The 115,343-nt window shown below is 43.2% G+C and carries 112 protein-coding genes, 1 tRNA gene, 2 pseudogenes and 1 riboswitch (1 of these 116 only partly in view); of the genes and pseudogenes, 30 read left to right on the top strand and 85 right to left on the bottom strand.

Features of this window, described 5'->3' with window-relative positions; genetic code table 11:
* Nucleotides 1–66: 66 nt before the first annotated feature.
* Nucleotides 67–597, top strand: coding sequence for a DUF2529 domain-containing protein (locus tag ACFX4H_RS20020; RefSeq protein ID WP_377436083.1), 531 nt, complete (start codon nucleotides 67–69; stop codon nucleotides 595–597).
* A gap of 257 nt (nucleotides 598–854) precedes the next feature.
* Here ACFX4H_RS20020 and ACFX4H_RS20015 read toward each other — a convergent pair whose 3' ends face one another.
* The 10 genes from ACFX4H_RS20015 to ACFX4H_RS19970 form a co-directional block, all read right to left on the bottom strand.
* Nucleotides 855–2,462 (bottom strand): CTP synthase, encoded by a 1,608-nt coding sequence (locus ACFX4H_RS20015; RefSeq protein WP_063589665.1) that lies wholly within the window; start codon nucleotides 2,460–2,462, stop codon nucleotides 855–857.
* A 411-nt stretch (nucleotides 2,463–2,873) separates the two neighbouring features.
* Nucleotides 2,874–3,464 (bottom strand): DNA-directed RNA polymerase subunit delta, encoded by a 591-nt coding sequence (gene rpoE, locus ACFX4H_RS20010; protein WP_063589664.1) that lies wholly within the window; start codon nucleotides 3,462–3,464, stop codon nucleotides 2,874–2,876.
* A gap of 205 nt (nucleotides 3,465–3,669) precedes the next feature.
* On the bottom strand, nucleotides 3,670–3,840 hold the full coding sequence (locus tag ACFX4H_RS20005) for a hypothetical protein (RefSeq protein WP_156319604.1): 171 nt from the start codon (nucleotides 3,838–3,840) through the stop codon (nucleotides 3,670–3,672).
* A gap of 140 nt (nucleotides 3,841–3,980) precedes the next feature.
* The gene (gene icmF, locus ACFX4H_RS20000; protein ID WP_034315866.1) at nucleotides 3,981–7,247 is read right to left on the bottom strand and encodes a fused isobutyryl-CoA mutase/GTPase IcmF; all 3,267 of its coding nucleotides are present in this window, start codon (nucleotides 7,245–7,247) and stop codon (nucleotides 3,981–3,983) included.
* A 30-nt stretch (nucleotides 7,248–7,277) separates the two neighbouring features.
* Nucleotides 7,278–7,910: a TetR/AcrR family transcriptional regulator gene (locus ACFX4H_RS19995; RefSeq protein WP_034315867.1), complete on the bottom strand. Its 633-nt coding sequence runs from the start codon at nucleotides 7,908–7,910 to the stop codon at nucleotides 7,278–7,280.
* Between the two features lie 108 nt (nucleotides 7,911–8,018).
* Nucleotides 8,019–9,158 (bottom strand): acyl-CoA dehydrogenase, encoded by a 1,140-nt coding sequence (locus ACFX4H_RS19990; RefSeq protein WP_034315870.1) that lies wholly within the window; start codon nucleotides 9,156–9,158, stop codon nucleotides 8,019–8,021.
* Nucleotides 9,159–9,184: 26 nt separating this feature from the next.
* A complete protein-coding gene (locus ACFX4H_RS19985) occupies nucleotides 9,185–10,321 on the bottom strand; it encodes an acyl-CoA dehydrogenase (RefSeq protein ID WP_063589662.1) in 1,137 nt (378 codons plus the stop codon).
* 35 nt (nucleotides 10,322–10,356) lie between these two features.
* Nucleotides 10,357–11,208, bottom strand: a complete 852-nt coding sequence (locus ACFX4H_RS19980) for a 3-hydroxybutyryl-CoA dehydrogenase (RefSeq protein ID WP_048683542.1) — start codon at nucleotides 11,206–11,208, stop codon at nucleotides 10,357–10,359.
* A gap of 33 nt (nucleotides 11,209–11,241) precedes the next feature.
* Complete coding sequence (locus tag ACFX4H_RS19975) at nucleotides 11,242–12,432, bottom strand: acetyl-CoA C-acetyltransferase (RefSeq protein WP_377436118.1); 1,191 nt, start codon at nucleotides 12,430–12,432, stop codon at nucleotides 11,242–11,244.
* Nucleotides 12,433–12,629: 197 nt separating this feature from the next.
* A complete protein-coding gene (locus ACFX4H_RS19970; protein ID WP_249598106.1) occupies nucleotides 12,630–14,759 on the bottom strand; it encodes a (Fe-S)-binding protein in 2,130 nt (709 codons plus the stop codon).
* 293 nt (nucleotides 14,760–15,052) lie between these two features.
* On the opposite strand from ACFX4H_RS19970, the gene cls reads away from it, so the two are divergent.
* On the top strand, nucleotides 15,053–16,255 hold the full coding sequence (gene cls, locus ACFX4H_RS19965) for a cardiolipin synthase (RefSeq protein WP_034315880.1): 1,203 nt from the start codon (nucleotides 15,053–15,055) through the stop codon (nucleotides 16,253–16,255).
* Nucleotides 16,256–16,283: 28 nt separating this feature from the next.
* The gene (uvsE, locus tag ACFX4H_RS19960; protein WP_063589660.1) at nucleotides 16,284–17,237 is read left to right on the top strand and encodes a UV DNA damage repair endonuclease UvsE; all 954 of its coding nucleotides are present in this window, start codon (nucleotides 16,284–16,286) and stop codon (nucleotides 17,235–17,237) included.
* A 49-nt stretch (nucleotides 17,238–17,286) separates the two neighbouring features.
* On the opposite strand, the gene argS is transcribed toward uvsE, so the two are convergent.
* The 4 genes from argS to speE all read right to left on the bottom strand — a co-directional run bounded on the left by argS (nucleotide 17,287) and on the right by speE (nucleotide 21,377).
* Complete coding sequence (gene argS, locus ACFX4H_RS19955) at nucleotides 17,287–18,957, bottom strand: arginine--tRNA ligase (RefSeq protein WP_034315885.1); 1,671 nt, start codon at nucleotides 18,955–18,957, stop codon at nucleotides 17,287–17,289.
* 3 nt (nucleotides 18,958–18,960) lie between these two features.
* Entirely contained in the window at nucleotides 18,961–19,401 is a 441-nt protein-coding gene (locus tag ACFX4H_RS19950; RefSeq protein WP_048683553.1) for a YwiB family protein, read from the bottom strand.
* 255 nt (nucleotides 19,402–19,656) lie between these two features.
* Nucleotides 19,657–20,535: an agmatinase gene (gene speB / locus ACFX4H_RS19945; protein ID WP_377436082.1), complete on the bottom strand. Its 879-nt coding sequence runs from the start codon at nucleotides 20,533–20,535 to the stop codon at nucleotides 19,657–19,659.
* 14 nt (nucleotides 20,536–20,549) lie between these two features.
* Nucleotides 20,550–21,377 carry a spermidine synthase gene (gene speE / locus ACFX4H_RS19940; protein ID WP_034315891.1) on the bottom strand — a complete coding sequence of 276 codons (828 nt, stop codon included), beginning with the start codon at nucleotides 21,375–21,377 and terminating at the stop codon, nucleotides 20,550–20,552.
* A gap of 207 nt (nucleotides 21,378–21,584) precedes the next feature.
* On the opposite strand from speE, the gene ACFX4H_RS19935 reads away from it, so the two are divergent.
* The gene (locus ACFX4H_RS19935) at nucleotides 21,585–23,654 is read left to right on the top strand and encodes a transglycosylase domain-containing protein (protein ID WP_377436081.1); all 2,070 of its coding nucleotides are present in this window, start codon (nucleotides 21,585–21,587) and stop codon (nucleotides 23,652–23,654) included.
* A gap of 150 nt (nucleotides 23,655–23,804) precedes the next feature.
* Here ACFX4H_RS19935 and ACFX4H_RS19930 read toward each other — a convergent pair whose 3' ends face one another.
* Both ACFX4H_RS19930 and ACFX4H_RS19925 read right to left on the bottom strand, forming a co-directional pair.
* Nucleotides 23,805–24,314, bottom strand: a complete 510-nt coding sequence (locus ACFX4H_RS19930; protein WP_063589657.1) for a YwhD family protein — start codon at nucleotides 24,312–24,314, stop codon at nucleotides 23,805–23,807.
* Nucleotides 24,315–24,355: 41 nt separating this feature from the next.
* Nucleotides 24,356–25,030, bottom strand: a complete 675-nt coding sequence (locus tag ACFX4H_RS19925) for a site-2 protease family protein (protein WP_237752193.1) — start codon at nucleotides 25,028–25,030, stop codon at nucleotides 24,356–24,358.
* 139 nt (nucleotides 25,031–25,169) lie between these two features.
* Between ACFX4H_RS19925 and ACFX4H_RS19920 the strand changes: the two genes are divergently transcribed.
* Nucleotides 25,170–25,355: a 2-hydroxymuconate tautomerase gene (locus ACFX4H_RS19920; protein WP_034315897.1), complete on the top strand. Its 186-nt coding sequence runs from the start codon at nucleotides 25,170–25,172 to the stop codon at nucleotides 25,353–25,355.
* 29 nt (nucleotides 25,356–25,384) lie between these two features.
* On the opposite strand, the gene ACFX4H_RS19915 is transcribed toward ACFX4H_RS19920, so the two are convergent.
* The 3 genes from ACFX4H_RS19915 to ACFX4H_RS19905 form a co-directional block, all read right to left on the bottom strand.
* The gene (locus ACFX4H_RS19915) at nucleotides 25,385–25,894 is read right to left on the bottom strand and encodes a YwgA family protein (RefSeq protein ID WP_034315899.1); all 510 of its coding nucleotides are present in this window, start codon (nucleotides 25,892–25,894) and stop codon (nucleotides 25,385–25,387) included.
* A gap of 32 nt (nucleotides 25,895–25,926) precedes the next feature.
* Complete coding sequence (locus ACFX4H_RS19910) at nucleotides 25,927–27,234, bottom strand: HD domain-containing protein (RefSeq protein WP_034315900.1); 1,308 nt, start codon at nucleotides 27,232–27,234, stop codon at nucleotides 25,927–25,929.
* Nucleotides 27,235–27,469: 235 nt separating this feature from the next.
* Complete coding sequence (locus ACFX4H_RS19905; RefSeq protein ID WP_048683566.1) at nucleotides 27,470–27,691, bottom strand: YuzB family protein; 222 nt, start codon at nucleotides 27,689–27,691, stop codon at nucleotides 27,470–27,472.
* Between the two features lie 270 nt (nucleotides 27,692–27,961).
* On the opposite strand from ACFX4H_RS19905, the gene ACFX4H_RS19900 reads away from it, so the two are divergent.
* Nucleotides 27,962–28,708: an RsfA family transcriptional regulator gene (locus tag ACFX4H_RS19900; protein ID WP_095390579.1), complete on the top strand. Its 747-nt coding sequence runs from the start codon at nucleotides 27,962–27,964 to the stop codon at nucleotides 28,706–28,708.
* A gap of 226 nt (nucleotides 28,709–28,934) precedes the next feature.
* On the opposite strand, the gene lipL is transcribed toward ACFX4H_RS19900, so the two are convergent.
* Both lipL and pta read right to left on the bottom strand, forming a co-directional pair.
* A complete protein-coding gene (gene lipL / locus ACFX4H_RS19895) occupies nucleotides 28,935–29,783 on the bottom strand; it encodes an octanoyl-[GcvH]:protein N-octanoyltransferase (RefSeq protein ID WP_377436080.1) in 849 nt (282 codons plus the stop codon).
* 34 nt (nucleotides 29,784–29,817) lie between these two features.
* Nucleotides 29,818–30,804: a phosphate acetyltransferase gene (pta, locus tag ACFX4H_RS19890; RefSeq protein WP_034315909.1), complete on the bottom strand. Its 987-nt coding sequence runs from the start codon at nucleotides 30,802–30,804 to the stop codon at nucleotides 29,818–29,820.
* Nucleotides 30,805–31,043: 239 nt separating this feature from the next.
* Here pta and hemQ point away from each other — a divergent pair, with 239 nt between their 5' ends.
* Both hemQ and gerQ read left to right on the top strand, forming a co-directional pair.
* On the top strand, nucleotides 31,044–31,793 hold the full coding sequence (gene hemQ / locus ACFX4H_RS19885; protein WP_034315911.1) for a hydrogen peroxide-dependent heme synthase: 750 nt from the start codon (nucleotides 31,044–31,046) through the stop codon (nucleotides 31,791–31,793).
* A gap of 415 nt (nucleotides 31,794–32,208) precedes the next feature.
* Nucleotides 32,209–32,724, top strand: coding sequence for a spore coat protein GerQ (gene gerQ, locus ACFX4H_RS19880; protein WP_377436079.1), 516 nt, complete (start codon nucleotides 32,209–32,211; stop codon nucleotides 32,722–32,724).
* Nucleotides 32,725–33,030: 306 nt separating this feature from the next.
* On the opposite strand, the gene ACFX4H_RS19875 is transcribed toward gerQ, so the two are convergent.
* The 3 genes from ACFX4H_RS19875 to ACFX4H_RS19865 form a co-directional block, all read right to left on the bottom strand.
* Nucleotides 33,031–33,399: a DUF423 domain-containing protein gene (locus ACFX4H_RS19875; protein ID WP_053536916.1), complete on the bottom strand. Its 369-nt coding sequence runs from the start codon at nucleotides 33,397–33,399 to the stop codon at nucleotides 33,031–33,033.
* Between the two features lie 23 nt (nucleotides 33,400–33,422).
* On the bottom strand, nucleotides 33,423–33,680 hold the full coding sequence (locus ACFX4H_RS19870) for a YwdI family protein (protein ID WP_034315918.1): 258 nt from the start codon (nucleotides 33,678–33,680) through the stop codon (nucleotides 33,423–33,425).
* Nucleotides 33,681–33,951: 271 nt separating this feature from the next.
* Nucleotides 33,952–34,632 (bottom strand): uracil-DNA glycosylase, encoded by a 681-nt coding sequence (locus ACFX4H_RS19865; protein WP_034315920.1) that lies wholly within the window; start codon nucleotides 34,630–34,632, stop codon nucleotides 33,952–33,954.
* Nucleotides 34,633–34,784: 152 nt separating this feature from the next.
* Between ACFX4H_RS19865 and ACFX4H_RS19860 the strand changes: the two genes are divergently transcribed.
* Both ACFX4H_RS19860 and ACFX4H_RS19855 read left to right on the top strand, forming a co-directional pair.
* On the top strand, nucleotides 34,785–36,218 hold the full coding sequence (locus ACFX4H_RS19860) for a phospholipase D family protein (RefSeq protein WP_377436078.1): 1,434 nt from the start codon (nucleotides 34,785–34,787) through the stop codon (nucleotides 36,216–36,218).
* A 135-nt stretch (nucleotides 36,219–36,353) separates the two neighbouring features.
* A complete protein-coding gene (locus ACFX4H_RS19855; protein ID WP_034315923.1) occupies nucleotides 36,354–36,701 on the top strand; it encodes a YflT domain-containing protein in 348 nt (115 codons plus the stop codon).
* Nucleotides 36,702–36,777: 76 nt separating this feature from the next.
* Here the strand turns inward: ACFX4H_RS19855 and ACFX4H_RS19850 are convergent, their stop codons facing one another.
* From ACFX4H_RS19850 to mobA, 4 genes are read right to left on the bottom strand one after another with little or no spacing between them, the layout of a single operon-like run.
* Nucleotides 36,778–37,797 carry a MoeB/ThiF family adenylyltransferase gene (locus ACFX4H_RS19850; RefSeq protein WP_053536922.1) on the bottom strand — a complete coding sequence of 340 codons (1,020 nt, stop codon included), beginning with the start codon at nucleotides 37,795–37,797 and terminating at the stop codon, nucleotides 36,778–36,780.
* 24 nt (nucleotides 37,798–37,821) lie between these two features.
* Entirely contained in the window at nucleotides 37,822–38,055 is a 234-nt protein-coding gene (gene moaD, locus ACFX4H_RS19845; protein ID WP_034315925.1) for a molybdopterin converting factor subunit 1, read from the bottom strand.
* Nucleotides 38,048–38,512 (bottom strand): molybdenum cofactor biosynthesis protein MoaE, encoded by a 465-nt coding sequence (locus tag ACFX4H_RS19840; protein ID WP_034315929.1) that lies wholly within the window; start codon nucleotides 38,510–38,512, stop codon nucleotides 38,048–38,050. The genes moaD and ACFX4H_RS19840 overlap by 8 nt, the downstream gene beginning before the upstream one ends.
* 2 nt (nucleotides 38,513–38,514) lie before the next feature.
* Entirely contained in the window at nucleotides 38,515–39,135 is a 621-nt protein-coding gene (gene mobA / locus ACFX4H_RS19835; protein WP_377436077.1) for a molybdenum cofactor guanylyltransferase, read from the bottom strand.
* A gap of 369 nt (nucleotides 39,136–39,504) precedes the next feature.
* Here mobA and pdxK point away from each other — a divergent pair, with 369 nt between their 5' ends.
* The 3 genes from pdxK (at nucleotide 39,505) to bshB2 (ending at nucleotide 41,585) form a co-directional block, all read left to right on the top strand.
* Nucleotides 39,505–40,332: a pyridoxine/pyridoxal/pyridoxamine kinase gene (gene pdxK, locus ACFX4H_RS19830; RefSeq protein WP_202194363.1), complete on the top strand. Its 828-nt coding sequence runs from the start codon at nucleotides 39,505–39,507 to the stop codon at nucleotides 40,330–40,332.
* Nucleotides 40,333–40,456: 124 nt separating this feature from the next.
* Complete coding sequence (locus ACFX4H_RS19825) at nucleotides 40,457–40,819, top strand: YojF family protein (protein WP_377436076.1); 363 nt, start codon at nucleotides 40,457–40,459, stop codon at nucleotides 40,817–40,819.
* Between the two features lie 100 nt (nucleotides 40,820–40,919).
* The gene (gene bshB2, locus ACFX4H_RS19820; protein ID WP_034315960.1) at nucleotides 40,920–41,585 is read left to right on the top strand and encodes a bacillithiol biosynthesis deacetylase BshB2; all 666 of its coding nucleotides are present in this window, start codon (nucleotides 40,920–40,922) and stop codon (nucleotides 41,583–41,585) included.
* A gap of 151 nt (nucleotides 41,586–41,736) precedes the next feature.
* Here bshB2 and ACFX4H_RS19815 read toward each other — a convergent pair whose 3' ends face one another.
* The 23 genes from ACFX4H_RS19815 to ACFX4H_RS19705 form a co-directional block, all read right to left on the bottom strand.
* Nucleotides 41,737–42,942: an MFS transporter gene (locus ACFX4H_RS19815; protein ID WP_191930455.1), complete on the bottom strand. Its 1,206-nt coding sequence runs from the start codon at nucleotides 42,940–42,942 to the stop codon at nucleotides 41,737–41,739.
* An 18-nt stretch (nucleotides 42,943–42,960) separates the two neighbouring features.
* Nucleotides 42,961–43,380, bottom strand: a complete 420-nt coding sequence (locus tag ACFX4H_RS19810; protein ID WP_053536927.1) for a MarR family winged helix-turn-helix transcriptional regulator — start codon at nucleotides 43,378–43,380, stop codon at nucleotides 42,961–42,963.
* A gap of 111 nt (nucleotides 43,381–43,491) precedes the next feature.
* Complete coding sequence (locus tag ACFX4H_RS19805) at nucleotides 43,492–43,704, bottom strand: hypothetical protein (protein ID WP_377436075.1); 213 nt, start codon at nucleotides 43,702–43,704, stop codon at nucleotides 43,492–43,494.
* Between the two features lie 159 nt (nucleotides 43,705–43,863).
* Entirely contained in the window at nucleotides 43,864–44,952 is a 1,089-nt protein-coding gene (locus ACFX4H_RS19800) for a PQQ-dependent sugar dehydrogenase (RefSeq protein ID WP_377436074.1), read from the bottom strand.
* Nucleotides 44,953–44,979: 27 nt separating this feature from the next.
* Nucleotides 44,980–45,846, bottom strand: a complete 867-nt coding sequence (locus ACFX4H_RS19795; protein WP_377436073.1) for a Cof-type HAD-IIB family hydrolase — start codon at nucleotides 45,844–45,846, stop codon at nucleotides 44,980–44,982.
* 166 nt (nucleotides 45,847–46,012) lie between these two features.
* Nucleotides 46,013–47,131 carry a PRK06851 family protein gene (locus ACFX4H_RS19790; RefSeq protein WP_057278215.1) on the bottom strand — a complete coding sequence of 373 codons (1,119 nt, stop codon included), beginning with the start codon at nucleotides 47,129–47,131 and terminating at the stop codon, nucleotides 46,013–46,015.
* Nucleotides 47,132–47,220: 89 nt separating this feature from the next.
* Nucleotides 47,221–47,697: a Cys-tRNA(Pro) deacylase gene (gene ybaK, locus ACFX4H_RS19785; RefSeq protein WP_034315977.1), complete on the bottom strand. Its 477-nt coding sequence runs from the start codon at nucleotides 47,695–47,697 to the stop codon at nucleotides 47,221–47,223.
* A 213-nt stretch (nucleotides 47,698–47,910) separates the two neighbouring features.
* Entirely contained in the window at nucleotides 47,911–49,455 is a 1,545-nt protein-coding gene (gene gntK, locus ACFX4H_RS19780) for a gluconokinase (RefSeq protein ID WP_057278217.1), read from the bottom strand.
* A 91-nt stretch (nucleotides 49,456–49,546) separates the two neighbouring features.
* Nucleotides 49,547–49,723 (bottom strand): hypothetical protein, encoded by a 177-nt coding sequence (locus ACFX4H_RS19775; RefSeq protein ID WP_249598077.1) that lies wholly within the window; start codon nucleotides 49,721–49,723, stop codon nucleotides 49,547–49,549.
* A gap of 49 nt (nucleotides 49,724–49,772) precedes the next feature.
* On the bottom strand, nucleotides 49,773–50,093 hold the full coding sequence (locus tag ACFX4H_RS19770) for a GntT/GntP/DsdX family permease (RefSeq protein WP_377436117.1): 321 nt from the start codon (nucleotides 50,091–50,093) through the stop codon (nucleotides 49,773–49,775).
* A 136-nt stretch (nucleotides 50,094–50,229) separates the two neighbouring features.
* Complete coding sequence (locus ACFX4H_RS19765; protein ID WP_283866850.1) at nucleotides 50,230–50,928, bottom strand: ATP-binding protein; 699 nt, start codon at nucleotides 50,926–50,928, stop codon at nucleotides 50,230–50,232.
* Complete coding sequence (locus ACFX4H_RS19760; RefSeq protein WP_377436072.1) at nucleotides 50,925–51,419, bottom strand: ECF transporter S component; 495 nt, start codon at nucleotides 51,417–51,419, stop codon at nucleotides 50,925–50,927. The genes ACFX4H_RS19765 and ACFX4H_RS19760 overlap by 4 nt, the downstream gene beginning before the upstream one ends.
* Before the next feature lie 2 nt (nucleotides 51,420–51,421).
* Nucleotides 51,422–52,006, bottom strand: a complete 585-nt coding sequence (locus tag ACFX4H_RS19755; RefSeq protein ID WP_034315987.1) for a cob(I)yrinic acid a,c-diamide adenosyltransferase — start codon at nucleotides 52,004–52,006, stop codon at nucleotides 51,422–51,424.
* 14 nt (nucleotides 52,007–52,020) lie between these two features.
* Nucleotides 52,021–52,395, bottom strand: coding sequence for a bifunctional adenosylcobinamide kinase/adenosylcobinamide-phosphate guanylyltransferase (locus ACFX4H_RS19750; protein ID WP_244889616.1), 375 nt, complete (start codon nucleotides 52,393–52,395; stop codon nucleotides 52,021–52,023).
* A gap of 5 nt (nucleotides 52,396–52,400) precedes the next feature.
* On the bottom strand, nucleotides 52,401–53,018 hold the full coding sequence (locus tag ACFX4H_RS19745; protein WP_249598080.1) for a histidine phosphatase family protein: 618 nt from the start codon (nucleotides 53,016–53,018) through the stop codon (nucleotides 52,401–52,403).
* Nucleotides 52,976–53,767 carry an adenosylcobinamide-GDP ribazoletransferase gene (gene cobS, locus ACFX4H_RS19740; protein ID WP_034315992.1) on the bottom strand — a complete coding sequence of 264 codons (792 nt, stop codon included), beginning with the start codon at nucleotides 53,765–53,767 and terminating at the stop codon, nucleotides 52,976–52,978. The genes ACFX4H_RS19745 and cobS overlap by 43 nt, the downstream gene beginning before the upstream one ends.
* Nucleotides 53,764–54,339 carry a bifunctional adenosylcobinamide kinase/adenosylcobinamide-phosphate guanylyltransferase gene (locus tag ACFX4H_RS19735; RefSeq protein ID WP_063589638.1) on the bottom strand — a complete coding sequence of 192 codons (576 nt, stop codon included), beginning with the start codon at nucleotides 54,337–54,339 and terminating at the stop codon, nucleotides 53,764–53,766. The genes cobS and ACFX4H_RS19735 overlap by 4 nt, the downstream gene beginning before the upstream one ends.
* Entirely contained in the window at nucleotides 54,312–55,385 is a 1,074-nt protein-coding gene (gene cobD, locus ACFX4H_RS19730; RefSeq protein WP_377436071.1) for a threonine-phosphate decarboxylase CobD, read from the bottom strand. The genes ACFX4H_RS19735 and cobD overlap by 28 nt, the downstream gene beginning before the upstream one ends.
* The gene (gene cbiB, locus ACFX4H_RS19725; protein WP_034315999.1) at nucleotides 55,360–56,325 is read right to left on the bottom strand and encodes an adenosylcobinamide-phosphate synthase CbiB; all 966 of its coding nucleotides are present in this window, start codon (nucleotides 56,323–56,325) and stop codon (nucleotides 55,360–55,362) included. The genes cobD and cbiB overlap by 26 nt, the downstream gene beginning before the upstream one ends.
* A complete protein-coding gene (locus tag ACFX4H_RS19720; RefSeq protein ID WP_034316002.1) occupies nucleotides 56,322–57,794 on the bottom strand; it encodes a heme ABC transporter ATP-binding protein in 1,473 nt (490 codons plus the stop codon). The genes cbiB and ACFX4H_RS19720 overlap by 4 nt, the downstream gene beginning before the upstream one ends.
* Nucleotides 57,795–57,799: 5 nt before the next feature.
* Nucleotides 57,800–58,855 carry a FecCD family ABC transporter permease gene (locus ACFX4H_RS19715; protein WP_063589636.1) on the bottom strand — a complete coding sequence of 352 codons (1,056 nt, stop codon included), beginning with the start codon at nucleotides 58,853–58,855 and terminating at the stop codon, nucleotides 57,800–57,802.
* A complete protein-coding gene (locus tag ACFX4H_RS19710; protein ID WP_377436070.1) occupies nucleotides 58,818–59,783 on the bottom strand; it encodes an ABC transporter substrate-binding protein in 966 nt (321 codons plus the stop codon). Before ACFX4H_RS19710 ends, ACFX4H_RS19715 begins: the two co-directional genes overlap by 38 nt.
* Before the next feature lie 178 nt (nucleotides 59,784–59,961).
* A riboswitch (cobalamin riboswitch) is annotated at nucleotides 59,962–60,136 on the bottom strand.
* 86 nt (nucleotides 60,137–60,222) lie between these two features.
* Nucleotides 60,223–61,071: a polysaccharide deacetylase family protein gene (locus ACFX4H_RS19705; RefSeq protein WP_377436116.1), complete on the bottom strand. Its 849-nt coding sequence runs from the start codon at nucleotides 61,069–61,071 to the stop codon at nucleotides 60,223–60,225.
* A gap of 229 nt (nucleotides 61,072–61,300) precedes the next feature.
* On the opposite strand from ACFX4H_RS19705, the gene ACFX4H_RS19700 reads away from it, so the two are divergent.
* Nucleotides 61,301–61,374, top strand: a tRNA-Arg gene (locus ACFX4H_RS19700).
* Between the two features lie 176 nt (nucleotides 61,375–61,550).
* The gene (locus ACFX4H_RS19695) at nucleotides 61,551–61,724 is read left to right on the top strand and encodes a hypothetical protein (protein WP_162604434.1); all 174 of its coding nucleotides are present in this window, start codon (nucleotides 61,551–61,553) and stop codon (nucleotides 61,722–61,724) included.
* Between the two features lie 108 nt (nucleotides 61,725–61,832).
* Here ACFX4H_RS19695 and ACFX4H_RS19690 read toward each other — a convergent pair whose 3' ends face one another.
* A complete protein-coding gene (locus ACFX4H_RS19690; RefSeq protein ID WP_377436069.1) occupies nucleotides 61,833–62,174 on the bottom strand; it encodes a hypothetical protein in 342 nt (113 codons plus the stop codon).
* Nucleotides 62,175–62,444: 270 nt separating this feature from the next.
* Here ACFX4H_RS19690 and ACFX4H_RS19685 point away from each other — a divergent pair, with 270 nt between their 5' ends.
* On the top strand, nucleotides 62,445–62,609 hold the full coding sequence (locus ACFX4H_RS19685) for a hypothetical protein (protein ID WP_156404392.1): 165 nt from the start codon (nucleotides 62,445–62,447) through the stop codon (nucleotides 62,607–62,609).
* Nucleotides 62,610–62,662: 53 nt separating this feature from the next.
* Here ACFX4H_RS19685 and ACFX4H_RS19680 read toward each other — a convergent pair whose 3' ends face one another.
* Nucleotides 62,663–64,855: a DNA topoisomerase III gene (locus ACFX4H_RS19680; protein ID WP_377436068.1), complete on the bottom strand. Its 2,193-nt coding sequence runs from the start codon at nucleotides 64,853–64,855 to the stop codon at nucleotides 62,663–62,665.
* A gap of 215 nt (nucleotides 64,856–65,070) precedes the next feature.
* On the opposite strand from ACFX4H_RS19680, the gene ACFX4H_RS19675 reads away from it, so the two are divergent.
* On the top strand, nucleotides 65,071–66,621 hold the full coding sequence (locus ACFX4H_RS19675; RefSeq protein ID WP_034316019.1) for an ABC-F family ATP-binding cassette domain-containing protein: 1,551 nt from the start codon (nucleotides 65,071–65,073) through the stop codon (nucleotides 66,619–66,621).
* A gap of 106 nt (nucleotides 66,622–66,727) precedes the next feature.
* Here ACFX4H_RS19675 and ACFX4H_RS19670 read toward each other — a convergent pair whose 3' ends face one another.
* From ACFX4H_RS19670 to ACFX4H_RS19660, 3 genes are read right to left on the bottom strand one after another with little or no spacing between them, the layout of a single operon-like run.
* Nucleotides 66,728–67,915 (bottom strand): class I SAM-dependent methyltransferase, encoded by a 1,188-nt coding sequence (locus ACFX4H_RS19670; RefSeq protein ID WP_262870346.1) that lies wholly within the window; start codon nucleotides 67,913–67,915, stop codon nucleotides 66,728–66,730.
* 33 nt (nucleotides 67,916–67,948) lie between these two features.
* Nucleotides 67,949–68,863 (bottom strand): phosphotransferase, encoded by a 915-nt coding sequence (locus tag ACFX4H_RS19665; RefSeq protein ID WP_377436067.1) that lies wholly within the window; start codon nucleotides 68,861–68,863, stop codon nucleotides 67,949–67,951.
* Between the two features lie 15 nt (nucleotides 68,864–68,878).
* A complete protein-coding gene (locus ACFX4H_RS19660) occupies nucleotides 68,879–70,432 on the bottom strand; it encodes a DEAD/DEAH box helicase (protein WP_241636680.1) in 1,554 nt (517 codons plus the stop codon).
* Nucleotides 70,433–70,732: 300 nt separating this feature from the next.
* Here ACFX4H_RS19660 and ACFX4H_RS19655 point away from each other — a divergent pair, with 300 nt between their 5' ends.
* Nucleotides 70,733–72,025, top strand: a complete 1,293-nt coding sequence (locus ACFX4H_RS19655; RefSeq protein ID WP_377436066.1) for an NCS2 family permease — start codon at nucleotides 70,733–70,735, stop codon at nucleotides 72,023–72,025.
* A 96-nt stretch (nucleotides 72,026–72,121) separates the two neighbouring features.
* Here the strand turns inward: ACFX4H_RS19655 and ACFX4H_RS19650 are convergent, their stop codons facing one another.
* From ACFX4H_RS19650 to ACFX4H_RS19640, 3 genes and pseudogenes are all read right to left on the bottom strand, one after another.
* Complete coding sequence (locus ACFX4H_RS19650) at nucleotides 72,122–72,664, bottom strand: hypothetical protein (RefSeq protein ID WP_034316023.1); 543 nt, start codon at nucleotides 72,662–72,664, stop codon at nucleotides 72,122–72,124.
* 8 nt (nucleotides 72,665–72,672) lie between these two features.
* On the bottom strand, nucleotides 72,673–73,866 hold the full coding sequence (locus tag ACFX4H_RS19645) for a ParM/StbA family protein (RefSeq protein ID WP_034316026.1): 1,194 nt from the start codon (nucleotides 73,864–73,866) through the stop codon (nucleotides 72,673–72,675).
* Nucleotides 73,867–74,607: 741 nt separating this feature from the next.
* Nucleotides 74,608–74,913 (bottom strand): annotated as a pseudogene (locus ACFX4H_RS19640) (ParM/StbA family protein); the annotation flags it as partial.
* Nucleotides 74,914–75,256: 343 nt separating this feature from the next.
* Between ACFX4H_RS19640 and ACFX4H_RS19635 the strand changes: the two are divergent.
* The 3 genes from ACFX4H_RS19635 to ACFX4H_RS19625 all read left to right on the top strand — a co-directional run bounded on the left by ACFX4H_RS19635 (nucleotide 75,257) and on the right by ACFX4H_RS19625 (nucleotide 77,883).
* Nucleotides 75,257–76,777, top strand: a complete 1,521-nt coding sequence (locus ACFX4H_RS19635; protein WP_377436065.1) for an FAD-dependent oxidoreductase — start codon at nucleotides 75,257–75,259, stop codon at nucleotides 76,775–76,777.
* A gap of 112 nt (nucleotides 76,778–76,889) precedes the next feature.
* Entirely contained in the window at nucleotides 76,890–77,084 is a 195-nt protein-coding gene (locus ACFX4H_RS19630) for a YwbE family protein (RefSeq protein ID WP_034316239.1), read from the top strand.
* Nucleotides 77,085–77,223: 139 nt separating this feature from the next.
* Nucleotides 77,224–77,883: an SIMPL domain-containing protein gene (locus ACFX4H_RS19625; RefSeq protein ID WP_098185048.1), complete on the top strand. Its 660-nt coding sequence runs from the start codon at nucleotides 77,224–77,226 to the stop codon at nucleotides 77,881–77,883.
* A 331-nt stretch (nucleotides 77,884–78,214) separates the two neighbouring features.
* On the opposite strand, the gene purU is transcribed toward ACFX4H_RS19625, so the two are convergent.
* The gene (gene purU, locus ACFX4H_RS19620; protein ID WP_034316032.1) at nucleotides 78,215–79,117 is read right to left on the bottom strand and encodes a formyltetrahydrofolate deformylase; all 903 of its coding nucleotides are present in this window, start codon (nucleotides 79,115–79,117) and stop codon (nucleotides 78,215–78,217) included.
* A 467-nt stretch (nucleotides 79,118–79,584) separates the two neighbouring features.
* Here purU and ACFX4H_RS19615 point away from each other — a divergent pair, with 467 nt between their 5' ends.
* From ACFX4H_RS19615 to ACFX4H_RS19600, 4 genes are all read left to right on the top strand, one after another.
* A complete protein-coding gene (locus ACFX4H_RS19615; RefSeq protein WP_241636683.1) occupies nucleotides 79,585–80,364 on the top strand; it encodes a transporter substrate-binding domain-containing protein in 780 nt (259 codons plus the stop codon).
* Nucleotides 80,365–80,390: 26 nt separating this feature from the next.
* The gene (locus tag ACFX4H_RS19610) at nucleotides 80,391–81,056 is read left to right on the top strand and encodes an amino acid ABC transporter permease (protein ID WP_377436064.1); all 666 of its coding nucleotides are present in this window, start codon (nucleotides 80,391–80,393) and stop codon (nucleotides 81,054–81,056) included.
* Between the two features lie 11 nt (nucleotides 81,057–81,067).
* On the top strand, nucleotides 81,068–81,808 hold the full coding sequence (locus ACFX4H_RS19605) for an amino acid ABC transporter ATP-binding protein (protein ID WP_034316039.1): 741 nt from the start codon (nucleotides 81,068–81,070) through the stop codon (nucleotides 81,806–81,808).
* Between the two features lie 288 nt (nucleotides 81,809–82,096).
* Nucleotides 82,097–83,749 (top strand): glutamine--tRNA ligase/YqeY domain fusion protein, encoded by a 1,653-nt coding sequence (locus tag ACFX4H_RS19600; protein ID WP_054398508.1) that lies wholly within the window; start codon nucleotides 82,097–82,099, stop codon nucleotides 83,747–83,749.
* A 49-nt stretch (nucleotides 83,750–83,798) separates the two neighbouring features.
* Here the strand turns inward: ACFX4H_RS19600 and ACFX4H_RS19595 are convergent, their stop codons facing one another.
* The 9 genes from ACFX4H_RS19595 to ACFX4H_RS19555 form a co-directional block, all read right to left on the bottom strand.
* Nucleotides 83,799–84,653 (bottom strand): STAS domain-containing protein, encoded by an 855-nt coding sequence (locus tag ACFX4H_RS19595; protein WP_241636684.1) that lies wholly within the window; start codon nucleotides 84,651–84,653, stop codon nucleotides 83,799–83,801.
* A gap of 22 nt (nucleotides 84,654–84,675) precedes the next feature.
* A complete protein-coding gene (gene msrB, locus ACFX4H_RS19590) occupies nucleotides 84,676–85,635 on the bottom strand; it encodes a peptide-methionine (R)-S-oxide reductase MsrB (RefSeq protein ID WP_377436063.1) in 960 nt (319 codons plus the stop codon).
* A gap of 149 nt (nucleotides 85,636–85,784) precedes the next feature.
* Complete coding sequence (locus ACFX4H_RS19585) at nucleotides 85,785–86,969, bottom strand: NupC/NupG family nucleoside CNT transporter (protein WP_048685673.1); 1,185 nt, start codon at nucleotides 86,967–86,969, stop codon at nucleotides 85,785–85,787.
* A 260-nt stretch (nucleotides 86,970–87,229) separates the two neighbouring features.
* Nucleotides 87,230–87,685 (bottom strand): hypothetical protein, encoded by a 456-nt coding sequence (locus ACFX4H_RS19580; protein ID WP_377436062.1) that lies wholly within the window; start codon nucleotides 87,683–87,685, stop codon nucleotides 87,230–87,232.
* Between the two features lie 112 nt (nucleotides 87,686–87,797).
* Nucleotides 87,798–89,036, bottom strand: coding sequence for a sensor histidine kinase (locus tag ACFX4H_RS19575; RefSeq protein WP_377436061.1), 1,239 nt, complete (start codon nucleotides 89,034–89,036; stop codon nucleotides 87,798–87,800).
* A gap of 10 nt (nucleotides 89,037–89,046) precedes the next feature.
* Nucleotides 89,047–89,718 (bottom strand): response regulator transcription factor, encoded by a 672-nt coding sequence (locus tag ACFX4H_RS19570; protein ID WP_034316054.1) that lies wholly within the window; start codon nucleotides 89,716–89,718, stop codon nucleotides 89,047–89,049.
* 108 nt (nucleotides 89,719–89,826) lie between these two features.
* Nucleotides 89,827–91,017: an ABC transporter permease gene (locus ACFX4H_RS19565; RefSeq protein WP_377436060.1), complete on the bottom strand. Its 1,191-nt coding sequence runs from the start codon at nucleotides 91,015–91,017 to the stop codon at nucleotides 89,827–89,829.
* The gene (locus ACFX4H_RS19560) at nucleotides 90,944–91,684 is read right to left on the bottom strand and encodes an ABC transporter ATP-binding protein (protein WP_034316058.1); all 741 of its coding nucleotides are present in this window, start codon (nucleotides 91,682–91,684) and stop codon (nucleotides 90,944–90,946) included. Before ACFX4H_RS19560 ends, ACFX4H_RS19565 begins: the two co-directional genes overlap by 74 nt.
* 1 nt (nucleotide 91,685) lies before the next feature.
* On the bottom strand, nucleotides 91,686–92,654 hold the full coding sequence (locus ACFX4H_RS19555) for an efflux RND transporter periplasmic adaptor subunit (RefSeq protein ID WP_283866869.1): 969 nt from the start codon (nucleotides 92,652–92,654) through the stop codon (nucleotides 91,686–91,688).
* A gap of 225 nt (nucleotides 92,655–92,879) precedes the next feature.
* Between ACFX4H_RS19555 and ACFX4H_RS19550 the strand changes: the two genes are divergently transcribed.
* Both ACFX4H_RS19550 and ACFX4H_RS19545 read left to right on the top strand, forming a co-directional pair.
* The gene (locus ACFX4H_RS19550; RefSeq protein ID WP_377436059.1) at nucleotides 92,880–93,218 is read left to right on the top strand and encodes a DUF485 domain-containing protein; all 339 of its coding nucleotides are present in this window, start codon (nucleotides 92,880–92,882) and stop codon (nucleotides 93,216–93,218) included.
* A gap of 14 nt (nucleotides 93,219–93,232) precedes the next feature.
* Nucleotides 93,233–94,771 carry a solute symporter family protein gene (locus ACFX4H_RS19545; protein WP_034316065.1) on the top strand — a complete coding sequence of 513 codons (1,539 nt, stop codon included), beginning with the start codon at nucleotides 93,233–93,235 and terminating at the stop codon, nucleotides 94,769–94,771.
* Nucleotides 94,772–94,876: 105 nt separating this feature from the next.
* Here the strand turns inward: ACFX4H_RS19545 and ACFX4H_RS19540 are convergent, their stop codons facing one another.
* From ACFX4H_RS19540 to ACFX4H_RS19530, 3 genes are all read right to left on the bottom strand, one after another.
* Complete coding sequence (locus ACFX4H_RS19540; protein WP_170956501.1) at nucleotides 94,877–95,326, bottom strand: threonine/serine exporter family protein; 450 nt, start codon at nucleotides 95,324–95,326, stop codon at nucleotides 94,877–94,879.
* Nucleotides 95,327–95,342: 16 nt separating this feature from the next.
* Nucleotides 95,343–96,098 (bottom strand): threonine/serine exporter family protein, encoded by a 756-nt coding sequence (locus tag ACFX4H_RS19535; RefSeq protein ID WP_034316241.1) that lies wholly within the window; start codon nucleotides 96,096–96,098, stop codon nucleotides 95,343–95,345.
* A 282-nt stretch (nucleotides 96,099–96,380) separates the two neighbouring features.
* Complete coding sequence (locus ACFX4H_RS19530; RefSeq protein WP_241636690.1) at nucleotides 96,381–97,187, bottom strand: alpha/beta fold hydrolase; 807 nt, start codon at nucleotides 97,185–97,187, stop codon at nucleotides 96,381–96,383.
* Between the two features lie 166 nt (nucleotides 97,188–97,353).
* On the opposite strand from ACFX4H_RS19530, the gene ACFX4H_RS19525 reads away from it, so the two are divergent.
* Together ACFX4H_RS19525 and ACFX4H_RS19520 are read left to right on the top strand one after the other, a co-directional pair.
* Entirely contained in the window at nucleotides 97,354–98,622 is a 1,269-nt protein-coding gene (locus ACFX4H_RS19525) for a dicarboxylate/amino acid:cation symporter (RefSeq protein ID WP_034316071.1), read from the top strand.
* Between the two features lie 209 nt (nucleotides 98,623–98,831).
* On the top strand, nucleotides 98,832–99,428 hold the full coding sequence (locus ACFX4H_RS19520; RefSeq protein ID WP_377436058.1) for a lysoplasmalogenase: 597 nt from the start codon (nucleotides 98,832–98,834) through the stop codon (nucleotides 99,426–99,428).
* Nucleotides 99,429–99,512: 84 nt separating this feature from the next.
* On the opposite strand, the gene ACFX4H_RS19515 is transcribed toward ACFX4H_RS19520, so the two are convergent.
* The 3 genes and pseudogenes from ACFX4H_RS19515 to gltC all read right to left on the bottom strand — a co-directional run.
* Nucleotides 99,513–100,712 carry a class I SAM-dependent rRNA methyltransferase gene (locus ACFX4H_RS19515; protein WP_377436057.1) on the bottom strand — a complete coding sequence of 400 codons (1,200 nt, stop codon included), beginning with the start codon at nucleotides 100,710–100,712 and terminating at the stop codon, nucleotides 99,513–99,515.
* Nucleotides 100,713–100,822: 110 nt separating this feature from the next.
* Nucleotides 100,823–101,815 (bottom strand): PTS sugar transporter subunit IIC, encoded by a 993-nt coding sequence (locus ACFX4H_RS19510; protein WP_377436115.1) that lies wholly within the window; start codon nucleotides 101,813–101,815, stop codon nucleotides 100,823–100,825.
* A gap of 397 nt (nucleotides 101,816–102,212) precedes the next feature.
* A pseudogene (gene gltC, locus ACFX4H_RS19505) lies at nucleotides 102,213–103,103 on the bottom strand (glutamate biosynthesis transcriptional regulator GltC); the annotation flags it as partial.
* Between the two features lie 150 nt (nucleotides 103,104–103,253).
* On the opposite strand from gltC, the gene gdhA reads away from it, so the two are divergent.
* The gene (gene gdhA / locus ACFX4H_RS19500) at nucleotides 103,254–104,636 is read left to right on the top strand and encodes an NADP-specific glutamate dehydrogenase (protein WP_377436056.1); all 1,383 of its coding nucleotides are present in this window, start codon (nucleotides 103,254–103,256) and stop codon (nucleotides 104,634–104,636) included.
* A gap of 194 nt (nucleotides 104,637–104,830) precedes the next feature.
* Here gdhA and rbsB read toward each other — a convergent pair whose 3' ends face one another.
* From rbsB to ACFX4H_RS19450, 10 genes are all read right to left on the bottom strand, one after another.
* Nucleotides 104,831–105,751 carry a ribose ABC transporter substrate-binding protein RbsB gene (rbsB, locus tag ACFX4H_RS19495; RefSeq protein ID WP_034316081.1) on the bottom strand — a complete coding sequence of 307 codons (921 nt, stop codon included), beginning with the start codon at nucleotides 105,749–105,751 and terminating at the stop codon, nucleotides 104,831–104,833.
* A 15-nt stretch (nucleotides 105,752–105,766) separates the two neighbouring features.
* The gene (locus tag ACFX4H_RS19490; protein WP_034316083.1) at nucleotides 105,767–106,711 is read right to left on the bottom strand and encodes an ABC transporter permease; all 945 of its coding nucleotides are present in this window, start codon (nucleotides 106,709–106,711) and stop codon (nucleotides 105,767–105,769) included.
* Nucleotide 106,712: 1 nt separating this feature from the next.
* Nucleotides 106,713–108,194: a sugar ABC transporter ATP-binding protein gene (locus tag ACFX4H_RS19485; protein WP_377436055.1), complete on the bottom strand. Its 1,482-nt coding sequence runs from the start codon at nucleotides 108,192–108,194 to the stop codon at nucleotides 106,713–106,715.
* An 18-nt stretch (nucleotides 108,195–108,212) separates the two neighbouring features.
* Entirely contained in the window at nucleotides 108,213–108,605 is a 393-nt protein-coding gene (gene rbsD / locus ACFX4H_RS19480; protein WP_034316088.1) for a D-ribose pyranase, read from the bottom strand.
* A complete protein-coding gene (gene rbsK, locus ACFX4H_RS19475; protein WP_249598101.1) occupies nucleotides 108,602–109,486 on the bottom strand; it encodes a ribokinase in 885 nt (294 codons plus the stop codon). Before rbsK ends, rbsD begins: the two co-directional genes overlap by 4 nt.
* Nucleotides 109,483–110,469 (bottom strand): LacI family DNA-binding transcriptional regulator, encoded by a 987-nt coding sequence (locus tag ACFX4H_RS19470; protein WP_034316093.1) that lies wholly within the window; start codon nucleotides 110,467–110,469, stop codon nucleotides 109,483–109,485. The genes rbsK and ACFX4H_RS19470 overlap by 4 nt, the downstream gene beginning before the upstream one ends.
* 658 nt (nucleotides 110,470–111,127) lie before the next feature.
* Nucleotides 111,128–112,939: an IucA/IucC family protein gene (locus ACFX4H_RS19465; RefSeq protein ID WP_377436054.1), complete on the bottom strand. Its 1,812-nt coding sequence runs from the start codon at nucleotides 112,937–112,939 to the stop codon at nucleotides 111,128–111,130.
* A gap of 21 nt (nucleotides 112,940–112,960) precedes the next feature.
* On the bottom strand, nucleotides 112,961–114,289 hold the full coding sequence (locus ACFX4H_RS19460; RefSeq protein ID WP_377436053.1) for a lysine N(6)-hydroxylase/L-ornithine N(5)-oxygenase family protein: 1,329 nt from the start codon (nucleotides 114,287–114,289) through the stop codon (nucleotides 112,961–112,963).
* Nucleotides 114,264–114,848 carry a GNAT family N-acetyltransferase gene (locus ACFX4H_RS19455; RefSeq protein WP_237752197.1) on the bottom strand — a complete coding sequence of 195 codons (585 nt, stop codon included), beginning with the start codon at nucleotides 114,846–114,848 and terminating at the stop codon, nucleotides 114,264–114,266. The genes ACFX4H_RS19460 and ACFX4H_RS19455 overlap by 26 nt, the downstream gene beginning before the upstream one ends.
* A protein-coding gene (locus ACFX4H_RS19450; RefSeq protein WP_377436052.1) for an IucA/IucC family protein crosses the window boundary here: on the bottom strand, nucleotides 114,838–115,343 show its end. It continues 1,297 nt past the right edge of the window; only the last 506 of its 1,803 coding nucleotides appear in the window; its start codon lies off the right edge, out of view — the gene reads right to left on this strand; its stop codon occupies nucleotides 114,838–114,840. The genes ACFX4H_RS19455 and ACFX4H_RS19450 overlap by 11 nt, the downstream gene beginning before the upstream one ends.

The raw sequence follows: 115,343 nt of genomic DNA, 5'->3' as shown, positions 1-115,343 counted from the left end.
AAACCTGTCAATGGAAAGGAAAGTCCTTTATAATTAGTATATTAATTTTTAAAGGAGTCCCTGATCATGTTAAAAATTTTCTCGACACAGATAAGCGGTTTATTTAAAAAAATGATTGAAAATGAAGCCTTCGAAATGGAGGATGCCGGACGCCTGCTGGCTCAGGCTGTGGTTGGGGACGGTTCTGTGTTCATTCACGGTTTTGGTGAAATGCAGGGCGTCACTGCCGAGGCATTGCATGGGGAAGAACCCTTTCCTAAGGCAAAAAGGTATGAATTAAGTGAAACAATTTCCAAGGAAGATCGATTTCTTATATTCAGCCGCCATTCGGACGATTCAGAAGCATTGATGCTGGCAAAACAACTCAAGGAAAAAGATATCCCATTTGTTACGGTTTCTACATCCGTCCCTTCCGAAGAAGATTCTCTTTTGGAGTTGGCTGACGTACATATTGATTTACGCATCCAACGGGGATTGATTCCCGATGAAACCGGAAGTCGATATGGGTACCCTACCCTCCTTACCGCTCTTTTCGCTTATCATGGAATTAAATTCACTCTTGAAGAAATCATAAAAGAATATGAAGATGAAGAATGATGAATTCATCTAAAAAAGGTTCGGAAATATCTTTCATCAAATGATGTTCCCGAACCCACTGACCACCCTCTAAATGTTAAAACAAATTTGATTGGAGCGGGTGTGCGGGACTCATGTGGGAAAGCGCATCTAAGCGGTGCTTGGAGTGGCCATCAACCCTCCCAAAGTACAAACCATAAAAAAAACTGTAGGCAAACTCGATTTTCTTCAAGTTTGCCTACAGTCTGAAACAGCCACAGGGGCTGTTTTTTTGTTTATTAAAGATTTTTGCCGTTCTTTAATGACATACCGACAAAGTCGCGGAATAGCGGCTGTGGACGGTTAGGACGTGACGTGAATTCCGGATGGAATTGGGAAGCCACAAACCAAGGATGATCTTTCAGTTCAATGATTTCGACTAGACGACCGTCTGGACTTGTACCGGAGAACACGAATCCTGCTTCTTCCATAGCTTGACGGTAGTGGTTATTGAATTCATAACGGTGACGGTGACGTTCATAAACAACCTCGTCATTATAAGCTTCGTATGCTTTAGTACCTTCGATAAGCTTACATGGATACAGACCAAGACGCAGTGTTCCGCCCAAATCTTCTACATCCTTCTGCTCAGGAAGAAGATCGATGATTGGATCAGGAGTATCCTCCTTAATTTCAGCTGAATGTGCTTCTGGCAATCCCAGGACGTTGCGTGCATACTCAATGGACGCCAACTGCATGCCTAAGCAAATTCCGAAGAATGGTTTTTTTGTCGTGCGGGCAAATTCAGTCGCTGCAATTTTCCCTTCGATTCCACGATCTCCAAAACCTCCAGGTACAAGGATTCCATCTGCATCTTGAAGAAGTTCTGCAACATTTTCTTTAGTTACATCTTCGGAATTCACCCAGTCGATTTCAACATCTGCATCAAATGCGTAACCAGCATGCTTAAGTGCTTCCACTACTGAAAGATAAGCATCTTGCAATTCAACATATTTTCCGACTAAGGCGATTTTCGTTTTCTTTGATAAAGAAGTAACCTTTTTGACTAGTTCCTTCCAATCTTCCATATCCGCTTCGCCACAGTCCAATTGCAAGTGATCACAAACGATTTGGTCCATATTTTGTGCTTGAAGCGCTAGAGGGATGGAGTAAAGTGTATCAGCATCAAGACATTCAATAACAGAATTTTTATCGATATCGCAGAATAAAGCGATTTTATCCTTCATATCTTGTGAAATCGGGCTTTCTGTACGTGCAACGATGATATTTGGCTGAATGCCAAGACTGCGTAATTCTTTTACACTATGCTGTGTCGGTTTTGTTTTCATTTCACCTGCAGCTTTGATGTAAGGAACCAGTGTACAGTGGATATACATAACATTATTGATGCCGATATCACTCTTGATTTGGCGAATCGCTTCAAGGAATGGAAGAGACTCGATATCCCCTACAGTACCGCCAATTTCAGTGATGACTATGTCGGCATTCGTTTCATTGCCTGAACGGAAAACCCGTTCTTTGATTTCATTCGTGATATGGGGAATGACTTGAACCGTTCCACCTAGATAATCGCCACGGCGTTCTTTTCTCAGGACGGTTGAATAAATTCTGCCTGTAGTCACATTGCTGTGTTTACCAAGGTTGATATCGATGAAACGCTCATAGTGCCCCAAATCCAAGTCCGTTTCAGCACCATCATCCGTTACAAACACTTCACCATGTTGATATGGACTCATCGTACCAGGATCCAAGTTGATATAAGGGTCAAACTTCTGGATCGTAACATTCAATCCCCTATTTTTTAATAATCTTCCTAAAGAAGCGGCCGTAATCCCTTTTCCCAAGGAAGAAACTACTCCACCTGTCACAAAAATATATTTTGTCATCTTATATCCTCCTAATAGAATGTTTTCTTCCAATTCAGTTCTTCACATCATTAGATCGGAACCTGAATCAAATCTTCCGCCACATGAGCGGTTAAAAGCTAAAAACCGTAACCAGTACAAACCATTAATCACTTAAAGGTCTTTAGTGAGAGTCATGCAGGATACATGAACAAGAATAAATTTCCTTAAATGACAGTTAACATAAATATGTTCTCTATAGTTTTTACAATTCTACGAGAAATCATTTTTAAAAATAAAAAAATGATGTCATTTATTCATTCCATCATTAAAAACAAAAACGCTCCGCTTACAAAAAAGTAAGGGAGCGATATAATTTAATCATTGTGTCCTTTTTTAAGGAGCCCAAAAATGATTCTACAAATTTCGCCTTAAAAAGTCAAGGGCGATTATTTATTTCTCATCTTCTTCATTCAAGTCATCCAATTCATCTTCGTCGTCATCTTCGTCCTCATCATCTTCCAGGACAAATGCATCATCTTCGATTATTTCTTCTTCCAGATCATCGTCATCATCCACGTCATCATCCAAAAGCACTTCGTCGATGACTGGAGAACCTAGAATATCATCATCGTCGTCATCTTCATCCTCGTCCAGATCATCGATATCCTCTTCAAAGTCAAGATCTTCGTCTTCAAGTTCATCGAAATCATCGATGACGACAGCAGCCTTTTTGGCTTTCTTTTTCTTTTTAGGTTTTACAACATGTACCACTTCTTCTTCGATTTGGTCAACTGGGTACCATGTTTTCAATCCCCAGCGGTTGTCTCCAAGTGAAGTGAAACGGCCATCCACATTTAAATCCGTATAGAATTGGGCAATTTTCTTTTCCACTTCCGCTTTGGATAAATGGTGCAGCGAAGCTAATTCACTAATTAAGTCTTTAAATGGAATCGGTTCATTTCTTTCAACTAACAAATCATATGCCATCTCTATTAAGGACATTTCCAATAATTGCTCTTTTGAGTATTGTTTTAAACTCAAATTCCGCACTTCCCTTCTCTATTCAAACACTGAATTCCGTGTTTTTTCACATAAAAAAATAATCTAAAACAGTAGTTCGATAAAATAACGACAATTCCTGCTAGACATATACTCCATTATAAACAATCTAAATGGGTTTATGCTAGTTCTATATGATACTTTCACAGATTTACCTTATTGTCTATCATTCATAGGAAACCAAAAGCTAAAGATCATTCCTTTTTTTCTTTTTCGATTTCTGACGATAGGCTGCCGTAAAAAAGACAACAGTCAGGATAAAAAAAGAAATGGCTCCCAATTGATGCTCATACAGCTCAAATAAAAAAATGATGGCAAGAATGTAACCTATGATCAACCCAATCATTTTCAGGTTCATTTTCTCAACTCCAATAGGGCTGATTCTTCATTTTTGCCCCTTTTCCGAATAATTATAAGGCAAAATCTTCATTTTGTTAAAAAAGACGGGAATTATTTAAAAAAAGGGCCCCTAAACGTTCGGAGCCCCCCTTCTTTAGTTTACATATTTCTTCGATATTGACCGCCTACATCATATAACGCCCTCGTTATCTGACCCAGACTGGCCACCCTCACGCAGTTCATGAGCTCAGCAAAGATATTTTCCCCATTCATGGCTGCCAATTTCAGTTTAGTTAACGCTTCATCCGTGAACTCCTTATTTCTTTCCTGGAATGCCCGGAGATTTATGATTTGCCCTTCCTTTTCTTCCTTGGTTGCACGGGCAATCTCCATGCTGTTCACTGCTTCTTCGGAAGGAGGATTTGGATTCAAATACGTATTTACACCGATGATCGGCAATTCTCCCGTATGCTTTTTCATTTCGTAATGCATCGATTCATCCTGGATTTTCCCGCGCTGATATTGCGTCTCCATTGCACCCAGCACACCGCCACGATCATTGATGCGATCGAACTCTTGCAGGACGGCCTCTTCGACCAGATCCGTCAATTCCTCCACGATGAAGGCACCTTGCATCGGGTTTTCATTTTTTGAGAGACCATGCTCCTTCGTAATGATCATTTGGATGGCCATTGCCCGGCGCACTGATTCTTCTGTAGGCGTCGTGATGGCTTCATCGTACGCATTAGTATGCAGGGAATTACAGTTGTCCTGCAGTGCCATTAAAGCTTGAAGTGTCGTTCTGATATCATTAAAATCAATTTCTTGGGCATGAAGCGAGCGCCCGGAAGTCTGTATATGATATTTGAGCTTCTGGCTGCGGTCGTTCGCACCATATTTATCCCGCATGACTGTCGCCCAGATCCTTCTTGCCACCCTCCCGATGACCGTATATTCCGGGTCGAGCCCATTTGAGAAGAAGAACGACAAATTCGGGGCAAAGTCATCAATATTCATTCCGCGGCTTAAATAATATTCGATGTAAGTAAAGCCATTCGCTAATGTAAAAGCCAGCTGTGAAATTGGGTTGGCACCCGCTTCTGCAATGTGATAGCCAGAAATGGATACAGAGTAATAGTTCCTGACTTTCCGATCGATGAAATAGGCTTGAATGTCGCCCATTAACCTTAGAGCAAATTCCGTAGAGAAGATGCATGTATTCTGGCCTTGGTCCTCTTTCAGAATATCCGCCTGAACAGTTCCGCGTACCGTCTGAAGCGTATAAGCCTGCACTTCTTCAGCTTCGGCGTCTGTAAGGGGACGGCCTAGCTCTTCTTCTTTCCGTTGAATCTGCTGATCGACCGCCGTATTCATATACATGGCCAAAATGATTGGTGCCGGTCCATTGATGGTCATGGATACAGAGGTTGAGGGGTGGCAAAGATCAAAACCTGCATACAGCTTTTTCATGTCATCCAACGTGCAGATGCTGACTCCGCTTTCCCCTACCTTTCCATAGATATCAGGCCGGTGATCAGGGTCCTCGCCATATAAAGTTACAGAATCGAAAGCCGTGCTTAGCCGTTTAGCCGTATCATCCTTTGATAAATAATGAAAACGCCTGTTGGTACGGTCGGGCGATCCTTCACCGGCAAATTGCCGCTTCGGGTCTTCCCCTTCACGCTTGAACGGAAAGACTCCCGCTGTGTAAGGAAAGAAGCCCGGAACGTTCTCACGGAATACCCATCCCAAAATCTCTCCATAATCCACATATTTCGGCAGTGATACTCTCGGGATCATTAAACCTGATAAACTTTTCGTTTTCAGCTTTGTCACGATTTCTTTATCCCTGACTTTCGTTACAAACTGCTCACCTGCATACTTTTCTTTTAAATCGATCCATCCAGAAAGGATTTTTTTAGATTCAGGTGATAAATTCGAAGCGGTTTCCTTTTTCAGTTTTTCTAAAGAAGCCACCATATCGCCGTCGTTATCATTTTCCTTAACTGCATCAATGGCTCCTTCTAGCTGGAAAAGCCTCCGGGCAATACGCACTTGTTCAGCGGCACGCTTATGATACGATCTGACCGTATCACTGATTTCACGTAAATAATACCGGCGGTCAGTTGGAATGATGACATTTTGCTTGTAAACATCAGCTTCTTTCGAAAAGGCCGTACTCCAAGCAGTTCCTGATTTTTCATTAAGCTTTTCAATCAGTGCAGCGAATAATGCATTGGTGCCTGGGTCATTGAATTGGGAAGCGATTGTACCGTATACTGGCATTTCAGATGGATCTTGATCAAAAAGCGTACGGCTTCTTTGGTATTGCTTTTGAACTTGGTTTTTTGCATCTTCGGAACCTTTGCGCTCGTATTTGTTAATGACTATCAAGTCTGCATAATCAATCATATCGATTTTTTCAAGTTGCGAAGGAGCACCGAATTCACTCGTCATTACATACATGGATACATCGCATATTTCGGCAATTTCTGCATCACCCTGACCGATCCCGCTCGTTTCAACAATGATTAAATCGAAGCCTGCTGCCTTCACGACGGAAATGGCATCCTTTATCGCCAAAGACAGCTCACTTTTTGAATGGCGCGTGGCCAGGCTCCGCATATAAACACGATCTGAAAAAATCGAGTTCATTCTGATCCTGTCACCAAGAAGGGCACCGCCCGTTTTCTGTTTGGTCGGGTCTACAGATAGAATGGCGACTCTCTCGTCCGGAATTTCGTTAATGAACCTTCGTATCAATTCATCAGTCAATGAACTTTTTCCAGCTCCGCCAGTCCCCGTGATTCCCAGAACAGGAACCTTCTTTTCGGAAGTCTTGATCTGCTCAAAAAGACTCTCCACCGCTGCCGCTGATTCCTGTGAAACATCGAGCCTATTTTCGGCAAAGGTAATGAATTGGGCAATGGCATTCGTTCCCCCGGCAATCAATTCATCAAAACGTTCCTGTAAAGATGGTTTGACTGTCGAGAAATCACACTCCTCCATCAAAACGTTTATCATTCCTTGAAGCCCATATTCCCTCCCTTCATCAGGCGAAAAGATACGGGCAATTCCATAATCATGGAGTTCTTTAATTTCCCTAGGGATGATGACCCCGCCACCGCCGGCAAAAATCCGAATGTGCCCGGCTCCCTTTTCCATCAGCAGGTCATACATATATTTAAAATATTCCACATGTCCGCCTTGGTAAGATGACATGGCTATGCCTTGAACATCTTCCTGGATGGCCGCATTCACGATTTCTTCCACCGAACGATTATGACCTAGGTGAATTACTTCCGCCCCGCTGGACTGAAGGATTCTCCTCATTATATTGATGGATGCATCATGTCCATCAAATAAGCTCGAAGCTGTAACGAATCTAATATGGTTCTTCGGTTTATACACCTCAACTGTACTCATTTAGCTCCCCCTTATTGAAACTTATTTATATCAGTGCACTTTGGAACCCGATACATTTTGAATCAATAATTGCGTCTGCAGTTCAACATACTCTTGAAGCGTGTACTGTTTATGCAATGCCCATCTTCTAAAACTCCACATCTGTCCCTGTACGAAAATGTTATGTGAAACAAGGCTTATTTGTTTTTCCGTTAATGAGAGCTCCCCATTCTCGACACATTTCGTTATCACTTTTTCGAACATGCCCACCATCCGAAGTTCTTTGTTCAGAACATATGGTAAAGCATCTTTCGTCAGGGCCTTCACTTCCTGATACATGACAAGCACTTCGTCCTGCATATCATCCATCACTTTATAAAAATAGGCGATCGTCAGCTTCAAGCTTTCAAGTGTCCCATCACTCTGTTCTATTTCCTTCTGAAGCTTTTCCTGGACTTCATCATAAATAAAGTCACAAACGAGATATAATATATCTTCCTTGGTCCGGATATACTCGTATAATGTGCCAATGCTAAAGCCTGCCGCTTTGGCAATTTCCCTGGTTGTCGTACGATGAAACCCCTTTTCTTTAAAAAGGGTTACCGCTCCCTTAATCATTTGAGTACGCCTTTTTTCAACCAGCCGCTCATCCTTTACAGATGCAAGAACCTCTCTTTTTTCCATTTCCAAACTCCTTTTAAAAGCCCATTATTCAACCATTGATATTCTGAAGAAATTGAAAAGGGAATTCCGGTAAAGGCAGAGCCTCATCGGAAAACCACAGTTTCAACCCTATTTAGTAACCATCCGTGAGATGACCAGCTTTTGAATTTCCTGAGTACCTTCGTAAATCTGGGTTATTTTCGCATCACGCATATACCGCTCCACTGGATAATCTTTTGTATATCCATAGCCCCCGAAAACCTGTACGGCCTCCGTCGTCACTTTCATTGCTGTATCTCCAGCAAAAAGTTTGGACATGGCCGACTCTTTCCCATAAGGAAGGCCCACTGATTCCAACCAGGCTGCCTGATAGGTTAATAGTCTTGAAGCCTCAACACCCGTTGCCATATCCGCCAATTTAAAACCGATTCCCTGCTGTGCAGAAATTGGCTTGCCGAATTGGACGCGCTCTTTTGCATAATCAACCGCGGCATCCAATGCACCTTGGGCTATCCCTACAGCCTGGGCTGCAATTCCATTACGGCCGCCATCAAGCGTCATCATCGCGATTTTAAAGCCTTCCCCTTCTTTTCCAAGGAGATTTTCTTTAGGAACACGGCACTCGTCAAAGATGATTTCCGTAGTCGGTGATGAACGGATTCCAAGCTTCTTCTCTTTTTTACCAACACTGAAGCCCGGGAAGTCCTTTTCAATGATAAAAGCACTCGTTCCTTTTTGCTTCGATTCAGGATCCGTCAATGCAAAGACGACATATGTATCCGCAATCCCGCCGTTCGTAATGAAGATTTTGGAACCGCTGATAACATATTCATCACCCACAAGCTTTGCAGTCGTTCTCATCCCGCCGGCGTCTGAGCCTGAGCTAGGCTCAGTCAGGCCATATGCACCGATTTTTTCACCCTGTGCCATCGGGCGAAGGTATTTTTGTTTTTGTTCTTCAGTGCCAAACTTATATATTGGCCATCCTGCGAGCGAAGTATGGGCTGATAAAGTCACCCCAGTAGAAGCGCAAACTCGGGAAAGTTCCTCAACCGCTATGCAATACGCTAAGTAATCACTTCCAATTCCGCCGTATTCCTCAGGCCACGGAATCCCGGTCAATCCAAGTTCAGCCATTTTATCGAAGATTTCACGGTCGAATCGTTCTTCTTCATCCCTCTCGGCAGCAGTAGGAGCCACTTCATTCTGGGCAAAGTCGCGCACCATTTTCCTGATCATTTCATGTTCTTCCGTTAGTTTAAATTGCATGGCAATGCCTCCTAAGTTTCTCGTAATTATAGATTTTTACTGATGACCATTCTCTGTATTTCGCTTGTACCCTCATAAATTTCAGTTACCTTTGCATCCCTGAAATATCGTTCGACCGGATAATCCGTTGTATATCCATAGCCTCCGAACACTTGGACTGCTTCTATCGCCACCTCAACGGCCGTCCTCGAAGCGAATAGCTTAGCCATCGCTGCCTCTTTACCGCAATTCAATCCTTGCGAGCGTAAATATGCCGCCCGATAGACGAGTAGCCTCGAAGCTTCTATGCTCGTTGCCATTTCTGCCAGTTTGAAACCAATCCCTTGCTGTTCTGCAATGGGTTTTCCGAATTGCTCCCTGCTTTTTGCATATTGGACAGCATGTTCCATGGCTCCTTCTGCAATACCTAGCGCTTGAGCGGCAATCCCGATCCTTCCAGCATCCAAGTTGGCCATGGCGATCTTAAAACCTTCACCTTCTTTGCCAAGGAGATTGGCTGTAGGGACTTTCATATCCTCGAATGTTACCTGCACGGTGCTCGACCCATGAAGGCCCATTTTACGTTCATCTTTACCGATGATTAAACCTGGCGTCCCTTTTTCTACGACAAAAGCAGAGATTCCCTTGCTTCCCTTTTGAGGGTCGGTTGAAGCAAAAACAATGAACACATCCGCTTCCCCGCCATTCGTGATAAAAACCTTGGACCCATTTATTCGATATTGTCCGCCTTCCTTTACTGCCACTGCCTTCGATTTCAAACTCGCAGCATCGGAACCTGAGCTTTGCTCAGTCAAACAAAAGGCCCCTAAATTTTCACCAGCGGCTAACTTAGGTACATACTTTCGCTTCTGCTCTTCCGTTCCAAAATAAACGATTGGATTTGTGCCAACAGATGTATGAACGGACAGTATGACACCAAGAGTGGGACTTACTTTGGAAATCTCATTGATGGCAATGATATAAGACATGAAGTCCATACCCGCGCCACCGTATTCTTCTGAAATCGGAATTCCCATCAAACCAAGCTCACCCATTTTTTGCAGAATCGTTTTTGGAAACACGCCTGTTTCCATTGCCTCGATATGAGGAGTGATCTCATTCTCCGCAAAAGAGCTTACCATTTTCCGCATCATTTCATGTTCTTCGGTAAACTTGAACTCCATCCTTCATCCCTCCCTGGCTGCACATCTTTCCATGATTAGTTATATTCATAAAAGCCCCGTCCTGATTTCTTGCCTAACCACCCTGCCTTTACATATTTCCTTAACAGCGGACACGGTCGGTATTTATCGTCTCCCAGTCCTTGGTGAAGGGTTTCCATTATATACAAGCATGTATCCAGGCCGATGAAGTCAGCTAGCGTAAGCGGGCCCATCGGATGGTTCATGCCCAGTTTCATTACGTCATCGATCGCTTCTTTAGTAGCGACGCCCTCATAAAGCGTATAGATGGCCTCATTGATCATCGGCATCAAAATCCGATTCGCTACAAAACCTGGAAAATCATTGACTTCCACCGGTACCTTATTCAAGGATTCAGCCATCTTTTCAACCTCTTGATAAACTTCATCCGCTGTAGCAAGTCCGCGGATGACCTCAACCAGCTTCATGACTGGAACCGGGTTCATAAAGTGCATGCCAATTACCTTTTCCGGCCTTTTCGTGGCAGCGGCTATCTCGGTAATTGGTAGCGAAGAAGTATTGGATGCAAGAATGACGTGCCGGGGCGTGATTTCATCCAACTCGGCGAATATTCTTGTTTTTATTTCCATGTTTTCCACTGCCGCTTCAATCACCAAATCTACTGCTGCTGCATTTTTCAAATTCGTTGAGGAAGTAAGCCGGGAAAGGATTGCATCCTTCTCCTCGGATTCCATTTTCCCTTTTTCAACCTGCCGCGATAGGTTTTTGGCAATAGTCCCTAAACCCTTTTCTACATACTCATCTTTTAAATCGTGTAAAAGAACTTCATAACCGCTCATTGCACAGACCTGGGCAATGCCAGATCCCATCTGTCCCGCACCAATGACCATCACTTTTTGAATGCCCATGGGAATATCCCTCCTCATTTATCTATGAAACTATTATCCTTGCTTAGGCACTTCTATTAAAATGGCATCTCCCTGACCGCCGCCACTACAGATCGCTGCGATGCCCAATCCCCCTCCGCGGCGTTTCAGTTCATGCATCAGCGTAATGATGATGCGGGCACCACTTGCCCCGATCGGGTGACCTAATGCTACAGCCCCTCCGTTTACATTCACTTTTCCCGGCTCGATGTTGGCAATTTTCCCGCTGGCCAATGCAACCGCAGCAAATGCTTCATTCACTTCAAATAAATCAATTTCCTCTATCGATTTACCTGTCTTCTGAAGAAGTTCATTTATGACCAGACCTGGCGTTTTAGGGAAGTCCTTTGCTTCCACTGCCACTTCTGCATGAGCTAAAATATAGGCAAAAGGCGTTTTCCCTTCCTTTTCAGCACGTTCCTCACCCATCAATACGAGTGCACCTGCCCCGTCATTGACACCGGGTGCATTACCAGCCGTAATGGTCCCCTCATTATTGAAAGCTGGACCCAGTTTAGCCAACTTTCCGGCAGATGTATCTTTTCTTGGGGCTTCATCATGTTCGATGGTAATTGGTTCGCCTTTTCGGACCGGCACCTGTACGGAAATGATTTCTTCTGCAAGAATTCCGCCATCGATTGCTTTTATCGCTTTTTGGTGACTCTCATAAGCCCAGTTATCTTGTTCCTCACGGGTGATTTCAAGATCCTCGGCTGTACTGTTACCGTAAGTCCCCATATGTACGCCCGTAAAACTGCAGCTTAGTCCATCCGATATCATCGTATCCTTCAGTTCCCCATCACCCATCCTTAGGCCCCACCTTGCTTTCGGAAGGATATAAGGTGCATTGCTCATCGATTCCATTCCGCCGGCAACAATGATTTCTTCTTCACCTAAGCGAATGATCTGATCAGCCAATGTGACACTGCGAAGTCCTGATGCGCATACTTTATTAATGGTTTCCGTTTTCACTTCCCAAGGCAATCCAGCATGACGGGCTGCCTGGCGGGACGGTATTTGGCCTTGGCCTGCTTGAAGCACATTCCCCATGATGACCTCGTCCACTTGGCTTCCTTCAATCCCTGCCCGAACAAGTGCCTCTTTGATTGCTATTCCACCAAGTTGTGATGCCGTCAAACTGCTAAGACCACCGCCAAATTTACCAAAAGGTGTTCTCACACCGCTAATAATCACTGTTTTCGCCATCATTATTTCCCCCTATAAGTAACATTGATTGAACGCTCGCTCAATTTGGAGTTAAAAAAATAGTGTTGTAAGCGCTTAATATTATATTATATTACACATTTTTCTCAAAAATGAAAATATTTAGTTTATAAATATTGAAAATATTGCCTGCTTCCATTTGAATCTCATTTAGAGGAAGCAGGCTATTCCATTTACAATTAAGAGGCAATCGATTTATTTTCACCAATGACCGCTTTTTCGAGTAGTTCAGCTACATCATACGTTTTAACATTTTCCTCAACTTCTTTTGCTTTCGTCCCATCAGATAGCATGGTCAGGCAATAAGGACATCCTGAGCTGATCACTGTTGGGCTGACGGCCAGCGCTTGTTCGGTACGGGCCACATTAATGCGGTTTCCAGTTTCTTCTTCCATCCACATCAAACCGCCTCCAGCTCCGCAGCACATACCCTTCTCACGGTTACGCTCCATCTCAATAAGTCTCACTCCATCAATGGATTGTAAGATTTCACGCGGCGGGCTGTAAACTTCATTGTACCTTCCCAAATAACAGGAATCGTGGAATGTAATCGTCTCATTCACCGGATATTGCGGCACCAGCCTGCCTTCACTGACAAGTTTGGCCAACAGCTCAGTATGGTGATACACTTCCGCTTCCAAGCCAAAATCCGGATACTCATTCTTAAAGATATTGTATGCATGCGGATCGATCGTCACGATTTTCGTTATTTCATTCTTCTGGAATTCTTCTATATTTTTCATGGCAAGTTCCTGAAAAACAAACTCATTACCCAATCGACGTGGAGTATCCCCTGAGTTTTTCTCCTTATTTCCGAGAATTGCAAATGTGACGCCCGCTTCATTCAATAATTTAGCAAAGGAAAGGGCAATCTTCTGGCTTCGGTTATCGTACGACCCCATTGAACCCACCCAAAATAAATACTCGAATTCTTCGTCTGCCTTTTTTAATTCCTTCACGGTTGGGACGCTGACATCTTCCCGAAGGCTTCGCCAATCTTCTCTCTCTTTACGGTTCAATCCCCACGGGTTCCCTTGACGCTCGATATTCGTCATGGCACGCTGTGCATCGGGATCAAGTCTGCCCTCAGTAAGCACTAGATAACGGCGCATATCAATGATTTTGTCGACATGTTCATTCATTACCGGGCATTGATCTTCACAGTTCCGGCATGTGGTGCAAGCCCAAAGTTCTTCTTCTGTAATGACTTCGCCAATCAGGCTAGGACTGTATGCTTCTGTTGCTGCAGCTGACTCCTGCGCCCCCTGCGCGGCACCAGCCAAAGCGATCTTATTTCCCTTCGTATTTCCAAAAACAAAAGATGGAACCCATGGCTGCTTCGTTGTAACGGCAGCGCCTGTATTTGTTAAATGGTCACGCATCTTGATTATGATATCCATCGGGGACAGCATTTTCCCGGTACCTGTAGCCGGGCACATATTCGTACAGCGACCGCACTCCACACAGGCATAGAGGTCCACCATTTGATATTGCGTCAAGTCCTCGATATATTTGGCACCGTAATATTGATTGCCTTCTTTGTCGAGAATCTCTTCTTCCAAATCAACCGGTTTCAATTTCCCCGGATTGTCCAGGCGATTAAGGAATACATTTATCGGACCGGCAATCAAATGAGCGTGCTTAGATTGCGGGATATAAACAAGGAAAGATAATATGATCAGTAAATGCAGCCACCAAGCTACATAAAAAACGACGGTTGCCGCTGTTGGCCCCATCCAGCCGAATAGAAATGCGATGCTCGATGCGACTGGCTCCGACCAGGTTGCATCGTGTCCATGCCAGATCATTCCCATTCCATTCCCCAGTAATACGGTGATCATGATACCGGTAATGAAGATGACAACCAAACCTGCTTTGAAATCCCTTTTCAAGCGAACAAGCTTTTCGACATAACGGCGGTATGCCGCCCATAGGATTGCAACAAGAACGGTAAGCGTCACAATTTCCTGGAAGAAAGTAAAGGCCGGATAAACAGGGCCGAACGGTAAATGCCACCCCGGCCTTAAGCCTTTAACGAAAAAATCAAGTGCACCAAATTGCACTAATATGAAACCATAAAATAACAAGGCATGAATGATCCCGCTCTTTTTATCTTTAAAGAGCTTCTTCTGTCCAAATACATAAACCCCTATTTTGACAAGACGATCTTTCACACGGTTATCGAATTCCACTTTTTTGCCAAGTTTTATATAAGCAATACGAGTCTTTATCAAATAGACAAACAAACCGGCGGCGTAAGCGGTTACAAGCAGGAATGCAACTAAGTTGATCCACAGTAAACCATTCATTTCCATGCAGTCTTTCCCCCTCTTTAGTAAATTGCAAAATGCCAGGTACCATTATGGGAAATTTGGCATTTTTCTGAAATTTGATTAATTCCATTATATAATGAATGAGCATTCAGTCAACTTTTTTCTTTTAAAAACCATTTAATTTTTCTGCCCCTTAATTTATATAATTCGACAAATCCATGCATTACCCTTCTGCATTCTAAAAAAATGAAGATCCTTTCCCCCTTTTTAATGGTTACTGTCAGGGAATTAGAGCCAAACTAAATATAATCATTTAGGGGGGATTTTTTTTGAAGATAATCACTACGATTGCCTCTATATTTTTATTGATCTTCTCTTGGTGCTGGGTTGATCTTAAGGTAGGGCATAAGCGTTATTTGAAGCAAGCAAACAACATTAAATATCCGCCTCGGAATAGTGAAATGACTGTATTCACATCAGGGAAAATCCTGTTTGAAGATTATATCAAGGAAGTCAGGCAAGCTCAGGATTCCATCCATATCCTTTTTTATATAGTAAAAAATGATAAATTCAGCAAGGACTTTTTGAAGTTACTGCAGTCAAAAGCGGAAGAGGGCGTGGAAGTGCGGCTTTTAGTCGATTGGATAGGGAGTAAAGGGATGTCCCGCCAAACCATTCAGGAGCTGACTGAAAGCGGCGTTCATTTTTCTTTCAGCTTTAAACCGAAACTCCCCTTCCTTTTCTATTCCATACAAAAAAGAAATCACCGTAAGATCTCGGTGATAGATGGAAAAATCGGCTATCTTGGCGGCTTTAATATCGGTAAGGAGTATATAAACCAAGGGGAAAAGCTGAACCCATGGAGGGATTACCATTTAAAAATGACCGGGGAAGGTGTAAAGGACCTTCAGGAAGTCTTCCTCTCTGATTGGTTCTATGATACAAACGAGGATTACAGAGGGACTCCTGCCTATTTTCCGACATTGACTCCCGGGACGCAGGCCCATCAGTTTGTCGTCACGAATGGCAGTGATCTTGAACAGTCACTGACACACATGATTCGTCAAGCGACTAAAAAAATCATTATCGGGACTCCATACTTCATTCCCAGTGAAACTTTATTTCAGGAATTGAGGGAAGCCCTTGCACGCAATGTTTCCGTTACGGTCATCGTACCTGAAATTTCAGACCACGCCCTTGTAAAAGAAGCTTCTTTTCCCTATTTTCGGGTACTAATAAAAGACGGGGCGGAAATCATGCAATTTCAAAGAGGGTTCTACCATTCTAAAGTGATATTGATCGATGATATAATGTGTGATATCGGTACGGCTAATTTTGATAAACGCAGTTGTTTTTTAAATAGTGAAATGAACTGCATCGTATTTGACCGGACATTTATAAAAGATGTAGAAAAGGAATTGGCAGTGGACCTGGCCGAATCCAAGCCGCTGAACGGGGACGCTCTTTCCAGTATGAATGTAGTCCGTTCCGCAAAAGAATCACTGGCTTCCATCCTTTCTCCTTTTCTTTGACAACCCTTTGCTCAAGGAGAAAAATATAATGAAAATAAGATTTGGGTTCGTATCCAATGCCACCTGTTTATGGGAGGCTTCTCCGGCTAAGACACTTACTTTCAAGCGATATAGCACACTTGGCGCAGAAAAAGGAATGGAAAAGCTCCTGGATGTGACAAGGCAGAACATTGAAAATACCTTAAGGGTCCTTCAATATAACACGGCACACCAAATAGAAGTATACCGGATGTCCAGTTCCATTGTTCCTTTAGCCACACATCCCGACATCGAATGGGATTTCGTCACTCCTTTTAAGAAAGAGTGGAAACAGCTTGGCGATTGGGCCACTGCACACAAGATGAGGATCAGCTTTCATCCCAATCAGTTTACGCTGTTCACCAGCCCTAAGCCCGAGATCACACAAAATGCAGTGAAAGATATGGAGTTCCATTATAAAATGCTTGATGCAATGGGCATTGCGGGCACCTCTTTCATCAATATCCATGTCGGTGGGGCCTATGGTGATAAAGAGTCCGCCCTTGTAAGGGTTCATGACAACCTTAAATCGCTGCCTATGCACATCAAGGAAAGAATGACTTTGGAGAATGATGATAAAACCTATACAGCATCTGAAACCCTCGGCGTATGTAAAAGGGAGGGCATCCCGCTTGTATTCGATTATCACCATCATCTCGCAAACCTTTCAGATGAGCCGCTTAACGAGCTACTCACCGAGGTGTTCACCACTTGGAATCAAGCAGGGGCGGTACCAAAGATCCATATTTCATCCCCAAAATCGGCAGGTGAATTTCGCTCGCATGCAGATTATATCGATTTGGACTTCATCATGCCCCTTTTTAAAGTGCTTAAGGATCTTGGACAGGACGCGGATTTCATGATCGAGGCCAAGATGAAGGATCGGGCAATGTTGCAGCTGATTGAAGATATGGCTAAGATTCGAGGTGTAAAAAGGGTGAGCGGCGGAGCCATTGAGTGCTAAATAACCTAAAAAAAGCGGCTGTTTCGCTAGAAACAGCCGCTTTTTTCCATTACATTTTTTCCGGTGCCGAAACCCCGATGATGGCCAATGCATTCTTTAACGTAATTTGGACGGATTTGACCAGTCCAAGACGCGCCTTACTTCTTTCCATTTCTTCAACATCCAGAACCTTATCTGCATTGTAGAAACTGTGGAATGTAGAGGCCAGGTCGAATATATAGTTCGTCATACGGTGAGGCATCCGTTTTTCGGCTGCTTCCGCTATTGCCTGCGGGAACTCTCCTAATTTCTTCAAAAGCTCCACTTCTTTTTCAGTAGCTAGGGCAGAGAAATCAGTGACTCCTTCATAGCTGATCCCTTGTTCCACACCTTGGCGTAAAATGCTGGAAATACGGGCGTGGGCATACTGTGCATAATAAACCGGGTTTTCATTGGACTGTGATACTGCAAGATCCAAATCGAAATCCATATGAGTATCCGCACTTCTCATTGCAAAGAAATAACGTGTTGCATCCAGACCCACTTCATCAATCAGGTCACGCATCGTAACTGCTTTACCGGTACGTTTACTCATCTTCATTTTCTCGCCATCCTTGTACAGGTGAACAAGCTGGATGATTTCCACTTCAAGCTGCTCGCGGTTGTACCCTAATGCTTCGATCGCTGCTTTCATGCGCGGTATATACCCGTGGTGGTCTGCACCCCAGATATTGATCAGTGTTTCAAAGCCGCGCTCCAATTTATTACGGTGATAGGCAATATCCGGTGTCAAATATGTGTAAGACCCATCCTGCTTAATAAGCACTCGGTCTTTATCATCGCCTAATTCCGTAGAGCGGAACCATGTAGCCCCATCTTCCTCGTAAACATGGCCCCTTTCCCTCAACACTTTAAGTGCTTCATCAATTTTACCGTCTTGATAGAGGGATGTCTCGGAGTACCATACATCAAATCCGACACGGAAATTACCCAAGTCCGTTTTCAGTTTTTCCATTTCATATTTCAAGCCGTACTCACGGAAAAATTCAAAACGTTCCTTCTCATCGGCATTTACATATTTATCCCCATACTCACTTGCAAGTGTCTTACCGATGCCAATGATATCTTCGCCATGATAACCGCCCTCAGGCATATCCTTTTCGAGGCCAAGTGCCTGGAAATAACGGGCTTCTATGGAAATGGCCAAATTATTGATTTGGTTACCGGCATCATTGATATAGTATTCACGTGAAACATCATAGCCTGCTTTAGCTAGGATATTACATAGCGTATCACCTACTGCTGCACCACGGGCATGACCAAGATGGAGATCACCGGTCGGGTTCGCGGAAACGAACTCCACTTGGATTTTTTCGCCTTTACCAAAGTCACTTTCCCCATATGCTTCATCCACTTTCAAAATGACAGGAACCAGTTCTGTCAAATACGCATTATTCATGTGGAAATTGATAAAACCCGGTCCTGCAATTTCAATTTTTTCGATGGATGCTTTTGAATTGTCAAAGTTTTCGATGATTGCCTCTGCTATCATCTTTGGCGCTTTCTTTGCAATCTTCGTTAATTGCATGGCCATATTCGTGGAATAATCTCCGTGTGTCTTATCTCTTGGCAGCTCCAATACAACATTCGGAATTTGCTCTTCCGTTGCTAAACCGGCTTTAATGACTGCCGCTTTAATCTCTTCTTTCAGTTTTTCCTGTACCTCTTTTACTATATTCATGCGTTATGCTTCCTCCTTGTAGGAAATCGTCATCTCATATTGACCGGGTTCGCTTCCCTGCATATGTAACGTATATTTAAGGACAAGTTTCCCTTGTTTGGCCTGCTCATCCCATTGATGATGGATCTTCTTCGCGGTCGTCCGTAATCCTAACCTGCCATATATACTTTCGTAATGCCCATTTGTCGCTTCCTGCAGGCGGAAAAGCTGCCTCATTTTAATGGCACCATTTCTAAGCAGGATCGTTTCATCCGGTTTGTGCTTGATGGTCGTTTGTGTTTGACCGGTTTCATTTTCCTCTTTATATTGCAAATATAAATCTGCACCTTTATACATTTTTGTACCAAATGTGACCAACTCATACGTTTCCGTTTCTGAACCGTGCTTGATTTTTGTCTGTAAAGTCACTTTAATAGCATGCTTATCTATATCATGAAGAGTCAAAGCTACACTTCCTTCATCATGTCGTTCTTAACTTTATAAGTATAAATATTCTTCAAGGAAGTTTCAACTTGGAGCGGAAAATAAAGTGTTAAACCAAAAGTGTGCTGTCGAAATCAAGTTGTTGCAATTCATTTGATTTTAACGCAATAATGACTCATTGGGCGTAATTATTCAAAAAGAGCCCTTCGGATTCTTTTCCATGGATAAAAAAAGACCATTCCCGCTAAAAAACAGGAACAGTCAATTCTTCCATGATTAACCTTTTTTAACCCACCCTAGGATCATTTCGCGAATCAGCTTGCTTGCCGTATTCGCAGTTTGCTCGGATGGATCATAGATCGGTGCCACTTCTACTAAATCGCAGCCGACCACATTTATTTCAGACCGTGCTATCTCATGAATCGAAGCTAAAAGCTCTTTGGAAGTGATGCCTCCACAATCAACGGTGCCTGTTCCCGGCGCGTGCGCAGGGTCAAGAACATCGATGTCGATCGTCACATATACAGGACGGCCAGCTAACTGCGGCAACACTTCTTTTAAAGGTTCAAGAACTTCAAATTTAGAGATGTGCATGCCATTTTCTTTTGCCCATTGGAATTCTTCCTTCAAACCGGAACGAATGCCGAAAGAGTATACATTTTTCGGGCCGATAAGTTCTGCGGATTTACGGATGATGGACGCATGGGAAAGCGGCTCTCCCTCATAATCCTCACGTAAATCTGTATGGGCATCCATATGGATGATGGCCATATCGGGATACTTTTTGAACATGGCTTTGATGACAGGCCATGTGACAAGATGTTCCCCTCCCATACCCATTGGAAACTTACCTGCATCCAACAAGCTGTCGACAAATTTTTCAATCATATCGATACTGCGCTGCGGATTGCCGAATGGTAATGGAATGTCCCCGGCATCAAAGAATTTAACTTCCTCTAATTCACGATCTAAATACGGGCTGTACTCTTCCAAACCAATCGAAACTTCACGAATCCGGGTAGGGCCGAAGCGAGAACCCGGACGGAAACTTACCGTCCAGTCCATCGGCATGCCGTATAGCACAGCTTCTGATTCCTCAAAAACAGGGTGGCTTTTAATGAATACATTGCCTGAATAGGCCTCATCGAATTTCATGGTCCATGCCTCCCTTACTTCACTAAATCTTGAACGAATTTAGGCAGAACGAATGCTGCTTTATGAAGTTCTTTTGTATAATATTTAGTTTCCATTTCGTGGAAACGATCTTCAGTCACTTCTAATGGATTATATTTTTTCGATCCGATCGTGAACGCCCAAAGGCCGCTTGGATACGTCGGGATATTCGCTAAATACAGGCTCGTGATTGGGAATATCTCTTTCACATCACGTTGTACATCGCGAATTAAGTCCGCTTTAAACCAAGGGTTGTCGGATTGTGCCACAAAAATCCCGTCTTCTTTCAAAGCTTTGGAAATCCCGGCATAAAAACCTTTTGTGAATAAATTGACAGCAGGTCCGACAGGTTCAGTTGAGTCGACCATGATCACGTCATATTCATTTTCACTTTTGGCGATGTGCATGAAGCCATCCCCAACTTGTACGTCTACACGCGGATCTTCAAGCATGCCTGCAATTTCCGGCAGGTATTTCTTTGAGTATTCGATGACTTTCCCATCGATATCCACCAATGTAGCTTTTTTTACGCTTGGGTGTTTAAGGATTTCACGGATAACTCCTCCGTCCCCTCCACCTACAACCAAAACGTTTTCTGGATTAGGATGGGTAAATAAAGGAACATGGGCTACCATTTCATGGTAAACGAATTCATCGCGCTGTGAAGTCATTACCATGTCATCCAGCAATAGCATATTGCCCCACTCTTCCGTTTCAATCATATCAAGCTTTTGAAACTCAGTTTGCTCCGTATGTAAAGTACGATTCACTTTCATCGTAATACCAAAGTTCTCTGTTTGTTTTTCAGTAAACCAAATGCTCATTTATTAACGCTCCTTTTCCATTTCATATTGTCAGTCACCTTATAGGTTCCCCAAAATCGGTATAGTCATTAGCTAGAAAAATTATAGACGAATCTAGCAGAATTGCAAGATAAATTTCTTAAATGCAGTTCTTATGTTTAAAATTTTCTTTTTTTTCCATAATAGTAATAGATACTAGATTCTTACCTGATAAGAGAGGTGAAAGCAATGGAATTGATTCCAAGCGAACGATTTAAAAGGACAACTAAATATGTACGGGCCTTCATTATCCTTGCCACAATCGGGCTGACAATACTCTTTGTATTGCTTCTCTCTTTACTGATTTACGCAAAAATATTAGGTCCGCCTCCTTTGGTCGTGCCGCAGTCCACTCTCTATTACAGTGATGATGGAAATGTGATCGGTGAAACAGATAATGGCCAGAAGCGTTATTGGGCCGGAATGGAGTCGATTTCACCACAGCTCATCAAAGCGACTGTAGCCGTTGAGGACCGCCAATTTTACACTCATTATGGATTTGATATAAAGCGGATCGGCGGTGCCATCCTTGCCGATATTAAGGCAATGTCCAAGGTCCAGGGTGCAAGCACCATTACCCAGCAGTATGCCCGGAACCTGTTTCTTGGGCATGACAAAACGTGGTCGCGTAAACTTAATGAGGCCTTTTATACGATACGTTTAGAAATGAACTACTCCAAAAAGGAAATTCTAGAAGGCTATTTAAATACGATTTATTATGGCCATGGCGCATATGGAGCCCAAGCTGCAAGTCAATATTACTTTGGCAAGGATGCCAAGGATCTGACTCTTCCTGAAGCGAGCATGCTGGCCGGAATACCAAAAGGGCCGTCAAACTATTCTCCATTGGATAACTTTGAAAAAGCGAAATCAAGGCAGAAAGTTGTCCTGCAATCCATGAAAAGCAAAAACTACGTTTCAGACAAGGATATCGCGGAAGCACTGCGAACATCCTTTACATTAAAAGGGGAACACGGAACGGTCACCAAGAAGACCGCTCCCTATTTCCAGGATGCCGTCAAGCAGGCTTTAAAATCTCAGCTTCATTTAGATGACCGGACGATCGAGCTCGGCGGCCTTAAGGTGTATACGACACTGGACGAAACCCAGCAGGATGCTGCCGAAGAGGTCCTTTCCAATACCATACCCAAGTCTTCAGGCATTCAAGCCTCGATAGTGGCAATGGATCCGGATACCGGGGAGGTCCGTGCGCTGGTCGGCGGTAAAGATTATTCCGAGTCTCCATTCAATCGGGCCACACAGGCCGTTCGCCAGCCTGGGTCAACCATGAAGCCATTGCTATACTATTCAGCGCTGGAGAATGGTTTCACACCGTCCACCACCTTGAAAAGCGAGACAACTACATTTTCTTTCGATGATGGTCACTCATCTTACACACCGCATAATTATAACCATCAATATGCGGAAGGCGAAATCACGATGGCTCAGGCCATTGCTCTTTCTGATAATATCTTTGCCGTAAAAACGCATTTGTTCCTTGGGGAACAGTCATTGGTCGATACCGCGCGTCGATTCGGAATCACGGCAAAGATGGATGCCGTCCCTTCCCTGGCACTCGGTACGTCAGGTGTTAGGGCGATTGAAATGGTGAACGCATACAGCATTCTGGCTAACGGCGGCAAGAAGGTGGAACCCGTGTTTATCAAAAAGGTGGAAAATCAAAAAGGTGAAGTGATTTTTGATGAAAAGGAAAAACCGGAACAGATTCTGGATAAGGACAAGGCATTTGTCATGACCCAGATGCTTACTGGTGTTTTCGATGAAACATTAAATGGCTATACGAAAGTGACCGGCAGCACCATCAGTTCCCAGCTGACCCGCCTATATGCCGGCAAATCAGGCTCCACCCCGACGGATAGCTGGATGATCGGTTACACACCGGAGCTTGTAGCAGGAGTATGGACTGGATATGACCAAGGCAAAAAGATCGAGATCCCTGCTGAAAAAGGCTATGCAAAGAAAATCTGGGCTTCCTATATGGAAAAGGGTTTAAAAGGTAAACCGGCAAAATCATTTAAGGAAACCGAAAACGTAATCGGGGTAAACGTGAATCCCGTAAGCGGAAAATTGGCCACAAAGGATTGTCCCGTCTCAAGAATGACTTATTATGTTAAAGGAACCGAGCCTGTCGAATACTGTGCCGAGCACTTTAAGGGTGAGAATCCGAAACATGCCCCAAAAGAAGAAGAACTTAAAAAGGCCCCTTGGTACAAGAAAATCTTAAAACCTTGGGGATAACGAAAAACCCCCGAAGCCTGCAGAGGCTTCGGGGGTTTTTCTGTCCTAGTTCCACAGTGACTAAACTGCTGTCTTTAAGTTTACTGATTTTATCGCTTTCCTACAAGTGCATTTTTCACTAAACTTAACATTTCATCCATCAAACGAGATTCAAACCGTCAATGACTCCTTTAGCTGATCTGAAGAACGCTCCCACATTCCCGCATCATGATTTTTCAGGAAGTCTGCGAGCACACGTTTTGATTTATCGTCCATGTCCTCAACGATGATCTTTCGTTTTAGCGATTTATCCATCCGGTTAACATGCTCCGGAAGCGATTTGTAACCGCGTCTAATTGACCTGTCGACCATCATTTCACATGCTGTCACACCTGCATAGTGCGGACCATTTTGAGTGGCTTCAATGGTCACCCAAACAAGCCAGTAGGGTTTGGCATTCGGGACTTCCTCTTTAGTCTTTAAGAACTTGATCCCTTTTTCCACTGCACTTCTTGCATGCATCGCTCCGATATCGACCTCTGCTTCACCCGCATCCACATCGATGATGACCGGGGAAATATTATCGAGTGTTAATACCCCTGCCCCATATCCGCCATGGCCTTCTGTTGGGTCGTTTTTTATAATATTGAAGCCTACCTTTTTCTTTGGTTGTTCTTCCATGTTCATATCCCCCTTTATCGTTTGTCATTCCTTATTATTGGTTAAAAAAACAAAAGTGAAAAAAATTGACTCAAGGTGCCTCCTACAAATTTAATGCCAGTATCCAAAATCGGTCTAATTGTATATTGACTCAGCGGTGTGATGATCAGGATCAAAAAAATAAGGGAGCCATATTGTTCATACTGGGTCATTTTTGCTCGCAAGTTTGCTGAAACAAGATCCTGAACGATCCTATAACCATCGAGAGGCGGCAGCGGTAACAGATTAAATACAAATAAAAGGACATTTAAATTTATGAGTATATTTAAGAAGGGCTCGACGAAAAACGGTAAATCAGGTCCAACGCCTGCCGCCAGCAACCCGTAAAAAATCAAATACCCCAAAATTGCAACAAGCAAATTACTGAACGGACCGGCAAAAGAGACGAGCACTCCTGCCAATTTTGGATTCTTGAAATGAAAACGATTGACCGGTACGGGTCTCGCCCAACCAAATCCGGCTATCAATATCAACAGAGTTCCGATCGGATCCAAATGTGAAATCGGATTCAACGTGACTCTCCCTTCATTCTTTGCTGTCGGGTCACCGAACTTATAAGCCACATACGCATGGGAAAATTCATGAACCGTAAATGCGATCAACAGTGACACAATGACATATGGAAGCTTTTCCAAAGGATAAACCAAAAACCGTTCTATTTGCTCCAAGAATTGCATCGATAGCTTCTCCCCCAATGTTTAATACCGTTAGTATACATCAAAAGCTCAAGAAGTGAAAAAACTCTGACTTCCGTGTCTTGCAATTATTTTTCCATTGTGAAACACTACAAGATAAGAGAGGAAGGGGGGAAAAGAGATGCCATATGTAACAGTCAAAATGCTTGAAGGCCGTACAGACGAACAAAAAAAGGCTTTAGTCGAAAAGGTGACTGCAGCAGTGACGGAAACAACTGGAGCACCAGCGGAAGCCGTGACGATTTTCATTGAAGAAATGTCAAAAAATCATTTAGCAGTAGCCGGTGTCCGTAAAAGCGATCTATAAGATTTACATAATGGGGAAAAGCTAAGCCATCAATTCGGCTTAGCTTTTGTTTTTAACTGCTCAATATATTCATATGCCTCATCAATTTCTTCAAGGGTATACTTTTGTTTGCTTTTCAGCGTGAAAATTTTCTCGGTGACTTCCTCTTTTTCAAGCGTGTCGAAGTATAATACCGTTGAAACCAGCTCCAAAAACCTGGCATTCTGTTCGTTCATATCCTGTAAGCATGCCTCAAGTGCCGGCATCTCCACTTCCTGTATGGATAGGAAATCCTGGCCGGCATCCGTTATCGAATAACAATATTGATAATAGCCTGCTTTTTTTTCCCTTACTTCATTCAAGTAGCCCATTTCGCAGAGCTCTTCAATCCGTAAGGTCAACTCCTCCGAATACGGTCCATAAAAGTGAAACTGAAACTTTTCATGAAATGGGAAGGACAGCTTCTTCGCGATATAAACGATTTTTTGTAATTTTTTCCGACCCGAGATTTCACCGGCAGTAGAAATTGCATTGATAATGTTTGCATGATCCTTAAACAAGGCTCGTCACTCCTCACCAAAAATGTACCACTTTAATCCGATAGCTCCAAAAGCTTGCGGATCTGTTTTTTAATATTTTTCTTCGTAGATTCATCACGCAATAAATCCGCTGGATAATACAACTTATGATCCGTTCTTCTTTTCCCTGAAATTGCATCGACAATTTCGGATTCACGTGATAATTCACGAATTTCGCCATTATTTTTAAGCAAGTGAATCGGAAGTCTCTCCTCTTCCTCACCTGGCCGGTAAAAATCATACGGCAGATCTGATGAGGAATCGACGACAAGATAATAATCCGGATCGATGCCCGCCTTCTTGAATAGCGTCCTTAATTCCATCAATCTGTTCATTTGACTGTTCGACGGATGGAATTCCACATATTTAAATAGTTTACGGTTAACGAAGCGAGTGCATAAATCTTTTAAAATCGCATCGTTTTCCTCTTCCCATGCTTCGAAATAATAGAGCATCACCGATTCATCCATTTTCAAATAGTCCGTTAAAGTCACTTCACCCTTGAACAATGAATAAAAATGGTGCGGTTCTTGAGCAAACTCATAACCGGATTCATATAAATGTTTCGCCCTATGTAGGATCTTGGTAAGTATGACCTCCGCACTTCTCGTAACTGGATGGAAATAAACCTGCCAATACATTTGGTAGCGACTCATGATATAATCCTCAACCGCATGCATCCCGCTCTGCTTTATGACGGCATGTTCTTCCCTTGGCCTCATCACACGCAAAAGCCTTTCCATATCGAAATGACCATAACTCACGCCAGTGAAATAAGCATCACGCTGTAAATAGTCCATTCTATCAGCATCGATCTGACTTGAAATCAGGCTGACTACTAATTTGCCTTTATAGGTTTTCGCGATGACTTCTGCCACTTTTTTTGGAAAATCACGCCCAACTCTAAGGAGGATCTTATTCACTTCCGTATCGCCGACGATTATCTGCTGCGTGAATTGCTCATGATCCAGATCAAACACTTTTTCAAAAGAATGAGAGAAAGGACCATGACCCAAATCATGCAGGAGGGCTGCGCACAAGGATAGTAACCGCTCCTCTGGTTTCCATTCCGGTCTGCCCTCGAAAACATCATCCACGATTCTCCGGACAATCTCGTATACTCCAAGCGAATGGCTAAGCCGACTATGTTCCGCACCATGAAAGGTTAAATAAGTCGTTCCCAGCTGTTTGATCCTACGAAGCCGCTGGAATTCCTTCGTCCCTATTAAATCCCATATAACCCGGTCACGAACATGTATATATCGGTGCACCGGATCCTTGAATACTTTTTCTTCTTGTAATTTTTCGCCGGAATATCCCATGAACTACCCTCTTTTTCATAATCTCGATGCACTCATTATAGCGTGTTTTGACAAAAAACCCTAACTTCCACCTTGCTAGTAAGAGGGGGCATTTTGTAAGAAAACGGAAGTCCCAGTCTGGTTTTGTCTCGAAAATAAGGAAATAAAAAATCACCGCAGTGTGTCGAATCTGGGTGATGATTACTGGTTCCATATATCATAAGAAACAATCCACTCTACCTATATATCATGGATCCTACTTTAGTTTTTTATTGATTTTATCTAGTAACTCGTCTTCTGTCGGTGCAGCAACCGGACGGTTATTGACAAAGGCAAAAGACTTCTTTCTGCCAGGACCGCAGTAGGATTGGCAGCCCACTTCAATTTTCGCGTCGGGATCAAGCTTTTCAAGACGCGGGATCAATGTTTTTATGTTTACCGCCAAGCAGTCATCGCACACTCTGAATTCATTGGACATCCTCCGGTCACCATCCTTTCCATGACAAACTGTATTTCATCCATTTATATGACTAAAAGGTATTTTACCGTTTCTACTTATGAATATCAAGAGGGCTGAATGATGTGAAAAATGATGTAATTAATCAAAAAACTAGTATCCTTTTAACCTTTTTGTATAAAAAATCCATATTTTGTCCAAAATGCTAGTAGAACACTCCATAAATCACTGCTACACGATATTTTATATAGTTATTTATTTTAAAAGTTACCAGAAAGGGAGTATGTAGAAATGAAGGTTCGTCAAGACGCCTGGACAGAAGAAGATGATTTGCTTTTGGCAGAAACGGTATTGCGCCATGTGCGGGAAGGCAGCACTCAGCTTAATGCTTTTGAAGAGGTAGGAGATAAGTTGAATCGTACCTCTGCAGCATGCGGATTCCGCTGGAATGCAGTTGTCCGCCATAATTATGATAAAGCGCTATCCCTTGCCAAGAAACAGCGTAAGCAGCGGCAAAGGATCCTTGGAAAAGATCAAGGAGGGAAAAAACGGCTTCTTTATACACCGCCGTCCCCAACGATTTCCGACATAATGGTTCCCCATGTACAAGAGGAGGAACTAGAGTTGAATACCGAAGTCGATACTGCCAATTATGAAGCAGCAGAGGAATTCGTTGTGGCAGAAGCCCTCACTCCTAAGACACAGCACACACCAGTTACTTTGGAATCGGCCATGAGCCTTGATGCCGTCATCGCCTATTTGGAATCCATGAACGGCCGCATGCTTCAAGCCGAAGTATTAAAAACCGAAAATGAAAGATTGAAGCTTGAAATTAAAGGACTGAAAAAGCGAAACGAAGATTTGGAGAATAAAATCAGCCACCTAGAACAAAACAGCGGCTTGATGCAGGAAGATTATGAAACTTTGATGAATATCATGAATCGAGCAAGAAAGCTGGTCTTGTTGGAGGAAGAGGAACGTCCGGCAACGAAGTTCAAGATGGACCGGAATGGCAATTTGGAAAAAATGGCCGAGTAATAAGATAATGTGGGGTTCTGTTATATAGATCAACCACATGCCAGAGGCCGTTTCACCCCTATTTATCCGAAAAAAGGGAGCCAACAAGGCTCTTTTTTTCATTGTTTCAAGAAAGAAGGAATGCTATCTCCGCCTATCATACAGTCCTTTTACAGTTTCAGTGAATGCTAAAGTCGTATTAAATGAAAGAAGCCATTCCTGACTTAATGGAACGGCTTCTTTCATATCAATCCTTTAATACATCGAACACTTTATCATTGCGTTCGACCACTCTCGTCAAGTACGCCTCATACAGCGGCCATTCCTCAGCGGAAAGTGTATCAGAGAATATCCTTTCGCTATGTTCCTTCAATACTTGAAGGAATCTGAGCATCACGTCCTGAACGCTCAATTGCACACCCAACAATTCGGTTAGGGACGCCATCACCGAAGGGACGATATCAGGATAAGCGAATTTGGTTTCTGCATTTCCTTTAGCTGCATCATAAAAACCCTTCACGAGACTGGCACGTTCAGCCCCGCTTCCATTGACACACAAATAGATTTGCACCGCTACGCCATTGCGGATCCTGCGTTGGGATATACCGGCAAACTTTTGTCCATTTATACTTAAATCATAACTGCCAGGACAATAGGAACCGACGATTTCCCGCGCCTCCATCTTGACTGGGAAATCGGAAAACATCAATTGGACAAGCTCCCACATCGCATCATATCCACGATTGATTTCAATTTTCTGCTCGTTTTCAGGAAAAATGAGCGAAAAATTAAGGACCCCCTCATCCAGGACGACTGCAAGCCCTCCGGAATTCCTCACGATGGCCCGGAAACCATGTTCCTCCAAATGCTCCAAGCCCTTTTTAAGAAAAGGCAACTTCGTATCCTGTATACCCATGACGATGGTTCGGTGGTGTACCCACGCCCTGGCTACGGCCGCTGATTTACCTGACCCAACGGAAGCGCAAAATGTATCATCCATCGCAAAGGACTCCAGAGCAGGAAACTGAGGTCCAACGGAAGATTGATCAATAATCCTCCACTCTTGCTGCATTAATAATGAATCTGTCTCACCCATACGAATCTCCCTCTACATTTAATCCTCAAGCTGCCTATTGATACTGCGCCACAAATCCCTGTGCAGCTGTAATGACAGCCAGTTTATATACATCCTCTTCACTGCATCCCCTCGAAAGGTCGTTCACCGGACGATTCAGCCCCTGAAGGATCGGACCGACCGCTTCGAAACCACCCAAGCGCTGTACCATCTTATAGCTAATGTTCCCAGCTTCGAGACTTGGGAAAATAAAAACATTCGCATCCCCCTGAATAAGGGAATCCGGTGCTTTCTTCCTTGCCACAGAAGGAACGAAGGCTGCGTCAAACTGAAATTCCCCATCAAGAATGACTTCAGGGTCCATTTCCTTTGCCAAATCTACGGCATCAACCACTTTTAAGGTCTCGGGGGATGTTGCCGATCCCTTTGTCGAAAAGCTCAGCATCGCCACACGCGGTTCGATATCGAACATTAATGCAGTCTTCGCACTTTCTATAGCAATTTCAGCCAGGTCCTGGGAACTCGGGTTTATATTGATCGCACAATCCGCGAATACATATTTCTCTTCCTCCCGGACCATGATGAACACTCCCGAGGTTTTTTGGACGCCCGGCTTTGTTTTAATGATCTTTAAGGCAGGACGAACCGTATCGGCTGTAGAATGCGTTGCGCCACTAACCATTCCATGTGCCAGTTTCATATGGACGAGCATGGTTCCAAAATAGTTCTCATCCATTAAGATTTCACGTGCTTGTACATCAGTGTCTTTACCATCACGGACCTTCACGAACGCTTCAACCATTTCATCCATCATGATATAATTCTTCGGATCATATATTTCGATTGCATCAAGGGAGATCTTTAAGTCTTTTGCCTTCTCTTGAATCAACCCGATATCCCCGATCAATACCGGTGTCACCAGTTTAGCTTGGGCTAGCCTGCCTGCTGCTCCCAAAATCCGTTCATCCAACCCTTCCGGAAAAACGATCTTTAAATTATGCCCCATAATTTTCGATTCCAATATTTCAAATAAATCACTCATTGGCTCTTCCTCCTTTTTAGATACGTTTCCCCCATTTTTTCTATATTTAACCATCCGGTAAAATCCATTGTCGTCTTCTTTTAAGAATACTCCAGCAGCCAGGTAAATTCCAGCCCTCCGCAAATTTGAAAATTACCGAAACACCGAAAAACAGTGATGGTGTTTGCGGGTTGATATAAATTTCCTTATACTGAAACTATGCTATATTAAAGTTATAAAAAGACTTAGGAGTGATTGTAATGAGTGAAGCAGCACAAACACTGGACGGCTGGTATTGTTTACATGATTTCCGCCTGATCGACTGGGCTTCTTGGAAAACGTTATCAAGTGATGAACGCCAATTGGCCATCTCGGAATTCCAAGGTTTACTGGATAAATGGAATATGACACAAAGCGACAATGAAGGCAGCCATGCCCTATATTCCATCGTTGGTCAGAAAGCGGACTTCATGCTTATGTTTGCCCGCCCGACCATGGAAGAATTGAATGCAATCGAAAACGAATTCAACAAAACGAAGCTTGCCGAATATACAATTCCCGCTTATTCATACGTTTCGGTCGTGGAATTAAGCAATTACTTAGCTGGCGGAGATGGTGAGGACCCATACCAGAATCCTCATGTTCGTTCCAGACTTTATCCGATACTGCCAAAAGCGAAACATGTATGCTTCTACCCAATGGACAAGCGTCGTGATGGCGATGATAACTGGTATATGCTTTCCATGGAAGAGCGCAAAGGCTTAATGCGTTCCCACGGCTTGATTGGCCGCAGTTATGCCGGTAAAGTAAAACAAATCATTTCAGGTTCTGTCGGTTTTGACGATTATGAATGGGGCGTGACTCTATTCGCAGAGGATGTCCTTCAATTCAAAAAATTAATCTATGAAATGCGTTTTGATGAAGTGAGTGCACGATACGCTGCATTTGGCTCTTTCTTTGTAGGCAATATCCTGCCTGAAGAAAATGTATCTTCATTCCTATACGTTTAAGACGAAGGGCTTCCGGTTTCCGGAAGCTTTTTTTGCGTCCGCTCCTTTTTATTTTTTCCCCGGCTGTGGAATAAATCCAATCCCCATCCCATACATTTTCAATAGTGATGAATTTATTTTTTCACAGTCCCATTCAGCTTCAGGAAAATTAATCAAGGCAATTCCTGACTCCAGCGAGGTGAAGGAACGTTACTTCTATTCATTAGCCGGCAAGAGGATATGGCTTATATCATGAACGGCAGCCGTTATGTATCACTTAACATTCATTGTGGTTTTTTAAGCCACCCGGGGATTGTCCAGAAAACATATACAATACTACCGGTCGCTATAAATCGCACTGTTTCTCCCAGCCCACACTCTCGGATTATCCAAATTCCACAGCATCAACTAAACCTTGAACTCAGGAGGGAATGCAATGTCACAAAATAATCCTTATGGTAATTACCCGTACGGAGGAAGCCCTTATTACCCCTATGAAAATAATGAGCCTGAACTAAGGCAGCAGAATCCTAACCAGCAGCAAGGTTACCCGCAGCAAGGATACCAACAACCACCATACCAGCCACAACAGCCCACTATGGCAGGCACGCCACAACCAATGCCGATGCAGGTGAGTCCAGCCACTTCCGGACCGCAGATACCTGGCATGCTTCCGGTCGAACAGTCGTACATCGAGAACATCTTGCGTTTGAATAAAGGGAAATTGGCCACTGTCTATACAACGTTTGAAAACAACAAGGAATGGAATGCCAAGATCTTCAAAGGAATCATCGAAGCTGCAGGACGTGATCACTTAATCATAAGCGACCCTCAAACGGGAAAACGATTCTTAATCCCGATGGTATACTTAGATTATATAACGTTCGATGAAGAAATCGAATATGACTATCCATTCGGGGGAGCTGGGCTTACCACCTATTCGCCAAGGTGAAGGAAATTCAATAAAGAAGAGCCTCGGAATCCATTTGATTCCGAGGCTTTTCTTATATTGGCATGACTTTTTCCAAAAAGATCGATCAGCTCAGTTTGTAGAGGTTCGGAAAACATTCCACCTTCAACTCATCAGGTATGGTTTCTATCTATATGTAATAACAAAGTTGATTGGAGAAAAAGGTGCGGGCCCGCCTCTGGATAAGCGAGTGCCTGCAGCGGTAATGTACGTCCAAATTGTACAATCCATAAAAAAAACTGCAGGCAAACTCGATTTCTTCGAATTTGTCTACAGCCTCAGCTGACCTTACAAGTATTTATACGCAGCAATGATCATTAAGACCCAAGCAACCAAGAAAGAAACTCCGCCAAGCGGTGTGATGGCACCAAGGACTTTGATTTGCGTAACGCTTAGAACGAATAGACTTCCGGAAAACAGGATAATTCCTATTAGCATAAGCCAGCCGGACCAGTTGATCAGCGGACTATCAATTTTCCCAGCCAATAAACCGAGTACCAATAAACCCACCGCGTGGAACATTTGATATTGAACAGCGGTTTGCCAAGTTTCCAAATATTTATCAGGAATTTTCCCTTCCAGGCCGTGTGCACCAAATGCACCAAGTGCCACAGCAATAAACCCATTCAATGCACCTAAAATGATGAACAGTTTCAATTATTTCGCTCCCCTTCCCTAATTTAAAAATCGAACAAGGACTCCCCATTGGCCTCATCCATTTTAACCGGTTCTACATTCGGTGTAGCCGGCATGACGGGCTGGGTCAATGTGATTGGCTTCTGTATGCTGATGTTCGCAGCTTTTTCATCAACCATCACTTCACAAAGGGACTTAATGGCCATTACATACCCTTGCACCTTATCCTCTGAATTTGCCTGTTTCGCTTTTAAAACAAGCTCTTCGATTTTATCTAACATTTGTCTTGATGAAATATCCAACTTTACCACCTCGTCTATATACAGGTCAAAACTATCATAACTAGCATAGCAAAAATCAGAGAAGAAAACACCTTGCATATTTCCTACCTTTTAATTGGCTTTGCTTGAAATTTCAAGCATGGCTCTCCTGAAGAACGAAAGACATCAAGAGAAGGCTGGTTTGATGTTTTGAATTGAAAAGCACGGCAGCCTTTTGGAAAACTGAGATCCCAAGTTATATAGAAATGACGGCACGCCATACAATTCACCCGTTTCGTTTCTCTTGCCGATATCATCGGTTCGGAATTTTCCAATCAATTGGGGATTCCCCCATTTCCATCAGCAATTGATTTGTTTTGGAAAATGGTTTGGTGCCAAAGAAACCACGGGAAGCCGACAGCGGACTCGGATGTACGGACTTAATGATTTTATGGCGGGCTTCATCAATCAAAGGGATTTTGGTTTGAGCAGGTTTCCCCCACAGGATGAATACAACCGGTTTCGGACGGTCATTCAATAGGCGAATAATTTGATTCGTAAAGATTTCCCATCCTTTTCCGCGGTGTGAGTGCGCCTCTCCCTCACGGACAGTCAAGACGGTATTCAATAGAAGCACTCCCTGTTTTGCCCATTCGACCAGGTAACCATTGTCTGGTACCTCATAGCCAAGATCGGTGTGTAACTCTTTAAAAATATTTCTTAAAGAGGGCGGGATGCGCACCTCCGGCTTGACTGAAAAACTAAGGCCATGCGCCTGACCCTGGCCATGGTAAGGGTCCTGTCCAAGGATGACAACCTTTACATCTTCAAAAGGAGTATAGTGAAGCGCATTGAAAATATCGTCCTGATCCGGATGGATGACTTGCTGACTGTACTCTTTCTTTATGAATTCCCATAGCTCCTGGTAATATTCTTTTTTGAATTCCTCTTTCAATAGAGGCCACCAATCATTTGTTAAAAACTGCTTTGCCATCTGCCACAGCCCCTCTCCGCTTTTTGAAACTATATTATATCAAACTTCATCGCCTTGCCTTTTTCCATAGATTACGATTTATGTTTCTATATACCCCAAAAAGGGGAAAATAGAAAGCTAGCAAGCATTTTAACCATGTTGGAGGCTTTCCTATGAAAAAGTGGTACAAAAGAAAACGCTTTTATCTGTTTGTCAGCATTTTGATCGTCATTGCAATCGTCATTGCCTATAACAGCTACAAGCCACTTCCCGATGGCATTTCTTATGAAGGGAAGGTTCATCATGTCGAGGAAATCGATTTCATCTATGATCTTTCCTATCACGACGAACAAGGGAATCTGCAACATGAGCAGCGAATTTTCCAAACCATAAATCAAGCCATAGAAGAGGCTGATTCTTATATCGTAATCGATATGTTTTTGTTTAATGCTTTTTATGATGAAAAGGTAAACTTCCCGAAGTTAACCGAGACGCTGAAGGATAATCTGGTTGAACAGAAGAAAAAGAAACCTGACCTCCAGATTATATTCATTACTGATGAAGTGAATACTTCCTATAATGCCTACAAGTTAGAGGCATTGGAAACGATGAAGAAAAATGGAATTGATGTCATTGTTACCAACTTAGACCGCCTCCGGGATCCAAATCCTCTCTATTCAGGTGTGTATCGGACCTTTTTCCAATGGTTCGGTGAAAGCGGGAAAGGCTGGATTGTCAATCCAATGGCTAAAAGCGCACCAAAGGTCACCTTGCGTTCTTATCTTAGACTGATGAATATCAAAGCCAATCACAGAAAAGTGGTCGCGACTGAAAAAACGGCCATCATCTCTTCTGCCAATCCTCATGACGCAAGTGGCTTCCACTCCAATATTGCCTTCCAGATGGACGGGAATATCATCGGCGATTTCGTTAAAGCCGAAGAAGCCGCTTCGAAATTCTCGGGAGGACCAAAGTCATTTCCTGAGTTCAAGGAGAAATCAGCTGATAAAGGGCCAATATCAGTACAACTGCTAACGGAAGGAAAAATCAATGAACATGTCCTAAAGGCAATTAAGGATGCTGAAAATGGTGACAAGATCCATCTTGCCATGTTCTACATTGCCGATCGCGAGGTTGTCGAGGCATTAACGGATGCAGCTAAACGGGGTGTGAAGATTGAAATGATATTGGATCCGAATCAAAACGCATTCGGAAGTGAAAAAATCGGGCTGCCCAATCTTCCGGTTGCCGCCGAATTCGAAAAACTGGGGGATGAAAACATCTCGATCCGCTGGTATAAAACAGATAAGGAACAGTTCCATACAAAATTGATGATGATCCAAAAGGCTGATGAAACGGTCATTCTTGGAGGATCGGCCAATTATACTTCACGAAATCTAGATGACTATAACCTTGAAGCGAATGTTGAAATCCATGCTCCAAATGATGCGGACGTTTCCAAGGATGTCGACAGCTATTTCCATAGACTCTGGACAAATCAAAACGGAACATACACGGTGGATTACAGTGAATACCAAAAGAAACTGCCTGTCTTCAAGTACTTGACCTACCGCATACAGAAGGTATTCCGCTTCACCACTTACTAAATATTCTTTGAGATAAATGTTTAACAGGGCCCAAATGAGGTTATATACTACTATAGCCAATCAGCAACTGTAATAAGCAAGATTCCATTTACTTATTTTCAAGAAAATCTTAATGAAATTCAAGGAGGAGTTTATATGTATCAAGTACATGTAGTAGAAAACGGTTTACAAGCAAAGGAAAAAATCGATGAATTAGTTACATCAGGTTATACGAAAGACGATGTATATTTGTTTGCCCATGATAAAACCCGTTCTAAACACCTTACCGAGAATACAAATACAGAAGGTGTAGGCATGAAGGAACAAGGTTTCCTTGATACCGTCGGAAATCTCTTTAAATCTCGCGGAGATGAACTTCGTAATCGAATGAGCAACCTTGGCCTTACTGATATGGAGGCAGAGCGTTACGAGGAGGTTCTTGACGAAGGAAAAGTAGTCATCGTTGCTTCCAAACAAGATAACAAAGACGGGGTCACACACTAAAACCCGTACCATTACCCTATATGGATTCATAAAAAAACGAGGCCCAAAAACTTGGGGCCTCGTTTTTTTATGAGCATTATCCCAGGATGCTTTGGTACGCGGCCTTTGCATGGACCATATCCTTCGTACCGTGAATCAACGCCCTGCCATCCTTGAAAATGACGATACGTTCCCCTGCTTTTTCACAGGAGAGAAGAAATGGATTGAATTTCACCAAATAACCGCTGCCGTCCAGATCTTTGGCTAATTTTTCGAGTTGCAGTTCCAGAGGTTTTGGCGGTCTTACCTGTACAGTGTCCCTCCCGCAAAGAACAGCCGTTTTTGTTGCATTTTCCATTGTTAAAAAGGGGTATGTCCTCTGCTCCCCGCATGAGAGACAATCTTTCTTTTTCGCTTTTGTCAATTTAACGGTTTGGTATTGATTTCTCCACAGATCAAAAGAAACAAGTGCAGGCCGTACCGATTCCCAATCTTCAACAAGGATTTTCAAAGCCTCGGCAGTTTGGTGTGCCACTACCATCGTAACAGCTGGTGATATGATCCCTCCTGTGTCACAGGTCATTCCTTGAATCGGGATCGCTTTAAGCAAACAGTGCAAACATGGAGTCTGCCCGGGAAGGATCGTCAAAGTCATGCCCACGCTCCCCACACAAGCCCCATAAATCCACGGTATATGAAGCTTTTGTGATAAATCATTAATAATCATCCGTGTCTCAAAGTTGTCGGTTGCATCCAATATCAAATCAACATCACCTAGCAGCTGTTCGAGATTCTGGGCAGTTGCGTCCATGATGATGGCATTCACTTCAACTTCATGGTTGATATCCAATAAATGACGCTTTGCCGCCTCTGCTTTTGGCAGTTTCTCCGCGACATCCCGTTCCGTATACATTTGTTGGCGCTGTAAATTACTGGTCTCGACATAATCCCTGTCGACAATGGTAAGCTTCCCTACTCCTGCACGAGTAAGGGCCTCGGCATTAGCAGATCCCAAAGCCCCTGCACCAAGAAGCAAGACATGCTTCTTCATAATTTTCAATTGGCCCCCCTCACCAACTGGGGCGAATAAAGTTTGCCTTGAATATCGCTCTTTCACCGTGAGCCCTCCCTTCCGGACGCTTCACCCTCCACTTACCGGCGGAATGAAAGCAACTGTATCTCCATCAGATAAAATCGTGTCATCATCAGCAAATTCCTCATTGACCGCTGTCATCACGGTTTCAAGACCTTCCAATTGAAAATCCACCTTCATCTTTCCTTTTAGCTGGGCAACACTCATTCCATTTCCTTCTATTGAAACAGTCTCTTTGCCTAGCTCATCTTTCAATTGGGCAAATAAAAGTACATTAATCATCAATATCCCCCTCTTCCGGTTTCCCTGATGGATATGGAACGGTTTCCAACTGGTTTCCTACCCATGTTTCCCCATCTTCCCAATGTTCTTTTTTCCAAATCGGGACGATTTCTTTAATTCTTTCGATCGCATACCTATTCGCCTCATATGCATCATTTCGGTGTGGCGTACTAACGGCAATAACCACTGCGATATCCGTGATTTCAAGTTTACCTACACGATGGGTGATCGCCGTTTCTGCATCAGGCCAACGCTCCTTGATCTCAGCTCCGATTTGCTCCAATTTCTTGATGGCCATCGGTACATACGCTTCGTAAATTAAGAAGAGGGTCTTTTTTCCTTTCGTCATTTCCCTCACTGTACCAATAAAAGTCGTGACGGCACCCGCATTTCGACTGACTACTTTATCAATCACTTCCTGGATGACAATCGGCTCTTTTGAAATATTATAATTCATGTCTACCATCCTTTATATAATTCAGTTTGATCAATATAATCTGCCTCTTGATACTCTTCCCTCGTATTCATATTGAAAAAAAGGTAGTGAAATTGTTCAGGATTATCGCGATATAACGTAAAGTCGGTTTCTTTCATGATTTTCACCGAGATCTTTTCCAAGAATAGACTCATTTTTAATTCATGTCTTAATAAACACTCCGTCAGTACAGGAAGACACCTTTTATGGTAAACAGCAAAAAGCGGCTGGATCCTGCCATTTATTTCTGGAATGACAGCATCGAATCCAGGTTCATAATGGGTAATGATATCCTTTATGGCATCTGCACTCACAAACGGCATATCGCACGCTGCAAGGAACTGAAGCTCCGTTTTCGATGAGGTCAGCCCCGCATGCAATCCTCCAAGAGGTCCTAGATCTTTATGTAAATCCGGAATGAGCGGAAGTTGCAGAAAATGATATTCTTCAAATGTATTCGTAATGACCATAATGTTTTCTGACACCTTTTTCAATTCGGATGCCACTCTTGAAATGTTCACAACGCCGCCTACGGTCAAAAGTGCCTTATTCACTCCCATACGGCTTGATTTCCCGCCGGCTAAAAGCAACATGGTCCATTCCATAGAAACCAACCTCCCTTTTTTGGGTTTAATCCAGCATCGAACGGAAAAGCTATACTAAATGTATCTCCACTATATTTAAATATTTTAAATCAAATTTGAAAATAATGACACTTTCACAACCTTTGCTATGTCCATCAAAAGTTGGAGGTAGGGTCCAAAGCTAAAAGTGCATGCTGGCATCCATCGAATTTCCTTAATTACAGATTCGAAAAATGACTTATACGAGGCGATTGCCCTTCCTTCGCCAAGACACTCATAGTAGGCTGAAACTAAGTTTTACATAAAAGAAATTTTGGTATATTCTAAAAATAGGATATTAACTGGTATGCTGATAATATCGATATCTAATTCTCCTGAGGAGGTCACATAATGACTATGAAAAGAGCTATGACAGTTGCCGGATCTGATTCGAGCGGCGGCGCAGGTCTTCAAGCAGATTTAAAGACATTCCAAGAATTCGGCGTTTACGGTATGTCCGCTTTAACCACAATCGTGACGATGGATCCGAAGAATGGCTGGGCCCATAATGTATTCCCTACACCGGTCGAAGTTTTGGAAGCCCAAATCGAAACGATTCTATCAATAGGCATTGATGCCATGAAGACGGGAATGCTTGGATCAGTGGAAATCATTGAACTTGTTGCCCGTAAAATAGATGAGTTGAAGCTGGACAAAGTCGTAATCGATCCAGTTATGGTATGTAAAGGTGAAGATGAAGTATTACACCCTGAAACGGCTGTAGCACTGCGCGAACTGCTTGTTCCACGTGCAACTGTAGTCACACCTAACCTGTTCGAGGCCGCTCAGTTAGCGGGAACTGCTCCTATCAAGACGATTGATGATATGAGGGCTGCAGCTGAAAAGATTCATGCACTAGGTGCAAAATATGTCTTGATCAAAGGCGGTAATAAGCTTGACCATGATAAAGCCATCGACCTTTTATATGATGGACAAGAATTTGAAATCCTTGAATCGGAAAAAATCGAAACGACCAATACACATGGTGCCGGCTGTTCATCTTCTGCCGCCATTGCAGCTCAATTGGCTGAAGGGAAAAGCCCGCGTGAAGCTATCCTCGTTTCCAAAGACTTCATCACCGAAGCAGTTCGCCATTCTTGGAAAATGAATGACTATGTCGGACCCGTCAATCATGGTGCATACCATAAATATGGAGTTGCGGATAAAACACAAAAATAAAACATCAAGTTTAATGGCTGCTCAAATTCATCGAGCGGCCTTTTTCGCTTTTTTTGTTTTTATTTAGTAAAATAGAAAGAAGGAAAAGCTTATCTAGCCGCCCAGTTAAGGAGGAAATTATCGAATGAAACCTATAGACCGTACAGAGGTGCAAAATGCCATTGATTCTTTCGCCGGACAAGATGTATATCTTCACCTTGAAACGACAAATGGCGCCTATGCCACTCATGTAGATGAAGCTTTCTTCTCGGCAGGTGCTTATATTCGTAACGCTTATATTCGTAACGCTTTTATTCAATATGAACATGGCAAGATAGTTGGGGATGGACCCTATCGCATCGGCTTGAAGCTCAATATTGGCTGGGTATATGCAGAAGGCGTTAACCACTTCGAAATGGATGAACAGGGGAGATTGCTATTGGCAGGCCTTGATTTTTCCGGAAAGCTTGCTGTCTCCATGCAGCTCAGTCCCACTCCCTTTGAATGATGACAACTTGCTTGATATATATCATATGATGATTCCGATGAAAACTCCCATTCACCGATAAACATACTTACTGTAAGTAGTACGGAAGGAGAAATATACCTTGGAAAAAGAACGCCATGTATTAGTTATATTCCCACATCCCGATGATGAAGCCTTCTCGGTCTCCGGAACGCTTGCCCTTCATAGAGAAGCGGGCACTCCTGTCACCTATTTATGCTTAACTTTAGGAGAAATGGGACGTAATTTAGGAAACCCTCCATTCGCAACAAGGGAATCGCTTCCTAAAATTCGTAAAAAGGAATTAATCGATGCAGCAAATGCGATCGGCATCCAAGATTTACGCATGCTTGGATTGCGTGATAAGACGATTGAATTCGAAGATGATGAAAAGCTGACTTCATTATTTACCGATGCCATCAATGAATTGAATCCTTCATTGATCATTACGTTTTACCCAGGATACAGTGTCCATCCGGACCATGAAGCGACAGCACGGGCTGTAGTTCGGGCCGTGGAAAGAATGGAAGAGAAAGAGAGACCTAAACTTCATTGTGTCGCCTTCTCGAATAACTGCATTGACGAATTGGGACAGCCCGACATCGTCCATGATATCACTGCCGTCGAAGAAAAAAAGGTAGCCACATTCACTGCCCACCGTTCGCAAACGGAAGCAATGGTGATCGATTGGAAAGAGAAATTCGAAAATCAGGATGCAGATTTCCTAGACTGGATCCGAAAAGAAAGATTATGGACCTATAAATTTTAAGAAAACCGCCAATAAGGCGGTTTTCTTTGTTTATGGCATAAAAAAAACGCCTGTTGGATTACAGGCGGAGAAAAGGGGGATACTTTGGAAAATCAATCATAATATAAGCATCCCCAAAATTCTTCTTTTTATACAATCCTATTGAAAAAATTTAGGCAGACAATCGTTCCTCATGCTGCATTTTCACTCTTGCCGAGGCTTTTTTCCCATGTGCCAAGTAATAAATGCCAATAAGTACGAATGCAAAAACCGACATTCCTATGAATAACCCTTTAAACCCTGTAAATGGAATAAGGAATCCCAATAGGAATGGACCAACACCAATACCGAAGTCATACATTGTAAAAAATGTGGATGTGGCTAATCCCATCCGATTTGATGGGGCTTCCTTGATGGAAATCGCTTGACAGCTTGATTGGAATGTACCGTACCCCACTCCGATCAAGGCGCCGGCAATCAGAAGCGTGATACCATGATGGGATTGACTGAGGATGACCATACCGACGGCAAATAGTAAGAGCGATGGGTAAATAACTGCATTTTCCCCCTTCACATCAAACATCCGTCCTGTAAACGGACGGGACGCCAAAAGGAAAACAGCAAAAACGACAAAGAAAAAGCTCGCCGCATCCATTAAATCCATTTCCTTTGCAAAAGACGTTAAATAGGACAAGATGCTCGAATAGGTAAATCCGGCAAACCCGATAAAAATGGAAATGGGCAGTGCCCTTTTTTCAAAGTAATCGCTGATTTTAAATCCTTTTTGTGGCGAAGCTCCGCCCTTATCCCCCTCAGGCACATTCATGAATAATGATGCAACTAAAGAAAATGCGGCAAATAAGGAGGCTGCATAGAAAATGATGGAATAACTGAAATGCTGTGTTATCAGCAATCCAATGAACGGACCGAATGCCATTGCCAAGTTGGTACTCATGGCAAAGTAACCCGTACCTTCCCCGCGTCTTTCATTCGGAATGATATCCGCCGCAATCGTTCCAGTTGCCGTAGTGGCAAGGCCAAAAGCAAAACCTTGAATAAACCGATCGATCAATAAGAGGGATAAACTATTCACCAGGAAATAGCCGATGGATGCGATCAGGAATAGAACCAACGAGCCAAGCAACATCTTTCTGCGGCCGATCTTGTCAATTTTTTTCCCTGCAATCGGTCTGACAAGCACAGCCCCCAGAACAAAAATACTTGAAGCAAGCCCTGCTTGTGCTTGCGACGCATTAAAATTATCCATTGTATAAATGGTCAATGTCACCATCAGGACATAAAAAGTTAAAAATAGAAAAAAGTTCACAGACGAAACAATCAGAAAGTCTTTCGTCCACAATTTCGGTTTGTGATTCATTTCAATCCTTCTTCCTTACTATTGTTTTAATTTTTCCTTCAGGAAAATCAACGTACGTAACGTTGCCTCCCGGTCTTCTTCAGCCAAACCGCTCATTAATTGAAGTTCAAATTCCTCAACTACCTTTTTGGCCTCTTGATAAGTCCTTAAACCTGACTCCGTTAACTGTATTCTCCGTTCCCGTTTATCTTTTCCTGGAACTTGTTCAATCAACTCAAGTTCTTCCAATCGGTTTACCGTCCTGGTTACCGTCGGTTTCTCCACATCTAAATAAGTGCTTATTTCAACAAGCGTAGAACAGCCGAACTGACTCAGATAATATACAATCGACCATTGGGAATGATAAAGATCAACCTTGGCCAATTGTTCATTTAACTTTTTCGTAAATGACCTTGAAAATTGTAAGTTATGATGAAAAAAACCATTTTGAAAGGACAAAGGTATTCCTCCTGTAAAGTAGTTACCTAGGTAACTATACACCTATTCAATAAAAATGTCTAGCCCTCAGGAAGAACGAAAACAATCGTAGGGACACTGTATCCTCAGCTTCTACACCACTTCCGAGACAAAAAAATCCCTTTTCAGGGGATTCGCGATTTTACTCGTGAATTTCACGCTTTTTCTCGTGAGTTTCACGCCTTTACTCGTGAGTTTCACGCTTTTTCTCGTGAATTTCACGGCGTTACTCGTGGGTTTCATGCTTTTACTCGTGAATTTCACGCTTTTACTCGTGAATTTCATGCTTTTACTCGTGAATTTCATGCTTTTACTCGTGGGTTTCATGCTTTTACACGTGAGTTTCACGGCGTTACTCATCAATTTTGCGCTTTTACTCGTGAATTTGGTGCCATACACAAAAAGGAAACCCCGCTATTGGCGAGGTTTCCCAAATATATGCTTCTTTTCTGCTCATTGATAACATCAAGGCATATTTAACCGAGATAGCGGCAAACGATATAGCTTATCATCCTTTTCATCAGGATTTCCTCGGCCGTCCGTATTGTTGCTTATGAAATATATGAATTCTTCATCAACGAATACATCACGTATCCTTCCTGAGCCCGTTATGATATTGGTCAGTTTTCCGCTCTTTACATCGTAACTCTTTAGCGCTTCGCCCCTTAAGGCTGCAAAATATAGCTTTCCTTCAAAATAGGCCATGCCTGAAGGAGCCCATGTATTTTCACCGGAATGAATCAATGGTTTTACCATATCCGGTTTCTGCTCATCGCCCTGTATCTCTGGCCAGCCATAGTTTTTACCGGGGTCAATTTTATTTAATTCATCGTGGGCCGAATCTCCGTGCTCACTTTCATACAACTGTCCTGCTTCATCCCAAGCCAGACCTTGTGGATTGCGGTGACCGTATGAATAGACATATGAATTCCCGAAAGGATTATCTTTAGGAATGGTGCCATCCAGGTTCAAGCGCAGAATTTTCCCGCCTAAAGATTCTATGTCCTGTGCGATTTCAGACTTTCTTGCATCACCTGTTGTTGCATATAGCTTATCATCCGGTCCAATCTTGATCCTGCCGCCATGGTGGAAGTCCCCGCTTGGTATTCCGTCGATTAAGGTCTCCATCTCCTGCCATATATCATCATTTTTTTCTAAAATGACGATGCGATTGATGGAATCCCCGCCCTCTTCATAAGTATAATAGGCGAAAGCTTGCCCGCTCTTAGAGAAATCGGGAGCTAGCAAAAATCCAAGAAATCCAGCTTCCGTTTTAGCTGACAATGTCTTTTTAAGATTGACCTTTTGCCGTGTCATCTTATCCTTGTCCCATTCGACGATGGTTCCTGTCCGCTCTGACACATACATTGTGTCCCCATTCTTCTGAATCGACCACGGGGCCTGCAGGTTCGTTACCAACACATCCGGATCTTCCCCTAAAGTGCCCGTCACTTCCTTATCAGGATTCGGCTCGGTTTCAGTGTCATCATCATTCATGTTGCAACCAGTTAAAAACAATGTAGCCATAAGGAAAAATAAGAGCAATTTTTTCAATGTCTTTTCCCCCTTTGATTCATGAGTTTAATAGGCTGACTGTTTAAGTACCTTTAAAATGGCCTCCGCGACGCCTGATTCATCATTCTTGCCTGTTACTTCATCACACAGTTTTTTAATTTCGAGCGGGGCATTTCCCATTGCGACAGACAAACCTACCCGTTCAAACATGGATACATCATTATAATTATCCCCAATAGCCATGGTTTCCTGCATCGAGCCGGATTTTCCATTCACATATGTTTCAAGTGCCGTACCTTTTTGAGCCGTTTCACTCATGATTTCTACATTTTCACGTCCTGATGAAGTGACTGTAACTCCCTGTCCTTCCAATTTCGAAGCAATTTGATTTAATAAAGTTACATCCTTTGAGAAGCTGAGAATTTTATAATATTCCTCATTCGAACGGCTGAATAACTCGGAATAATCGGAAATGGAAGTTACCTGTCCCAGTTGTAAACGCTGCTCTGCAAATTTTCGCATACCCTCAGGGTCAATGTCGGGATTGGCTGTAACGAATACATCAACCAAAACAGATATTGCGTTTTCATAGTCTTTGGAATAAATCCCCTGACTCGTATATATTTCGAAATAAATCCCTTGTTCTTCGAGGAATCCAGCGACCATTTTAGCAGTGGCTGCTGACATTGGATTGGAAGCGGCAATCTTCCCTTCCTCCGTGAAGAGGGCAGCACCATTTACACAGATGACAGGGCAAACGATGCCTGCTTCATCTAAAGCGAACCTTGCTTCCACATAAGATCTTCCAGTAGCAATGATCACTTCCACTCCCTCGCTTTGCGCCCTCAGGATTGCTTGTTTATTTTCCTCACTGACCTTTTGCATTTTGTTTAGCAATGTTCCGTCCATATCAATCGCAATCGTCTTTATCAATTCAATCGGCCCCTTTTTTCAATATAATCCCTATTTTAACCGAAAGGGCATGGATAAACACGTTTAACAAACCCGTATATATTCTTGATGTGGCTTCAGGGGTTAAAAAGTCCTTTTATGTATATAAATAAACTGCGCCTATTTAAGGTAGGCGCAGTTTATTTTCTTAATGTAGAATCGTTTTTCTATCGGCATCTTGTGCCCGTTCAGTAATCTGTTCATTGATGTCTTTTTGAATATCATCGATGGCTGTAAAATCCATTGCTTTTACATAAATCTTTTCGAGTTCGTCATGCAGCTCTTTTGCCTTAGCCAGATTTGCTGTCGCTTCATTCATTTTCGTCCGGTACCTGGTGGAAACATCCTTTAATTGATCGGCATATATTTCATCTGTTCCTGGCAAAATGGCCGTTTTATATATATCAATGATTTCGTCCCCTCCACAACTCGGGAAATATTCATGAGGCGATGTGCTGTCAAAAATGGCGATCCCCACCTCCCGGACGATTACCATGTCCAAGCTATGCGGATCGAAGCCACAATGATATATTTCCACATCAAAGCCCCTTTGCTCCGCAGCCTTTGCAATCTTCTTCAGCATCGTTGATTTCCCGGAACCTGGACGACCCTTTAAAAAGTACCGTTTTTGTATTCCCTCAGTAATATTGGGGATGAAATCAACTGCACCCGTTGGTGTAGCTGCACCTAAGAATCGGTGACGAACATCCGACTTCTTATTAAGGACGATATCTCTATAAAAGCTTTCAATCAATTTATTGGTCAACCCATTCAATTTTGCGAAATCAATATTTGACTTGTAGATGTCTTCCCATTCATCATGTATCTTTAACGCTTCAGCGAATAGGGTATATGCTTTTTCGAAACTCTTGCTTCTCGCATTCGTCAACTTTATGATGGCCGCTCTTTCAGAAGCCAGCTGCTGGGAATCCCAGGCAGCCCCAAGATTCACATATTCCTCAATCGCCCCTGGTGCCTTCGGCTCGATCACATGCGGCGCAGTCCCATCCACGATACCGATTTTCAAAGCCGGTATGATTACTCCATCAATGGAATCATTATCGGACGAACAATGTAAATACTCGATGTCATAGTCTTTATCCAGCCATTCTTGGCCGATTTTTTTCATAATGGTCGATTTACCGGAACCAGGCCCGCCTTTTAATATGAATAATCTTTCCAGACCTTTTAAATTTGAATCATATAAACTATAAAAACCTTTAGCCGTATTGCCTCCAGCAAAATAATTCATCACTTTTCCTGTCACTTTCACACTCTCCCTCACAATAAAGATGTGATCTTCAAGACAGCGTATGAAAAAAGTGCCTAATAGGTGAATACCTAAAGATAAACAATTTATTTTATTAGGGCTGCAGATTCCGCTTGTGTGACTTCCAGGAATTCTGACGGTTTTAAAACGATCTGTGTACCGATTTTCCCTCCACTTACGATGATTTCAGTCAGGTTTGCTGCACTTTCATCGATAAAGGTCGGGTATTGTTTTTTCATTCCGATCGGGGAACAGCCTCCCCGAATGTACCCTGTGTATTTTTGCAGATCTTTAACCGCAAGCATTTCAATTTTTTTTGCACCTGCTGCCTTCGCTGCTTTTTTCAAGTCTAGTTCGGTGGCTACAGGAATGACAAATACGTAAAGCTGCTGGGGTCCATTATGGGTGACAAGCGTTTTAAAAACGGTTTCTGGCGCTTTTCCAATCTTGTCCGCAACAGTGATCCCATCAATTTTTCCATCGCGGGCATCATAACTCATCATGCCATACTCTATACGTTTGTTATCAAGAATTCGCATTGCATTCGTTTTACTGGCTCCCATAAGAAATTCCCCTTATCGTTTTATTCCATCTTACCATTTTAATTACCAGGCAAAAAGAAAAGCACAGTGCTTATGCATTTGTGCTTTTAGACTATAGACAAATTCGAGGAAAAGCCTGTTTTCCTCAGTTTTTATTAAAAAAAGTTCCAGTCGTGTTCTGAAGTCCGCTCTCTTTTCGACAAATTGAAGCACAGTGCTCATTCATCCTAAGAGTCATTCTAAATGGCGTCTTTGGAAATCCGCTATCCTCTTGTAGTCGCCTTCCAATTGCCTGCTTACGGATAAATAAATTGACATCAATTCTTCATACACTTTGACGTTCTCTTCGATCGGGACAAGTTCATTCGTTTCACCAACCATACCCTCAACCTCATCAAGGCTTTCGATTTCGCCTAAAGCATATAATCCAAGAACGGCGGCACCTAAGCTCGAACTCTCAAAGCTTTCTGGAATTGTCACGTTTTGATTGAATATATCAGCCATGATTTGGCGCCAGAGCTTCGAACGGACAAATCCGCCGCTTGCATGAATCTTCTCGGGAGCACCAGTCAATTCCTTTACGGCTATAAGGACACTGTACAAGTTATACATTACACCCTCCAGTACTGCCCGGACCATATGGTCACGAGTGTGATGAAGCGCCAGTCCAAAGAAGGAGCCCCTTGCATCGGCACTCCATAATGGTGCACGTTCCCCTGCCATATACGGATGGAATATCAACCCATCAGAACCAGGTGCAATATTAGAAGCCATATCCGTCAGAATCTCATAGGAGTCCTGTCCCGAAGCCTTCGCTTTTTCGATTTCCACACGGCCCAATTGATCGCGTGCCCATCGGAAGGTGATTCCCCCATTGTTGACCGGTCCGCCGATTACCCAATGATTCTCAGTAAGGGCATAGCAGAATGTCCGGCCTTTAGGATCGGTAAGCGGCCTGTCACTGACGGTTCTTACCGCACCGCTCGTTCCGATTGTCACTGCCAGAACGCCTGGCTTGATTGCGTTTTGACCTAAGTTGGCAAGCACGCCATCACTCGCTCCAATCACAAACGGTGTACCAGCATGAATGTTCATTTTTGAAGCTAATTCCTCACTTAAACCTGAGAGGATATGCGTTGTAGGGACAAGCATCGGCAGCTTATCAGCCCCAATTCCAGCAATGGTGAGTGCCTCTTCATCCCAATTCAGGTCATTCATGTTGAACATGCCCGTCGCAGAAGCGAGTGAATAATCCATTACATACTCATTGAAAAATTTATAGATGATGTATTCTTTAATTCCTATAAATTTGTCCGTTTCGTTAAAAATCCCTGGGTGCTCATTTTTTAACCACATTACTTTCGTGATTGGGGACATCGGGTGAACAGGCGTCCCGGTCCTGTGATACAATTGCATCCCCTGTTCCGAAGCCTTCAGTTTCCTCGCATAAGCAACACTTCGATTATCCGCCCATGTAATGCTATTCGTAAGCGGGTTGCCGTCCTTACCCATGGCGATCAAGCTATGCATCGCCGAACTGAACGATATCAATCCCAGTTCTTGCTTTTCTATTCCGCTTGCAATCATGACCTCGCCTATAGCAATGATGACCGCCTTATAAATTTCTTCGGGATCTTGTTCCGCCACGGAAGGAGTTGGACTGTGCAGAGGATATCCCCTTGAACAAGATTGGACAACTTCCCCCCCTTTTGAAAAAAGAACAACTTTCGTACTCGTCGTGCCAATATCGATCCCCATCATATAACCTGAATGTTTCATATATACATCATGCTCCTTTCTCTTAAACAATTGAATTCAATAGTAAGATTAGGATAAGTGAAACGACTGATATAATCATTTCCATAACCGTTCAAGTCTTTATCGTGTGTGCGACTGCTGACCATCCAAAATCTGCTCCATTCACATGTGATGGAGTAATGGACCAGCAATTTACTATAACACCAGGACAGCAAATTTTATCATGGCTGTAACGAGCCAGCCCAACAATATCAAAGGATGTCGCTAGACTGACTTGCAATGGCTTCATTAACCAGCTCTTCCCATACATTTTTAAATGCAACGCCCGCTCCAATAATCTAGATGATGGAGGCAGCGGACATGAATTGGTTTTGCTCCCCTTTATTTAAACCTCTAGCGCAACCTAATGTAAAGAATGAAACCATGAGGCGCAATGATTGGTTTTCCGATGAAATCAACCCATCATTCCATGTTGAATCTTCACCAAAGCTCCGATCAACATTACCAAGAGTAATACCTACCCCTGTCTGAACAGCATCTGCAACATCCCGAATATCCATACCTGTGATGATTTCTAAAGTGACGGAAGCGAGCAGTAACGCAATATATGGGTTTCTTTTTACTTTGGCATGATAAAACCGGGCAACAAGCCCACCTATCCAAATAAACCAAACATCTTATTTAAGCATTCACTCTAAATAGGAAAGGAATCCATCAAGGTAAGATTTCAATGAAAAAAGCATCGAACCCGTTCATTATGAACTAAACTCGATGCCTGATTCAGTCTTGGATCGATCAACCGCCAATAAAAAGAGGACCGGATCTTTGCTTGATTTCTTCCTCCAGTTGTTCAGGATAGGCAATGAGGAAGCAGGTGGATGGTCCTGATGATTTTCCAATATCGACTTTATTGCTTATATGCACAGAAACACCTTCACCACTTTGATCCAGATGCCCCCATTCATACGCTATCCCTTTTGAGCCGACTGGAAGTACCTGAACACCTACCATTTCACATAAGCTTTTATATAAAGATAATGGCGCGACCCATTCTTGCTGTTCCATAACTTCCTCTCCAACGAGTGGCCTGCCGATCAGAGCGATTTTCCGTAAGGGCTGTTGCTTTTTAACACGTTCATTCACTCGTTTACCAATCACCATAAGACCAAGTGCCGACTGAAGAAGCGGCATGTTACTTTCAGTGCTGCCAGTGATGGGAAGATCCTCCATTCCCAATTCATTCAGCCCCTTCCTGACACCCCTGGTCAAGTCCTCCCAGGCTTCATCACCGCAGAAATTATTTAGTACGACGGATACGGGGCTTCCGCCAACGCCCAGGCATTCCATGACGGCAACCCGAAAGGAATAATATCCAACGACCTCATAAGGGACATGGACAAGATCTTTTTCCTTCAGCCCGATCCCTCCGCTATTGTCACTTGAGACGATCAAGGAATCTGATTCGGAAAATGGCAAAATCAATGAATCACTCATTCAGCTAATCCATCTTTAAGAATGATTTTTTTCAAAACAGGTTCCAAGCGCGGCAATAAAAGGACTGCCAATACTACATTTACCGCCGTCGCCACCGTTAAGCCCGGAACCAATAACGTGTAAAAGCCAGGGCTGATCAGAAATGCGAAAGGCAGGGCCAAAACGAAGGCATTACTGATAAAGAAGAGAAAAAATGCGCCTACTTTTTTTCCGTTTATATATAAAATGCTAAACATCCATGTCAGGACAGCCATTTCGACCATGATCAAAAAATGGAATGGCCCAAGTGTCATGCCGCCGATGAACGCTGAAATGATATGACCAAGCCCAGCAACTATCCCCCCCGATACCGGGCCAAGTATGACAGCCGCCAAAAGGGCCGGAAAACTATCCAAAGCAATGCTTCCGATCGGTGAAGGGATTTTAATCATTGCCCCTACCGCCGATAAGGCGATGAATATAGCAATTGCACTAATTTTTCTTACATCCATGTTTACTCTTTTTCCTTTCTTTTCCCTCCTCGGAACACATTTGCGCTGCGGATATATTCCACATCTTTTACAGCAAGACGGAAATTGATCACACGTGCAACAGCAAAGAAGTAATCCGACAAACGATTTAAATATTGAAGTGATAATGGTGAAACGGCCGCACCCGACTTGATCAATGAAACGACCAGCCGTTCTGCCCTTCTTGTCACGGTTCGGGCAATGTGAATCGTTGCAGCCGCTTTTGAGCCGCCAGGCAGGATAAACTTTTCCAGTTCCGGCGCTTCAAGTATGAAGGCATCTATCCGTTCTTCCAAATAGGTAATGGTCTCATCCGTCAGCTTTTGCGGGGCTTTCTCAGAAACAGTTGCCAAATCTCCTCCGCAGTCAAACAACTCATGCTGGATTTTTTCTAGATCGGCCAGTACATCCGTAAATATCGCAGGATCCAATTCTGTCACCGCAAGACCGATATAGCTATTCACTTCATCTACCGTTCCATAAGATTCAACACGAATGTCATCCTTGTCAAGCCGACCTCCGATTACGCTGGTTTGTCCCTTATCCCCTGTACGTGTATAGATTTTCATCCCAATTACCTCCTCTACTTTATTCGCTGGTTAATTCCATACCAGATGATATCAACGCGCTTTGATATGGATGCTACATCTTGATAGACCCATCCGCAGGCATCGCGCCATCTGCGGTCTCTTGCTTCCATCGGGACTATTCCCTTGGAAATATCAGAACCGATCACAATGCAGCAGTGTTCATCCCTTTCATTCTCCCATATTCGCCAATCAGCCATGATTTCCTTCCATCTTCTTCGAATCGAATCTGAATCCATCTCTTCTGCATCTTGTTGAATCCATGCATCCAAACCTTGCAATACAACTGCCTTGCCTTGGAAATCAATCAATTCCGGCTGTTCTTGTCGATAACCGGATAACCAAAGGACATCATTTTCCAAACCATACAATTGCTTTACCCACTTAGTTTTGCCATTATAGGCGCCTCCTGTAACAAAGTGCAGCGTTCTCCCCTCCTTAAGCTGTTCCGGTCTTCCCATATCAGCTCATATCCCCTGCCATGGGAAATTCCCCAATCAAAAAAAGACTTTTCCTGCGGGGCATAACGGACCAATAAATCACGAATTACCCCTCCATGCGTCATTAGGGCAAATCGGTTCTCCTTACAGGCAATCAATTGTTTCCAGCCATTATTCACACGTTCGGAAAATGCAGGATAACTTTCACCCCCAGGCACCAGTGCCTCCATGGGACGTTCCAGCCAATTAAGATAATCTCCATCTGTCTTCAACTCATGATACGTCCGCCCTTCCCAACTGCCGAAGTTCATCTCACGGAACGAAGGGTTTTTGATCGGAACTGCATGTGGAAACAGCAGGCGTGCAGTTTCCACACATCGGGACAAATCACTGCTGAAAATTTTTTCATACTGTGGGTACGAGCCCCTTAAGTCCAGTATTTCCTTTTCTCCTTCGGTACTTAATGGAGAATCCGTCCATCCTAAATAGGCCTTTCGTTCATTAGCTACTGTCAGCCCATGGCGAAGTAGTGTAATAGCCACAAAATCAGCCATAACCAAAGCTCAACCCCTTCCACGGATGCCCCCAGTACATCCCCCGTTATCCCACCGAACCAACTGAGGATTTTACGTTTCATATATACCAGGAAAAACACGGCAGCCAGACACATGATGAAAAATAAGGGGACAAGCTTAAAATCGATGATCCAGGCAAACGCCAGACTTACAAGGAGGTACAGCCAATAAATGGGCAAACTGCTTTTCATCACTGCACTTTGAAAAAAAGCACCTAGCCCCTCTTTTTTAGCGAGCGGCATCCGGATGAGTAAATAACCCATCACACATTTGCTTAAGAGCGGAAGGGCAATGATCAAGAAGTATGTCCATTCATTTACCCTTTCGACAATTTCAAAGATAAATAGAAACCGGGCGGCCAATAGGACTATGACGGAGATGACACCGAATGCACCTGTCCTGGAATCCTTCATGATTTCCAATCGCCGCTCTTTATCCTGATAGGAAAAAAAAGCATCACTTGCATCGATCCAGCCATCGAGATGCAAGCCTCCCGTTAATGCCATGGTCAAAAACCAAAGGAAAAAGGCAATCGAAAGCGATGACAATGGGGTCCATTCCACAAGTGCATACAAAACGCCGCCCAATATCAAGCCTAGCAAAAGACCTACTAATGGAAAGGTTTGAATGGCACGGTGAATATACTTCTTCTCCATCGGAAGCTGCTTCTTTATTGGAAAGACCGTAAAGAACTGCAGGTTAATTAAAAATCCGATCACTCCGCTCATTCCTGCATGCCCCCTTTCTTCCGCAATGGAAGGCCCGCTTCCACTAGATAGGCTTCATCGGCCAGCCCGACGATCGTTTGATGAAGCAATCCCAGTGTTTTTCCGTATATATGAAGGAAATCATCCTGGAAAATCGGTTCCTGCACCAATTCATTGCTCACGACAATTAAACAATTGGATTGTTTTCTAACCTCATTAATTCCGGTTATTATTTTTGAAAAAACGCTATTTAAGAATTCTTCTTCAAGCGGAAGGCCAGGGCCAAATAGTTCGTTATCAAGCAGGGTTGTCAGACAATCGAGCAGAATTATGGAATCCTGATCAATATCCGCCCCTATTCTTGTAATATCCGTTGCGTATTCGGAGGTCTTCCACGCAACCGGGCTGCTTTCTCTATCTTTTCGGTGCCTAAGGATGCGTTCACCCATCTCAGCGTCACTGACTCGGCCACAGGCGAGGTAATGCAAGTTCCCATCCATCTGGAGTGCATACTCCAGGGCTTTTCTTTCCGCGAAGCTGCTTTTTCCAGAACGGACACCCCCGCTTATAAAACAGAGCCTTGCTTTCTCCACTGTCTTACCCCCTCCATCAGTGCTTCGTTTTCATGTTCACTCTTCACTGCAAACCGAAGCCACCTTCCATCCAAACCCGGAAAATTATAGGTATGGCGCGGTACGATTCCTTTTTTCAGCAAAAAGGGGAAAAGGGATAAAGATTCATCTTTCACCAAATAAAAATTAACTGTGCTATCGGAGACATCCAACCCCTGCTCCTCATAAAACCGGAATAGTTTTTGCTTTTGCCATGCAATATAGTCTCTTGTTTTTTTCATATAGGCTTCTTCTGCAAGACAGATTTTCCCTACTTCAAGTGCCACATGGTTGACGCTCCAATGCGGTTTATAATTTCTTACCCGTTTTATGATGTCAGGTGACGCAAGCAAATAGCCTAGTCTCAAACCGGGGATCGCAAAGATTTTAGTCATTGATCTTAGTATGAGTAAATGTGGAAATGCATTGATTAAAGAAGCATAACTAAAGGCATCCTCCGTGAAATCATAAAAAGCCTCATCCAGGACAACCAGGCAATCCGCTTTTTGGCATTCAATGATCAATTCCCTAACTGTATCCCGCTTAAATGAAACTCCCGTCGGATTATTAGGCGTACATAAGAAAATGGCATCATATTCGGGTAATCGCGGAATCAATCGTTCCAGGTCCAATTGCCACGCAGGAGCATCAAGCTGGTGAAAATCGACCTTACATCCTGCTGCCAAACAAGCTTCAGCATATTCCGCAAATGCCGGCTGTATGATCAGCACCCTTTGATTGGCTAATCCGTTCGCTACCAGCATGATGATTTCAGCACCACCGTTCCCCATCAAAATGGATTGCTCAGAAAGTGCTTCTTTTTTTGCAATTGATTTTGTCAGTTCAATGGCATGCGGATCTGGATATCGAAGGATTCCTTCGAAAAACCCAGACCACTGTTGCTTTATGCGTAAAGGCGGACCCAATGGGTTGATGTTAGCACTGAAGTCGAGAACCGATTCAGGCATTTCGATTGCCAGCGCTTCATAAAGATAATGAGGATTAGAGCCATGAGAAGGTAACGTCAAGAATAATTCCCCCTAACCATAGCATCAGCAGAAATAGAAAAGATGACCGATGCATGATGGTAATCGTTTGTGGTATATGTTTTGCTTCCAATCGAACAAGCGGAACTCCCATCCTCGCACGGTCGGAAACAATTCCTTTGTACATATTCCGGCCACCAAGCTGTATTCCCAAAATGGCAGCAACGCCTGCTTCACACCACCCGCTATTCGGGCTTGGATGTTTTTTTGCATCATTGAATAATATCTTCCATCTGGCGCCGAATCCATGATAGCCGGATTTCGAGCTCAGCAACATCAGGAATCCGGTGAGGCGGCTGGGAATCCAGTTGACGATATCATCGAGCTTGGCTGAAGCCCATCCGAATTGCCCATATTTATCATTCTTGTACCCTACCATGGAATCGCAGGTATTAATCGCCCTGTACACCATCGCGAGCGGCGCACCGCCGATAGCTGCCCAAAATAATGGCGCTGTAATCCCATCACTGGTATTTTCCGCTACGGTTTCCACGGTGCCCCTGACGATTTCTGGCTCATCAAGATCAGCCGTATCACGGCCGACGATATAGGAAAGCTTTACCCTCGCCTCAGGGAAATCCCGTTCATTAAGCGGAAGGCAAACATCCATCCCAGCTTGCTTCAAGCCCTTCTGAGCTATCGTTGTGGAAATGACAACAGCTTCCCAAAAGATACCTGCAAGCGGATGGATTAGATAAGCCAAATAAACGGTAAGAACTGTAATCAATAACACCGCCGATAGGACGATGATCAACATGAAGAGCCCTTTCCGTTTCTTATATGCCCCTTTATTGAATGCCAGGTCCAACTTGCTAATCATCGTTCCTATCCATTTGACTGGATGCGGCCAACTTGGCGGATCTCCAATTAATAAATCAAGGAAGAACGCCAGCGTAACCGCAAAAAGATGATGATAAATCATAATTCCTCAATCCGTTTCCGATTATTCGTCAATGCTTCCACTGTACAATCATATACACCGCGACTGATCAGCTTCCCTAACGGAGTGATGGTGCCTGCATATTGAAGCTTTGCCCCTCTTTGAGTTGCCGCAATCAAAATGCTGTCTGTCGATGTTCCAGTTGCACAAGTATTTGTCACCTTATCCATGACATGCAAATCATGAAGCGCTTTTACTTTTGCCTCGGTCGCAGTCACTATACTGTGGATATATGCCTCTTCTGCCAAATGCCCATTTACGAATATCCATGTATTTATCGTTCCTGGAGCGGAACTCCAAGAATGCCGGTCAGCTAATGAAGCGTCGATGGCATTCCCTACACCGGCCGTCACAATGATAAAAACCGAGAAATCTTCAGCTCTTAATAGCTTGCTTGCGACCGTATCGAGAAAGACAGCTGTCATCATCCCTACCGTTTCCTGAGGCTCAAAACCATGAGTTGTTAAATAGTCGGCCATTTCAACATGGTGATCCTCGCAATCATAACCATGATGGACGTGCCTATTCACAAAATACTTATGCCAGCCCGTCCCCGAACCGGTCACTCCAGAAGACATCGTTCTAAGCGGGATCGGAGACTTCAATTGAATCATCTCAAATCCGACTGTCAAAAAAGAATCATCAATTTCCAACGGGATAGTATCCTGGCCATGCTTTTCCGGAACGATGAACATTTGCGGTTTCGGAAGGGCGGGATGTGGATGTTTTTCGATCGTCGTATGATATACACCCTGAATCCGCTCCTGTTGAAGCACTTCATTCGGCACATCAACAACCTGAATCTGCCCTTTCTCAAGCAGCATAAGCCGATCACAATATAATCCAGCCAAATTCAAATCATGAAAAATTGAAATAACGGTCAACTTCTGCTCTTTTGCCATTTTCCTCATTAGATCAAGAAGATCTTTTTGATAGGAAAGATCCAAATGGTTCGTAGGTTCATCCAAAAAAAGGATTTCCGGCTCTTGGGCAAGGGCCTGTGCCAGCAGGACCCTCTGTCTTTCCCCTCCTGATAATCGATCAAAATGAAGATCCTGAAAATCAGCTACTCCCGTTTGTTCCATCACCCGCTGGACAATCGATTCATCTTCTGCGGACCAACTATGGAACCAACCTGATTGATGGGCATATCGCCCAAGTGAGACCGTCTCTTTTACTGTATAGGAGAAAGCTAATGAGGAATGTTGAGGGAGCACGGCAATGACCTGTGCAAGTTGTTTTGACGAATAATCTTTCAAATCCCTGCCGCTTATCCGTACGCTTCCGCCTTTATAATCGAGCACCCCGCTAAGCATACTTAAAAGCGTCGTTTTCCCGCTGCCATTAGGACCAAGAATCCCGAATAATTCCCCCTTATGTACATCAAAAGAGACAGAGTCCAATACAGCTTTGTTGTGATACCCACCTGTTAACCCTTTTACTTCAAGCATCCGTTTTACCCTTCTCTCCGTCTCTTTAATAAAATCAGCGCAAATGCAGGTGCCCCGATAAGTGAGGTGATCACCCCGATCGGCAGTTCCGATGGGGCAATGATCGTTCGTGCTACAAAATCGGCCAATATCAAGAATCCGCCTCCTATCAACAATGACAACGGAAGCAAATGTTTATGGTCAGGCCCCCAAATCTTACGGACAAAATGAGGAATGACCAATCCTACAAAACCAATCGCCCCTGAAACGGCAACGGCTGCCCCTGTCAATGTCGAACCGGCTATCAAGATCCACATTTTCCGCCGCTTGACATTCACACCTAAATGTTTTGCCCGGTCTTCCCCGAAAGTCATCGCATTCAATTCTTTTGTATTCATGATCAAGGTCAACGAACCTATGATAAAAAACGGCATAATGATTACGATATAATTCCAGCCGCGCATTGAAACGCTTCCCATCAGCCAGCCGATGATTTGTCTTAATTCATCACCTGTCAGCGCAATCATCAATGAAATGAAGGCACTTAAAAACGAGCTGAAAATGATTCCCGTTAAAATGATCGTTTCCACTTTCATCGATCGATCCATTTTTTTTGCAAAAGTCAGTACGCAGAGCATCGTGAGCACTGAACATAAGATACTCAATGCCGGAAGGGTATATAAACCGATGAATGGCAGTGATATATTCAAGAATATTGTCAAAACGGCCCCGACCGATGCTCCTGATGAAATACCTAATGTGTAAGGATCAGCGAGCGGGTTCCGGAGCAGTCCCTGAAAAGCCGCACCCGCAATCGCAAGTGATGCCCCAACCAAACCAGCGAGCAGCACCCGCGGCAAGCGGATGTTCATCACGATATTCGTTAGCATCACATCCGGATCGGCAGAAATCGGCAAGTGGAAAATCTCCTTGCCGATTATTTGTATAAGTACGGGAATCGGAACTGGCACCGAACCAAAGGAAATGCCTATCGTCATTGCGAATAACAAAATCAACAACGCAATCAAATAAGCAAACGCCCATTTAGTTGTCAAATTGGTTCGGATAGACTGCTTTGGCAAGTTCCTCTACTCCTTCTATTAAGCGTGGACCGGAACGGGTCACCAAGTCAGAATGGACATCAAAGACTTGGCCATTCTTAACAGCATTTACGTCTTGCCATCCTTTTCGGGCCGTCACTTCACTTACTGCATCTTTCGTATAATAACCATACGTTGTAATGATGACATCAGGATTTGCAGCAATCATCGACTCTTCATCAATTTTTGCCCAACCGTCCAATTCAGCAGCCGCATTATCCGCTGAAATAATCTGAAGCATCTCATTCATGAACGTATTTTTTCCAGGTGTGTATATTTCCGGTGAAGGCGAAACTTCCACTAAAACGGTCTTCCTATCCTCTTTCTTTACGGATTTGGCTTTTTCCTGGATATCCTTGAGCTTCGTTTTCATATCCGCAACGATTTCGTTTGCCTTATCATGTTCTCCCGTTGCCTTTCCAATCATATCAATAGATTCATAGACTTGGTCAAAGCTTTGTGCATCATTGACTACGAGCACATCTATTCCAGCATCCTTAAGCTGCTGCAAACCCTCATTTGAATTATGGGCACTTGATGCATGCGCAAGAACAAGGTCAGGCTTCATGGAGACAATCAGCTCCGTGTTCATTTCCATTCCGCCAACTTTTTCAATTTCTTTCGTCTCTTCCGGGTAATTATCATTGTCGGAAACACCAACGACCTTTTTACCCAAACCAAGTGCAAAGACCACTTCCGTATTGCTTGGTATCAACGAAACGATTTTCTTCGGTTCTTTTTCTATCGTAACTTTTTCCCCGCTTGCATCTTTAATCGTAATCGGGAAAGCTTCGTGTTGAGCATGATTCGTTTGCTCCTTTTCTTTTCCTTCATCAGCAGCACCACCGCAGCCTACCATCATGCCTGCAGTAAGCAACATCAACAATATCAGACCAAAAATCTTCTTCATTTTCATTCCCCACAATCTTTTTATTTAATTTCTTCATACCTAACAGAGAAAACCAATACCGGAAGATACCCCTAAAACAAAAAGCATCTCCCGTTAAACGGAAGATGCTTGCATGGCAACAATATCAATACGGACTCTTTCTTAGGGTCTGCCACACACCTTCCCATCCGCGTAGGTTACAGGTGTACGAATTCTGGCAGGTCTCCTGGCTCATGGTCATCGTCAACGGCACCTTCCCATATCTCATACAGTGGTACACAGCCGTCAGCTCCCATATACAGTGGCGGGACCGCGTTGGCATTTCACCAACTTCCCTTTTAAGTCATTAAGACACCAAATCGTTCATATGTATATAATTTTCACTGCCTTCATTATACACCATGTAAGAATCGATTATTATATGATTTTTCTGAACAAGTGCGAAATGACCCTTCCACCTTCAATGCTTTGAAGCATTTTCAATCAGCGACGCAAACCCATTGATCGATAACCCTGGTGAAATCCGAACTCGATGCAGAGCATGCATCCCTTGGTCGCTTGAAGCTCCCCCAGGTTCGGTAGTGACTGCCATCTTATATCCAGCTTCTTCTGACAACCTGAGACTCTCTTCGTTATACCGGCCAACCGGATAGGAAAGCACTGTCGTGTCCTGGTCGAGGATATGGTCGAACAGCACCTTCGACTGAACCATTTCGGCTTCTTGCTGCTCTGCGGTCATGCGGTTCAGCTCCAAATGGCTGATGGTATGGCTTTCAATTGAAATCCCATCCCTGCTCATCTCCAACATTTGATTTTCAGTCAGGTGATGACCTTTATCAATGGACTTCCCGATCATGAAGACAGTTGCTTTCATATCATGTTCTTTTAATATCGGGAAGGCCTCCGTGTAGTTATCAGTATAGCCATCATCAAAAGTAATCCAGACGCACTTCTCACTTGGCATCCGATTCTCGGTTAACACGAGGAATGCTTCTTCAGGGGATAATGTATAGTAACCATTCTCCCGAAGCCAAGCCATCTGTGATCGGAATTCCTCCCTTGGAACCCGAAGGCCATTCCCTTCAGAAATGCTGTGATACATCAATATCGGAAGCTGGACCGGGGACTCGGCCTTCATCCAGCCTCCCGTATCGATTTGCCCCTCCGAATCCTGCCCGGTCCCATTCTCAGCCGCTTCGGCCACTTCAATGTCATCTTCCGTAATCGGTGCAGCCGTCTTTGTGGCTATCCCCTCTAAAATCCCTTGTGAGCATCCAGGTAAAATCAAAACCCCCAGCAATGCCGCCATCCTTAAAACTCTATATTTTTTCACTATCATTCTCCTGATTTTTTTATAGTATAATAGTACCAGGAAACCAGTGAACAATAAAGTATTCCATTTAATGAAAAAAGGGGAAAAACGAAAGCTTAGCGACACGCTAAACATTCATGAGGATTTTTTTTCATAAGTATGTGCTATTAGCTTGAAAAGTTTGCCTATAAGAAATATAATAAATAAGTCGTCGACTTTAATATATGTCCCAGTAGCTCAGCAGGATAGAGCGACAGCCTCCTAAGCTGTAGGTCGTAGGTTCGATTCCTATCTGGGACGCTAAAGTTTATAAGCCCTGTTATAATGCGGTTTCTCCGTGTTGTAGCAGGGTTTTTTTCTGTTGGTATGACCGTAAAAGCCGGAAATTGCATGTAGGATAAAAGCATTTCTGTACGTAGGAAACAGTGATATTCCATATCACTATTATTTTTCTATGTTTGGAGGTGCTTTTTTTCATGAAAAAACACGTTATTAAACAGCGTGGAACAGCGTTAAAGGAACGGAAATTGACCAGTAAGACTACGGAAAGTTTCACGATTGAATACACACTGCATGAAGCCTTAGATATTTTTCTACGTGCAAAAGTTGCTGAAGGTGTCCGACAGCGAACATTAGGCGAATATGTGTGAAGTGAAAAGGATATTTTCGAAAATTCTTGTTGGACTATAGTAAAAGGGGTTTATCAGTGATACAGACTGATAAACCCCTAAATTCATTTTATTGAAAATTAATCACTTCTATTTCTTTAATGTTAAAGAGCGTTTCCACGAACCATTCCATTTAAATCCAATAGGGTGTCCTGCAATTATAACACCTAGCACATAAACCCCATCAACAGTTATGTTAGCAGTATCTTTTGTACTGTTCTTTTTACTGAAGGATGCCTTCCCGCCTTTATGTAACCAGTCAACTTCCAAATTAATTCCAGTTAAGTAAGAATCGTAATTAGAAACCGATACAAACTGAGGTTTTTTATTAACCAATTTATATTTGTATTTTATTCGATTATTCTTGTATGAACCTAGTATGATTTTCCCATTTTGAACCACTCTTTGTAGTAGCAAAAGTTTGCATTCCACCGGAGTTTTCTTCATCTTCAGAAACTGAAATTTCTTCATTTTTTAAAATATATGTTTTAACCTGTCCCATCCGGGTATACAAATACTGTAAGACATTCTCACCAAAGGAGATGATAGTGCATGATGAGTACAATCAGAAGCCAATGGAACAAAGAGAATGACGCAGCGGTGTTTAGTCCCGGTGATCAGCGTTAGAGTCAATTGAAGAGTTGGATGATAATCAAACATGGGAATTACTAGTCTTCTCATCCAAAGGAGGAAGATACGATCATGAGTATTTACAGCCTATGGAATCCAGAGAATGATGAAGCAATTTTCAGTCCAGGTGATCAGAAGCCATTCAGTACGCTCATACGAGTAGATTCGGATAAACACACACACACTGACAAAACACTTGAATATGAATTACATGGCACCGTACTGAATGAAATTTAGTCGAAGCAGGAATATACCGAAAAAGGATGGAGCGATGCTCCATCCTTTTCCTTTTATTTATCGAATTTCAGTTTCGCCAAGGCATCTGCCAATGCAGTATTGATCGGCTCTTCTTTATTTTGCTTTTTCATATAATTGGATACTTCATTTTTGGATACTTTTTGATTTTTATTTTGCCCTCTTCGTTTATTGTAAGAAGATAGTTTTTCGTGAAAACCGCATTTACAGGTGAATGTCTGTGCTTCTCCTTGACCGCGCATTTCCATCTTTTTATGGCATTGCGGGCATCTGGCATTTGTTACACGTGAAACACTTTTTTTGTGGCCGCAATCACGATCTTGACAGACAAGCATTTTTCCCTTTTTACCATTCACTTCCAGCATCAGCTTACCGCAATCAGGACATTTCGTTCCTGACACGTTATCATGCTTGAATTTTTGATCACTATTTTTGATTTCATGGACGATATTTTTGGCGTAGGCGCGCATATCACCGATGAAAGCCTGTTTTGGCAGCTTTCCTTTTGCTATCGCAGTTAACTTTTGCTCCCATTGAGCTGTCAAAGCTGGAGAACGCAAGTCTTCAGGTGCCAATTGAAGAAGTTGTTTTCCTTTTGAGGTGACATGAAGGCCCTTTCCTCTCTTCTCGATCAGGAAGCTATTGAACAGTTTTTCAATGACATCCGCACGTGTTGCAACAGTTCCAATCCCGCCAGTTTCACCAAGTGTCTTGATCAGCTCTTTGCTTTCCCCTGCCATGAAACGAGCGGGATTTTCCATTGCCGAAAGAAGCGACCCCTCATTGAATGGTTCCGGCGGTTTCGTTTCACCCTCTGTTTGTTTCACAGTCGAAATGGTTAAACTGTCACCTTTTTGAACGTTCGGAAGCAGTTGCTCCGCAAGGCCATCTTTAGCTTCTTCCTCATCGAATTGATGATCATAAACTTCCTTCCAACCTGACTTCAGGATGACCTTCCCTTTTGCCATGAACATCTCCTGCCCCATTTTTGCGGTGATGGTCGTTTGTTCATATTCAAAAGGCGGCATCAATACAGCAAGGAACCTTTTAACGACCAAATCGTAGATTTTCGATTCTTTGTCGCTCAGTTTTCCCGGCAGCGGCGTTTGCTCAGTGGGGATGATTGCATGGTGATCAGAAACCTTGCTATCGTCCACGAACGATTTATTTGTTTTAATCGGGCTGCGCAGGATCCTTGATGCATACTGGGCATATGGTTTAATGCTTACAGCCTGTAATCTTTCTTTTAGCGTATCAACCAAATCCGTTGATAAAAAGCGTGAATCCGTCCTTGGATAAGTCAAGACCTTATGGCTTTCATATAAGCGCTGCATGATCGATAACGTCTCCTTCGCAGAATAGCCGAATTTCTTATTGGCGTCCCGTTGAAGTTCTGTTAAATCATATAAAGAAGGGGAAAAACTTTTCTTATGTGCCTTGTTCACTTCAACCACTTCTGCACTTTTCCCCTTAACTGCTGCAAGAACCTTTTCTGCCTTGTTTTTATCAAATGTGCGGATATCTTTTGATTGGGCATCTTGCCAGACGAGGCGCAAATTGGGTTCTGCAATTGCCGAAACGCCATAATATTTCTTAGGCCGGAACTGTTTTATTTCCTCTTCTTTTTTTGCAATCATCGCAAGTGTCGGCGTTTGGACCCTCCCGCAGGATAATTGGGCATTATGCTTGGTCGTTAGGGCACGCGTCGCGTTCATCCCAACGATCCAGTCCGCTTCCGCCCTTGCTACAGCAGAGGCAAATAGATTTTCATACTCCTTGCCATCTTTCAGATTTTTAAATCCATCTTTAATCGCTTTATCCGTTACAGAGGAAATCCAAAGCCGCTTGACCGGCTTCTTCACATTCGCTTTTTCGAGAATCCAGCGTGCAACAAGTTCCCCTTCACGGCCTGCATCCGTTGCAATGATGACATCCTTGACATCATTGCGATTCAATTGTGTTTTAACTGATTGAAACTGTTTGCCTGATTGCTTGATCACGACCAATTTCAAAGTAGGCGGCAACATGGGCAGGTCCTCAAGGCGCCACGTTTTATATTTTTCATCATAAGATTCCGGATCTGCATGGGTAACCAAATGACCCAGTGCCCAAGTGACGATATACTGATCGCCTTCAAAAAAGCCATTCCCCTTTTTCCCGCAATTCAACACTTTTGCTATATCTCTGCCGACCGAAGGTTTCTCGGCCAGTACGACTGTTTTACTCATATTAACATCCTTTCGCTTTTAAACTGGTTCCTCTATTATCTCATATAATTTATGACAGGGCGATAATGCACCATGGCATTGGACCGGTTGGTTCACTTTAAGGATTCCCCGTACCCACATATATGTAAATTAATAGATTAGATAGCATTCCCGTGCAGATTTTAGTATGATGAAACGTAGGGATTTTTTCAAATTAATTGGGAGGTTCAATATAAATGAGCTTACTTTCTATAGATAAATTAGCACACAGCTTTGGTGACCGTACCTTATTCAAGGATGTTTCCTTCCGCCTGATGGCTGGCGAACATGTTGGTCTGGTCGGGGCAAATGGTGTCGGGAAATCAACGATGATGAATATCATTACAGGGCAACTTATCCATGATGATGGCCGGGTCGAATGGACACCTGGTGTCGAATATGGCTATCTTGATCAACATACGATACTTTCAAAAGGTAAATCGATTCGCGACGTCTTACGGGATGCCTACTTGCCTTTATTCGAGCAGGAAAAAGCACTGAATGAAGTTACAGAGAAAATGGGTACTGCCACTCCGGAGGAACTTGAAGAACTCTTGGAACAAATGGGTGAAATCCAGGACAAGCTGGAAGCCGGCGGTTTTTACAATCTGGATATTAAAATTGAAGAAGCGGCCCGCGGTTTAGGGTTGGATGCAATCGGCTTGGACCGTGATGTCTCTGCCCTGAGCGGCGGACAGCGGACAAAGGTTTTATTAGCCAAGCTACTATTGGAACAGCCTGAAGTACTGCTCCTTGATGAACCGACGAACTACTTGGATGTGGAGCATATCCGCTGGCTGAGCAGCTACTTAAAAGAATATCCTAATGCATTCTTACTAATTTCGCATGACACTGAGTTCATGAACGGCGTCGTCGACGTCATCTTCCATCTTGAATTTTCTAAACTGACCCGTTACACGGCAACTTATGAAAAATTCCTTGAGCTGGCTGAATTGAATAAAAACCAACATATTAACGCCTATGAAAAACAGCGTGAATTCATTAAAAAGCAGGAAGATTTCATTGCAAAGAATAAAGCACGCTATTCAACGACCGGACGGGCAAAGAGCCGTCAAAAGCAATTGAATCGCATGGAACGCATCGATCGTCCTGAAACTGCAATGAAACCTACCTTTGACTTTAAAGAGTCACGTGCGAGCAGCCGTTATGTCTTTGAAGGTGAAGATCTGGAAATCGGATATGACCGCCCATTGCTTCCGAAGTTGTCCATGACCATCGAGCGGGGAGAAAAAATTGCCGTGGTCGGCTGTAACGGAGTTGGTAAATCCACTCTATTAAAAACGATTTTGGGTAAAATCGATCCTCTAGGCGGTAAAAGATCACTTGGCGATTTCCTTTTTTCTTCTTATTTTGAACAAGAAGTGAAAGCAGGCGATACGACGCCGATCGATGAAGTATGGAATGCATTTCCGCATCTGGATCAACCGCAGGTACGTGCGATTCTTGCCCGTGTCGGTTTGAAAAACGAGCACATTACACGTCCGATGAGCCATTTAAGCGGTGGGGAACAAGCAAAAGTGCGCCTTTGTAAACTCATGCTTACCGAAAGCAATTGGCTGTTATTCGATGAACCGACAAACCATTTGGATGTCGTTGCAAAAGAAGAACTGAAACGTGCATTGAAAGAGTATAAAGGAACGATTGTCCTTGTATGCCATGAACCTGATTTCTATGAAGATTGGGTAACCAAAGTATGGGATGTAGAGGAATGGTCGGCCCAAAACTAATTTTTTTCGGGGATGCTGCAGAAGCGGCATCCCCTTTATTATGGAATAAATAAAAAACTGACTGAAAACACTCCTTCAGTCAGCTTTCATTCCCTCATCATGCAGCTTAAACTCGTTCCGCCACCAAGGTATATGTTTTCGGAAGACCGATATCATGGATTTTATGATTCGGTTCTTCCTCGAGCACTTTAATAACGAGTCCTGATTGACCTATTGACGTTATAAGTTCCCCGATTGTCCATTTACGCTGTACAACTCTTGAAAGGCTCCCTTTTTCCTCATCCGGCATATGCTTTGAAAATGCGACCTCATTATTTTCGATTGCCGGAGCGAAATAGTTGCCTGTTATTTTATGTTTTTTACCATTTGAAGTAATGAGCTTTGTTGAAATCGGATGAAATTCATGCAGTACGAATCGGCCTCCGGGTTTCAGCATCTTTTTAATTTTTTCAAATAACGGCTGCAGATCTATTAAGTAATGAAGTACACCGAGCTCCATTAAAACCAAATCCTGATTCCCTGATTCATGCTCGGATGATAGCGAAAGGACATCCGAAACGATATACTCGATGGAGACATTGGCGCCACTTGCCAGCTCATTTGCAAACATTGCGTTTTCCTGGGAAAAATCAACAACTTTCACTTCTGCTCCCAATATGGCCAGTGCAACTGCCTTAACACCGTTCGATCCCATCAAATGTGTGATTTTTTTGCCGGATATTTCCCCCATATATTTATAAAAAGGGTGCAGTCTCCATTTTGGGTTTTGTTTGATTTTTGATGCCAATTCAACGGGATTTCCATAACGATTGACAAGCGCTAAATAATTATTCTGGTTCCAGGCTTGTTCATTTTCCGCTGTGAACCCCTTCTGCTCGGCTGATAAGTAAGCATGAATCTCGGCACTGAACTTTCTCATTTCTTCTTCGTATAAATAGCTGTATAACGACCTGCACCAAACCTCCATATCCCCCATCTTTATGGATAAACGATAAGGGTCCGTTTTAATGGTCGTGTTAAACCGGCAGCGAACAGTGACAGAAATCCCCTCGACATCCATTAGAAAGAATGCAGTCTCAGGACTTCTTTCAGGCTTTGTTGGCGCGTATTCGGAAAAAAGATCCAAAGCCTCATTAAAGACATCCCATTGTACATCCATGCCGATTTTCTTATATTCATCGATATCCACTCCTTGTACGAAAAGTGCAGATCGACCTGTATATTGGTAGGGAATATTGGCTTGATCCAATATGTTCGCCATTAATGTGATTGTATGATAATAACTTGCCTTCATATGTACCTCCTAAACATCAAAAGAGCATGACAATTATTCTTCTATAGCAAATTTCAAACCGGTACTCGTAATGGCAATCAGCTCTTCATCGTGGCGATCTATGCCATAAACGAGTAATGTAACAAGCATATATATGGCTCTGAACCGGGCTAGGCTCTCTGTTTCCTTTTCGATTTCACCATAGATTTCGAAAAAAGCACTGCGCACCTCTTTTGGGAAATAACTGTATAAAAAGGAGAAATCAATGGCTGGATTCCCGATATGGACATCTCCCCAATCAATGACACCTGCGAGAACGCCTTCGTCATCAAGTAAAACATTCCGGATATGGATGTCTCCATGAACGAGCGAAATCGGATGCTGAACATCCAATTCACCTTCACCTAAGGTTTCAACAAAACCCTTAACTGCATGCGCCTGTTCAAAGTATCCTAGCTTTATTAGATTCGAGACATTTTCCATAAGTGATTTCTTTCGATAGGGTACATCAAGCCTCATCATCCCATCAGGCTGCACACCTAAACGCATAGCCTTTTCGACAGGGAAACTGTGAAGAACCTTCAAAAAGCGGGCAAATCTTTTTGCCGATTTGACCTTTTTTGCTTTTGTTCCTTCTACAGGCAAGTGTCCCTTCACCATTTTATAACCGGTAAAAGGATAAGGATACAAAGTGCTTGGTTTCCCAAAAAAGATTGGTTCAGGGATAGCAAGCGGAAAAGTGCCTGCAATGGAAGGCAAAAGCTGATTTTCCACTTGAATCAACGTAACTGCAATAGGGCGGCGGGGAAAACGGAATACAAATTGCCCATTGATTTGTATGACCGTGTTATCGAAACCCTCCCCAAGTTGCTTGATCTCTTTCAACTCAATTTCCGGAAACTGCAGCATGATCAATTTCCCTGCCAGATCCAGAGAAACTGGATATTCTGCCAACCAAGGCTTGTTCACTCCCGTCTCCCCCTTTTACCGGTTTCTCCCTCTATTGGGGCTGCTGCCAGATCCACCTCTGCGATTACTCGCGCCTTGTGTACTAGTTGATCTACGGCTGTCTCTTTGATCTCCTCGTGGATTGTCACGCTTTTGTCCACGGCCGTCTTCCGAGCGGCCACCCCGCGGATTCTCTCTCCTTGGTCCGCGGCCGTTTTCCGAACGAACTCCCCGTGAATCCTCACGTATAGGCCCGCGGCTGTTTTCCATCCGGCCTCCACGTGGTTTCTCCCTCTCGACTTCACGATTGTCCGCTTGATTTACAGAACGGTGACTGCCCCGATTCGGTCCTCTCGTATCGATCCGTTCCCGATGTTTCCTTCCCCCTCCCGAACGCGGGCGGCGGGTACCCTCATCGGAAGGGTCTTCATGCCGCTTCCTTTTTTGCCTCACCTCATCGGGTTGGAACATTTTCACTCCTTCAATCGTCCTTCTTTCAATTTTCATGGAGATCCCTTTTTCAATATCGCTTAATAGCTGAAGATCCTTCGTTGCTATGAAGGTGACAGCCAAGCCATTCTCACCCGCACGGCCCGTCCGCCCGATTCGGTGGATGTAACTTTCTGCATCCTCGGGAACATCGTAATTAAACACATGGGTCACGCCTTCTACATCAAGCCCTCGTGCAGCAACGTCCGTTGCCACTAAATATTGAAGCTTTGCGTCTCTGAAGTTTTTCATGACACGTTCCCGCTTTGCCTGTGAAAGGTCACCATGAAGCTCTTCAGAATTGAATCCAGCTGCCTTCAGGGCATCATTCAATACCGAAACGCGACGTTTTGTACGGCAAAATATGATTGCAAGGTATGGCTGTTCTTCTTTAATCATGTTGATTAATGAAGATTGTTTGGCACGATCGGTCGTCTCGATGACAAGCTGCCTGATTTTCTCGACCGTTACTTGCTCAGCCTTCACAGCGGCAGTTAATGGTTTAGTCATATATCGTTTAGCCAATTGATGAACCTGTTCAGGCATCGTCGCTGAAAAGAGCAGCGTTTGGCGCTCCTCTGGAAGCTGTTCCATGATTTCTTCCACTTCTGGTAAAAACCCAATATGAAGCATTTGATCAGCTTCATCCAGCACAAGCGTTCCAGTTTGTGAGAGATCGATGGTGCCTCTTCTTAAATGATCTAATAACCTGCCGGGCGTGGCGACCACCACGGAGATGTTTCTTGTCAGCTTTTTCATTTGCTGCTCGACATCCTGTCCGCCATAAACTGCAAGCACTTGAAGTCCTTCGATTTCATCAGCGAATTTTTTCAATTCAGCAGTGATTTGCAAAGCCAATTCCCTTGTTGGCGTTACGATCAGTGATTGTATGTGGGATGCGGCGGGATCGACTTTTTCCAGGATTGGCAGCAAAAAGGCCAAAGTCTTCCCCGTTCCTGTCTGCGCCTTCGCGATGACATCCCTTCCAGCAAGGATATCGGGTATCGATTTCTCCTGAATCGGGGTAGGGGCGGATATTCCTATTTGCTTTAATATGTTGTTAATCGCCGGGCTGACGCCAAGGTCGATGAATTCTGTCATGTATGGGCCTACTTTCTGAATTTCTTCATTTAATTTACTGATAAATCCACTTAAATGGTAACAGCTTCCTTCATTTCAAGTCATTATCCTTAGTCTAAGCTATTTGTTAGTATATCATTATCTATTTTCGAGAAAACCTGTACCTTAAAATTTTTCATCCTATTGTACTTTAGTTATTTTTCTAATATAATTTATAAGATTTATTATCCATCTATCGAGCTACTTACTTGAAAAAGGGTAAGCATCTCCTCCTTGTAGATTTTTGCAAGGATTTTTTGTATATAAAAAAGGAGTGACCGCATGTTTAAATTAAAAGAACGGAATTCAAATATTAAAACGGAAGTACTTGCGGGGCTTACAACCTTTTTAACACTGGCTTATATCATCGTTGTAAACCCCATGATCCTTTCTGATGCGGGTGTTCCCTTCGACCAGGCATTCACAGCAACCATAATTGCAATAATAGTCGGTACACTATGCATGGCCCTTTTAGCCAATTACCCAATTGTCATAGCCCCGGCAATGGGATTGAATGCGTATTTTGCATACTCGGTATTGGGAACCCATGATATCTCATACACAGTTGCCTTCTCTGCAGTCTTTGTTACCGGTATCATCTTTATCCTTTTATCCCTAACCTCTTTCCGTTCAAAATTGATCGAGGCCATCCCTAATAACTTAAAGCATGCAATCAGTGCCGGAATCGGGCTCTTCATTACCTTCATCGGACTTCGTTTGTCAGGTGTCGTCACACAGCATGAATCCAACCTGGTTACCCTTGGAAGCTTCAGGGATCCCAGTGTGGCACTTACATTGGTTGGTTTGGTCATAACGATCGTACTGATCGTTCGCAATGTGCAGGGAGCGATATTCATCGGAATGATCGTGACTGCCATAATCGCTTTCTTTACAGGCCAATTGGAAATTAACGGTCTGGTTTCCACCCCTTCCTTACCTGAAGGGCTAATAGTCGCCAATCCAATCACATCTATCGCCGATGTGATTAACTATGGGCTTTATGGCGTCGTCTTCTCTATTTTGCTTGTCATGCTTTTCGATACGACTGGTGCTTTATTGGGCATTGTCCGTCAAGCTGGATTGCTGAAGGAAAATAAGCTTGAAAAATCCGGCAGTGCCTTCTTTGCAGATTCGATCGGCACTACTGTCGGCGCCATGTTCGGCACAAGCCCGACCGCTGCCTCGGTTGAATCATCAGCTGGTGTAGGAGCGGGCGGCAAGACAGGTTTAACCGCGTTGATAGTGGCCATCCTTTTCCTAATAACCGCCTTCTTCAGCCCGCTGATAGGAGCTGTCTCAAATGTAGCGGCAATCACGGCACCTAGCTTGATCATCGTCGGAAGCATGATGATTAAGAGCATTAATGAAATTGACTGGACACACTTTGATGAATCATTCCCAGCCTTTTTGGTCATTGTCGCCATGCCTTTAACATCAAGCATCGCCAACGGGATAGCACTCGGATTCATCGCCTACCCCATTTTAAAAATGGCAAGAGGCAAATTCCGTGAAGTGCATCCGTTCGTGTACATGTTTGCCGTTTTATTTCTTTACCAACTGATTTTCCTGGCTTGATCATCTTAAGAGGAATCCTTGGTGGTTCCTCTTTTTTTAGCCCCCGCAAAGAAAAAGGAGGATATCCAACTTGTCGTCAGATATCCTCCTATATATTCACTGGTTCATTTGATCAAGAAAATCACCCAGGAGATCGTCAAGATTTTCCTCTTCAGGTTCTGTTTCTTCCTCTTGTTGTGAGGGTTCACTCAAATTCCAATCAAAGTCATCCAAATCTTTCTTAGGCAGGTCTTCCTGGACCTCCACGGGTTCCTTTTCCTCGGGCTCGGCCTGCACATACAATTCCTCGCTCAATACATTATTATTCAAAGAGGCAAGCAAGGCCGTAGCGCGTAAAGGATCGGATAAAAGGTGGTACATAATCGTTCCAAGCATAGCTTCTGAGTGGGAATGCTTGAGCCAATCACGCTGAGATTTGCTTAGCTTGTTCGGCATGGGCAGGGCAATCATTTCCCGATCCTGATGGGTGGATTGCCCGACTCCATCGAGAACATACTCAGCAATTTTACTGGAAAAATTCCTTCTTTCCGTTTCCTTCAATTTCTGCAGCTGTCTTAACGTATAGTCTGAGACATCCGAAGGGATACGAAAAGTGATGGCTTGTCCTCTTTTAATTTCAGAAGAAGCTGTTTTTTTCATTCTCTCACCTATTTAATGGAACCCGTTCTTTGTTCTTTCTTCTTTTGCTGTGACTGATTCTGTTCCTTTGCATTCCGGCGATTAAAATCCGAAATCAATTTATAATAGGCGTTTGCCATCATCCAAACGCTTTCCCGTTCATCTTCGAAAAAGTCTATATTGTAGCCATCGAAATTTTGATTCAATGTTTTCAAGTAGTCTTTCAGGACAATCGATCCCCCGCCTACAAAATAGCAGATTTCCGTTTGTGAATTTTTTTGCCATACGTTTCGAAGGTGGCGATATTGCTTTTTGGCCAGTTCTCCCAGAATACGGTCAACGATATCATGGACGCTTGTCCGGCTTCCGCGAACCATAATATGATTGCGATCATTTTTCTTCGTGATGATTTCGACGACATCGCGCCTGCTATCCAGCTCGACACCATGCTTCTTCCTGATTTCTTCACGAATCGATTCAAGGGCTTCAGCTACTCCCAAATTGAATCCTTGCGCTTTGTCATCGTCAACTTTACGATTTTTAATGACAGCGATATCCGTCGATAGTCCGCCAATATCTTGAATGAGAATTCTTCTATCTATTAATTCACGGTTAATGATATTCAAATCATTGTCCATGACTAAATTAATGTATGCGGCGAAGCCCTCTGGATAGACTTTCACTTCATCAAATTTGATATTAACCTTCATGCCTTGGTATTTCGGAGTAATTAAAAATTCCACCTGGTGGACTGAACCAAGTAATTTCGAGCGGTACCCGACGTCTTTCCCTTCTTTAACCTCCCGAAGTGGCAAGCCTGTTCCAAGCGTATAATTCGCTTCGACAACGTTATTTACTTTTTTGAACTTATCATTATTCCCTTGCTTGGCAGCATCCAATGCAATAGCCGCAAAAAGCATGACTAATGTTTGGTCTTCTTCTGATTTACTGCTCCCCAAATCCAGTTCTGTTGGGTTATCACTTTTTGTCGCTAAATTTCCGACACGATAAATGGCATTATTGTCTTGCAATGCTGGTGAATGCACTCTAATATGTAACCCTTCCAATGGGTTTTTTTCATCGAGTTCTTCGATTCCTATGACCGGACGATCTTCAATGTCTTTTGCAATGACATTTGGTATATATAGTTCAGACTCTAACTTTCCAAAAATAGCTTTAATTGCATCATTTCCTACGTCTATTGCTGCGATTCTAGAACTCATCTAAAAACATCCCCTTTTTCATAAAAAAATTTAGGTGGAGCACTCTATTAAGCATAGAAAAGGTTTCTATATTAGTCAATGCTTCATAAGTTGTAGCTTTATCTGTCGAATTGTATTCATTTGTGTACACATTAGGAACAAATATGTACACACGTTATATATAGCCGTGTGTACGCATTTGTAAACATGTTTACTTTTATGTGTACAAACTAACTGTTTTTGTTTACAAGTATACAATATTGCAAACAAACAAAAAACTAACTTTTAATAATCTTCTTCATATAAAAGAAAGCGTAAAAAAGGAGAATTTGGTCATGGTAATAAATTGGACAAACCACTAATGAAACGTCTGAAAATATTAAAATCACCGAAAAAATACAGAACTTCCTCAATATCCGTAGCCATATTGGCGCAGCACTTTATCCTTCCTTCGTTTTCTAAGCTAGAAACAAATATACCAACTGATGTCTTAATTGTTGGTGCGGAATTACGGGTATCACTTCAGCTTATCTATTAGCCAAGCAAGGTGTGAAAGCCACATTCATTGAGGCAGACCCTTAATGGAACAACAGGCCACACAACCGCAAAAATCACGGTCCAGCACGGCTTGATTTACGACCAATTTATTACTGATCACAGTGAGGAATAGGCCAGACTATACTATATGAGGCCAATACTGAAGGAACGGAGCTATCAAAGGATTGATAGAAGAACATTCTATTGAATGTACAAGATGCTTATGCTATACGCAAATACTAATGTTTGGTCCTCCTCTGATTTACTGCTCCCCAAATCTAGTTCTGTTGGGTTATCACTTTTTGTCACTAAATTTTCGACAAGATAAATGGCATTATTGTCTTGCAAGGCTGGTGAATGGACTCTAATATGTATCCCTTCCAAGTTTTTTTACATCGAGTTCTTCTATTCCTATGACTGGCCCGATCTTCATGTCTTTTGCAATGTATATATAGTTCCAGACTCTAACTCTCCAAAAATAGCTTTAATTGCATCATTTCCTACGTCTATTGCTGCGATTCTAGAACTCATCTAAAAACACCCCCTTTTTCATAGAAAAAATTAGGTGGAGCACTCTCGATAGAAGAGATTTTATATTTGTCGATGCTTCATTAGCTGTAGCTTGTTTTCAAATTGTTTACAATAGGAACAAATATGTATACACCTTATATATAGCAATGTATACGCATTTGTAAACATGTATACATATTTGTGTACAAACTATCTATTTTCGTTTACATGTATACATATTTGTAAACGAACCAAATAATGTATTTTTTTAGTCTTTCTTCTTACAAAAATAAGCGTATAAATAGTGAATTTGGGTATGGTAATAAATGGACGATTCACTAATGAACTGTATGGAGGTATTCAAATGACTGAAAAAAATACAGACCTTCCCCGATTTCCGGAACCTTATTGGCGCAGTGCGTTGACATTCCCTTCTTTTTCTAAATTAGATACAGATTTAAGCACTGATGTCTTAATAGTAGGCGGCGGAATTACCGGAATCACATCTGCTTACCTACTTGCTAAACAAGGTGTAAAAGTCACACTGATTGAAGCAGGCCAAATCCTTACCGGAACGACAGGACACACTACAGCAAAAATCACGGCCCAGCATGGTCTGATTTACGACCAGTTGATCACTGACCATGGCGAAGAAAATGCCAAGCTTTATTATGAAGCCAATACAGATGGAATGAAGCTGATTAAAGACTTGGTGGAAGAACATTCCATTGAATGTAATTTGACTGCACAGGATGCCTATGTGTACGCAAATACGGATGAATATATAAGCAAAATCCAAAAAGAACTGAGGGCCTATCAAAAACTTGGCATTCGGGGGGATTATGCGGAGAATATCCCTTTCTCCATTCCATGTAAAGCTGCTGTGATAATGAAAGATCAAGCACAGTTTCACCCATTAAAATATTTAACCGCCCTCATTTCGACAATTCTCGATGCAGGAGGCACCATTTATGAACGGACAACGGCAATGAAAATTGAAGACGGCGATCCACCAACCGTTCTGACGGATACGGGACATTCCATCAAAAGCAATCAGGTCATCGTGGCCTCCCACTTCCCCTTCAATGATGAAAAGGGCTTATACTTTGCCCGTGTTCATGTAAGTAGGTCCTATGTGCTTGGCATCAGGACTGAACAGGAGTATCCAGGCGGGATGTATTACAGTGCAGACAGCCCTAGCCGCTCCCTTCGCTATACGGAATTGGACAATGGGGAAAAACTTATACTTGTTGGCGGAGATGGCCATAAAACAGGCCAGGGAATCTCGACGATCGAGCATTATGAAGCACTGAAGGACTTCAGTGCCCAGTATTTCGATGTGAAAGACATTCCCTACCGCTGGTCGGCACAGGATATCGTGACACCGGATAATATCCCCTTCGTCGGTCCAGTGACAGCCAACCAAGAAAACGTCCTGATAGCTACCGGCTATGCGAAATGGGGAATGACGAATGGATCGATTGCCGCCAGGATCTTAACTGACCGGATTTTGCAAAAAGATAACCGGTATGCGGAATTGTATGATCCTGCCCGTTTAAAAGGCGTGAAGAATATTCTTCAAGATAATGCTGATGTGGCGAAGCATCTGATCAAAGGCAAATTGGCTGTCAATCATAAAACCCCGGAAGACATAGGAATTGATGAAGGAGCAATCGTGAAGGTGGATGGAGACAAAGCTGGGTGTTACCGTGACCATGATGGCCAGCTTCATATTGTTGATTCCACATGTACACACATGGGGTGTGAAGTTGCCTGGAATAGCGGCGACCGTACTTGGGATTGCCCATGCCATGGCTCCCGCTACTCCATCGCTGGTGAAGTGTTAAATGGTCCTGCTGTCGAACCATTGAAGAAAATTCGCTAACTGCCAATTTGTGATTTTATCTAATAGTCGACTGGGCCCGCCGTTTTCCTTATACTGAAGTTACTGCATGGTTGAATGGCTGCAAATAACTCTGAAAAGGAATGAATCGAACATGAACGGTAAAAACCGGAAAGATATTACCCCAGGTGCCTCTGTGGACATTGTACTTAAAGCAGATCAACGCACCGGAAAACTGACAAGCGGCACTGTAAAGGATATTTTAACCAACTCCAGCACCCACCCTCATGGAATTAAAGTAAGATTGACTGATGGCCAGGTGGGCAGGGTTCAAGTCATTCATAAGTAATGTGCACTCGGTCCAGGCCGAGTGTTTTTTTGTGTTTGTTCGATGAATTAATGACAAAGGGGGATATTTCAATCATGTTTCCCATTCATAATTCGTACAATAGGGGTGAGATTATCTCTATAAAAAGGCTGGTGTCAAAATGAATCAAGAATACAATGCCCCCTTTAGGGATCATTACCGCACCGATGAACATATATTGAAAGTTTCCGGCTCAGAGACGCTATCTGCTGCTCCGGATCAAGCCACGATCACCCTTGGAGTCATAACAGAGGATGAGGACCCGCAAAAGGCCCAGCAAGCCAATTCCCAAGCAATCGCAAATGTCATCGCATCACTTAAATCCGCGGGCATTCCCGAAGAGCAATTGAAAACGAGTGATTACAGAATCGATCCACAATATGATTATATTGACGGAAAGGAATTGTTCAAGAACTACAAAGTCCAGCACATCATACAAGCCCAAACGACCGACATCGAGAAAATAGGCAGCATAATCGACACGGCCGTCAGAAGCGGTGCCAATTCAATCACCAGCATCCGCTTCTCTTTATCCAATCCAGATGCATACTATAACCAGGCACTTTCTCTCGCTTTAAAAAATGCATACGAAAAGGCTCTTTCCATGGCTCGAACGCTAGGAATCTCATTGAACCCAGTCCCTAATAGGGTTGAAGAACTATCTGAAACGGCAACTCCAATGCTTTTTCAAACAAGTACTCTTTCAAAAATGGCGACTACCCCGATTCAGCCTGGTGAATTGAACATAACTGCCTCAGTGAGGGTGGAATACTCGTACTAGCACTCACTTAATTCCATCATAAAAAACCCCCCTTAACCTAAAGGGGGATTCAGACTGTAGACAAATTAGAGAAGAACTAATTTACTTTCAATTCGGTTAAAAAGGTTCTCCGTCGACTGTCTGCCAAGCCTCCTCACCGGCAAGCGTCCCCGGGGTCTCAGCTAGCCAGTTATTCGGCAGGAGTGTCGCAAATTTCTTCAATCTAGTAAGGGTTTCATTCCTATAATCATGTTAAAAATATGCAGGATAATTCAGTATTCCACTAAAATCATGGTTCTAGGATGGGCGCAAATGGAACCCCCCTTGGCAACCCAAAGGGGGGTTTTTCATTTTAAAAGACTACCGTTTTATTTTCATGAACAATGACGCGGTCCTCCAAATGCCATTTAACGGCACGTGCCAGCACCCGGCGTTCAGCAGAACGACCGATTTTCTTCATATCCCCGGCAGAATCACGATGGTCCACACGTTCGATATCCTGCTCGATGATTGGACCTTCATCCAAATCATTCGTCACATAATGGGAAGTCGCCCCAATCAGCTTAACACCCCTGTCATAAGCTCGTTCATAAGGCCGTGCTCCAATGAAGGCAGGTAAAAATGAATGATGGATATTGATGATCCTGTTCGGATGGGCCGCTACGAAGTCCGGCGTCAATATCTGCATATACCTGGCCAATACAATAAGGTCCACTTTGAATTCTTCCAAAAGTCCAAGCTGTTTAGTTTCCACTTCCTTACGTATATCCTTATTGGCAGGAATGTAATAAAACGGGATGCCCATCGATTCGACAATTTCCCTCGTATCTTCATGATTGCTGATGACCAGTGCAATGTCAGCCAATAAATCCCCGCTTTGCCACTCCCATAGCAATTCCAAAAGGCAATGGGGTTCCTTTGAAACGAAGATTGCCGTCCTCTTCAGATCACTCACATGATTAAATGTCCATTGCATCGAGAATGCTGTCGAAACTTCCTGGAATGCCAGTTGCATATCCGCTGCCTTGTCATTCAATCCTGGACAATCGAACTCGATCCTGGTGAAAAAGGTACCGCCCTCAGGATTCATCGAATACTGACTCAATTCAACAATATTTGCATCATATTCTTTAAGAAAAGCCGTAACTGTCGAAACAATTCCCGGCTGGTCCGGACATTTTATAATTAAACGGCCTCTATCTTGATTTCTTTCGCGATATTCCTGTAACTGCTCTTGCACAAAGTTGCTAACCATTTTCCCAACTACCCTTCTTCTATTTTGCTATATTATACTTCAATTCATGGCCAAAATTAAAGTCAGTCAATCAAATCGGGACTTTGTTGGTAGACAAAATCAACATTGCCTAAAATACTCCACAGTTTTATCCCATCCCATTCATTAGATACGGTTATCCTCAGTTTTTCGCTTTCGATAGATAAATCATCAGCCTGAATTGTTTCAATCCTAAATTTCTTCTCCTATTAAGTAATTTTTGTCATTTTTTCAGGAAATTACATGTAATTTGGAAGGAAATGAAGGCAAAGGCCGAGAACCTTTATGAAATGCATAGTGAAGGGGGATTCTTGGATGAGATGTCGGTATGTGCTGGACAGCCTTTTTGGTTTCAGGTTTATTTTCCATAGTTAATAAGGTTATTCATTGCCTCATAAGGGTATAGACCATTCTATTAGTTTTTTTTCAAAGGGGGAAATGAAATTATCATGAAATCATCCGTTACATTCATTGTATCCATTCTGGCAGCTCTTGGTCTTCTATCCGGCTGTGCCGAAAAGGACCAGCTTGAGGACGGGAGTAAGCTAATCAATGAGGACCAGTTTGTTTTTGCTGCCTCAGGTGAATTCAAGCCATTCAGTTATGTCAATGATGACATGACCGTAACCGGATTCGACATTGAAGTTGGCGATGCAATTGCAAAGGAACTCGACCTAGAACCTGTGCCTAAACGGATAAAGTTCAAAGGTATTGTGGAAGGTGTTAAAACCGGTCGGGCAGATGCCGCGGTTGCCAGCCATACAATCAATGAAGAACGAAGTAAACATGTTGCCTTCTCGACCCCTTATTACTACTCAGGTCCTCAAATTTTTGTTCGCCCGGATAGTGATATTAAAACGGTTGAAGATTTAAAGGGGAAGGAAGTTGCGGCTTCTAAAGGCTCCACATACGCAACGACAGCAGAAAAATATACACCCAATGTAAAAACGTATGACAGTGATATCACCGCCCTGAAGGCATTGAGCGGAGGACGTCATGATGCCGTCATCACCGACTTCGTAACCGGCAAGGAAGCGACCAAGGAAGGTTTCGACATCGAAGGAAGGCAATTGATCGAACGAAGCGAACAGGCCATCGTACTGCCTGACGACAACCCTCAGCTGCTTGCACGCATCAACGAAGCTCTTGAAAACCTCCGTGAAGATGGAACGCTTGCTGAAATCAGCAAAAAGTATTTTGGTGAAGACATCACAACTAAGCCTGAATAAAGATTGATAGAAAGGGAGTCATTACATTGCCAAGTTTTTCACATTTTTTTGATACATTATTTAGCTCCTCGGACGTATTCATCCGGGCCATGCTCCTCACATTGGAACTGACGGTAGTCTCCATATTGGTGGGTACCTTCATCGGTTTGCTATTTGCCCTATTAAAAATATCCAATATAAAAATTCTTGCATGGATTTCAGATACATATGTATTCCTGGTACGGGGAACGCCTTTAATCGTACAGATATTCATACTCTATTTCGGTATCAGCAATCTCTTCTTACTGCCGGACTTCTGGGCGGCGTCACTTGCCCTGGCTTTCCATAATGGAGCTTATATCTCAGAGATTTTACGTGGTACGATTCAATCCATCGACAAAGGCCAAATGGAGGCCGGACGCTCCCTTGGCATGAGCAATTCGCTCACCTTAAGGAGAATCATCTTGCCTCAAGCCTTCCGCCGCGCATTGCCGCCGCTTGGCAACCAATTCATCATCGGACTTAAGGATTCATCACTGGCAGCCTTCATATCCATGAATGAGCTGTTTAATGTAGCCACTACGTTGGGCTCGAATAATTTCGATGAAATGACTTATTTATTGATTGTAGCGGTCTACTACTTGATTCTAGTGGCTTTCCTGACCATTATCGTCAATTTATTCGAAAAGAAACTGTCCATCAGTGATCGATAGGGGGAATTGAAATGGAACAAAAAGAAATGATTCGCATTAGGAATTTAAATAAATCGTATGGAAACCTGCATGTACTTAAAGATATCGATATGAAGGTACTCGACAGCGATGTTGTCTGTCTGATCGGACCAAGCGGTTCCGGAAAAAGCACCCTGCTCCGCTGTTTGAATTATTTAGAGAAGAAAGACAGCGGCCAAATCCTCATTGAAGGAACGGAAATCAATCCTGGTACCCATGATATTAATAAAATCCGCGAGAAAGTCGGAATGGTATTTCAGCATTTCTACCTCTTCCCGCATATGACCGTACTGGAAAATGTCATCGAAGCACCGACACATGTCAAAAAAGTCCCTAAGGCCCAAGCGATTGAAGAAGCAAAGACATTGCTTGCCAAAGTCGGTTTATCAGATAAAGCGGATGTCTATCCAAGCAAGCTCTCAGGCGGGCAGAAACAGCGTGTTGCCATCGCCCGCGCCCTTGCCATGAAACCTGATATCCTGCTCTTTGATGAACCTACCTCGGCTCTGGATCCCGAACTTGTCGGTGAAGTTCTTGCCACGATGAAGGAACTTGCCTTGGAAGGGATGACAATGGTAGTCGTTACACATGAAATGAGCTTTGCACGTGAGGTCGGGGATTGGATTGTCTTCATGCATAATGGGAGGGTTGTCGAAAGCGGACCGCCAAAAGAATTCTTCACCAATCCAAAAGAAGAACGTACAAAAGAATTTTTGCAAACGACAGTCTTTTGATTTTAATTCTAAAATCTGACTGCTAGCGCGATTTTAAGCAATACAGGCATGAATTCCTGTATTGCTTTTTTAGATGAAAAGGGTTTAATTTATGTCCAGTTAGGTCGTTCCCTATATACATGATCAAAGTTTCAGGGATATTTCCGCTCGGATTGTACAAACTAAATACTTGATGAATTGTTTCAGATTAACCGTGATTCCGGCTCGAACATGGAAAAATATCTGTATTTATGGTATATATACAGGTAAAATTAAAAGAAGTATATAAATGAAAGAGGTCGAATTCAGTTGGAAAATAACTCTTCGAATTTTATTAAAAATATTATAAAAGATGACCTAGAGTCCGGAAAACATGATCATGTCATCACCCGCTTCCCTCCTGAGCCGAACGGATATTTACATATCGGGCATGCCAAATCAATCATTTTGAATTTTGGGGTGGCTGATGATTTCAATGGGAAAACCAACCTTCGTTTCGATGATACGAATCCATTGAAAGAGGATATTGAGTTTGTAAACTCCATTAAGGAAGATGTAAAATGGCTCGGTTACGACTGGGATAACCTTTTCTTCGCTTCCGACTATTTTGATGAAATGTATAAAAGAGCTGTGCTGCTCATCAATAAAGGGCTGGCATATGTGGACGACCTTAATGCCGACCAAATCCGTGAATATCGCGGAACGCTGACAGAGCCGGGAAAAGACAGCCCCTACCGCAATAGAACCGTCGAGGAAAACCTTGAACTATTTGAAAAGATGCGCAGCGGCGAATTCGAAAACGGCGCAAAAGTATTGCGTGCAAAAATCGATATGAGCTCACCTAACATTAATTTGCGTGATCCCGTCATATACCGTATCTCCCATACTGAACACCATAATACCGGCAACAAATGGTGCATCTACCCAATGTATGCCTTTGCCCACCCGATTGAAGATGCCATCGAGGGAGTCACACACTCCATTTGTACGCTTGAGTTCGAAGATCAACGCCCTCTTTATGACTGGATCGTTGAGAATTGTGAAATGGAAAGCAAACCAAAGCAATATGAATTTGGCCGTCTTAACCTGACCAACACAGTAATGAGCAAGCGAAAACTGAAGCAACTTGTCGATGAGGGCTTCGTGGACGGTTGGGACGATCCGCGGATGCCTACTGTTTCAGGCTTGCGGAGACGCGGCTATACACCCGAAGCGATTCGTGCATTCTGCCAAGAGATAGGTGTCGCCAAAACAAGCGGTATCGTAGACTCTCAAATGCTTGATCATTTCGTGCGGGAAGACTTAAAGCTGAAGGCTCCACGGACTATGGCCATCCTGAACCCGCTTAAAGTGGTCATCACCAACTATCCGGAAGGCGAGATAGAGTGGCTGGATGCTGAGATCAATCCGGAAGTACCGGAAATGGGTACACGCCAAATCCCGTTTTCACGTGAAATATATATCGAACAGGACGATTTCATGGAAAACCCGCCGAAAAAGTATTTCCGACTTTTCCCGGGCAATGAAGTCCGTTTGAAGCATGCTTATTTCATTAAATGTGAAGAAGTGATAAAGGACGACGCCGGTAACGTCATTGAACTTCGCTGCACATACGATATTGAAACGAAAAGCGGATCGGGCTTCACTGGCCGTAAAGTAAAAGGTACATTGCACTGGGTCGAAGCTTCACAAGCGGTTTCAGCAGAATTCCGCAACTTTCAGCCTTTAATCTTGGATAAGGAAAATGATGAAGAGGAAGAAAAATCATTCCTGGACCGGGTAAACCCTGATTCTATCGAGATTTTACAAGGATTTGTCGAGCCTAACATGAAAGATGCTAAGCCTCAGGATAAATTCCAATTCTTCAGGCATGGCTATTATAATGTTGATTCAAAACTCACTGCGGCCGATCATTTGGTCTTCAACCAAATCGTCGGGTTGAAAAGTTCATTCAAGTTATAGAATCACGAAAAAGAACCAGATTCCTATCGGATCTGGTTCTTTTCATTAATCATTTTTTCTCGTATAGCTTGATTCCTTGTTTGGAAAGGGCTTGTTTGAGAGTACTATGTGTCGAAACCTGACTAAAATCAAGGCCTAACTGAATCGATGTCTGGGCCACTTCAGGTCGAATCCCGGAAATGGTCGATTGAATGCCTAACAAGTTCAGGGTACTTATCAATTGGTAGATTTGTTGGGCAACCATCGTATCCAAAAGGGAGACTCCCGATAAATCGATGAATAAGTGGGTGATATTTTTGCTAATGCATTTGCTTGGAGTCCCATTCAAAATTTCCTTTGCCCGATAGGTATCGATTTCACCGATTAACGGCAATACCGCAATGGCATCAACAATGGGAATGACAGGTGCGCCCAGTTCATTAATCAGCTCCTGTTGAGCTGACAAACGTACTTTTGTCAAAAGGTAATACTGCTCGGTGAACTCACGGTTCAATTGATCGAAGGCACGATTAATAAGCCGGCTCCACCGGATGATTTTTTCTTTCGTTATCTTCGTATCCATGAGCATATAATCAGTGATGAATGCCCAATATGTTTCACGTACCTTATTAAGCGCTTCCAACACTTCGTAAATGGGAGTGTCCGATTCAACCCTGCTCTTCGCGACAAGTGTGGCCCACTGCTCCATCGTTTCAATAAAAGCAGTTTCATCTTCAAGTAAAGCACTTGTCACTGTCTTGATGGTCCATGTATTTTGTTCCCTAAGCAGCTTTTCGATTTCCTCATTAGAATCTATTGAATAGATCGACCCAGACTGCTTTTCCCTTAAAGCCAGCCAGTTTTCCGTAATCTTAGACGAGTTATCAAGGATATATCGATATAAATTTTCATCTATTTTATCCATTTGTGTTCCCCTATCTCCCTAGTTATTTCATTTTAAAAAGTAATAATAAGTCCCCATATCCCGCTTTCTCCATTTCATTTCTAGGGATGAATCGAAGGGCCGCAGAGTTTATGCAATATCTCGTGCCTTTAGGACTTGGACCATCGGGAAAAACATGTCCAAGGTGTGAATCGGCATCCCTGCTGCGCACCTCGGTCCGGGTCATTCGGTGGCTGAGATCCATTTTTTCATTGACACTTGCCGACATGATGGGCTTCGTGAAGCTTGGCCACCCACAACCGCTATCATATTTATCCCGCGAACTGAATAGGGGCTCCCCAGAAACGACATCCACATAAATGCCTTCTTCAAAGTGTTCCCAATAAGCATTATCGAAAGGCGGCTCCGTGCCATTTTCCTGGGTGACATGAAACTGACTCTCCGTTAAGGTCTTTCTAAGGTGTGCATGATCCTTAGGCCAATTTTCTTTAATGAAAGCATCCCGCCCTGAGCCTTTACGGTACAATGCATAGCGAAATTGGTTTTTCCGATAGAATTCTTGATGATATTCCTCAGCGGCGTAAAATTCCCCCGAGGGTAGAATACCCGTAACAATAGGTTTCTTAAACCGCCCGCTCATCATTAAATCTTCCCTCGATTGTTCTGCCTCCCGTTTCTGACGTTCATTAAGATAGAAAATGGCTGCCTTGTATTGCTTTCCCCGATCCGAGAACTGTCCATTATCATCTGTTGGATCGATTTGCTGCCAGAATATCTCTAATAACGTTTTATAGGAAATGATTGATGGATCGAATACCACTTGAACCGCTTCAACATGATCAGTTGCACCGGTAATCACTTGTTTATAACTTGGAGCGAAAAAATCACCGCCTGTATAACCTGATGTCACTGAAATGATACCGTCCATTTCATCAAAGGGAGCAACCATGCACCAAAAGCAGCCTCCTGCAAAGATAGCTGTTTCTTTTCCATCCATCGTCATCCTAAAACTCCCCTTTCACGCCTGTCATTTTATGTATTATATACCAGCAAGCCAAGCACCTTCAAATTCAAAAACTCTACCTTGCGTAACAAATATAAAAGAGGCACTTAGGAGTAAACCCAAGTGCCCTTTTGTGTTAGATCCGTTATTTAAAGTATCACACTTACAATGATCGCTGATAGGATGCTGACAAGAGTCGCACCGTATAGCAGCTTCAAGCCGAAACGGGCTACGACATTTCCCTGTTTTTCATGAAGTCCTTTGACTGCACCGGCAATGATACCAATAGATGAGAAATTGGCGAATGAAACCAAGAAAACCGAAACGATCCCTATCGTCCTTTCGCTCAAGGCAGCTGATGCTTCCCCTAAGCTCAGCATGGCAACGAATTCATTGGTTACCAGTTTCGTCGCCATGATTCCACCAGCAGTCACGGTTTCTGAAATCGGTATACCCATGATAAAGGCAAACGGTGCAAAGATATACCCCATGATGTCTTGGAAGCTGATGCCGAAAATCATGTCGAAGATGCTGTTGATCCCGGCGATTAAAGCAACGAAACCAATTAACATCGCTGCTACAGTGATGGCAACCTTGAACCCATCCATGATATATTCCCCAAGCATTTCGAAGAAAGACTGCTTCTCTGCCCCTTCTTCAACAGGGAGAATATCCTCTGCATCCGTTACTGTATAAGGATTGATAATGGATGCGATGATAAATCCACCAAACATGTTAATAACAATGGCCGTCACGACGTACTTTGGTTCAATCATCGTCATATAAGCACCGACAATCGACATCGATACTGTTGACATGGCTGATGCACAAAGCGTATACATGCGAGATGGCGGAATGGCACCGAGTTGTTTTTTCAAGGTTATGAAAACCTCGGATTGGCCTACTATTGCTGATGCAACCGCATTGTAAGATTCCAATTTACCCATACCATTCACCTTACTTAGAACGAATCCAATCCACTTCATGATGAACGGAAGGATCTTGAAGTGCTGTAAAATCCCGATTAATGCGGAGATGAATACGATAGGAAGAAGGACATTTAAAAAGAAGGGCGATGCTCCTTCATTTACAATCCCGCCAAATACAAAGGTGATCCCTTCATTTGCCCATTCCAAAAGTTTTCCGAAGCCATCGGCAATTGAATTGATGATCACTAAGCCAAACTTCGTGTTTAATAATAAATAAGTTAAAACAAGCTGAATGACCACCATGAGGATGATCGGTTTTATTTTAACTTTCTTCCGGTCACTGCTGACTAAGATAGCTAGTCCAAAAACAATAAGCAGTCCTAAAATTGCAATCAGAAATTTCATATATTCTGCCTCCACTAAGGGTGAATTTAATGTTCGTGCATTAATAGTAGGATACCCTCAAATAATTTATGCAAACGTTTTCTCTTTCATCCAAAATACATGTACGTACCTCTCCAGAAGTCTATATTAAACTAATATTTTTTTTAGTGCAATTATTATTTCCCTTTTTAAAATAACAATTAGTGACAATAATGGGTTTCGTGAATAAAAAAAGAAGGCTCCCCTTCGAAAGGAACCTCCTCTTGCCTCATACCGACTATTCAGGCAGCTGTTTTTCTGGATATCACCGTTGTCGCTAATCCAGTGACTCCAATTACAAAGATGATGATGGAAGCGGCCAAGCCACCTGCCCCTTGATAAAAGTCGATGAATTTCCCAGCAAAAGAGCCTCTGCCTTGGAAACCGCCGCCACTTGGCATTTCTCCTGAAGTCCCGGAACCATTAGGCTCCCCTTGCGGAGTGCCCTGCGTATCATTAGTTGCCGTTTCCGTCGATGAATCATCTGTCTCCGTACTGCTACTAGCCGATTTTTCCGTATTATCCGAATCTGTTGTATTGCTGCGGTCGGCAGGCTGACCCATCACCGCCTGTCGATTCATGGGCTCATTGCCGCTTCCATCCACATACATCATGATCCCGATGACTGCTTGGGCCATTAATAGGACCGAAACCAATATTCCAACCAAAAAGTGTAACCTGCCAAGTCTTTTCATCAATGATTCTCCTCCGAAAATAAATGTATTTATAAGATGATTATCTAAAAAGACCCTTAATTTTCCCTTAAGAAGCAAGGAAGAAAGTAAGAGTCTTTTTCGTATTGGATGGCAGCTAATTTTTCCTTTGATTTCTCGGAAAAGTGATTTCAAAACGGGTCCGTTCATTCTGCTCACTTGTAACCTTGATGTTCCCTTGATGTGTGTTTACAATCCATTTGGCTATGGATAGACCTAAGCCAGAGCCTTCATTTGCCGAACGGGATTGCTCCACTTGGTAAAAACGGTTAAAAATCAAGGGGAGTTCTTCCTGTGGAATGCCTATTCCATTATCTTCTACAGTAAGAATGATGGATGAAGCATTCTTGATGCAGGATAGGGAAATTTCCCCGCCTTCCTCGGTGAATTTCATGGCATTATCCACCAAGATCACCAATAGCTGATGAATTCTCTCTTTATCCCCATGAAACACTACCTGTTCGGGAGCATGGCTAATGATTGATTTCTCTTGAAAAGAAGCGATATCCGTATACTGTTCCACGATATCCATAAGTAGATCATCAAGGAAAAAGTTCGATTTCTTAACCTCCATTTGATTCGAATCCGTTCTGGTCAAGGTCAAAAGTCCGTTAACAAGCTTATTCAATCGGCGGACTTCTTTCGAAATGATGGATATATCAACGGCTTTTTCCTCGATTGTCGCGTTAGGTGATTGAAATAGCAAATCAGCCCGCGATTGAATGACAGCAAGCGGCGTTCGAATTTCATGCGAAGCATCCGAGACAAACTGCTGCTGCTGATCCCAGGATTTCTTGACCGGGATCAAGGCCCTTCCTGCCAGAAGATAGCCAGCGCCCACCGCCACTAGACTTCCAATTCCTCCACCAACAAACAATATGAGCAGCAAACGATCGAGCATTTCCTTTTCTGTATCCACATTCCTGATGAATTGTACGGCCATCTGTCCATACCCCGTATCGACCTGGGTGGAAAGGGCCCGATACGTGTATCCATTCACTGAAATTTCTTCAATGTCATCAAAAGTTTTAGGGGAAAATTGTTGTTCATTAACCTTAAAAAAATGGTCTACACTCAGTCTTGGCTCAATGATCGTATCATCCGGCCCCCAAACGATAACGCTTGGCCCCGGTCCTAAGAGAAACTCACCTTGCGGACGTCCGCCTGGCATGCCGCCATTATTGAAATCCCGGTAATCCTTTATAAGTGAATCATTGACATCCTTATAGATCTGGTCTTCCGTATAGAAATAAATCGTTCTGCTTAATATGGCTATTAAGACAATAAAGACGATAGAATTCAATATTGTTAGTTGAAGCCTTGTTTTTTGGAACATAATGATCCCCTTATGGTTGTTTTAGCATATAACCAATACCCCGAACGGTTTGAATATCTTTATGATAATTGAAAGGTTCCAATTTTTTTCTAAGGTGATGGATGAACACTTCCACAATGGCAATCGTCGTATCTGAATCAAACCCCCAAATGCGGTCGAAAATCTGCTCACGGGTCAATATTTTCCCATTATTTTGAATCAGGTATTCCAGTAATTCAAACTGTTTCAAGGTCATTTTAATGACCTTTCCATCAACCAAAATATCCTTTTCTTTTTCCAACAGTTCAATATTACGGTATTTCACATGCTGTTCTAGCGAAATAATGCCACTCCTTCGAAGCAGGGCACGAATCCTGGCCTTAAGTTCCGGTGCCTGAAACGGCTTGACTAAATAATCATCGCCACCCATTTCCAACCCTCTGACACGGTCCTCAAGTGCATCTTTTGCCGTCAAAAACAAGACACTTGTATCTATTTTTGCTTCCCTGATTTTCCGTACGATTTCAAATCCATCGATCCCCGGAAGCATTACATCCAAAATGATGATATCGTAAATACTTTGTTGAGCCATGAATAGCCCATCTTCCCCATTATCCGCTGTATCGACTTCATATTCATCCGTCAAAATCTGTCGGATCGACTCTAATAATGAAACATTATCTTCTACCACCAAAACCTTCATGCAGGGTACCTCCCAACCGCCTCAATTGTGATATATGTTGATTTTATCCTTTTTCATATGCAAAAGAAAGCGGGCTTTTAATGCCTGCTTTCTTTCAAAATGGTATGTTCATTCGTGACGCAGTGCCTGGATTGGATTTAATTTGGATGCCTTATTGGCAGGAAATACACCAAACATTATCCCGATTAAAATGGAGAATAAAAAGGCAAACAATGTCACCGTCCATGAATAACTAATCGTTAAACTTGAAAAAGCTGAAATCAATTTTGCGATTCCCAAGCCAATTCCAACTCCCAACAGTCCCCCGAAGCAGCTCAGGACCATCGCTTCAATTAAGAACTGAAGAAGAATCGACTTCCGATTTGCCCCAATTGCTTTTCTAATCCCGATTTCCTTTGTCCTCTCCGAGACGGAAACCAACATGATATTCATGATCCCGATTCCGCCTACCAGTAACGAAATACTGGCAATACCGCCAAGCATGAGTGTGAACGTGTCCGATACAGAGCTCATTGTATCCATCAGATCTTCTTGATTGGACACCGAGTAGTTTTCACTCTGTTCTGGGAATGATGTGGTCATCGCACCTTGTACCTGGTACATTGCCCTATCCATGATATTCTCGTTCTCCGCTTTTAAATAGACGGTTCCGATTGTCGTGCTGCCTGTAGCCCTTTCGGCAGTGGTGATAGGTGCAATGATGACATCATCCCCGCTCGATCCCATTGAGGTGCCTACCGATTTCAGGACACCGATTACGCGATAGGAAACACCGCCGATAAGCACGTTCTGGTCCACGGCTTTTTGATTTTCAAAAAGCGTGGTGGCTGCATCCGACCCCAGGACAACGACCTTGGAGCGTAATTCCGTTTCCATATCCGTCAAAAACCGGCCTTGACTGAGCTCTAGATCCCTGACTGATAAGTAGGATGAAGTTGCACCGGTCATTGAAACCTGCGCCGTAGCTTCTCCGTTCTTGGCATAAACGTGTCCAGTGACCACAGGCGCCACTTCCGTTATCCCGCTCAGCTCTCTAAACTGTTCAATTGTATCATCCGTCAGCTCCACGGAGTCGGTATCCGTGACACTTACCGTTATCAGGTTCGTTCCCAGGCTATTGATTTCATCCTGAACGGACTTTGAAGAACCTTGCCCAATTGAAACCAGAACGATTACGGAGGCAACTCCAATTATGATCCCAAGCATGGTTAAAAATGCTCTGACTTTATTGGTTTTGATACTGCGTATAGCCATCTTCATTGATTCGCTCAGGTTCAATCCAATCACCTCCGTTTTCAAATAGCTGACCATCCTGTATCCGGACGACACGAGTCGCTTCTTTAGCCACTTCCAAGTCATGGGTTATAAGAATGATTGTTTGTCCCTTCCCGTTCAATTCTTTCAGCATCTGCAGCACTTCTTTACTCGTTTTACTATCAAGCGCCCCCGTCGGCTCATCTGCCAATAAAACGGGAGGATTACCGGCAAGTGCCCTTGCAATCGCAACTCTTTGCTGCTGTCCACCCGACAGTTGGGTCGGCAGATGATTCTTCCGGTCACCAAGGCCCACCATATCAAGGCACGCATTGGCCACTTCTCTTCTTTCCTTCACGCTTGCCCCTCTATAAACCAGGGGAAGTTCGACATTCTCCAACGCTGTCAGTTTTCCCAACAAATTGAAATTTTGAAAGATGAACCCTATTTTAATATTACGAATGGCAGCTAACTCATTATCCTTCATCTTTTCCACTTCTTTACCATCAAGAAGATATTCACCTATGTCAGGCTTATCAAGGCAGCCAATCATATTCATGAACGTCGATTTCCCTGACCCAGAAGGACCGATGATCGAAATGAAATCGCCTTTATCGATTGTAAGACAGACATCCTGAAGTGCCTTGACCGTTTCACCGCCTAATTCATATGATTTAGACATGTTCTTAATTTTTATGATGGGTTTCGCCATTTTACTGACCTCCCTTTCCACTCGGCATTCCGCCACCGCTTGGCATCCCGCCGCTTGGCATTCCGCTGCCGCTCTGCATTCTTATCTCGCCTCCTTGGCCTCCCCTCATTCCTTCGCCGCCGCTGCCAGTGGAGCTTTCATTGATGGTGATAGGCAAGGAAACAAACTGTCCCTCTTCAAGCCCTGAAGTTATTTCAATATATCTATCGTTGCTGATTCCAGTCTCAACCACTTTCTTTGTACTGGCAGCTCCTTCAGTTGTACCGGATTGTTGTATATTCACATATTTCTCTTCCCCGTCGATTTGGACTGCTTCAATCGGAACATATAAAGCATCTTTTACACTATTCGTCAAAATGCTCACCTCAGTCGACATCCCAATTTTTATATCGCCGGGTTCGTCAATTTTGATAGTGACATCGAATGAAGAAACTCCATTCTCATATGTACCTTCCTTTGCTACACTGGTTACTTCCCCCGTAAACGTTTCATCTTCAAAAGCACTGGCTTTAATTTCAACCGTTTGTCCTTTTTTAACACTTGGAACATCCAATTCATCAACACTGATCGTGGTTTTCAATTTTTTATAATCCGTAACATGTGCCAACACTTCACTGCTTGATACACGATCCCCTTCTTCAACTTCCATTGTTGTAACGGTACCATCGAATGGGGCCGTTATCGGGTCACTTCCATCCGTGAAGGTAATAAGTTCATCACCTTTCTCAACCAATTCATTCTTCTCTACAAGGACTTCGTCCACTTCACCCGTTACGGAAGATGTAATGTCCTCACTATTGATTGCAGCGACCGATCCGGAACCGCTTATTTGCACTTCAAGATCTCCCTTTTCAACTGTAGCCGTCACCGATTTCGCAATGACAGGCTCTGCATTGTCCTTCATGAAAAACCAAACGCTTCCCCCAATCGCCAGCACTAAAACCGAACCTATCACTATCAACTTTTTCATCACTTTTCTCCTTTCAGGTTTCCTTCGTTGAAACCAGTATCGTGAAAGAAGCTTAACTTTTCCTTAATGGTTTTGCTTGTGCGTAAAAAGAAAAAACTATGTCGAACGAAAAAAACTTTAATTTCAGCATTTAAATTTACAATATATTCTGAAAAATATATACTGATACTGTTATCGTAAATTGGTAATGAAAACCAAATCAATAATGATGAAGGGGGAACCAACTTGGCATCAAACGATTCAATCGCTAAGGAAACCGAGGTAAGCGCTTCCGCGGACTACACCAAGATCGTCCAATCACAATCTTTTCAAGAACTCTTAAGGAAAAAACGCAATTTCATCGTCCCGCTATCCATCTTTTTCATGGTCTTTTATTTCACCCTACCCATACTAACTTCCTATTCTAAAGTTCTTAACTCAATTGCTTTCGGGGCAATCAGCTGGGCCTGGATTTTTGCCTTCGCCCAATTTATCATGACCTGGACTTTATGTATCCTCTATTCCAGAAAAGCTGCGAAATTTGACCAATTAGTAGAAAAAATCGTTAAAGAAGCGAAAGGATAAAAGGTGAATTCACAATGAATATTCTTGCTTTTATATTATTTCTTATCATTGTCGGACTAACATTGGTCATTACCTATTTTGCTTCACGGCGCACCAAAACGACCGCGGACTTTTATACGGCGGACAGCAGCCTCACTGGCTGGCAGAATGGCTGGGCCATTGCGGGAGATTATATGTCCGCCGCCTCATTTTTGGGAATAGCCGGCATGGTCGCACTCTCTGGATTTGATGGTTTTTTCTATAGCATAGGTTTTCTGGTTGCGTACCTGGTCGTTCTTTATATCGTGGCCGAACCGCTTCGTAACCTTGGCAAGTACACATTGGCGGACATGATCGCTGCCCGTTTCAATGAAAAGAAAGTACGCGGTGTTGCTGCCCTTAACACCATTTCGATTTCAACCTTTTATATGATCGCCCAATTAGTCGGTGCAGGTGCCCTTATAAAACTCTTACTTGGAATTGATTATCTTTACTCCGTCATCATTGTAGGTATTTTAATGACCGTATACGTCGTATTCGGCGGTATGACGGCCACCAGTTGGGTCCAAATCGTTAAAGCCGTTTTATTGATGGCAGGTACATTCATCATCTCCATCATCGTGTTGGCGAAATTCGACTTTAGCGTGATCGAGATGTTCAGGCAGATGAAAACAGCCACCCCTTTGGGCGGGGATTTCCTTAACCCCGGTAATAAATTCAAGGATCCTTTGGATACTTTATCCCTTAATTTAGCGCTTGTACTCGGTACGGCTGGACTACCTCACATTCTCATCCGTTTCTTTACGGTGAAAGACGCCATCACAGCCCGAAAGTCCGTGGTATATGCCACTTGGATCATTGGCATCTTTTATATAATGACCATTTTCCTCGGCTTTGGAGCGGCAGCCTTTGTTGGTTATGACAAGATCATAGCCGCGAATGCGGCCGGCAATATGGCTGCTCCGCTTCTTGCAGAAGCCATTGGGGGAGACTTCCTGTTCGCCTTTGTCTCTGCAGTTGCTTTCGCTACCATTTTAGCGGTTGTGGCAGGTCTCGTTCTATCGGCAGCATCTGCTTTTGCCCATGACTTCTATGGCCACATCATCCGGAAAGGTCAAGCCACCGACAAAGAACAAGTCGTAGCTGCTCGTTGGGCATCCATCGGAGTATCCATCCTTTCCATCATCCTGGCCTTATTTGCCCAAAACATGAATGTCGCCTTCCTTGTTTCACTCGCCTTTGCCGTCGCTGCCAGTGCCAATCTGCCCATCATTGTCTTTACGGTATTCTGGAAACGTTTTAACACGACTGGGGCTGTAACAGGCATGTTAGTTGGACTGGTCAGTTCTTTATTGCTTGTATTCCTAAGTCCCAATGTCTGGTCTCCGGTGGAGGGAGCGGCAATATTCGTTGGGGAACCATTATTCCCACTTGCCAACCCAGGCATCATCTCCATCCCGATTGGTTTTATCGCAGCCATCGCTGGAACACTTCTGTCAAGCAAGAAAGCTGATGCCAAAAAATTCGACGAAATTTTGGTTACTGCCAACACTGGGATGAAAGATCCTATATAAACTAGATTCATTATTATTTTAAAATATCAAAAAGAGAAAGGAGAGCAGGCTTCGGCCTGCTCTCCTTTCTCTTTATTCAGAACATACTCATCAGGAAGATTCCCGTTAACTTCTCAATCTTACCTTCCTTCTATTATACTTAGTTACTAACTGGTTCATGACTTCTGCAAAGATCAGTCCCATCGCAATGGCACCAGCCAGCATGAAAACTTTGGCTGCCAGCTGAACGGCGACATAAAAATCATTTCCGACAAAGTGCTTCATCGCATCATACGACAAACCTCCAGGGACGAGGGGGATGATTCCCGATACATTAAAAATCGTGATCGGCGTTTTATACCTTTTAGCAAAATACTGGCTGATGACCGCAACGATAAATGCAGACGCTAATGTTGCAATGATGCTGTTTATCTCATTTTCAACCAGAGCAAAGTATAAGATCCACCCCAACATCCCTACGAAACCACATTGAAACAATGAATTCTTTGGTACATTGAAGATGACACCAAAGGCGGCTGAGGCAATGAAACTTGTAATAAGCTGTGCAATCATCATTCTTCCTCCCCTAAAATCATAAGAAAACAAACGCGGCCGATATTCCTGCCCCAATGGCTAAAGCAGTCAAACCTGCATCAGCACCCTTGGATAGACCCGAAACCAAATGCCCTGCAATTAAATCCCTGGCTGCATTCGTTATTAATAGCCCTGGCACAAGCGGCATCACCGCTCCGATGATTATCGTGTCCAAATTACTCCCTACTCCAATCTGGACAAAGAACATAGCTACTAATCCTACGACTAAAGAGGCGATGAATTCAGCAAAAAAACGGACTTCCAGTAACCAGTGCAAATAAAGCAGGCATGAGAATCCCATTGCTCCAGCTATGCAGGACCAGATGAAATCACTCCACTGTCCTTGGAACATGATTAAAAAGCAGCCGCTCGCTATAAATGCAGCAAAGACCTGCACCCACATGGGATACCCCATCCCAGCCTTTTCGATTTGTTTTAACCGTATATATGCTTCCTCAGGTGACATTTCCTTGTTGGAAATGCTTCGGGATATACTGTTAACCAGCGTTACCTTATGTAAATCTGTAGATCGTTGGGAAACCCGGATCAATTTTGAAGCTGGGTGCATGCCATCCAGCGAAAAAATAATTCCTGTAGGGGTTGAAAAACTGTGTGATTCACCGCACCCAAACGCTGCAGCGATTCTAACCATCGTATCTTCCACCCTTGATGTTTCCGCTCCGTTCTGAAGCATGATTTTCCCCGCAAGTAAACATACATCTATAATTTCATTGTATGGTAAACGATCATCCATTTTATCCTCTCCATTACTTCCTGCATGAGTTTCGCTCAATAACAGATAAATGATCACACCAATTTAAATCCACCTCATAATAGCCCAATTCCTATGAAAAGGATATATAAATATTACCTATTTAATTTATCAATTCCATTAACCTTTCACTACTATCTCCTAATACCAGTATTCCCCTTATTCCATGCCGAAACCATTTAGTTAGAAGAAAATTCAATTATATCCATAATTAAAAGGAGTGCAGACACGGTCACTGCATCCCCCTTTTCCTATCCTGTATGACTATACTCCCTTTTGAATGAAGCAATTCACGGTTTCATTAAACAAATCGCTTTCTTCCATGAACGGACAATGGCAACTATCTTCAAAGATTACTAGTTTGGAATTCGGAATGTTTTTATGCAAATGTTCCCCAGCTGCTACAGGAATGACTTTTTCATGCCTCCCAAAACAGAGAAGTGTAGGTACATTGATTGCTGGCAAGAAGTCACGATAGTCCACAATCGATTGGTCAAATAGAATACTGCCAGCAATGGATTCCGGCATTCTGGTCACTTCCCCAAGCATCCAGCCTGTATCCTCTGCAGATAATTCATTGTTGAACATGGAAGCAAGGAATTTTTGCAGAAACGGGGTACGATTCGTTTGAATTTCTGTCATGAAGGCAATCAACGTTTCCATATCAAATGCACCGATATGAAAATCGGGCCACTTAAAATCAGAGGCCAATTCATCCACGATCACAGTTGAATGAATATTTCCCTCACCGAATTGCTTAAGATAATCCCAAACGACAAATGCCCCCATCGACCAGCCTACAAGTATGACATCCTTTAATCCCAGTTCACCTATGAACGCATGAAGATCTTTTGCATAAACGGAGACCGTATTTCCGTAATGTACATGATTTGACTGGCCATGACTTCTTAAATCAAGCAATATCGTTCTATATTTTCCTGAAAAGTACGGCAGCTGCCTTTTAAAGAACCGGCTGCTCATCCACACCCCATGGATAAAGATAATCGGTCTCCCCTGGCCCTTTTCTTCATAAAATAACCGAACGCCTTCTTCCACCTCAACAAATGCCATTCTATCCCTCCTTCTCGATATTTTCACCATCCATCCCCCATTATTATTTATTGCCTTTATTCTTTTAACATTCCTTCCTATAAAAAAATATTGTCAAACCCGATTTTAGAGTTGATAATGAAGTATATTTTTATTGATATCTTCATCCTGAAAGGACTGAATTTAAATGAAGAGCTTTATCAAAAACTATCGATCCTCTTTAATACTGCTCACTGCGATCATTATCGGTGGGATAGCGGGCGTGGTTTTCGGGGAGAAAACCTCGATCATACAGCCGCTAGGGGACTTATTCTTAAATCTGATGTTCACGATCATCGTGCCATTGGTATTTTTCAGCATTGCTTCAGCGATTGCCAATATGAGCGGAATGAAGCGTCTCGGAAAAATCATGGGAAGTATCGTTCTCGTTTTCCTGACAACAGCCGCTTTAGCTGCCGTCATTGGATTTATTGGGACAACCATCGTCAATCCGTTGGAGGGCACAGATACGACAGCCATTAAAGAACTGATGGAAAACAGTTCCCCTGAAGAGACCATCGAAGAAGTTTCCTTCTTCAGTCAACTGGTCAGCACTGTAACCGTTTCCGACTTTCCAGAACTGTTCTCCAGAAGCAATATGCTTCAGCTTATCGTTTTCTCAGTATTAATCGGGCTTTCCACTGCACTGGTCGGTGAGAAAGCAAGACCGATTACTGAGTTTTTGACAGCAGGTACAGCTGTCATGATGAAGGTCGTCAAAATCGTCATGTACTATGCCCCAATTGGACTTGGTGCTTATTTTGCGGCGATTATCGGGCAGCTTGGGCCGCAGATTTTAGAAGGATATGCTCGCACTTTCATTCTTTATCTAATCTTGGCCTTGATTTATTATTTCGGCTTCTTCACTTTGTATGCCTTTATCGCCGGCGGGAAAGATGGCGTTAAACTATTTTGGAAAAATGCCCTGACACCATCCATTACAGCCATCGCAACTTGTTCAAGTGCCGCGTCCATTCCAGTCAACTTGGAATCAGTCAAGAAAATGGGCGTGCCTAAGGATATAGCGGAGACTGTCATCCCACTCGGAGCCAACACTCATAAAGATGGTTCGGTATTCGGCGGTGTATTGAAAATCGTTTTCCTATTCAGCTTATTCGGAAAGGATATGACAAGCATTTCAAGCATTTTAAGTATACTTGCTGTTGCCTTTTTGGTTGGAGCTGTTATGGGTGCCATTCCTGGGGGAGGCATGATTGGGGAAATGTTGATTCTTAGCGTATTCGGCTTCCCTGTGGAAGTCCTGCCTATCATTGCCGTTATATCCACGATCATCGATGCTCCCGCTACATTGCTTAACTCAACAGGAAACACGGTTTGTGCCATGCTTGTCACAAGGCTTGTTGAGGGGAAAAACTGGTTAAAACAAGCTTTCGTTAAAGAAAACTCAGCCGTATGATTCTTATGACTGACTGGCTCCTGGTTAAAACAGGGGTCAGTTTTTTCATTTTCACGACTTTCCTTCAAACAGTTCTTTCATTGACAAGGGGTTCCTTCCCCTTGAATAGAATTAAAGATTGAAGGAGGGAATGTAATGTTAATGAAATGCTTACCTGCGGCAATCCTCATCACGGGACTATCCTATATTTTCTTATACCGGAAGAGCCTTTGATCATCAAAATACTGTTCAAGGTACTCCCTATGTTATTGATTCTGCTCTACGCCCGCACTAATGTAGGAAGACGGGGTCGTTATCAATCCTTAATCCTTCTTGGTTTATTCTTTTGCATGCTTGGAGATGGTTTGTTGATTTGGTTCGTCATCGGGCTTTCCGCCTTCTTGATCGGCCACCTTTTCTATATTTCGGCATTCTTTGGACGATGGAACTTTTCATGGCTCCGATTTGCGACGATTCTTCCGATTAGCATTTACTCCACTTGGATTAGCCGTGAAATTGTACATTCGTTAATCGAAAAAGGTGAACATAACCTCATCATCCCTGTGATTTGCTATGTAACGGTCATCTCCCTTATGGGCTGGGCAGCATTTATGACCGGCAATGCGGCCGCAATCATCGGCGGGCTCCTCTTCATGATTTCCGACTCCATTTTATCTTGGAACAAGTTTATCGATGATGTTGCCTTTTCAGGTCCACTGATCATGCTTACCTACTATGCAGCACAGTTTTGTATCGCTAACAGCATTCGCAGGAAACCTTCCTTTCATGTATCGAGAGGTTTGAAAAGTGAACGGCCTATCCAGTGAATCTAATGTCCAATCGTTCCACATGAAACATTTACATTATAAAAAAGGCATTCACAGTTCTGCTTGAACTGTGGACGCCTTTTCTTATCCTTTAATTTTCTTAATGAAGACTACTTTTAAATAGTTCCCTTCCTTATACTCAGGAATTGTTTTAAAATCAGCCGGCAATGAGAATTGTTCCATGATTTCATACTTTCCATTCATTTCCTTGAAAGCAACATCAATGAAGTTCTTAAATTTTTTCATGTCGAACGTACTGCAATTAGTTGAGGCGATAATCACCCCGTTGTCTTCCGTAATGGAAATGGTATCCTTCAGTAGATTCGTATAGTCTTTTCCGGCACTGAAAGTAAACTTCTTCGATTTGGCAAAGCTAGGCGGATCAAGGATGACCATTTCAAATTTCAAGGCTTTCTTCACCGCATATTTAAAATACTTGAAAACATCCATCACCACGATATTGTGATCTTCAGGATCTATGCCATTCACACTGAACTGCTCGATCGTCTTCGGTAAACTTCGATTCGCCAGGTCGACACTCGTTGTTTTAACAGCACCGCCTAAAGCGGCAAACACGGAGAATGCTCCCGTATAGGAGAACATATTCAAAACCGTTTTCCCTTTTGCGTATTCATCGCGGATTTTCCGTCTGACATCGCGTTGATCAAGGAAGACACCGACCATTGCCCCATCATTCAGATAAACAGCAAAATGGACTCCATTTTCCTTTACAAGAAGCGGAAATTCCGGCTGTTCGCCCATGACAAAATCGTCTTCCTCCACGTACTGTCCCTTTGTATCAAAGCGTTTCTTCTGATAAATCGATTTGACCTCGACCGTTTCCTGCAATGCCTTAATGATGTATTCCTTAAAGGAATATATTCCTTTGCTATACCAGCTAATGACATAATGGCCATCATAATGATCAATGATTAAACCGCCAATTCCATCACCTTCCCCATTAAACAAGCGGAAAGCAGAAGTCTCCCCATCTTCAAAAAAAGACTTTCGGAATTCATATGCAGCCTGGATTTTTCCGTTAAAGAAGGATTGATCGATCTTTTCATTCTCTCTTCGGGTCAATATCCAGCCATAGCCCTTATTCTGTATGCCATAATATCCTTTTCCCAGAAAGCGGTTGTTCTCATCCACCAAGCGCACCAAGGATCCCTCTTCCTGAAGGTCATTAAGATTGGCTATCGACTCTTTAACAATCAAGGGAAAACCCTTGCTGATTTTACTCACGAACTTAGCTTTCACTTTTATATCGATTTCTTTTCCCATCTATATCATCCTATCTTTGCAAATGCTTTCCTCCCCATTTTACCCTAATCCCCTTATAAATAAAAACCAGCCCGGTTCCTTAACCTGGCTGGTTTCCAAGAAAACTTTGATTATGAAACTTCCAAATGAAGATCGCCTGGCTTAACTTTACCCATCATCTTCAATACGCGATGTAAGGCAAGCGTGATCACAGCTGGCAATACCATCCCCACTGCCACATAAACCAAGAACGTGTATAGCCCCTGACCGGTTATGATGGCAATAGGGGCAATCATTGAACTTAACCCCATGCCTCCAAGCTCATACGGCACTTGAAAATCGAATGCCAAGGTAGCGATAGGCGCACAGATGATTGCCGCCACAAAAGGCGGAACTACATATAATGGTTTTTTGATCAGGTTAGGAAATTGAACTTTTGGCGTAACGACCATCTGTGCCAGGAACCCGCCCATATCATTATCTTTATAAGACATGACAGTGAACCCGACAAACTGAACCGTACATCCGATTAGGGCTGCAGCACTGGAAACGGGATCCAATTGCAGGGCGATCGCCAAAGCGGCGGAAGACGCCGGTGTCATCAATAAAATGCTCCATACCAAGGCTATGACCATGGAACCGATTAATGGGGAACCCTCGACCGCAGCGGTAGTTTGACTGCTTATCCATGTTAGGAGCGGAGTGGTGACAAGAGCCAGGCCATATCCCGAAACTCCACCGACAAGAACGGCACCCATTGGGATGGCCATGATGTCCAACTTCGTTTTGCCGATTATGCGCTTACCTATATATGTTGCAATCACCGCTGCCAAGACAGCACTTAGCGGCTGGCCCGTAACAATCGTGAAGGCACCCTCAGCCGTTTTGTGAATGGCAGCACCTCCAACAGCACTTGAAGCCATGGCACCAAAGATAATTAATGAATTTCCTCCTAGCTGATAGGCGATTCCTGCTCCTAAAGCTGGTGCCAGCAAGACCTTCGCGGCTCCGCCTATTGCCAGAAAGACCTCCCAACCTAAATATCCTCCTATGGATTCAAACAATAACCCGATCCCTAATGTAACCAAAACAGCGTTGGCTATCCCTGTTGATGCCTTGTACATTCGATCGCTGATGTATTCTTTCTTGCTCACTTTATCTCCACTCCTTGTTAATTATCAGAATATTCAATTTAGCAGAATCAAAAAAAATAAAGGTCTTCATTTAAAAGCCTATTAAGTATAGCGTACCACTACCTGAATGTCTGTTAATGTCTGTTCGTATAATAACATGAATTTTCTGATAATGTAAGAGGTATTTTTATTCTGATAAAATAAAAACGCTTTCAAAAATAGAGATTTAACACATTACTGTTCAATAAAATTTAATAATTCATTATTTCAAAATAAGTTATCCCCTTTTAAGGATGCCTACATGGAATGCTTAGGTACATTTGCCACAAAAAAGAACCCGATTAAGGATTCTCTCATTGTATTTATGCCTTTTCTAATAGATATCATCCTATTTTTGAAATCCTTCCAATTTGGCAAAAGTGTCCTTCAAGTATTGGTAAAACAATTTCTCCGTTGGCATCAGTTCCCTATCAGTCGGAACGATGACCCCTACAGCCCTGGTTACAGATGGATTCTCCAGCGGCAGTTTAACCGTAAAACGCGGCAAGCTATCGATCAAGGAAATCTCAGGTATCAAAGTTATACCCAGACCTGCCGCCACCAGGCCTTTTATGGCATCAGTATCTTTCCCTTCAAATGCCACTTCCGGTTCAAAGCCATGCAATTTGCAAGCTTTCATAACGAGATCCCGTAAAACATAACCCTTTGGAGATAAGATGAACGGATTTCCTTGAAGCTCATTCAAGGATAGTGATTTCTTCAGGGCCAAAGAATGGCTTTCTGGCAGAAGGGCAACTAAGTTCTCAATAAACAGCGTTTCCCCTTTGATTTTCTTTTCATTCACCGGCAGGGGGCCAATCAAGGCCATGTTAATGTTTCCTTTAATCACAGAATCTATCAGGTAGCGATAGGAACCTTGTTTTAATGTGAATTTCGCCTGGGGGTAACTTTCCCTGAAGTCGGAAATGACCCTTGGCAATACATAAGAAGCCAAACTGCTGGGAAAGCCAATGCGGATTGTCCCTTTTTCAGGATCCAGACTTTCGGCCATCTCACGCTTGGCACGATTGATTATATCCATAGCTTGTTCCATATGAGATAAAAATGTATGGCCTATAGGCGTCAATCTAATCTTTCGGCCTTCCCTGATAAATAAGGGCACACCCAGCTCTTCTTCTAAATTGTATATTTGGCGGCTGACAGCAGACTGGGCAACATGCAAATCCACTGCTGCTTCCGTCATATGTTCACGCTTTGCCACTTCAATGAAATATTCTAAGCTCCCTCTTTCATATCAAAACAGCATGTTATTTATCTAATATTCAGATTGTTCGTTTCATTCTTAAATTATATCATGAAAGTATCATATAAAAACCGATAGACTTACCCTATTTAATATTTTATGACTTTAACTAAAGGAGAGAAAATAATGACCACTTCACAGGAAGTCGAACATGATGAATTGCAGGTTGCCAGAGAGTTCGTAAGTCAAGTATACGCACAGGTAAAGGAACGTAATCCTCACGAAAGTGAATTCCATCAAGCCGTAAAGGAGATATTCCTTTCATTGGTCCCGGTTTTTGCAAAACATCCAGAATATATGAAAAGCGGGATATTGGAGAGGCTGGTAGAACCCGAAAGAATGATCACCTTCCGTGTCTCTTGGGTTGATGACCTGGGAAATGTTCAAGTCAACCGTGGTTTTCGTGTGCAATTCAACAGTGCAATCGGACCATTCAAAGGCGGTCTCCGTTTCCACCCCACTGTCAATTCCAGCATCATAAAGTTTCTTGGTTTCGAGCAAATCTTTAAAAACTCGCTTACTGGCCAGCCGATCGGTGGGGGTAAAGGCGGGTCGGACTTCGATCCAAAAGGAAAATCGGATGCGGAAATCATGCGTTTTTGCCAAAGCTTCATGTCGGAACTATCTCGTTATATCGGCCCTGATACAGACGTGCCGGCTGGTGATATCGGAGTCGGTGCAAGGGAGATCGGTTACTTGTTCGGTCAGTATAAAAAGATGCAAGGCGGCTACCATGCAGGTGTTTTAACCGGTAAAGGCATAAGTTACGGCGGAAGCTTGGCCCGTACAGAGGCGACTGGATATGGAACGGTTTACTTTGTCGAAGAAATGTTAAAAGACAAAGGGTTACAATTCCATGGCAGCACTGTCGTTATCTCAGGGTCTGGCAATGTATCCATTTATGCCATTGAAAAAGCTACACAGCTAGGCGCTAAAGTTGTTGCATGCAGCGACTCCAATGGCTACATATATGATGAAAATGGCCTGAATCTTGATACAGTTAGACGTCTAAAAGAAGTGGAACGAAAACGTTTAAGCGAGTATGTCGATGCGCACCCGGAGGCTGTATACCATGAAGGAAGCTACGGCATCTGGTCTGTACCATGCGACATCGCACTGCCTTGTGCCACACAAAATGAAATCGATGAAGAAGCAGCAAAATTACTGGTCAAAAATAATGTGAAGGCAGTCGGTGAGGGCGCTAATATGCCTTCAACCCTTGAGGCCATTGATGTATTCCTTAATAACGGCATCCTTTTTGGACCAGCAAAAGCAGCCAATGCAGGCGGCGTAGCCGTGTCTGCACTCGAAATGGCCCAAAACAGTGCCAGGATGCCTTGGACTTTCGAAGAAGTCGATGCCAAGCTGCATGAGATCATGAAAAATATCTATAAAAACAGCATAGAGGCCGCCGAAGCATATGGTGCGCCTGGCAATTTAGTTGTCGGGGCCAATATTGCCGGATTCCTTAAAGTGGCGGATGCGATGCTGACTCAAGGTGTACTCTAGCAATCAATGGATGTAATGGGCGGTTCCGACACAGGGCCGCCTAAAAAAATGAACTACTTTTCTATCTCCTCTTATTGATATCATTTCAAGCTGAATATCCACACTAAGATCACATCAATGAGATCAAAACATTTCTTTCTCACTACAAAAAGAGTGCCGGAAGATTTCCGGCACTCTTTTTGTTTGGGAGACAATCACTCTTTGGTGACCAATTTCAATGGAACGGATATTGTGTCATCCACTTTGTCGCCTTTTAAGATCTTTTCAGACGCATTAACCGCTTCTTCACCGATAAGTGCCGGTTGTTGGGCGATTGTAGCTTTTAGTTCACCGCTTTCAACTGCTTTCAATGCATCATCATTTCCGTCAAAGCCAACGACGATGATGTCTTTGCCTGCCGCCTTGATTGCTTCAATGGCTCCTAGTGCCATTTCATCATTATGGGCGAATACCGCTTGGATGTCTTTATTGCCTTGCAGGATATTTTCCATTACGTTAAGCCCTTTTGTCCGGTCGAATTCCGCCGTTTGACTTGTCAGGACTTCTAACTGCTTGTCCGCAATATTGTGGAAACCTTTCCCGCGTTCACGAGTTGCAGATGCTCCGGATACCCCTTCAAGTTCCACTACTTTCGCTTTTTTGCCAAACTCTTTAACTAGATATTCTGCAGCCATTTCCCCGCCAGCCACATTATCGGAAGCAATGAACGTTTCAATGTCGCCTTCGTCTGAAGAGCGGTCAATCGTGATAACGGGAATGCCCGCATCATTTGCATCTTTAACGGCTGAAGATATTGCCGCAGAGTCAGTTGGATTCACAAGAAGGACATCAACCTTTTGAAGGATTAAATCTTCAATTCCGCTGATTTGTTTTGCCGTATCATCCTGGGCGTCAACAACTGTGACTTTCATGCCCTTTTCTTTTGCCTTTTTTTCAATGCCATCTTTTAAGGAAACGAAGAATGGGTTGTTTAAAGTAGAGATGCTGACCCCGACTTTCACGTCTTTCATCGAGTCTTTCTTTTCTTTTTTATCATCTGTTAGACCAGAATCCATTGAACAGGCAGCCAAGACCATTAAAGAAAGAACCATGATGATCGATACTATTTTTTTCATTGATTACACCTCTTCTTATGATTTTTTACGGTCAAGCAAGACCGCGATTAATATAACTGCACCTTTTACCACTTGCTGGTAGAAGGAGGATACACCAAGTAAGTTCATGCCGTTATTCAAGGTACCGATGATCAGGACACCCACCAGCGTACCGAACAACCGCCCTTTACCGCCTGAAAGGCTCGTTCCGCCCAGCACCACGGCTGCGATGGCATCCATTTCATAGGATTGTCCTGCCGTCGGCTGTGCCGAATTCAGACGCGACGTTAAAATGGCACCGGCGATTGCCGCCATCGTACCGGCCAGACCATATATGGCCACCTTGACCCGGTCAACTTTAATCCCCGAAATCCGGGAAGCCCTTTCATTTCCGCCGATGGCATATGTTTTACGGCCAAAGGATGTTTTATGAAGCAGGAACCATAGGATCATGAAAGCGATGATCATCACAACGGCCGGTACTGGCACTCCTAGGAAGTAACCTCTCCCAAGCATCTGGAACATAACGGAATCGCCAATTCCAGTAATCGGCTTTCCATCCGTGTACACAAGCGTTAATCCCCGGAAAATCGTCATGGTGGCCAGTGTCACGATGAAAGGGGCCATCTTACCCTTTGAAACGAGTATCCCATTGATTACACCCATTATTGCACCTAGTAGAATGCCTACCAATATTGCTAAAATCGGATCTAATCCCGAGACCATCATACCAGCCATGAGTGCGCTGGATAGAGCCAAAATGGAACCGACGGATAAGTCGATGCCGCCTGTCAATATGATAAAGGTCATTCCAAATGCAATAAGTGCATTGATGGAGGTTTGACGCAATAAATTCAAAATATTATTCGGTTCCATGAATGATGGATTTAAAACGGTTATTACGATAAATAAAAGTACCAGGGCGAGTAACGGACCAAATTTTTGCCAAATCCCGCTTTTCCCTGTAGCCTCAAGTTTCATCCTAGTTCCCTCCTGTCGCCAATGCCATAATTTTTTCTTGCGTCGCTTCCTGCTTTAACAATTCCCCAGCAATCTCACCTTCGTGAACCACAAGGATTCTATCGCTCATTCCAATTATTTCAGGAAGTTCCGAGGAAACCATGATGATGGCGATGCCTCGCTCCGTCAATTCATTCATCAATTCGTAAATTTCACGTTTTGCACCAACATCTATGCCCCGGGTCGGTTCATCCATAATTAATACTTTAGGGGAAGTGCCGATCCATTTGGCGATTACCACCTTCTGTTGATTTCCTCCGGATAGGTTGCCGATGACCGTTTCAGCAGAAGATGTCTTCACGTGAAGGCGCTTAATCATCATTTCGGCAAAGTTCATCTCATCTTCCGTTTTCACGATACCTCTAGGAGCAAAACTCTTGAGATTCGGCAAGCCGATATTTTCCCTTACAGAAAAGTCCAGGATCAATCCCTCTTCTTTACGATTTTCCGTAATGAAAGCCAGGCCGTGTCGAACTGCATCCGTTGGTTTTCGTATGGAAACTTTCTTGCCTTCAATGGTGATTTCACCGCTGTCTATTTGGTCGACACCAAAAAGGGCGCGCATTATTTCCGTTCTGCCTGCTCCCATCAATCCGGCTACACCGACAATCTCACCTTGCCGAACCGCTAAATGGATATCTTCAAAAAGCCCCTTTCTGGTTAAACCTTTCACATCAAGGACTATGTCGCCAGCATTCGCTTCACGACTAGGAAAACGGTCCTCCAGCTCCCGCCCGACCATTTTCTGAACGACTTCATCGAAATTTGTTTCTGCAATTCTTTTCGTATCGACTGTCTTTCCGTCACGCATTACGGTGATCCTGTCACAAATGGCGAATATTTCTTCCATTCGGTGAGAAATATAAACAAGCGATACACCCTTTTTGGTAAGCCCCTTCATCACTTCAAAGAGCTTCTCTATTTCCCTATCAGTTAAAGCGGCTGTGGGCTCGTCCATGATGATAACTTCGGCATCCGTCATGAGCGCCTTGGCAATTTCAATCATTTGCTGTTCACCGACAGAACAGAATCCGGCTTCCTTATCAAAAGGAAGGGAAATATTGAGTGTTTTAAATATCTCCTTTGCACGCGCTTTCATTTGTTTCGTCTTCAGGACACCGAAGGCATTCACCATTTCCCTGCCGATAAATAGATTCTCCAGCACGGTCATTTCGGGCCAAATATTCAATTCCTGACGGATAAAGGCCATTCCCGCCTCTTCGGCTTCCTTTGAATCCCTGAAGGAGGTTTCTTTACCGTTAATCTCGATCGTTCCTTGATCTTGTTTATGCAGCCCGGTCAAAATGTTCATCAAGGTTGATTTCCCTGCTCCATTCTCCCCCATTAGTGCATGTACTTCCCCAGCCTCTAAAGAAAAATGAACACCTTCCAATACCTTGTTTTGACCAAATGCTTTATAAATATTGTGCATTTCGATTTGCATGCTCATCATCTCATTTCTTTAAAAGAATACTCCAGACTGCAATATGCAATTTGAATATGGCGTCGTCTCCCCGGTCCGGATAATGGCTTTCGCGTTACTTGTCAGCCTTTTAAAATCCTCATGGGAAACATATTCAATCGCTGCTCCGAATTGCTGCTCCATGTATTGATGCTGTTCCGGGTTTTTAACCTTCACTTCTGTGGCAGCAATAACTTTTTCAACAACCATATCTTCGTGAACCGCCCGGACGACATCTTGAAATGATGGCGTCCCAGGCGTCAATGCTAAATCTATCTTGCAAACTCCGGGCGGCACCGGCAGCCCGGCATCACCTACGACAATATAATCGGTATGACCAAGGTCAACCAAGACCTTTGCTATTGAACTATTGATGATTCCTTGACGTTTCATGCTTCAAAGCCCCTCTCGACCTCTACCCTTTGCGGCATGCCGCCTTGAGCACCTAATTTCGTCACGGAAATAGAAGCTGCCCGGTTCGCGAACAACAAACTTTCGTCAAAACTTCTTCCTTCTGCAACAGCCACCGCAAAGGCTGCATTGAATGTATCCCCTGCACCTGTTGTATCCACCGCCTCCACTTCAAAGCTTGGAACGACCTTTTCTTCATGTCCATCAAAGTAACGGACGCCATTTTTCCCTTCGGTAATGAATAATTTATTTGGATACTCAGTCAAGACTTCCGTTCTATCTCTCCCATCGAATAGTATCTCGAACTCATGTTCATTCGGAGTAAGGAATGATGCCTGTTGAATGACAGCCTCGCTTAACTTGCGGGCGGGAGCTGGATTCAATAGTAATCTCTTTTGAAGCATGTTGCACAAGTCAGCCAGATACTCCACAGTTTCCTCGGGTATTTCCTGCTGAACCAACACGATATCCGATTCCTCTATCACCTTTTTCGCTTTTTCCACATATTCAGGAGTAATGAAATCATTCGCACCTTTTACAACAATAATGCTGTTATCACCTTCCGAAAGGGTAATATGTGCTGTCCCTGAAGTAGAATCTGTAACCGGTTCCACATACTTCGTGTTTACATGATTTTTTTTCAGGTTATCTAAGATGATCTCTCCATAGACATCATCTCCTACACATCCAACCATCGACACTTCTGCACCAAGACGTGCCGCTGCGACAGCCTGATTGGCTCCCTTTCCTCCAGGAACCGTGATAAAGGACTCTCCTAAAACCGTTTCCCCCGCCATTGGCCGTTTGGCTGATGTCACCACTAAGTCCATTGATGAACTTCCCACTACTGCAATTCTAATCATGTCTTCTCCGCCTTCCTTCTCGTTGTTTGTCTCTCCACAAAAGAAACAGGGAGCTTTTTATGTGTTACTTCCATTTTTTCTTGATTGATCCTTTTAATTAGCATTTCCGCCGCTTGTGCCCCCATCTCATAGGCTGGCTGCCGAATTGTCGATAACGGTGGGTGCAATAACGCTGTGAAGGAGATATCATCATAGCCGATCAATTGTATGTCTTCCGGTATCCGTATTCCCCGTTTTAAAATCTCTTGAAGTGCTGCGGCTGCAACAATATCATTACAAGCAATGATTCCATCCGTTTCCGGATATTGCTCGAAAAGCTGCTTCACGCATGTTTGGCCGCCTTGAAGAGTCAGGGATGAATCCATGACTTGCACGTTCACTTTTGCTTGTTTCAATTCTTCCAATGCTGCCATGTACCGTTCATATACAGGCTTTATTTCGACTGGCCCCCTAATGAGGACGATATTCGTACTGCCTCTATCCAGCAAAACGCGTGCCGCCAGCTTACCGCCTGTTTTTTGATCGGAATAAACAGCTGGTAATTTCTCTGCTGTACGGTCGAGAAGGACAACTGGAATATCCAGATTATCGAAATTCTCATTGGCTTCTTCACTAGTTGAAGCAATCATGCCCACTACATTGTTTTGCAGGAAAGTGTCAATATATTCTATTTCTTTATCTCGCTTTTCATCACTATTTCCAAAAATCAACCGATAACCAAACTGCTGCAGATAATCCTCGACACCTCTTGCCATTTCCGGGAAGAAGGGATTCGTAATGTCCGGCAAAATCAAACCAACCAATTTGGATTTACGTTTGTAGAGGGATCTTGCCACTTCATTCGGTTTATAATTCAATTTTTCAACAGCTGCCATGACCACCTTTTTTGTGTCCTCATGCGCATAACCACTGCCATTCATAACTCTGGAAACCGTTGCCACAGAAACTCCAGCTTCCTTTGCCACATCCCGAATAGTTGCCAAAATATCACCCTCTATACTTTTGTGTAACCGTTTACACATAGCTTATCACCAATTTAAATGAACGGCAAGCCTTATTCCAAAGATAATTTTTAGGAATTTTGACCCAAAAAAGTACAAAACAATTCTTTTTTTATGCGTACATTTCGTCTCTTTGAGTTTCCCACATATAGGTTTAACACTCTCATTACGTCAAAATCCAGTCTACTTTAAAACATAAAAGACTGTAGCTCTACCTAACTGTTAAAACTAGTTGATTGGAGCGGGTGTACGTGACTCCTGCGGGAAAAGCGCGTCTACGGGAGACCCCGCAGGCGCAAGCCGAGGAGGCTCACGGACCGCCCGCGGAAAGCGAGTGCCTGGAGCGGAAATCAACGGTCAAATTGTTAAAACCATAAAAATACTGTGGAAAGGGGGTCGGAACACATTTTAACAACTTCAACTCCTTAGATATGGGTTCTTTCCAAATTTAATAACAAAGTTGATTGGAGCAGAAGGGACGAGACTCCTGCGGGAAAAGCGCGTCTACGGGAGACCCCGCAGGCGCAAGCCGAGGAGGCTCACGGACCGCCCGCGGAATGCGAGTGCCTGGAGCGGAAATCAACGGTCAAATTGTTAAAACCATAAGAAAACTGGCCCAAAAGTCTGGGCCAGTTTAACTTTATAGCGTTTTTGCAGGAAACTTTTCATAAAGGGCATTATTCACATGCCCAAACTCAGAGGCATGCGGACGGTCTTCACCATCGCTATACCCATATTGAAGCATCCGATTTCTATTCAGGCAAAGCTTTGTTAATTTTGGCGCAAAGAAATTGAACGTATCGAAACGATCCTGTAACATAGGGAATTTTTTCTGATGTGTAAGGATTGTTCGAGCGACGCCTTCCCAAAAAGCATTCTCATCCAAAAGGGACCTCTTCATCAGAAGTGTTGACAAGTATCGGAAATGACAGATGAATAGTCCCGTAAAAATAAATTGAACCAGCCCCTCCGGAGTCTCACTTCTTAGTACTTTCCTTAAATCATCAGGAAGGCTGCTTAATTCAGGAAGCGGCTGATCACTTACGTTTACATCATCTACAAAATCCTTGATGGCCAAACGGTGAGGTTTGTAATCCTTCAAAACTAAAATGGTATTTTGACCATGCGGCGAGAAGACCAATCCATATTGATAGATGAAATGCAGTAATGGTGATAGGAGGACGTCAAATAATTGAGCTGTCCAGGCTTCTGCAGTCAATCCCGATTTTTCAATAAGACTTTCCACATATGGTTTACCTTTGCTGTCGACATGTAAAAGGGATGCAAGCGTAATGGGCATTTCGCCTTCTTCCATATAACTGTAAATGCTTTCTCTCCAAATCCCCCCCAGCATCTCCAAATATTGATACGGTACATTCTCTAGCTTGGAATAATACGGGTGATCAACATTTAAACTGGCCACTTCACCAGGAAGCACTACTTTGCATTGTTCTTTCAAGAATGAATCATTTTCATAAATGTTCTTTATATACGTTGTGATTTTTGGGGCAATGACCGTGCGTTCAGCTGGCAATCCACGGTAGACTAGCGTATTTAAAATGCTCATCGGCAGCTTGACGTGGTGTTTATCCTTATTCGATACATTAACAAATGTCCGGATGGATTGTTGCGGCAAATATTTATCAGGACCATTTCCCAAAGCTACGATCAGCCCTTTAGCCAAGTCATCGGTAAAGTTCTGGATGATTACATTCTTCCACTGCCATTCATGAACTGGGAGGTAGTAATAGTTTTCTGCGTTCAGCCCTTTTTCTGTCAATGTCTTTGCAAATGATTTTTGGGTTTCCCCATCCAGTTCATTCTCCATCAATTGCTTATAGGATAACGTTTCGACTGAATTGAACTCCCCCCTCTTTTTATGAACGGCAATCCAGGATAACTGAACTTCCTTCTGGTTTTCTGGGGCGAACTTCAAATAATCATCATAACCAAAACCGATTCTTCCCTTGTTATAAGCAATCCAAGGGTGACCGCTCATTTCTCCTTCAAGTAATGCATAATCCAGTTCGACTAAATCATCCGCATCTTGTTCAGGTTTGGATAGCAATTGGAGATCCGCAAGCAGCGTATGATGGAATTCTTTGATTAAATGTCCTGTTGTTTCTGCAGTCATTCCAATTAACGGCTGGATGTCCAAAATGAATTGAATAGCATCTTTGGCCTGTGTAATGCCTTCCGTTTCACATACCTGGATTGACTCGGCCTGTACTTCATAGCTGTCAAAAAGACGGGGCGACGCTAAAAATCGATAAGATTTCCCCTCATTTATCTTTAACTCATATAGATTTGCTGCTGCGTTTTCGTTCAGGGCAGCTGGATGGATCATATCCTCATACATATACTCAGAAATCATCTTGGCTAGCAGGTTTTGGTTTACTATCGACCAATTTTTTTCTGAAACTGCCTGTTCCACTTCATTTATGAACTGCATATAATTCTCCCCTTCCCTTTTTCAGTAAGCCATGACGGGTTTTTTTACACGGAATGACTGAAATGCACCCTTTGGCTTCGATGGATAAACTTCTTTACCTGCCAATTGATTGATGATAATCGAATTTCGGAATGCCCCCAGACCTAGATCCGGAGCACCCACACCATGTGTATGTATCTCGCCATTTTGAATAAATAGGTGATTCGGTGTAGAGATGGCCGTTCCTACCTTATAGTCTTTCGTTATTGCAAGACGCCCCAAGTCATCGCGGACTAAATGGTCCTCCATGGTTTCAAGGAATGCCGGAAGGGTTGATTTATAGCCCGTCCCAAAAACAATCGCCTCTGTGTCCACGTCAAATTCGCTATCTTCAACCCACTGTCGGCATTTCAATTGCCAGCCATTTTCGGCGGGGGTAACTGCCGCAACTTCCGTCATGGCCCGAAGTTCAATGGCAAGTTCGGCATTTCCAATCGATTTCTCATACATCTTGTCAAAAATTGCTGCAATGGTCGTAGCGCTGATCCCTTTATACAATAAATCCTGTTTCGGCAGGATTTCATCCTTCTTTTCCTGCGGCAGCCGATAAAAGAAATCAAGGTAATCCGGAGTGAAGTATTCCAATCCAAGTTTTGAATATTCCATAGGGAAAAACCCCTTGGATCTTGTATACCAGTTTAGCTGGTAGCCATATTTCTCCTGCTCATTAAGCAAATCCAGAAAGACCTCGGCTGCACTCTGTCCAGATCCGACAACCGTTACGGATTTTTTCTTTAAGATGTTTTCTTTATTCCGTAAATATTCGGCCGAATGCAGGATGCTCTCTCCCATATATGGCTGAAAGGCCGATGGAACAGTCGGGGAACTGCCAATTCCCATGACTACATGGCGGCTATAATAGACTTCGATCTTTTGTGTTTGTGCATCCCTTACACTGATTTGATAGCAGGGTTCACCTTGATTTCCTATATATTCAACCGCCTCGACCGCTTTGCCAAAACGGCAGCTATCAAGTTGATGGGCAGCCCAGCGGCAATAGTCGTTATATTCTTTTCGTGGAATCAGGAATTTTTCAAGGAAGTAGAAATGATAAAGCCGATCATGCTGCTGTAAATAATTCAGGTAGCTATATGGGCTTGTCACATCTGCCATGCTGACCAGATCGGCAAAGAACGGCACTTGCAGCGTTGTCCCTTCCAGCAGCATCCCTTCATGCCAATTAAATTCCCCCTTTTTCTCAAAAAAGACGGCATTCAACTCCGGGGTTTTCTCCAAAAGGGCCGCAAGTCCAAGGTTAAAAGGACCAATCCCTACCCCTACCAGATCATAGATAGATTGTTGCTTTTCCATAGTTCCACTTCCTCTCGAAATTCCCCCGTGTGCATGACATAAGCAATGCTGTTTTGTCAGGGAGTTCTATCTCTTTAATTGGGGTAAACCCGCATTTTTCAAATAAATGAATCATCTTTGCATTCCTGATATCCGGTTCAGCCATCACTTTGTTTGTGGTTGAAGTAAGTAGTTGGAATTTCACCATTGCCCGTAAAAACGGCAAAGCCAGTCCTTTTCCTAGATAATCCGGATCACCAATGAGTAAATGAATGCCTTGATCTCCCTCTTCGGATTCATAATAATCTTCGATGATATCGCCTTTTACCCAATACGATTCCCAATAGCTCATGGGAATGGAGTCCAGACAGCCTAAATAAAGTGTTTGGTGTGTATCAGCCAATGCCTTTTTTAAATGAACAGCGAATTTTTCTTTTGTGAAATTCAAATTCCAGTAGGGTATCACATGATCTTCATGCATCCATTCATGCAGTGTATCCAAATCCCTCTCAAATTCAACTTTGACAAATGAAAGCTGTTTATTGCAGTCCTTGAGCATTTCCTCATAACTATTTTTCATGGACGGCCATGACCCCCTGCGCGAACGGATTATCAATCGTTGTATAAACGGATTGTGTCTCGAGTGAACCAACAAGCTCATCCATATCATGGAATCGTGTCAGTAAATTAGCCTTACAAGTTAATTCACGGGCATGAAGCAACTTTGAAACAACTCGATTCAACCCTTCATCTTCGCTATCCCTGCTGTATGTTTCCAGTTGTTCCTGAACGAGCTGTAACAGTTTGTTTTCCGATACTAATCCTTCCGTTCCAAAATTATTGATTAAGCCTAATAAGTGATTAAAAAAGAAATAGTATTGCAGTCTTTCTTCAGCGACTTCATCAGAACAAATCGTGAAGCTTTTTTCACTTAGTTCCGGCATGATTTTCTGCAGCCTGTCCACTTTGGACTCACAATAGTAATACCCTTGATTATCACGATAATAAAAAGCGGCTGGATACCCATCTTGAAGCTGAATGATGGAATTTTGTTGATGGGCTTCCAAAACGATTC

Origin of the sequence: Peribacillus sp. YIM B13477 (assembly GCF_042787955.1) — a bacterium.
GTDB lineage: Bacteria > Bacillota > Bacilli > Bacillales > DSM-1321 > Peribacillus > Peribacillus frigoritolerans.
The sequence above is the reverse complement of the archived record's forward strand: the minus strand, read 5'-3'. Positions and strand labels throughout refer to the sequence as shown.

What these genes read in the sequence shown, in the direction of transcription:
- ACFX4H_RS20020 (WP_377436083.1), top strand. Translation starts at nt 67, where the DNA reads ATGTTAAAAATTTTCTCGACACAGATAAGCGGTTTATTTAAAAAAATG.
- ACFX4H_RS20015 (WP_063589665.1), bottom strand. Translation starts at nt 2,462, where the DNA reads ATGACAAAATATATTTTTGTGACAGGTGGAGTAGTTTCTTCCTTGGGA.
- ACFX4H_RS20005 (WP_156319604.1), bottom strand. Translation starts at nt 3,840, where the DNA reads ATGAACCTGAAAATGATTGGGTTGATCATAGGTTACATTCTTGCCATC.
- icmF (WP_034315866.1), bottom strand. Translation starts at nt 7,247, where the DNA reads ATGAGTACAGTTGAGGTGTATAAACCGAAGAACCATATTAGATTCGTT.
- ACFX4H_RS19995 (WP_034315867.1), bottom strand. Translation starts at nt 7,910, where the DNA reads ATGGAAAAAAGAGAGGTTCTTGCATCTGTAAAGGATGAGCGGCTGGTT.
- ACFX4H_RS19990 (WP_034315870.1), bottom strand. Translation starts at nt 9,158, where the DNA reads ATGCAATTTAAACTAACGGAAGAACATGAAATGATCAGGAAAATGGTG.
- ACFX4H_RS19985 (WP_063589662.1), bottom strand. Translation starts at nt 10,321, where the DNA reads ATGGAGTTCAAGTTTACCGAAGAACATGAAATGATGCGGAAAATGGTA.
- ACFX4H_RS19980 (WP_048683542.1), bottom strand. Translation starts at nt 11,208, where the DNA reads ATGGGCATTCAAAAAGTGATGGTCATTGGTGCGGGACAGATGGGATCT.
- ACFX4H_RS19975 (WP_377436118.1), bottom strand. Translation starts at nt 12,432, where the DNA reads ATGGCGAAAACAGTGATTATTAGCGGTGTGAGAACACCTTTTGGTAAA.
- ACFX4H_RS19970 (WP_249598106.1), bottom strand. Translation starts at nt 14,759, where the DNA reads ATGAATGGTTTACTGTGGATCAACTTAGTTGCATTCCTGCTTGTAACC.
- uvsE (WP_063589660.1), top strand. Translation starts at nt 16,284, where the DNA reads ATGAAAATAAGATTTGGGTTCGTATCCAATGCCACCTGTTTATGGGAG.
- argS (WP_034315885.1), bottom strand. Translation starts at nt 18,957, where the DNA reads ATGAATATAGTAAAAGAGGTACAGGAAAAACTGAAAGAAGAGATTAAA.
- speB (WP_377436082.1), bottom strand. Translation starts at nt 20,535, where the DNA reads ATGAAATTCGATGAGGCCTATTCAGGCAATGTATTCATTAAAAGCCAC.
- speE (WP_034315891.1), bottom strand. Translation starts at nt 21,377, where the DNA reads ATGAGCATTTGGTTTACTGAAAAACAAACAGAGAACTTTGGTATTACG.
- ACFX4H_RS19935 (WP_377436081.1), top strand. Translation starts at nt 21,585, where the DNA reads ATGGAATTGATTCCAAGCGAACGATTTAAAAGGACAACTAAATATGTA.
- ACFX4H_RS19930 (WP_063589657.1), bottom strand. Translation starts at nt 24,314, where the DNA reads ATGGAAGAACAACCAAAGAAAAAGGTAGGCTTCAATATTATAAAAAAC.
- ACFX4H_RS19925 (WP_237752193.1), bottom strand. Translation starts at nt 25,030, where the DNA reads ATGCAATTCTTGGAGCAAATAGAACGGTTTTTGGTTTATCCTTTGGAA.
- ACFX4H_RS19920 (WP_034315897.1), top strand. Translation starts at nt 25,170, where the DNA reads ATGCCATATGTAACAGTCAAAATGCTTGAAGGCCGTACAGACGAACAA.
- ACFX4H_RS19910 (WP_034315900.1), bottom strand. Translation starts at nt 27,234, where the DNA reads ATGGGATATTCCGGCGAAAAATTACAAGAAGAAAAAGTATTCAAGGAT.
- ACFX4H_RS19905 (WP_048683566.1), bottom strand. Translation starts at nt 27,691, where the DNA reads ATGTCCAATGAATTCAGAGTGTGCGATGACTGCTTGGCGGTAAACATA.
- ACFX4H_RS19900 (WP_095390579.1), top strand. Translation starts at nt 27,962, where the DNA reads ATGAAGGTTCGTCAAGACGCCTGGACAGAAGAAGATGATTTGCTTTTG.
- lipL (WP_377436080.1), bottom strand. Translation starts at nt 29,783, where the DNA reads ATGGGTGAGACAGATTCATTATTAATGCAGCAAGAGTGGAGGATTATT.
- pta (WP_034315909.1), bottom strand. Translation starts at nt 30,804, where the DNA reads ATGAGTGATTTATTTGAAATATTGGAATCGAAAATTATGGGGCATAAT.
- hemQ (WP_034315911.1), top strand. Translation starts at nt 31,044, where the DNA reads ATGAGTGAAGCAGCACAAACACTGGACGGCTGGTATTGTTTACATGAT.
- gerQ (WP_377436079.1), top strand. Translation starts at nt 32,209, where the DNA reads ATGTCACAAAATAATCCTTATGGTAATTACCCGTACGGAGGAAGCCCT.
- ACFX4H_RS19865 (WP_034315920.1), bottom strand. Translation starts at nt 34,632, where the DNA reads ATGGCAAAGCAGTTTTTAACAAATGATTGGTGGCCTCTATTGAAAGAG.
- ACFX4H_RS19860 (WP_377436078.1), top strand. Translation starts at nt 34,785, where the DNA reads ATGAAAAAGTGGTACAAAAGAAAACGCTTTTATCTGTTTGTCAGCATT.
- ACFX4H_RS19855 (WP_034315923.1), top strand. Translation starts at nt 36,354, where the DNA reads ATGTATCAAGTACATGTAGTAGAAAACGGTTTACAAGCAAAGGAAAAA.
- moaD (WP_034315925.1), bottom strand. Translation starts at nt 38,055, where the DNA reads ATGATTAATGTACTTTTATTTGCCCAATTGAAAGATGAGCTAGGCAAA.
- ACFX4H_RS19840 (WP_034315929.1), bottom strand. Translation starts at nt 38,512, where the DNA reads ATGAATTATAATATTTCAAAAGAGCCGATTGTCATCCAGGAAGTGATT.
- mobA (WP_377436077.1), bottom strand. Translation starts at nt 39,135, where the DNA reads ATGGAATGGACCATGTTGCTTTTAGCCGGCGGGAAATCAAGCCGTATG.
- pdxK (WP_202194363.1), top strand. Translation starts at nt 39,505, where the DNA reads ATGACTATGAAAAGAGCTATGACAGTTGCCGGATCTGATTCGAGCGGC.
- ACFX4H_RS19825 (WP_377436076.1), top strand. Translation starts at nt 40,457, where the DNA reads ATGAAACCTATAGACCGTACAGAGGTGCAAAATGCCATTGATTCTTTC.
- ACFX4H_RS19815 (WP_191930455.1), bottom strand. Translation starts at nt 42,942, where the DNA reads ATGAATCACAAACCGAAATTGTGGACGAAAGACTTTCTGATTGTTTCG.
- ACFX4H_RS19805 (WP_377436075.1), bottom strand. Translation starts at nt 43,704, where the DNA reads ATGAAATTCACGAGTAAAAGCATGAAATTCACGAGTAAAAGCGTGAAA.
- ybaK (WP_034315977.1), bottom strand. Translation starts at nt 47,697, where the DNA reads ATGGGAGCCAGTAAAACGAATGCAATGCGAATTCTTGATAACAAACGT.
- gntK (WP_057278217.1), bottom strand. Translation starts at nt 49,455, where the DNA reads ATGAAACATTCAGGTTATATGATGGGGATCGATATTGGCACGACGAGT.
- ACFX4H_RS19775 (WP_249598077.1), bottom strand. Translation starts at nt 49,723, where the DNA reads ATGAAGCCATTGCAAGTCAGTCTAGCGACATCCTTTGATATTGTTGGG.
- ACFX4H_RS19765 (WP_283866850.1), bottom strand. Translation starts at nt 50,928, where the DNA reads ATGAGTGATTCATTGATTTTGCCATTTTCCGAATCAGATTCCTTGATC.
- ACFX4H_RS19760 (WP_377436072.1), bottom strand. Translation starts at nt 51,419, where the DNA reads ATGGATGTAAGAAAAATTAGTGCAATTGCTATATTCATCGCCTTATCG.
- ACFX4H_RS19755 (WP_034315987.1), bottom strand. Translation starts at nt 52,006, where the DNA reads ATGAAAATCTATACACGTACAGGGGATAAGGGACAAACCAGCGTAATC.
- ACFX4H_RS19745 (WP_249598080.1), bottom strand. Translation starts at nt 53,018, where the DNA reads ATGGCTGATTTTGTGGCTATTACACTACTTCGCCATGGGCTGACAGTA.
- cobS (WP_034315992.1), bottom strand. Translation starts at nt 53,767, where the DNA reads ATGAGCGGAGTGATCGGATTTTTAATTAACCTGCAGTTCTTTACGGTC.
- cbiB (WP_034315999.1), bottom strand. Translation starts at nt 56,325, where the DNA reads ATGATTTATCATCATCTTTTTGCGGTTACGCTGGCGTTCTTCCTTGAT.
- ACFX4H_RS19720 (WP_034316002.1), bottom strand. Translation starts at nt 57,794, where the DNA reads ATGCTTGAAGTAAAAGGGTTAACAGGTGGGTATCACAACAAAGCTGTA.
- ACFX4H_RS19710 (WP_377436070.1), bottom strand. Translation starts at nt 59,783, where the DNA reads ATGAAGAAGATTTTTGGTCTGATATTGTTGATGTTGCTTACTGCAGGC.
- ACFX4H_RS19705 (WP_377436116.1), bottom strand. Translation starts at nt 61,071, where the DNA reads ATGGCGGCATTGCTGGGGGTTTTGATTTTACCTGGATGCTCACAAGGG.
- ACFX4H_RS19695 (WP_162604434.1), top strand. Translation starts at nt 61,551, where the DNA reads ATGAAAAAACACGTTATTAAACAGCGTGGAACAGCGTTAAAGGAACGG.
- ACFX4H_RS19685 (WP_156404392.1), top strand. Translation starts at nt 62,445, where the DNA reads ATGAGTATTTACAGCCTATGGAATCCAGAGAATGATGAAGCAATTTTC.
- ACFX4H_RS19680 (WP_377436068.1), bottom strand. Translation starts at nt 64,855, where the DNA reads ATGAGTAAAACAGTCGTACTGGCCGAGAAACCTTCGGTCGGCAGAGAT.
- ACFX4H_RS19675 (WP_034316019.1), top strand. Translation starts at nt 65,071, where the DNA reads ATGAGCTTACTTTCTATAGATAAATTAGCACACAGCTTTGGTGACCGT.
- ACFX4H_RS19670 (WP_262870346.1), bottom strand. Translation starts at nt 67,915, where the DNA reads ATGAAGGCAAGTTATTATCATACAATCACATTAATGGCGAACATATTG.
- ACFX4H_RS19660 (WP_241636680.1), bottom strand. Translation starts at nt 70,432, where the DNA reads ATGACAGAATTCATCGACCTTGGCGTCAGCCCGGCGATTAACAACATA.
- ACFX4H_RS19655 (WP_377436066.1), top strand. Translation starts at nt 70,733, where the DNA reads ATGTTTAAATTAAAAGAACGGAATTCAAATATTAAAACGGAAGTACTT.
- ACFX4H_RS19650 (WP_034316023.1), bottom strand. Translation starts at nt 72,664, where the DNA reads ATGAAAAAAACAGCTTCTTCTGAAATTAAAAGAGGACAAGCCATCACT.
- ACFX4H_RS19645 (WP_034316026.1), bottom strand. Translation starts at nt 73,866, where the DNA reads ATGAGTTCTAGAATCGCAGCAATAGACGTAGGAAATGATGCAATTAAA.
- ACFX4H_RS19635 (WP_377436065.1), top strand. Translation starts at nt 75,257, where the DNA reads ATGACTGAAAAAAATACAGACCTTCCCCGATTTCCGGAACCTTATTGG.
- ACFX4H_RS19630 (WP_034316239.1), top strand. Translation starts at nt 76,890, where the DNA reads ATGAACGGTAAAAACCGGAAAGATATTACCCCAGGTGCCTCTGTGGAC.
- ACFX4H_RS19625 (WP_098185048.1), top strand. Translation starts at nt 77,224, where the DNA reads ATGAATCAAGAATACAATGCCCCCTTTAGGGATCATTACCGCACCGAT.
- purU (WP_034316032.1), bottom strand. Translation starts at nt 79,117, where the DNA reads ATGGTTAGCAACTTTGTGCAAGAGCAGTTACAGGAATATCGCGAAAGA.
- ACFX4H_RS19615 (WP_241636683.1), top strand. Translation starts at nt 79,585, where the DNA reads ATGAAATCATCCGTTACATTCATTGTATCCATTCTGGCAGCTCTTGGT.
- ACFX4H_RS19605 (WP_034316039.1), top strand. Translation starts at nt 81,068, where the DNA reads ATGGAACAAAAAGAAATGATTCGCATTAGGAATTTAAATAAATCGTAT.
- ACFX4H_RS19595 (WP_241636684.1), bottom strand. Translation starts at nt 84,653, where the DNA reads ATGGATAAAATAGATGAAAATTTATATCGATATATCCTTGATAACTCG.
- msrB (WP_377436063.1), bottom strand. Translation starts at nt 85,635, where the DNA reads ATGACGATGGATGGAAAAGAAACAGCTATCTTTGCAGGAGGCTGCTTT.
- ACFX4H_RS19585 (WP_048685673.1), bottom strand. Translation starts at nt 86,969, where the DNA reads ATGAAATTTCTGATTGCAATTTTAGGACTGCTTATTGTTTTTGGACTA.
- ACFX4H_RS19575 (WP_377436061.1), bottom strand. Translation starts at nt 89,036, where the DNA reads ATGTTCCAAAAAACAAGGCTTCAACTAACAATATTGAATTCTATCGTC.
- ACFX4H_RS19570 (WP_034316054.1), bottom strand. Translation starts at nt 89,718, where the DNA reads ATGAAGGTTTTGGTGGTAGAAGATAATGTTTCATTATTAGAGTCGATC.
- ACFX4H_RS19560 (WP_034316058.1), bottom strand. Translation starts at nt 91,684, where the DNA reads ATGGCGAAACCCATCATAAAAATTAAGAACATGTCTAAATCATATGAA.
- ACFX4H_RS19555 (WP_283866869.1), bottom strand. Translation starts at nt 92,654, where the DNA reads ATGAAAAAGTTGATAGTGATAGGTTCGGTTTTAGTGCTGGCGATTGGG.
- ACFX4H_RS19545 (WP_034316065.1), top strand. Translation starts at nt 93,233, where the DNA reads ATGAATATTCTTGCTTTTATATTATTTCTTATCATTGTCGGACTAACA.
- ACFX4H_RS19540 (WP_170956501.1), bottom strand. Translation starts at nt 95,326, where the DNA reads ATGATGATTGCACAGCTTATTACAAGTTTCATTGCCTCAGCCGCCTTT.
- ACFX4H_RS19535 (WP_034316241.1), bottom strand. Translation starts at nt 96,098, where the DNA reads ATGGATGATCGTTTACCATACAATGAAATTATAGATGTATGTTTACTT.
- ACFX4H_RS19530 (WP_241636690.1), bottom strand. Translation starts at nt 97,187, where the DNA reads ATGGCATTTGTTGAGGTGGAAGAAGGCGTTCGGTTATTTTATGAAGAA.
- ACFX4H_RS19525 (WP_034316071.1), top strand. Translation starts at nt 97,354, where the DNA reads ATGAAGAGCTTTATCAAAAACTATCGATCCTCTTTAATACTGCTCACT.
- ACFX4H_RS19515 (WP_377436057.1), bottom strand. Translation starts at nt 100,712, where the DNA reads ATGGGAAAAGAAATCGATATAAAAGTGAAAGCTAAGTTCGTGAGTAAA.
- ACFX4H_RS19510 (WP_377436115.1), bottom strand. Translation starts at nt 101,815, where the DNA reads ATGTACAAGGCATCAACAGGGATAGCCAACGCTGTTTTGGTTACATTA.
- gdhA (WP_377436056.1), top strand. Translation starts at nt 103,254, where the DNA reads ATGACCACTTCACAGGAAGTCGAACATGATGAATTGCAGGTTGCCAGA.
- rbsB (WP_034316081.1), bottom strand. Translation starts at nt 105,751, where the DNA reads ATGAAAAAAATAGTATCGATCATCATGGTTCTTTCTTTAATGGTCTTG.
- ACFX4H_RS19490 (WP_034316083.1), bottom strand. Translation starts at nt 106,711, where the DNA reads ATGAAACTTGAGGCTACAGGGAAAAGCGGGATTTGGCAAAAATTTGGT.
- ACFX4H_RS19485 (WP_377436055.1), bottom strand. Translation starts at nt 108,194, where the DNA reads ATGCAAATCGAAATGCACAATATTTATAAAGCATTTGGTCAAAACAAG.
- rbsD (WP_034316088.1), bottom strand. Translation starts at nt 108,605, where the DNA reads ATGAAACGTCAAGGAATCATCAATAGTTCAATAGCAAAGGTCTTGGTT.
- rbsK (WP_249598101.1), bottom strand. Translation starts at nt 109,486, where the DNA reads ATGATTAGAATTGCAGTAGTGGGAAGTTCATCAATGGACTTAGTGGTG.
- ACFX4H_RS19465 (WP_377436054.1), bottom strand. Translation starts at nt 112,939, where the DNA reads ATGCAGTTCATAAATGAAGTGGAACAGGCAGTTTCAGAAAAAAATTGG.
- ACFX4H_RS19460 (WP_377436053.1), bottom strand. Translation starts at nt 114,289, where the DNA reads ATGGAAAAGCAACAATCTATCTATGATCTGGTAGGGGTAGGGATTGGT.
- ACFX4H_RS19455 (WP_237752197.1), bottom strand. Translation starts at nt 114,848, where the DNA reads ATGAAAAATAGTTATGAGGAAATGCTCAAGGACTGCAATAAACAGCTT.